Genomic DNA, 114,913 nt, shown 5'->3' on the forward strand with positions numbered 1-114,913 from the left:
CCACATCCCTAGTAGGCAATTCGATCCACTCATCAACAGCATCCATCAAAGCCATAACGGTATCAACCCATTTTTGCTCACCGTTCAAAGCACCTAGGGCAGAACCAGAAATTACAGGTCCATTATCACCATCGTACTCGTAGAAAGAAAGCAATTCCCTAACTTCCATTTCAACCAACTCCAATAATTCCTCATCGTCAACCATGTCAACCTTGTTCAAGAAAACAACGATTCTAGGAATACCTACCTGACGACCTAATAGGATGTGCTCACGAGTTTGTGGCATAGGACCATCCGTAGCGGCAACCACCAAAATAGCACCATCCATCTGGGCGGCACCAGTAACCATGTTCTTCACGTAATCCGCGTGACCAGGACAGTCAACGTGCGCATAGTGACGGTTAGCTGTTTGATACTCTACGTGCGATGTATTGATTGTGATACCTCTTTCTTTTTCCTCTGGAGCGTTGTCGATAGAATCGAAACTTCTCTTTTCAGAAAGACCTGCGTTAGACAGAACTTCTGTGATAGCAGCAGTCAATGTAGTTTTACCGTGATCCACGTGTCCAATAGTACCAATATTTAAGTGCGGTTTGGAACGATCGAAAGTTTCCTTTGCCATGTTTATTGAATTTTAATCTTAGTTTATATTAGTGTACAAATTTATACCTTAATTGAGCCAATGACGAGATTTGAACTCGTGACCTCTTCCTTACCAAGGAAACGCTCTACCCCTGAGCTACACCGGCGTAAAGTGTCGAATCTACCTAAATGGTAAATTCCTGCCTTCGCAGGAATGACTATAAAGTCAAGAAAACAGGGCCAGGACAAAATTCCGTCCCAACATAACCCTGTATAAACTTAAGACCTATTAAAAAGGGCTTCCAGTTTATTTTGAGCGGGAGACCGGGTTCGAACCGGCGACATTCAGCTTGGAAGGCTGACGCTCTACCAACTGAGCTACTCCCGCTTGTTTAATTTCAAAATTTCAATTTAATACCGATGCTAAAGCTATGTGGGGAGAGCAGGATTCGAACCTGCGAAGACATAGTCAGCAGATTTACAGTCTGCCCTCGTTGGCCGCTTGAGTATCTCCCCGCCTTATCAGTATTTTAAGAACTTTGGAGCCGATGGAGGGACTTCCTTCGACTTCGCCCAGGATAAACTTCTCGCCCCAACAAACAAAAGCATTTTTTAATCGCTTTTTGGTTGCATCCTGATGCTTTTTCACTATTTCAAGAGCCGATGGAGGGACTCGAACCCACGACCTGCTGATTACAAATCAGCTGCTCTAGCCAGCTGAGCTACATCGGCACTTTTAATGCTTTTTTCGGCACAAAAAAGTCCGCTATTTCTAACGGACTGCAAATGTATAGATTTATTTGTTTTTTCAAAATAAATTTCGAAAAATTTTAATCAAGCATGTGCCCTTAATTTTTGCTTGTTCTTGATCAATTTACGCTCCAAGGAATTACATGCAGTATCTACCGCTTCCTCAAAGGATTTGCACTGCTTTTTTACTACGAAATGGTTCTTTGGAACATTTAACTTAATTTCCACAATCTTGTTCTCTTTGGAACTGGTATTCTCCACCTTTAAATAAACATCGGAACTTATGACCTTATCATAAAACGTCTCCAACTTATCCAAACGGGTTTGCAGAAAATTTATCAGTTTAATATCTGCATTAAAATTCACGGATTGTGCGTTTACTTTCATAAGCTAAAAAATTTGAACGCCCCTTTATCTAGACCAGGGACCGGATTTAACAATCATTTGTTTTTCCCTCTAGGGTGGGAAGAAGCATGTATTCTTTTGAGTTCCGCTATGCTGTTATGCGTGTAAACCTGAGTTGAGGCCAAACTTGCATGCCCCAGTAATTCCTTCACCGAATTTAAATCGGCTCCCTTATTCAATAGATGGGTTGCAAAGGTATGCCTAAGAACATGAGGGCTTTTTTTAACCTTAGCGGAAACCTTTCTAAAATACTTATTTATAATTCTATAAACAAGGGTTTCATATATTTTATTGCCCTTATTGGTCAAGAATAGATAGTCGGTATTTTTAGCTTCGGCGATTGTGTTTCGTTCAGCTAGATAATCGTCAATAAAACGTATCGTCTCCGGTAATAGGGGAATGATCCGTTCCTTGTTTCTTTTTCCCAAAACCTTTACTGTTTTCTCCCCAAGATCTATATCCTTTACTTTAATATTTACCAATTCTGCCCTTCGGATACCCGTAGTATAAAGAATATGGATAATGAGCTGATCCCGCAAACCGTCAAAATCCTTGGAATACGGAATTTCGTTCAAAACTTGTTGCATCTCATTTTCAGAAAAAGGCGTCTCCAATTTTTTAGGGGTTTTCAAGGCCTTGTGCTTCAAAAGAGGACTCACCTGTAGTATGTCAATCTTTTGAAGGAATTTATAATAAGCTTTTAAAGAAGCAACTTTTCGATTGATCGTACGGTTTGAAATGCCGATATCGGACATGGACACGATCCAACTCCTTATTATGGTATAGGCGACATCATCGATATCCCCAATGGAATATTCCGATTCACAAAAATCCCGAAATTCAATAAGATCGGTTCCGTAGGCCTGTACCGTATGAACGGAATACTTTTTTTCCAGGGCGAGATAGTCCGTGAATTGATTTAAGTGCATATACCAAAGTTAGGAATTACCGAGAAGAAAACGTCAAAAACAAAAAATCCCGCAAAGTGCGGGATTTAATGCTGTATGTATAAAAGTCTAAATTTCCTCTTGGTCCCTTAGACTTTGAATATACTGTGCTTTCTGTATTTGGGCTCTGCGCTCTACGGAAGGCTTGGTAAACTGCTGACGTTTTCTCAACTGCCTCATTGTACCTGTCTTGTCAAACTTTCTTTTGAAACGTTTTAAAGCTCTATCTATGTTTTCTCCTTCTTTAACTGGTATTATTAACATGGGCTACAACCTCCTTTCTTTTGTGATTAAGGCCGCAAAGATAATAACTAATTTCACATGGACAACATTAATGCCTAATTTGAACAGGAAATTGTCATTAATTCGTTGTAGGCCGATATTCTTTTTTATCTATGATGATCTTTGCAATAATTTCCCGCAATATCTCAGAGGTTCCACCACCAATAGGGCCCAATCTACTATCCCGTAACAAACGGGCCATGGGGTAATCCTCAATGTATCCGTAACCACCCAGAAATTGCAGGCATTCATAAGCGACCTCATCGGCCATTTTTGTGGATTTAAGCTTGGAAATGGTCGCCTCCTTTACAACGTATTCCCCTTTGTCCAATCGGCCTGCCACAAAATAATTATAATGTTTACAAATTTCCATATCGGCATGAAGGTCCACGATCCTATGACGCAAAGCCTGAAATTGATCGATGGTCTTGCCAAACGCCTCCCGTTCGGACATATATTGCAAGGCATATTCCAAGGCATATTCCGCCCTTGCATGTGCGTTGATTCCCATAACAAGACGTTCGAGTGCGAAGGCTTCCATAATATATGAGAATCCCATACCTTCCTCGCCCAATAAATTTTCTTCAGGGATTTCAACATTGTCGAATGCTAGCTCGGCGGTATCCGAAGCCCTCCATCCTAGTTTGTTAAGCTTATTTGCAGTTACGCCCTCCGCTTTTCTATCGACGACAAAAATACTAATCCCTTTATTCCCTGCCGAAGCGTCCGTTTTGGCTGCCAGGATAATATAGTCTCCATAAACACCATTTGTAATGAATGTTTTTGACCCGTTTATTACATAGGTATTGCCCTTTTTTATCGCCGTGGTTCTCATACCCGCGACATCACTTCCGCCATAGGGTTCAGTTACACCAAGACAACCGATCAATTTACCAACCGCGCTGGGCTCAAGATATTTTTTCCTGATATCCCCTTTTGCCCTCTTGTTCAAATACGTCATGGCCAGATAAGCGTGTGCCCACATTGCGGCCGCGAAACCACCGGAATTTATCTTTTGCAGTTCCTCTAAAAATATAACCGTATAAAAAAGATCCAGGCCTAAACCGCCATCTTCTTCCGGTGTAGCGAGGCCAAAATATCCCATTTCGCCAAACTTCTCCCAAATAAATCTTTCGATGGTACCGGTCTGCTCCCATTTTTCAATATGCGGTACTACTTCTTTCTGCAAAAAATCCTTTAGGCTTTGCCTAAATAAAAGATGTTCTTCAGTGAAGTACATATTCTCCATAGCTTTATTTTTTGAGCGACAAATATAAAGGAAATCTATTTATCCGATTGGTTGGAAAATTCTCGATTTGTCGCAATTCATCGAAGGAAGTTATTTCGCCGTTCTCTTCCCGAAACCTGACAATTCCCTCAGCGAGGCTTCTAGAAATATAGCCTATTTTAGATAATTCCCGTGCGCTGGCGGTATTGATGTTGACCTTTTCAATTTCTGGTGCTTTCAATACCTTATATCTTTCAATGACACGTGCGGCAACCTCGTGTTCCAGTCCAAAAACATCGTACAATTGATCATCCAACAAAAACCCGCCCAATCTGTCCCTGAACTTTATGATTCTTTCAGAAAGTAAATTTCCTACACCGCGTATCTCCATTAATTCTTGAACGGTAACTTGGTTTAAATCCTTCAGCGCAATATCAAGGGGGATCTTACTTTTTTCGATAACCTTGGGATTCCTATCAGTGATGCCACTATTTTTGACCCACTCCGGAAACTTGAAATATGGTGACAGCCTATTCAAAAGAGAATCCGAAACCCCCGTTACCTCTTGAAATTCTTCCGTGTTGTTTATAAACCGATTTTGCTCCCTGAACTCGTGAAGACGATCTATCTCCTCTACAGACATCCCCAAGGTGTAGCCTTTATAGTCCGAAATAAAATTTGGATTGAAGGGGAATATCACCAAATTATCCCGCTTTTTGGTTTCCTCTTTAAGCGCATCTATCTTACCTTGGATTTCCTTATCCAGATGTAAAGAATGGGTAGCCACACTGGAAGACCGCTTGTAAAACCAAAAGGCACCTTGAACAATGATGATGATCAACAACAAAAAGAAAATCCCACTTCGCTCTTGTTTTGTAAACTTTATGTGGGATTTTCTCAATGTTATTCAATTAATCACTATTCCGTAACTGCTTTTACTTTGAGCCTTATTGCGTCCATGTATCTTTTTAACTCTCCTTTTACTTTTGGCGCCAAGATTACTATCCCTATCATATTAGGCACCATCATACCAAAAATCATGGCATCTGAAAACCCAATTACGGAACTCATACTCGCGGATGCTCCCACGATAACGAATAAACAAAAAATGATTTTATAAGTGTACTCCGTTTTCTTAGTTCTCCCAAAAAGATATGCCCACGCCTGATAACCATAATAAGACCAAGAAATTTGCGTACTAAAGGCAAAAAGGACCACGGCCACCGTTAATACATAGGGGAACCAACTAATAACGGAACCAAAAGCACCGGAAGTCAATAAGATAGCATCTGCATCGTTCAACCCAGCATTACCTGGATCTACATTTCCAGTAATGATAAGTACCAAAGCGGTCATTGTACATACTACCACAGTATCTATGAAAGGCTCCAAAAGAGCAACAAGGCCTTCGGAGGCAGGGTATTTTGTCCTAACTGCAGAGTGGGCAATTGAAGCTGACCCAACACCTGCCTCATTGGAAAAGGCGGCCCGTCTAAATCCTTGGATCATAACACCCACTGCCCCACCAACAATTCCTACAGGTGCAAAGGCCCCTTGGATAATTTCATTAAAGGCCCAACCGATCATATCAAATTTGGCCACAAGGACGAAAATAGATGCACCCACATAAATAATGACCATAAACGGAACGATTTTATCCGTAACCTTGGCAATGGATTTGATACCTCCTATTATTACAATACCGACCAAGATGGCCATAACAACACCGAAGGCCCATCTGTAGCCATATAAGAAAGATTCCGTACCTCCGGTCATATTTTCAAAGAGCTGTACCGCTTGATTCACTTGAAACATATTTCCCCCACCAAATGAACCACCAATGCACATTATAGCGAAAGCACCAGCCAATATTTTTGCTAAAGTTTTGTTTTTTAAACCTTTATTTAAATAATACATAGGACCACCAAATATGGTTCCATCCTTACCTACGTCCCTGTACTTAACTCCCAAGGTACATTCCACAAATTTGGAGGCCATTCCCAAAAGTCCGGCTATAATCATCCAAAAAGTCGCACCTGCACCGCCTATTGAAACTGCCACGGCAACACCAGCTATATTTCCCAAACCTACTGTTGCAGATAGCGCCGCAGTAAGTGCTTGAAAATGGGAAACTTCCCCACTCGAACTCTCATCCCTTATGGTATCCAGAATATCTCCGTCAACCACAATTTCATCCTTGTTGTCTGCCAAGTGCTTGTCCAAACTTTCCACTTTGTTCATATCTACACCTGCGGCAATACCCTCTTCCCCATATAATTCCTTGGCACCGTATTTTTCAATATCCTCATACTTACCCATTACCACCTTTATGGCAGTCCACACACCAGTGAAATTGATAAATTTGAAGTAAAATGTAAAAAAACCTGCACCAAGAATAAGTGGAAACAATACCCAATAAATTTTTATGTTCTCAGAAAAAGGTATTTGATAAAAAATAAAGTTTACGAACCAACCAGTAAGATCTCCGAAAACTTGATCAATTTTTTCATCTATTCCAATTTCTTGGGCCTCTTGGGCCATGGATATAAGTGGTAATAGGAACGTACAAAAACTCAGAAGTCTATACTTCATATTCTTTTTTGGATTTTTTAGTTAGTTAGTTTGGCAATATCACAAAAAAAATGAACCCAATCAAATTATAACGTTGAATTAACTCAACTCAATATGGAACATTTCGTTCAACTTTCGAATTTGCTCTGGCCGGCCCAAAACAATCACCTTACTTTTTGGCTGTAACGGAAGGTCTGCTTCCGGATTTATTATATATTCGCCATCAGGTGCGATGTATCCAATGATGGTACACCCGGTTTTTCTGCGCAAATCCAAATCTCTTAAGGAGCTACAATCCATCTGATCGGAAAAATCCTCGATGGCAACTTCCTCCAGATTCGTTGTATGCTCCCCTTCCACGGAGAGTTTATCCATAAACGTTATAAGATCGGGCATAACGACCAATGAGGCCATATGGTCCCCCCCTATTTTATCCGGCATTATCACTTTATTGGCTCCTGCCAACTGTAGTTTCCGTTGAGAGGTTACCTGGGAAGCCCTGCTAATTATAAAAAGGGTGGTATTTAATTGCCGTGCCGAAAGCACCACGAACAGATTGGCCGCATCGTCCGGCAAGGTGACAATCAAGTATTTTGCCCTATCAATTCCTGCCGCTAGCAAAACCTCATCTTCGTTGGCATCTCCCTCCATAAAAAGAATATCGTCATCGTATTTTTCCAAAAGCTCCTTGTCCCGTTCGATTACTACGAACGGCTTTTTGTAGGCTTTTAGCCTTTCTGCAGCCTGCATTCCGTTTCGACCAAAACCACAGACTACTACATGGTTTGATAATTTATCGATCGTATTTTTCACTTTTTTCAATTTTAATTTTTGCGGACTGTTTCTACTCAAAAGATATTCCGTTATAACGGAAATGGCAAAACCAAAGATAAAAACACTGGTGACTATTAGGACGACGGTGAAAATCTTTCCTTCGATATCCATGGGGCGTACTTCGGAAAAGCCAACTGTCGTCACCGTAATTATGGTCATGTAGAGAGCATCTATCCATGAATAATCGGCTATATACCGGTATCCCAAAACCCCAAAAAATAGGACCACTACCATTAATAATAGGGCTACATATAGTTTGGAACGAAAGAGCTTTATCATGATTATAAATCAAATACGGAAGTTCTTTTGGTATAGATCAAATCCTTAATCTTTAACCAAAATGCCAAAAACAAGTACAGGGCAAATCCAAATCCAAGGGTTACGAAGGTCAGGTAAATGAAGGAAGTTCGTACCACCCTTGCCCTAATTCCGAGTCGGTCCGCAATCCTTCTACATACCTCAAAACCCCTTTTCTGAAGATAATGCAACAAATTATATAAAATGTCCATAAAAGTAAAATTAGGATTTTAAATTCAATAATCTGTTCCCAACGGCACAGTCAAGACATTTATTCTTGGTACAATAATTAGTGTACAGTTGTAGGATTGCCTGACTTTCAAAAGCCGTACCCACATGAACGCCCAAAAGTTTGAAATTCCCAATGACACCATTTTTTTCTTCGCCTAAATCTTTCATTATGGAAAGTAAGGAATCTGAATTGTAGTTGCCCTTATGTCTGAAATAACAGAACCGTAAGGGAATAATCGTATTTATAATCAAAAGGTCCACAAAACTTTTCGATATAATTTTGGGCGACTTTTGGGATTCCTTGCCAAAATTGTAATGGGTATCCCAATAGGAACTGGCCTTTACCTTGAAGAGGCCATAAAGTTCGATTTCAGGAATATGTATTAGGTCTTGGAACAAATTATGGGAAGAGGCATACAACATCGCAAATTGGGACAAGCGTATGGTTGGAAAATTTGGCGGTCTTAATTTAAAGAAGGAAACGTTTGAAATTGGAATATTCCCCAATTCATATTTGGCATTTAAAAACCTGTATGTAGTCTGCAGTTCCTTATAATAAAAGTCTAGCCCTTCTTCAGATTCCAATAGCCCTGCCATCCCAAATAACAAGCTTTCCAATTCCAAGGGTTTACCCAGTAAGTGCCTTACCTTGGCAAAATCCAAATTCTGGCCTAACTGGAAAAAGGCGTCTCCATTTATTTTTGAGCCGAAGTTTTTCAACAACAAGGTAAACAATACTTTTTCCCAGTCATTTTTAAAGGTTTGAAGAAGATTCTCGATTACCTTGGATTTTTCCTCCAAGCGTTCCAGAAACATACGCTCCAGCCAATTATTGAATTCGAATTCCGGGATTTCTGCAATGTTCTTTTCGCAATTGATAAATTTCCCTGAATTGGCCTTCATCAGTTCCCGATATGTTGCCATCAAATGGGTATCTATTCGATTTTTTAGTTCTAAGGTAGGTATTTCCGTACCATCTTTACGGTATACCGATATATCATCGTTCCAAACAACATGTAGTATAACATTATCATAATTCGAATCCTTCTCATGATGGTGCGCGTACCAGTCCGATGCATTTATATGGATTTCAACGTTCCCCGCCCAAAGCTGATCTCCAATCCGTACCTGGGCATTAAAAAAATCGGGGCCACGCAAATGATTGTGGGAACCTGTATTGATTATGGAGAGATTATCCCCATTCGTGGTCCTTAATCCCTGTTGGGGATACTTTTTAAAATTCCAGATGTAGTGCAACAGGTCTTCGCGCATGATAGAATAAAAAAGACCCGCTAGATACGGGTCTCCAAGTTAAGAATTTAAATCCATTTTACTCGGCCACTTCGCCTTCCCAATTCATAAATCCTCCCTCCAGATTAAAGGCGTTTTCAAAACCGAGACTGTTCATTATGGCACATGCCTGACCAGATCTGTTGCCGGACCTGCAATAAACGTAGTAGTTCTTTGATTTGTCCATCTTTTCAAGTTCATCTATAAATCCTTGACCTTTGTAAATATCGATATTGACCGAATTGGGTATAAACCCTTCCTCAACTTCGGTATCGGTACGTACATCCAAAATGATTGCATTGTCGTCCTGCTCTAGCCTAGAGGCCCATTCCTCTTGCGATAAGTCTGCCATAATAGTTTTTTTCAAAAATAACGGATCTATTTGAAATCGGTCAAAAATAATTTTAACAAAAAATTAAATCGGTTGGATTAGGATAATTCCTTTGAATCAACATACATTTGTATATACAAATATTGTTTGTACATGAACGTTGAGAAAATCATAAAAACAAAAAAAGAAATTCCCTTGGAAGCGAGGACCATCATCCATCTGACATTGGTTACCAACAAGATCAATGAAATGATGTCGGCCTCGTTAAAACCCTTTGGAATTTCCATTCAACAGTTCAATGTGTTGCGCATTTTAAGGGGCCAGGAAAATAAGCCTGCCAACCTATCCACCATAAATGAAAGGATGGTCACGAAAATGAGCAATACTACAAGGTTGGTTGACAAATTGTTGGCCAAAGATTATGTCATCAGAAAAATATGTCCGCAGAACAGAAGGAAAGTAGAAATCAAAATCACTACAAAGGGTTTGGATGTTTTAAATGAAATCGATGGCATAAAATTTGAAATGGAAAAGGACATTCTTAAGAACTTTTCTACGACCGAGTTAAAAGAGTTAAATAGTCTATTGGATAAATTTTAAGGAAATGAAGGACATTATACATGATTTGAATTGGCGCTATGCTACCAAAAAATTCGATACAACCAAGAAGGTTAATTCGGAGGATTTGGAAACACTTTTGGAAGCAACTAGACTGAGCGCCTCATCCTATGGCCTCCAACCTTACCATATTTTCGTAATCGAAAATAAAGAACTCAGGGAAAAATTAAAACCTGTCACATGGAACCAATCACAAATAACGGATGCCTCCCATGTCATCGTGTTTGCCAACAAAAATTCTTTTGGTGAGGATTTGGTAGACGACTATTTGGACAATGTGGTTCTGACCCGGGGCATTACCCACGAAGCCGTTAAAGGGTATTCGGATTTTATGAAGTCAAAACTAATGGGACTCCCCAATGAACACAAAAATAGCTGGACGGCCAGGCAGGTATATTTGGCCCTTGGTAATTTAATGACCGTGGCCGCCTCCATGAAAATTGATACTTGCCCCATTGAAGGTTTTGAGAATGAAAAGTACAATGAAATATTGGGGCTGAAGGAAGCCAACCTAAATGCTTCGGTCGTATTGGCCATTGGCTACAGGGCGTCATCCGATGAAACCCAGCACCTACCAAAAGTTCGTTACCCAAAAGAAAGATTATTCACCCATTTATAAACAAAAATTAGTATTCAAACATTTAAATTAGAAACATGAAAAAATCAGTTTTAAGCATTGGATTGGCTCTAGTATTCGGATTTTCCGCAACGGCCAACTCCCCAATCGACGGAGAGAAGAAAGAAGTGAACGTTAGCGAAAGTAAAATTACTTGGAAAGGGTATAAAGTGACCGGTTCCCACGAAGGAACGATCAACCTTAAATCCGGCCATTTGGAAATGGACGGCAACAAACTAACGGGCGGTGAGTTTGTGGTGGATATGACTTCCATTACCAACTTGGACATGGCCGCAGGTGAAGGAAAGGAAAAATTGGAAGGACACTTAAAATCTGACGATTTCTTTGGTGTTGAAAACCACCCCACCGCAAATTTGGTAATCACTTCCGCAGAATCCATGAACAAGAACTCCTATTCCGTGAAGGGAGACTTGACCATCAAAGGAAAGACAAATCCTGTAACCTTTGTGGTTTCTATTTACGAAAATAAGGCCACCGCTACCCTAAAGGTAGACAGGGCAAAGTATGACGTTCGTTATGGTTCCGGAAGCTTTTTTGACAATCTGGGAGACAAGGCAATTTACGATGAGTTTGATTTGGTTGTTGACTTGGCCTTATAAAATGTAAGACACCTATTTTATATTAAAATCTCTTGGGAAGTTTTTCTTGAGGGATTTTTTTTAAAGAAAATTTGAGACTTTCATTTTCCTTTCTATATTTACACCCATGTTAGTAACAAAAAATATCTGGTGGTGGAACAACTTACGACGGTATTCGTGAGCTGGTTCTCCATGTAAAAAATATAGAGGCTTGTCATCACGACAGGCCTTTTTTAATTTTCAATCGTATCATGTCATTTAAAATTCAGACATTCTCAAAAAAAATTCTTGCGGATACCATAACCCCCGTAAGCGTCTACTTAAAAATAAGGGATAAGTTTCCCAACAGCATCTTGCTGGAAAGTAGCGACTATCATGCCAACGATAACAGTTTTTCCTATATCTGCTGTAATCCCATTGCTTCCATCAAGGTTCAAAATGAATGTATTTCAAAAGAGTTTCCAGATGGTTCCAAGGAAAAGGTTGAAATCGATGCCCATGTGGATGTCATCCATGAAATGGACACATTCGCAAAAAGTTTCAACACCACAAAACAGGATTTTAAGTTCATTACAAACGGTCTTTTTGGTTTTATGGCCTACGACGCCGTTCGCTATTTTGAGGATGTTGAAATTTCCAAAAAACCAGATTCCGTTGAAATTCCGGATATTTTTTATGCCGTTTACAAGAATGTAATCGCCATCAACCATTTTAAGAACGAGGCCTACATCTTTGCCCACTGTTTTGAATCCGAAAACAACATTGCCGAGATTGAGAGACTATTGAACGTTCGCACATTTGCATCCTATAATTTTTCCAAGGAAGGCGATGCCAAAACCAACCTGAAGGATGAAGAGTACAAGGAACATGTGGAACTGGCCAAAAAGCATTGTAAACGGGGCGATGTTTTTCAGTTGGTACTTTCCAGAAGGTTCTCCCAAAAATTCAAAGGGGACGAGTTTAACGTTTACAGGGCTTTACGCTCTATAAACCCTTCACCCTATCTGTTCTTTTTTGATTATGGCGATTTCAAGATTTTTGGAAGCTCCCCTGAAGCCCAACTTATTGTTAAGGAGGGAAAGGCCGAGATACATCCCATTGCCGGTACCTACAAACGTACCGGAAACGACGAAAAGGATGCGGAACTCGCCAAAAAATTAGCCCAGGATGATAAGGAGAACAGTGAACATGTCATGTTAGTGGATTTGGCCAGAAATGACTTGAGCAGAAATGGAAACTTGGTCCAAGTAGACACCTACCGGGAAGTACAATATTTTTCACATGTAATCCATTTGGTTTCAAAGGTAACTGGGATGAAAAAACCGGATATTTCAACGTTGAAAATAGTTGCCGATACCTTTCCGGCCGGCACTTTGAGCGGTGCGCCAAAACATATGGCCATGCAACTGATAGAAAAGTATGAAAAAACCAGTCGGTGTTATTACGGCGGAGCCATTGGTTTTATGGATTTTAACGGAAACTTTAACCACGCCATTATGATCAGAACCTTCCTCAGTAAAAACCATGAACTTCATTTCCAAGCCGGTGCAGGGCTCGTAGCCGCATCCGATGCAAATGATGAACTTCAAGAAACCTATAACAAATTGGGCGCATTAAACAAGGCCCTAGAAATTGCTGAAACTATCTAAATGGCACGGAAGATTTTAATGATAGACAATTACGATAGTTTTACCTTCAACCTTGTACACTATCTTGAGGATTTGGGCCGCGAAGTAATCGTAAAAAGAAATGACCAACTTAGCTTGGAGGAAGTGGATAACTATCAGGAAATAGTACTTTCACCCGGTCCGGGTATCCCGGATGAAGCAGGGCTATTAAAACCCATTATTGAAAAATATGGCCCCTCCAAACGGATTTTTGGGGTATGCCTAGGTCAACAGGCTATAGGGGAGGTTTATGGGGGATCCCTTATAAATTTGGACCAGGTTTACCATGGAGTGGCTACTAAAATAAATATTATTGTTGATGACTATATTTTCGATGGACTTGAAACGGAAATAGAAATAGGAAGGTATCATTCTTGGGTGGTGAACCCTAAATTACCCGAATGTTTGGAAGCAACCTCCCTTGATGAAACTGGACAAATTATGTCCCTAAGACATAAGGTTTACGATATCAGGGCGGTACAGTTCCACCCAGAGTCGGTTTTAACTCCAAACGGAAAGAAGATATTAGAAAACTGGTTAAACGGCCAGAAAAAGAAATAAGATTTTTAGACCTGTCAGGTTTTAAAAACCTGACAGGTCTAACCAACATAAAACAATAAAAAAAGCCCTCCCCCTTGGGGAGGGTTGGGAGGGGCTTATGAAAGAAACACTAAATAGACTCATCAATCACGAAATCCTTGAAAAAGAGGATGCCAAGCAAATATTGGTCAACATCGCCAAGGGCGATTACAACACCAGTCAGATCGCGGCCTTTCTGACAGTGTACATGATGCGAAGCGTCACTATTGAAGAGTTGGAGGGATTCCGTGATGCGCTGCTGGACCTTTGTTTGGCCGTCGATTTATCAGAATACAACCCGATCGATCTTTGTGGAACCGGAGGAGATGGCAAGGACACGTTCAATATTTCCACTTTGGCCTCCTTCGTTACCGCTGGAGCCGGTGTAAAAGTGACCAAACATGGAAATTATGGGGTTTCTTCTAAATGCGGTAGCAGCAATGTCATGGAATTCTTGGGCATCAAATTCAGTAACGAGCCCGACTTCCTTCGAAGATCCATCGATGAGGCCGGAATCTGTGTGCTTCATGCACCACTCTTTCATCCGGCCATGAAAAATGTTGCGCCAATTCGAAGGGAATTGGCGGTAAAGACCTTTTTCAACATGTTGGGGCCCATGGTAAATCCGGCCTTTCCAAAGAACCAAATGGTGGGGGTATTCAATTTGGAATTGGCTAGAATGTACGGCTATCTATATCAAAATACTGACAAGAACTTTACGGTTTTACATGCCTTGGATGGGTATGATGAAATAAGCCTGACCGGCGAAACAAAGACCATATCAAATGGTTCCGAGAATATTCTAAAGCCTTCGGACTTTGGTGTATCTGAAGTGAAAGCCACGGAAATTGAAGGAGGCGAGGACATACCGGAATCGGCACAAATATTTTTGAACGTTCTAAACGGCAAGGGAACGGAAGCACAAAACAATGTGGTATGTGCCAATGCGGGAATCGCTATAAGTACGGTCAATGGGGTATCCCCAAAACAGGGATTTGAATTGGCCATGGAATCCCTAAAAAGTGGCAAAGGACTATCGGCATTAAAGAAATTACAGGAAATAAGCCGATGCTAGATGTTAGATGTTAGATGTTAGATGTTAGATGTTAGATGTTAGATGTTAAAATATATACTTTTCTAATCGATTTTTAAACCATGTATCAAAAATGTATTAATGAATATTCTGGATAAAATAGTGGCGGATAAACGCAAGGAAGTCGCTTTGAAAAAATCGGTACTACCTAAAGCACAGTTTGAAAAATCGGTTCTTTTTGATAGAAACTGCAATTCTTTGGCTGAAGCTTTACGTAACAGTGAAACCGGTATTATAGCGGAACACAAAAGACGTTCTCCTTCAAAATCCACCATCAACCAGAATACCAATGTGGGACAAGTAGCACAAGGTTATCAAAGGGCTGGTGTGTGCGGAATGAGCGTACTAACGGATATAAAATATTTTGGAGGTTCTATTGAGGATCTTTTGTTGGCCAGGGCCTCGGTGGATATCCCGCTCTTGCGGAAGGAATTTATTATCGATGAATATCAGCTCATGGAGGCCAAGGCCTATGGTGCCGATGTTATTTTATTGATTGCCGCCGTTCTCTCAAGAGAAGAAATCAAGAACCTATCCGAATTTGCCAAGTCCCTAGGGCTCGAGGTCCTTTTGGAAGTGCATGACCAGGAGGAATTGGAGAAATCGGTCATGCCCAGTTTGGACATGTTGGGGGTCAACAACAGAAATCTAAAAACATTTGAAGTTAGTTTGGAAACAAGCAAGGCACTATCGGTATTGATACCTGATGACTTTGTAAAGGTTTCGGAAAGTGGCATTAGCTCCATCGAAGCAATAAAAACGTTAAAGGAGTTTGGATACCAAGGTTTTTTAATCGGTGAAAATTTTATGAAGACCGATAATCCAGGAAAGAGTGCCGAAATGTTTATAAAAAGCCTCCTCTAAATCCTTCAATGAAAGAGAATCACAAAAATATGGATACCAGCAAATACAACACAAGCAAAACTTCCTCCCCTTTGGGGAGGGCCGGGGTGGGGCTTAAAATTTGCGGTATGAAATACAATCCTATGGAGGTTGCCACCTTACGACCCGATTATCTGGGATTCATATTCTGGGAACCATCGGCGAGATATTTTGATGGGGAAATCAAAGCTATACCACCGGACATAGAAAAAATTGGGGTGTTTGTAGATGCGGATATATCCTATGTTTTGGACCAAATTGAAAAGTATGACCTTCAAGGGGTGCAATTGCATGGAAATGAGACCCCGGAATATTGTAAGGAGCTTGTAGAATACACCGGAAGACCTGACAGGTTTTTAAAACCTGTCAGGTGTATCAAGGTTTTTTCGGTAAAAGAGAAGTTTGACTTTTCAGTTCTAAAAGAATATGAAGAGGTTTGCGATTATTTTTTATTTGACACCAAAGGAAAACTTCCGGGCGGAAACGGGTATACTTTTGACTGGTCTTTATTGAAAAACTATCCATCCCAAAAACCCTATTTTTTAAGTGGAGGGATTGGGCCGGAAAATGTGGAAGAAATTAAAAAGTTTTTGCAAACACCCGAGTCAAAATATTGTCATGTCCTTGACGTAAACAGCAAATTCGAGGACAGGCCAGGGTTGAAAAATATTGAGAAATTAGAGGAATTTATAAAGGCGTTAGGCATTAGGCAAAAAAGAAATAAAAATTAGCTCATGAAAAAATCTGGATATGATTCCCTATTTGGGAGCGGAGGGAAGTTTCACGTAAATGAAAAAGGCTATTACGGAGAATTTGGAGGCGCGTTCATCCCCGAAATGTTATACCCCAACGTAGAAGAACTACGCCAAAAATATTTGGAAATCATGAACGAGGAATCCTTTCAAAAAGAATTCCATCAGCTCTTAAAGGATTATGTGGGGCGGCCCTCACCATTATATCTTGCCAAAAGACTTTCGGAGAAGCATGGTGCAAAAATCTACCTAAAACGAGAGGACCTCAACCATACCGGGGCCCATAAAGTGAACAATACCGTTGGCCAGATATTGATGGCCAAAAGACTGGGAAAGACCCGTATTATTGCGGAAACGGGAGCGGGGCAACACGGTGTGGCCACGGCAACCGTTTGTGCCCTAATGGGTATACACTGTGTGGTATATATGGGCGAAATCGACATTGCCAGGCAAGCTCCCAACGTGGCCCGTATGAAAATGCTCGGCGCCGAAGTTAGACCGGCTACTTCCGGGAGCAAGACCTTGAAGGATGCCACGAACGAGGCCATTCGCGACTGGATCAACAACCCCGTGGATACCCATTACATTATTGGATCGGCCATTGGGCCACACCCCTACCCAGACATGGTAACCCGTTTCCAATCGGTTATTTCCGAAGAAATAAAATGGCAGTTAAAGGAAAAGGAAGGCCGGGAAAACCCGGATTATGTGGTAGCTTGTATAGGTGGTGGCAGTAATGCCGCCGGGACCTATTACCACTTTTTGGATGAACCTGAAGTAGGCATTATTGCCGTAGAGGCGGCCGGAAAGGGTATCGATTCCGGGGAAAGTGCCGCTACATCGGCCTTGGGGAAAATCGGGATTATACATGGTTGTAAGACCATGCTCATGCAGACCGCGGATGGTCAGATTACGGAGCCCTATTCCATATCAGCAGGTCTGGACTATCCCGGGGTTGGCCCCATGCATTCGCATTTGTATGTATCGGGGAGGGCGGAATTTTATTCCGCCACCGATGACGAGGCTATGACGGCAGGTCTGGAACTCTCGCAATTGGAAGGAATCATTCCTGCCATCGAATCCGGGCATGCATTTGCCATTTTTCAGCACAAAAAATTCAAGCCGGACGATGTGGTAGTCATGAGTTTATCCGGAAGGGGCGATAAGGATTTACAGACGTATATAGATTATTTTAAAATATAGATGTTAGACATAAGATATTAGAAGTAAGACCCATAATGCCGGTCAAACAATATCCACAAAGCTAACATATCATTTCTAGCATCTCATATCTCTTATTCATGAACAGAATACAACAAAAATTAAGGGAAGACAAGAAACTATTGTCCATCTATTTTACCGCTGGATATCCAGCGCTAGACGATACAGTAGAAATCATCGAGGATTTGGAAAAGAACGGCGTGGACATGATAGAAATTGGTCTACCGTTCAGCGATCCGTTGGCGGACGGACCCACTATCCAGGAGAGCTCCACCGCAGCTTTAAACAACGGAATGACAACGGATGTTCTGTTCGATCAATTAAAGGATATAAGAAAAACTGTGTCCATACCCCTTATCATCATGGGCTATTTTAACCCGGTACTTCAATATGGCGTTGAGAAATTTTGCAAGAAATGCCAGGAAATTGGTATCGACGGACTCATTTTGCCCGATTTACCTTTGGATGTCTATGATTCCGATTACAAAGCGATTTTTGAAAAATATGGATTGTTGAATACGTTTCTCATTACCCCGCAAACGAGCGACGATAGAATCCGCCAAATTGACAAAGCCTCCAAAGGGTTTATCTATATGGTAAGTTCCGCAAGTGTTACGGGTTCAAAATCCGGATTTGGTAAAGAACAAGAAGCTTATTTTGAGCGGATAGCTGCGCTTAAGCTCGCTAATCCACAAATTGTAGGCTTTGGCATCAAGGATGCCGAAACATTTGAAAAGGCCACTCGCAAGGCCAAGGGAGCGATTATTGGGTCGGCCTTTATTAAATTCCTAACGGAAAATGGCACAGGAAATATCCATAGTTTTATACATAAAATACGATGAGCTTCATAAACGATTGGCGGGTCATTATACTCTTATGTTTGACCCTTGGCCTGGCCCCCTTTTTTCCTGAACCACATCTTTGGGGCAAAATACGGTGGATACTGGGAGGGGCCAAAGGAATGGCAATTATGGATTGGTTCGATGTACTTTTACATGGTTTTCCTTATGTATTGTTGCTTCGGAAAATTGTACTTTCTCTACTAAAAAAGTAGTTTCATTTCAATTGGTAGCCCTATCTTTAGGCTTCACTTTTTCAATTAGTCAGCTACTACTATATGATAAGAAGCGTTATAACCTTCGTATTTTTCATTGCCACCATAACCAATATTCTGGGGCAGGATTCCATCAAATTAAAATCCCAGGTGCGTAAAACCATCGATGAACTAAAGGATTTTGTGGCCCTACCCAATGATGCCCTAAATCCGGAAGATATAGATAATAACATTATTTGGCTTCGGAATAAATTCAATGCCCGTGGTTTTAATACGAGTATTCTAGAAACGGAAGGACTGCCCCTATTCTTCGCAGCGCTCCCCATGGACGATGCCAAACCCACCATACTTTTTTACATGCATTTTGACGGCCAATCCGTTGATGCGTCCAAATGGAATCAGAAAAACCCCTACGTTCTGGAATTAATGTCCAATAAGGAAGGGCAATGGCAGAAAGAATCCTTTGATGCCTTGGATACCGATATCAATTACGACTGGCGCCTTTTTGGCCGTTCCACTTCAGATGACAAAGGGCCAATTGTAATGTTTTTGAATACGATAGACCTGTTAAAGGAAAATGGTGTTACCCTTCCTTTTAACGTAAAGGTGATATTGGATAGTGAGGAGGAAAAAAGTAGTGCCCCTTTACCAAAAGCGGTGAAAACCTATCGCGAACTTTTGGAGGCCGATTTTCTGGTAATAAATGATGGGCCGGTACACGCATCGGGCAGACCTACGGTGGTTTATGGATGCCGAGGTATCACCACCTTGTCACTTACAGCATTTGGCCCAATTCATCCGCAGCATAGCGGGCATTATGGGAATTATGCCCCAAACCCGGGTTTTATACTCTCCAAATTATTGGCTTCCTTTAAGGACGACGCAGGTAGGGTCATCATCCCGGGATATTACGATGGGATAGTTTTGGACGAAGACACCCAGACTATTTTAAAAAGTGTTCCGGATAATGATACCGAAATTAGAGAAAGACTTCAATTTAATTCTGCCGATAAAGTGGGGGCATTCTACCAAGAATCCTTACAATATCCTAGTTTGAACATCCGAGGACTGGGCTCCGGTTGGGTAGGTGCCGAAGCGCGGACCATAGTACCAGCATTGGCCACGGTGGAATTGGATTTGAGATTGGTACCGGAATCGGATGGAAACCGACTCAAAAAATTGGTGAAGGATTTTATCAGGGATCAAGGTTTTTACGTAACGGACACGGTACCAACGAAGGAAGAACGTTTAAAGCATGAAAAAGTAATCATGGTAACCGAAGGTTCCGTTACCGATGCCTTTCGCACAGATTTGAGCGATCCTTATGGAAACCACATTGTAAACACCTTAAAGGACACTTTTGAACAGGATGTAGTGCAGATCAGAATCATGGGGGGAACGGTACCCATTGCCCCTTTTGTGAACGAACTTCAGATTCCCGCATTCCTAGTGCCCTTGGTGAATCCTGATAACAACCAACACAGTCCCAACGAAAATCTAAAAATCGGTCAGATTGCCTACGGAATTCAAGCCTTTTATGCGCTGTTGAGCACACCCATGAATTAACGGCTATTTTTTTAAATATATTAGAAATACACCATTGGCTCCCCTTGAGCCATATAACGTCGCATCTTCACCTTTCAATAATTTTATGGATTTGACTTCCGCTGGATTTATAAAGGATATGCTTTGCACAAAACTATCATCTACCAAAAACAACGGTGTAGTATCCCCAAAAGAACCTTTACCCCTAACGACAATATCCGATCCATTGACCACTATACCCGTGAACATTTCCCTTATCAATTGGTAGATGTCTGCATAATCCTCAAATCTTGAAGGGTCAATGGTTCCCTTTCTATAAGCGGTAGTATTGAATCCTAAATCCTCCAATTGACGCTCCGTTAAGACAATATGCTCCTTGGGAAAAACAAATTCTACACGCTCTTCCCCATCATAAAACAGGGTAGCCATTCCATGCTCAGTTGAATATATAGAAAGCGTTTTGGTTTGATTTGAAATCTTTGTTTTGAAAACACCCTTTTTATTGGTTTGGACAAAAGTCTTAACCGAATCCTTATAAAGAATGGCCCTTTTTATAGGAGAGCCAAATCCGTCCAGTATAATACCCTCTATATGTATTTTATCGGATGAGCGCCGTTGTGATTGTAAGAAACCTGAAATCAATAGGAAAAAGATAAATAGATATTTCATATAAAAGTTATAAGATACTGGTTCAAAGACTAGTAAACAATTCAAGTAATTCCAAAACAACTAGATTCAAAAAAAATGGAAAGCAATGATGACTATTTGGTCGTTCTAAAGAATAAGATACAAATTTGTACCATATTAGGAGAAATAATAATTATTATCCAATTGAATTAGAACCTATTTCTCAAGACTTTAACATCCAATAACAAAGGTTTAATGGGGCATTAACGGAGTTCTCGACCCATATTTATTATCTTTTAGTTGAATCAAGAAAACAAAAAATATGGGAATAATTAAGGATAAAAGAAAATTTAAACGAACAAAGGAACAGGAAAATCCTACAAATCCGACTGGCAATACAAGAATCGATACCAATAAATTCGATATCGAAGAAAAGACAATAAAAGACCAGCAGAACAAAAAATAATTGTCTGAATAATCATAATACAAAATCCCGGCTGCTATGCCGGGATTTTGTATTATGAATTTAAACCTAGTTTTATGCAGAATTCCTACTCGCGTTGATATTCCCGTAAAGTGACCGGGTTACAATCTTTTCATAGAGTTCCTTTTGCTCCGCCCCTTGGCTTATTTTCTGAAGCGCATATTGCTGGATGACCAATAATGGCAATACGATATCTTCCCTGATTTTTATGGATTCCCTGGATATGGCCTCCTTCTCCATGAGGACTTCCATACCGGAAAGTTGCAATAGCATCTTTTTGGAAAGCTCGTACTCCTGCAATAAAATCTCCCAAAAAGCCCCATATTCCTTATCCTCCTTCATGTAGCTTGTCAGTTCAAAATAACACTTGGAAAGGCTCATCATACTGTTCATCATCAACGCCTGAAAAAATGGGACCTCGTCATATAGTTTTTTGGCCTCATCGAATCGGCCTTCATCTTCCAATTTTTTAAGGGCCGTACCTATTCCAAAATATCCGGGAACATTCTGTTTCAATTGGCTCCAAGAACCCACAAAGGAAATCGCCCTTAAATCTGACAGTTCCAATTTTGCCTTGTTCCCACGTTTGCCCGGCCTACTCCCAATATTGGCCTTTGTATAGTATTTCAAGGTACTCATGTTTTCCAGATAAGGCATGAATTTATCATGGTGCTTTAAGGCGTCGTACTTCTCAAAGCTCAAATCGGAAAGTTCCTCGATCAAGGCCCTGGATGCATCGGAAATCGTAATCTCCTTACCTAGAATGGAATTGGAAAGTCCGGCCGTCAACAATTGTTCGCTGTTATAAATAAACTGCTCCTTGGTGCCATAGGTACTGGTGATCGTCTGCCCTTGGATCGTCAATTGAATTTCATTATTGGCCACTTTGCTGGTCTGTGCCGCATAAAAACGATGCGTCTTACCACCACCCCTAGCCGGTGGACCTCCCCTACCATCAAAGAAAATGGCATCCACACCATTTTCTTCACAGACCCCTGACAAAGACTCTTTGGTTTTTAAGATGGACCAGTTTGCCTTGAGGTAACCACCGTCCTTGGTTCCATCTGAAAATCCAAGCATAATGGTCTGCTTGTCTCCCCTGTTGGCAACATGTTCCCGGTATTTCTTCAAACCGAACAACTTCTGCATGGTGGTTTCGGAATTGTCCATACCTGACATGGTCTCAAATAAGGGTACGATATCAAAGGTTATTTTTCTATCGGCCCAACCGCACCATCTGAATAATCCATAAACAAACAGCACACTGAAAATATCCTCGGAGTTGCTTATGATATATCTATTGCATCCTTCCTCCCCATTTTTTTCCTGAATCGTCTTCAATTGGGAAATATTGACTATGGTATCCTTTACGATATCCTCGGAGAAATCCTTTGCCGAAAGTTCAAAATTCTCATAAAGCAAAATCCTGACCAGTTCATCTTCGGACAATTCGTTCAAGTCCTCTTTAATAAATTCTTTTTGTTTCAGCACTTCTGTCATTACCTTGGTGTGCATGCTGTGATCTTGACGGATATCAATGGTCGCAAAATGGGTCTTAAAGATTTTTACCTTATCGATGAACTTATCCAAGTCCTTTAAATACAAACTGTTGTACTTGTCGATCAAGGCTTCGCGTATTTGGATCAATGGATTTATAATTTCATCATAACCAACATCCTTGGTACTATCGAACATGGCCGTATAGAGATTGGAACGTAGTTGGTTCAAGGGATCTTGGACGGCTTTAAACGTCAATTTATGCTGCAATCGCTTTAGGTCATTATAGTAGCACTTCATTAAGTTTAAACGAAGTTCGTTCATGACATCCTTGGTAATTTCCGCGGTTACAAAGGGATTACCGTCCCTGTCGCCCCCAGGCCAAAACCCGAGTTTTACTATATTGTGGTTCTCGAACTTCTTTGAACCTGTACTTCCCTTTATATAGGAATAAAGGTCACCTATGGCATCATAATACACATGTCTCAAGGTGTAAATAATGTTCTTGGCCTCATCCAACGGGGTAGGTTTTTTTGCATTTATCAAAGAGGTAAGGCCCAATTGTTGTAAGGCCACATCGATTTCATCGATACGATCCTCGAGAATCAGCGTCCGTAAATTTGTAATGATATCAAGAACCGCCGGTGTGTAAAATTGGGTAGGGTGCGCCGTCAATACAATGCGCGCACTAAAATTATCCAGTTTTTCACCAATTTGGTCCCAGGCCCCATTGCGTTCCACCAATTGAAAATAATCCTTCAAGGACAATGAACTGGAATGTTTGTGCAATTTTGGAAAAGCGGCATCCTCCACACTGTCGTACAGTACTACTTGGCGTTCCACATACTGGATTACACGGAACATAAAATCGATTTTTTCCTTTTCCGTTTCCAAACTACCGAACTTTTCGAAGAACATATCCAATATTTCCCTTGGGTTAAGGCCCTGTTTTAGACCTTTTTCAGATTGGTCCATCAGTAAAGGAATCAACATGCCCACATTATCGATATTACTGTATGGCAAATTTAGAAATAGACTATTGTAAACATTGAACTTATTTTCAACGGATTTTTTAAATTCTTCCAATCTTTCCGACTGCTGCATATTTCAAATAATTTTTTCAATTAATAAGATTGCCTTCCCTCCTTCCTACATCCATAAAGATCGATATTCTATGGAAATTGAAAGCACGAAAATGCTTAAATAACAAAATAGATTTCCTTCACCACAAAAACAACAGTTTTGACAACAATAATTAATCCAAGCCAAAAAACCGACTTAATTTTACATCGTAATCAAGTAAATAATTTTTTCATTTTCATATAGTGTTCTCGTAAAAGAGTCTTGCCGCAAAAGCAAGGCTCTTTTTAGTTTTAAGGGTTTAGAAATGTTTGGCGTACTGGAGCACCCTAAAATCTACTGTATTAAAATTGGGGTTGGCCGCTTTCATTTCTTTGTATTCTGGAATACTGCCCACTGCGCGATTTGCAGCGCCGGATGGTGCGATCAAGGATACCGTTTTAATTGCATTGTTGGTTTTAGGATGCACAAATTCATGTATCCTTGGAACTTCATTCGATTTCAACTTCAATTGCAATCCATGGTCCTTCAAGTGTTTTCTAAAAAAGTACTCCGGGCCGTTCTTACTGTTGCCCCCCGTGAATAGCAATGTTTCCACGGTAGGATATTTTTCCAAATAAAAGAGAAGGTTTCTAAGTTTGATATTTTGCATTCCCAAATCAGAGGCATCTACTTTTTCTCGTTCCGCCGATGCAACAATATCACAAATCCCTATTCTGTTCCTGATCAAAAATTCCTTTCGTTGCACAATAGCCCTTTCAGAGGTTTCAAAAAGTAGGTCCAGTTTAAAGATTTCGTTCAAAATAGGCCATAACTGTCCATCTCTGCTTCCATAACAGAAATTCACATCGCCCTCCCTTAGGGCTCCTGTAGTGAATCTTGGTGGCGGTAGGGTACCAACGATCAATTTTTTTACGCCTTCAAAAAGAAAAGGTTCATAGGGATGTGTATGTAGAAACAAACTATTGGATATTGAGATTAGGAAGCCAAATCTATTGAAATAGGCGTTTAACTCCAATTTTGTAACTTTAGGAAGTAATACCATTTCTGGCCTAAGCGACCAAAAACATTTGGAGCTAGGCATCCATGTGCGTGGAAGCACAACAGGAGTTTTAAATTTTATAAATAAGTAAAGTTCCTTGGAGCACGTCCGCAAGGCGTTCGATGGAAACGAACTTTTAATCTTGAGTTAAACATCTGGGTACAATAACCGTTGGCTTTGCCAATAAAAACGAAAATGATATGGGAAAAGGGGACAAAAAAACAAAGCGCGGAAAAATTGCCAATAATTCATACGGGGCAAGAAGACCTAGAAAAATAAAGAGAAAACCCTCCGTTGAGGAGAAAATTAAAGTCGGGAAGAAGAAATAGGTTTAATAGTCTATCCTAAAGTTAAAATCAATTTGGTTTTCATCATCAAGACCCAATTCGTAGGTATAAAAGCCTACTGGCAATGAATCTATAATGAGAACCCTAGGGGTATATTCGAAAGTTGCTGAATCTGACACAATGGTCAAGCCCATTTCTTCCGGAGCCGAATCAAAAGCATAATATTCTGAGAATTCACCTGCCAGTACATTTTCGTAAATCGTATCCTTTTCGGTCACCCTGACTTCGCTGAAATTGAAATCCGTATCGTTCTTTATACGGATGTTTACCTTGTTCACATCATCGTCGCGATCGGTACATGATAAAAGGACTGCGGAAAATATAGCGAAAACCAGTAGGAGCCTTTTCATTTTTTTTAGAGTAAGAATAAACTATACTAGCAGAACGAAAAGAAGGAAAATATATTATTACCGGATAAAGACAGGTTCGTTTTCCTTAACTGTATGTTCCTGACTGAATTGATAATCATCCAAATCGAATCCTTTGATATCTTCTAGAGTCGATGCCTTGGAGTCCAGAATATAACGAACCATGGAACCACGGGCTTTTTTGGCAAAAAAGCTTATGACCTTTAATTTATCGTTTTTCCAATCCTTAAAAACGGGACTGATGACAGGAACTTTTAACTTCTTGGTGTCCAGTACGCTAAAATATTCGTTGCTGGCCAGATTCACGAACAGCTCCCCATCTTCCAATTCATTGTTCAAGTGTTCCGTAACCTCCTTTTTCCAAAAATCATAGAGGTTCTTTTTCCTACCTACTTTTAAGGAGGTACCCATTTCCAATCGGTACGGCTGAATTAAATCGAGGGGTTTGAGAATACCATAGAGTCCGGATAATATGCGTAGGGTATTCTGTAGGTCATCAAGCTTTTCATCCCGGATGGTATACGCATCCAGCCCTTGATACACATCACCATTGAAGGCAAATACTGCTGGTCTAGCATTTTCTTTGGTGAAGGGAACGGAAAAATTTTGATTGCGCTCCCAGTTCAATTGGGCCAGATTATCGGAAATTGACATCAATTCTGACAGGACCTTAGGTTTTTTCTTGGCCAGCACTTTATTCAGCTGCTGGGCTTGCTTTAAAAAATAGGGTTGGGAAAATCTATCGGTAGGCAAGGTACTTTCAAAATCCAGTGATTTTGCAGGAGATATTACTATCTTCATAAGTTTAAAATTAGGTAAATAAATTGATTTTCAAACACTTAATTACGTATAGATATTTTACTTTCCACAACAAATCCCTCGATGAGGGTTTCATTTGTTTCTGTTGTTTCCGATGGCAAACATCAATTTCTCAGCTTCAAAAATATGTGATTTTTGTCCGTTCAAAAACCGATATCAAAAAAGAGTTTTGATAGTCCTATCGACTTACTCTATAAACCGGATTTAGCGTAGCTGCGCCACTTTTCTATGCACGTCTGCATATCCTCAGGGATAACGGAATCAAAGCGCATTTGCTGGCCCGTCACCGGATGGACAAATCCCAATGTTTTGGCATGTAGTGCCTGTCTGGGTAAAACCTTAAAGGCATTTTCTACAAACTGTTTATACTTGGTAAAGGTGGTCCCTTTCATGATTTTGTCGCCCCCGTAGCGCTCGTCGTTAAAGAGGGTATGGCCTATGTACTTCATATGGACCCTTATTTGATGGGTCCTACCGGTCTCCAATTTGCAGGATACCAAGGTTACATAGCCAAGACGTTCCAACACCTTATAGTGGGTGATTGCCTCCTTGCCATCGGAACCATCAGGAAAAACGTGCATCTGGAGTCGGTTTTTGGGATTCCTGCCAATATTTCCACGAATCGTTCCTTCATCATCCTCCACATTTCCCCATACCAATGCGATGTATTCCCGCTCAGAGGTCTTGTCAAAAAACTGTTTTGCCAAATGGGTCATGGCCGTTTCGGTCTTGGCGATTACCAATAGCCCTGAAGTGTCCTTGTCGATCCTATGGACCAACCCCGGTCTCTCGCTGCTATTTGTGGGTAAGTTTTCAAAATGATAGATCAGGGCATTTATAAGTGTACCGGAATAATTCCCGTGCCCAGGATGTACCACCATGCCCGCGGGCTTGTTCACCACCAAAAGGATATCGTCCTCATAGACAATATCCAAGGGAATATTTTCCGGCACCAATAAAAATTCATGGGGCGGATGTTCAAAAAGTACCTTTACCTCATCCCCTGCTTTTACCTTATAGTTACTTTTTACAATCGCATCGTTTACCCAAACATGGCCGTCCTTGGCGGCTTGCTGTATCTTGTTTCGGGTGGCGTTTTCAACAAAGTTCATCAAGAATTTATCCACCCTCAATGGATCTTGTCCCTTGGAGGCTACAAACTTGTAATGCTCAAAAAGATCGTCGTTATCCTCTTGCTCCGAATTTACTATTGAAGTCATAATTATTCCGGATCATCCTCAATGACAACACTTCCCGGCACGTTGCCGTTACCGCAAATCAACTCAATTTTAGAGGTTTTGGGCAGCTTATCCCCTGGCTTGATATCCTTTCCCTTATATTTTATGTAGTAGACCATATCCTTTCCCAATTGGTCTATATAGGTTACACGTTGGACATCCAGACCAACGGCTTTTAACATGGACGATGCGTTTCGCTTGGTTACTTGGATAATTTTGGGCACGGTCACCTTTTTATATCCGGACGGATTTACCGTAAAGTATATCTTTCTATTGCTTTTGACCTTGGTACCGGCGGATGGATTTTGCTCAATAATCGAAAATCTTGGATAATCTGGATTATAATTGGCCGAGTCCACAACTTCATAGCGCAAACCGGCACTTTCCACTTTTTGGCGCATTTCCATTACCGATAGTTTTGAAAAATCCGGTACTTCTACAAATTCCCCATGGTTGGTGGTACTGTTAAGCCATCTTAAAACCAAAAAGATCAGTATCAACAAGATACCTAAGGCGAGGCCTATTTGTATCAGGAAAGTTTTGCTCTTTAAAAACCTTAAAAAATTTCTCATGTATTTTTAAATTGGTACAAATATAGTAAATGCCGTTTTACAAATAGGGTACATCATTTTTGATAAATAATTGGCACTCGCCGGCATACTGGTCTTTTTTCTTTTATGGGAATAATCCATCTTTGTAGCCTAAACTTCTATTTCATCCATGAAGAAAAATATAGCGATTATTATGGGCGGGTATTCAAGTGAATACAAGATTTCCTTGAAGAGCGGCAACGTGGTCTACGGTTATTTGGACAAGGAAAAATTCAACTGTTTTCCCATTCATATATTCAAGGATAAATGGGTGTATGTGGATGAAAAAAATGAAGAAACCCCGGTAAACAGACACGATTTTTCCATCGAAATAAACGGTAATAAAGTGAATTTTGATTGTGTTTTCAATGCCATCCATGGTTCACCAGGAGAAAACGGACTCTTGCAAGCCTATTTTGAACTGTTGGATATACCACAGACCTCCTGCGATTTTTACCAATCGGCACTTACCTTTAACAAGAGGGATTTATTGAGTGTTTTAAAGCCGTATGGCATTAAATGCGCCCCATCCTTTTATTTGAACAAAGGCGACGCCGTGAATGAGTATGAGATCATTGAAAAAGTAAAGCTTCCCTGTTTTGTAAAGGCAAATAAATCCGGTAGTAGCTATGGAATCTCAAAGGTTTACAAAAAGGAAGAATTGAAAAAAGCGATTGAAGTGGCCTATGAGGAGGACGATGAAATAATCATTGAAGGCTTTTTGAGCGGCACTGAGGTATCCGTAGGGGTTATCAAATATCAGGGAAAGACTAAGGTACTTCCGGTTACCGAGATTATCTCAGAAAATGATTTTTTTGACTATGAGGCAAAATATGAAGGTAAATCGCAGGAAATAACACCCGCAAGAATTTCAGAAACACAGGAGGCGAATGTATCAAAATTGGCAAAAAAAATCTATGAGGTTTTGAAAATGAAAGGATTTTCAAGAAGCGAATTTATTTTTATCGGAGATGAACCGTATCTCTTGGAAGTAAATACCACACCCGGTCTTACCACGGAGAGTATTCTGCCACAACAGGCCGCCAAGGCGGGAATATCCCTTTCAGCTCTTTTTGAAAATGCCATCAATGAGGTTTTAGGATAAGCTGTTTCAGGGCAAGTCCGTTGGCTTAGGCTGAAAACTATTTTAGTTTTAGGATAAACTCCTGGGTCTTGAAACCTTTGGCGGAGGCAATAAAATGAGTATTTTTAAAATGAATCTTAGTTCCATTTTATGAGGCGCGCAATTTTTCCAGGATCTTTTGACCCACTTACACTAGGCCATCATGACATCATCATGCGTGGCATCACGTTGTTTGATGAACTTATTATAGCCATTGGTAAGAATGCCGAAAAAAAGTACATGTTCACCCTCGAAGAGCGGGTTACCTTCATTGAAAAGGCCTTCGTGAACGAACCTAAAATAAAGGTTTTGACCTATGAAGGCCTAACCGTGGATTTTTGTAAAAAAGTAAATGCAGGTTTTATTTTAAGAGGTCTAAGAAATCCGGCGGATTTTGAGTTCGAAAAAGCCATTGCGCACACCAATCGGAAACTTTCCGAAATTGAGACCGTATTCCTGCTAACCTCTTCCGGAAAATCCTATATCAGCTCGTCCATCGTGCGGGATGTAATCAGGAACGGGGGAGATTATACCGGCCTAGTCCCTGATTCTGTCAAGGTTTCAAAATAAAGTTTGCCACTTAGTCCAATGCTTACTCTTTTAAAAAAATTTTGGAATCAAGCCACAAATCCCTTTAATTTTTTCCAATTGTAAGAAAATACCACAAAAATTCATATGTTCACAACATTTATAAAATAAATTTAACATCAACCGATATTTTTGTAAGAAATTACATATATGTTGAAGGGCCTAAAGATTCAATCTACTTCGTACTTAATAAAGCAACTACCTACACTAACAGTATTTGTTGATACGGATTTTAATATCATCCATGCTTCGGACAAATGGCTTTTTACTTTTGGAGAGAAAAGCACCAGTACCATAGGTGATAGTCTTTTTAGCGTTTTTTCTGAACTAAATTCTAAATGGAAGAAGGTATTGATGGGGTGCTTTGAAGGAAAATGTAGTCCCATTGGAATTCAAAAATATACAGATATATCCAATCAAGTTAAGTGGTACAAGTGGTCCAACACTTGCTGGTATGATGAGAATGAGAATATTATTGGCGCTATCATTCAGATGAACGATGTAACTGATGCCGTAGAAAATGAACGAGAATTAAGAAAAACAAAAGTACAGTTAAAGCAACATTCCGAAATTTCTAAAACCGGTAGATGGGAGTACGATATTCAAAAGGACGAAATAACTTGGTGCGATACTACAAAGGCAATCCATGAAGTACCCTCAAGTTTTGTCCCCAGATTGGATACCAGTATTCAATTCTACAAAGAGGGTTATAGTAGAAATGCTATTTCCATGGCCGTTTTTGAAGGTCAGGAAAAAGGAAGGGCATGGAGCCTAAAATTACAGATCATTACAGCAACAGGAAAAGAAAAATGGGTGTTGGCTACCGGAAAACCATACTATGAAAAAGGAAAACTTATAGGTTTCACCGGAACCTTCCAAGATATAGACGAACAGGTATTAGCCAACAATGAGATCAAGAAAAGTGAAAAACTATTAAGAACATTAATAGATAACCTTCCATTGAATGTCTATGTAAAGGATATTAACTCCAAAAAGATATTGGTCAATAAAGCGGAGTGCATCTATTTAGGGGCCAAAAATGAATCAGAACTTATTGGGAAAGATAATTTCGACATTTATGATATTGAGACGGCAAAGAAATTTACGGAGCAGGATATGAAAGTAATGTCTGATTTAGTGCCTATCCTAGGAGAAGAAGTGGTAAGTATTGACAAGAATGGGGTCGAAACGACCTTTTTGACATCCAAAATTCCCTTGCTAGATGAAAGGGGACGGGCAAATGGACTTATAGGTATCAGTGTTGATATAACATCCATAAAACAAAAGGAAAAAGAATTAAGAAATCTCATAGACGTAACTTCCTTGCAAAATAAAAAAATTATAAATTTTGCCCATATTGTCTCTCATAACCTTAGGTCCCATAGTGCTAATTTTTCGATGCTCCTTGACTTTTTACGACATGAAAACGATGAAGATGAAAAACAAAAAATTCTGGGAATGCTCAACAATGCATCAGGTAATCTCTTAGAAACTATTGAAAATCTTAATGAGGTATTGGCGATAAACACCAACATTAATGTTGAAAAAAAGGTAATCAACCTTTTTGATAAATTAAAATCAGTTGAGAAAAATTTGGCCAATGTTATTTTCGAAAACCAAGCGCAAATTGAATCGGATTTTCATTTAGATCAAACCATAAAGACAGTACCTGCATATTTGGAAAGTATTTTAATGAACTTTATTACCAATGGGATAAAATATAAACACCCAGAAAGAAAACCCGTTATTTCACTGAGTTTGGAAAAAGGCAAACTGGTTTCCATATTAACAATCAAAGATAATGGACTGGGAATAGATCTAATGAAATATGGAAATAAGCTTTTTGGAATGTACAAAACCTTCCATGCTCATGAAAACGCTAGGGGTATGGGACTTTATATTACAAAAAATCAAGTTGAGGCTATGGGTGGTAAAATAGAAGTTGAAAGTAACGTCGGAGTTGGAACCACATTTAAGATTTTTTTTAATGAGGAAATTTAAATTTATAAGCATAATAGATGACGATCCAATAACTATATTCGGTATTAAAAAATTGCTAAGCTGTGTTGTGGATTGTGATAGTATTGAAGCGTATAAGGATGGTAAAATAGCCTTTGATACAATTAGAAAAAAGTTCGAGCATGATGAGGATATTCCAGAGGTAATTTTTTTGGATATTAACATGCCCATTATGGATGGATGGCAATTCTTAGAAGAATTTATTAAGTTACCGATTAAAAAAAGGATAAGGATTAATATCGTAACATCTTCAATTGATCCATTTGACAAAGAAAAATGGAGTTACTTCAAGGATAGCACACACCACGTTATAACTTATAATAACAAACCGATAAACCGGGAGGAAATAGCAGAAATGACCAAAGAAGCTTAATTCTGAAGTTGGATGTTTTTGGCTATTTTTGCAAGAAATCCATTGAATTATAGTAATTAGTGATGTAGTTTTTTGCTATGAAGAAGCGTTTTATACTACCTATCTTATCCCTTATATTTCTTGCCTGTGAAACCAAGACAACAAATGTTGCCCTAGACCTCCCTACTACATTTGAAACATCCAATGGCACAGAAACGCCTACTTATGAAGAAGTAATTGATTTTTACTTGAAGTTGGCGAAGGAATTTCCTGAAATAAATATCCAGACTATTGGTAAAACGGATAGTGATCGGCCGCTGCACTTGGTTACCTACAATAACGATAGAGATTTCAATTTCAGTAAAATAAACAAGGAAAAAACAGTTTTATTCATCAATAACGGAATCCATCCAGGAGAAAGTGATGGCATTGATGCCACGATGCTGTTGTATCGGGATTTGGCGAGCGGGAAACTATCGCCACCCAAAAATACCGTTTTGGTAACAATACCCATATACAATGTTGGCGGCGCGTTAAACAGAAATTCCACCTCCAGGGCTAATCAGAACGGACCTAAATCCTATGGTTTTAGGGGAAATGCTCTCAATTATGACCTAAATAGGGATTTTATTAAGTCCGATACAAAAAATGCAAGAACTTTTGCCCATATTTTCCATTTGGTAAAGCCCGATGTTTTTATTGACAACCATGTTAGCAATGGGGCAGATTACCAATACACCCTGACCCATCTGTTTACACAACATAACAAACTTGGGGGCGAATTGGGTCCCTATCTCCATGAGCGGTTCATGCCGGCCCTAGTGGACTCTTTGGCCAGCGATAATTGGGATATTACACCTTACGTGAACGTTTTCAACAAGCCACCAGAGGTTGGTTTTACCCAATTTATGGACCATCCCAGATACTCCACAGGCTATACGACCCTATGGAACACTTTGGGCATGATGGTAGAAACGCACATGTTAAAACCGTACAAAACAAGGGTAGAAGGTACTTATGAGCTAATGACAAAAATGCTTGCCCTAAGCGAAATTGAAGGCGCCAAGATCAAGGAATTAAAGAGCAAATCCAACGCGGCTTTTTTAGAGAAAGACCATTATCCAATTCAATGGGTTATTGATAGTACAAAAATCTCTAAAATTGATTTTAAGGGCTTTCAAGCCGATACGGTCATTAGTGGGGTCACCGGATTTAAGCGATTGAAGTTCGATAGGGAAAAACCCATAACAAAGGAGGTTACCTATTACGATTATTACAAAGCAGAGGACTCCATACAAATCCCCGAAGCATATATAATTAAAAAACAATGGAAAGAAGTTATTGACCTATTGAGCACAAACGCAATTAAGTTTAGTGTTGTCGAAAAGGATACGGTCAAAAATGTGGAATCCTATACCATTGATAGCTTTGAGACTCGGAACCGACCTTATGAAGGGCACTATCTACACTACAACACTAAAGTATTGGCCACAGTTGAAAATATTTCATTTGAAGCCGGGGATGTATTGGTACCTACACAGCAGGAGGGCATCAGATATCTATTGGAAACCCTGGAACCAGAAGCAGTGGATTCCTTTTTCAACTGGAACTTCTTTGACACCATATTACAGCAAAAAGAAGGGTTTTCACCGTATGTTTTTGAAGATACCGCCCTCTTAATGCTACAAAACGATTCGGTATTAAGACAAGAATTTGAGTTTAAAAAACAGAATGATACGACATTTTCAGAAAATTGGTACACCCAACTTGACTGGTTGTTCAAGAAATCCGAGCTCTATGAAAAAGCCCATAATCGATATCCAGTATACAGGGTCTTGAAAAAGTGATGTAGTTTACCATTAGTTCGAACAGCATTGGCCTAATCCCCTTCGAACAAAATTTTAATGTTCACATAGGAGTTCTGTAAGGCCTTTTGAATCTTTTTGGGTCCTTTCCATTTCACCTTAACGATTCCCTCCTTTTTTTCGGGTTTCAGTTTTCCTGAATAATCGGTCTTCATAGCATACCAATGCACCTGCTTAAGTGTTATGGCGCCATTATTTTTGAAAATGTGGTAAGTCGTCCTAAGAAAATTCTCTACTCGTAAACCCTTTACACCGGTTTCTTCCATAACTTCCCTTACTGCACAGTCCTCAATGGATTCTCCCTTGTCCAGCTTACCTTTGGGCAAATCCCATTTATCGTTCCTATAAATAAACAAGACCTTTCCCAATGGATTCGTGACCACACCCCCGGCAGCAACGACCAATGGGATTTCCTGTGTAAATTTTTTTAGGATTTCTTCCGAATTGGGATGATAGATGTAGGCCTCAGTAAGCTTTTTCTTTTTTAATGCCTTAATGGCACTGTTGATAGATTCTTGATTCAGAAGAAAATACTCGCCACCAGCTGTTTCGGAGAGTTTATTTGTTAAAATCAGAGGCAGTTCATTAACAAAAACTTTATACATTTGCGACATGGTTTTAAACAAAAACACGGCTAAAAAAACAGCTGAGCTTCTGCTGCAAATTAATGCAATTAAATTGAAACCCGAAAATCCTTTTACATGGGCTTCAGGCTGGAAATCCCCTATTTATTGCGACAACAGAATCTTACTTTCGTATCCTAGCATTCGCAACTTCATAAAGGACGAAATGGCAAAACAGGTAGAGTCCCATTATGGGAAACCCGATGTAATCGCGGGCGTAGCTACAGGGGCCATTGGAATGGGAGCATTGGTAGCGGATGCCTTGGGACTCCCCTTCATTTATGTGCGACCGGAACCTAAATCCCACGGTAGGCAAAACCAAATTGAAGGCTACCTGGAACCACACCAAACGGTCGTGGTAATCGAGGATTTGATTAGTACCGGAAAAAGTAGCTTAAATGCCGTGGATGCCTTGGAGGCCTATGGTGCTAATGTAAAAGGAATGTTGGCCATATTTACCTATGGTTTTGAAACTGCCACCTTAAATTTTGCGGAACGAAAAGTGGAACTCTACACTTTGAGCAATTATGAGTATTTGATCGAGCAGGCATCTGAAACCAACTACATCAAGGACGAACAACTAAACACACTAATGCAATGGAGGAAGAATCCTTCAAAATGGTTACAATCTTAATATGTTTATAGAATCGCCCAAATCAAGAGTATCCAAGAGTAAGGAAGAAACTTTCAAATTTTTGAACGACCTGGCCAATTTTGAAAAATTGATGCCCGAGAATATCGACAAGTTCGAAGTACTGAACGAAAACAGATTTCTATTCTCCCTAAAGGGAATGCCGGAAATCGTTCTTGAAAAAAAGAATCAGCAACCCTATTCCAAACTTGTTTTGGGCGCGGCCAGCGATAAACTGCCATTCACCTTGACTGCAGATATCCATGAGCTGGAAGCGTCCAAAAGTGAAGTAACGCTGAGCTTCTCCGGAGAATTTAATGCCATGATGGCCATGATGATAAAATCGCCCATTACCAACTTCATGAACACCTTGGCAACCAATTTGGAAAAAATTTAGTAAAGCAGGGTAATTTCCTTTATATCATATTCCGCAAGGCTATCGTTCTCCAACCGTATCCTTAACTTTCCCTCATTCCCAACTCCTTGTATAATGCCGTTGAAAGTTGGTCCATCTCCAGATTTAAAGGTGCTCGCAACGCCTTTTCTGAACAGATTTGAATGATATTCGTGAAGAATAGCTTCCCCTTCACCCATTTGGAGCATTGACAAGGCTAGCTTTAAATTTTTAATCAAACTTTGCAATAACTCCTCCAAATCATAGACGGTACCCGTTTTGTTGTATAAGGAGGATGCTTTGGGGTTCCCAGGAAAATGGGACTGGTTTACGTTCAACCCAATTCCGATAATTACCGATTTTAAGGAAGTACCCACAATACTGTTCTCAATTAAAATCCCGCAAATTTTTTGGGAACCTGACATAATGTCGTTCGGCCATTTTACGGCAATCCTAGGGATTTTCAACACATCCAAAGTCCTAAAGACGGCCAAGGAAACGGCCATATTGAGCGCAAAATGTTTAGAAAGCTGGAATCCCTCCATTTTCTTCAAGACGCTGAATGTTAGGTTTTTACCAGGTTCGGTACACCAATTTCCATCCATTTGTCCCCTACCCCTTGTCTGGTTTTTGGCCCAAACGACCGTAAAATCATCTAGGTCGCCGCTTTTGGCCAATTCCTTTAAAAAGGTATTGGTAGATGCCGTGGCATCAAGTTTGATTAATCGCATATATATTTGCTAAGGGCCTATCTTTAATCTATTGTTAAAAACTAAGCCTAAAAGAGCAAAAAAACAATAACTTTGTAAAAACTAAAACTTTTGAATGCAGAAAAGGAAAACTAGTGCAGATGAGCTAATTGCATTGATTTTACAGGGAATAGAAGAAGTAAAAGGACAAAATATAAATTTACTCGACCTAAGGGAAATCGAAAATACCGTTTGTGACTACTTTATTATTTGTAATGGTACCTCCAACACGCATGTAAACGCAATCGTAGGTTCTATCCAAAAAACGGTCAGTAAGGCAAGTAAGGACAAACCTTGGCACGTAGAAGGTACGGAAAATGCGGAATGGGTTTTAATGGACTATGTAAATATTGTGGTCCATGTTTTCCAAAAGCACATCAGGGAATTTTACGATATAGAAGGGCTATGGGGTGATGCAAAATTCACTACCATAGAAAGTAGCGTTAATAATTAATAAAATAGAATGGCAAAAGAGAATAATACGAGTCCCAAAAAACCAAAATTCAGTTCTTGGTGGATTTATGGATTGGTAGCGGTATTGCTTATAGGGTTTCAATTGTTCAGTAGTGACGATTTGGCAAGTACCAAAAAAACGACTACTTCAGAATTACAGGAATATTTAAGAAATGGGGATGTTCAGAAAATATTGATCATTACCAATACCAATCAGGCAAAAGTATTCTTGACGGACGAAGCGATGACAAAGGAAGTCCATAAGGACGTTTCCGAAAAATCCTTTTTGCCAACATCGGGAAGTGTACCGCAATACACGCTGGATTATGGGGATTTACAGATTTTCCAGAACGAGATTACCGAAATAAAGAAGGACAACAACCTGGATACTATCATTGAATTTGGAAAGGAATCCACGGCCATTTTGGACTTTTTGCTATCCCTGTTACCATTTGTACTGATTATTGGTATATGGATATACCTAATGAGAAGAATGTCCGGTGGTGGAGGCGGTGGTGCCGGAGGACAAATCTTCAACATTGGAAAATCCAAGGCCAAATTGTTCGATGAGAAAACCGATACACGAACTTCGTTTAAGGATGTAGCCGGATTGGAAGGGGCCAAGGAGGAAGTTGAGGAAATTGTAGAATTCCTGAGAAATCCGGACAAGTATACATCACTTGGTGGTAAAATCCCAAAGGGAGCCTTGTTGGTTGGACCTCCAGGTACCGGTAAGACGCTATTGGCAAAGGCCGTAGCCGGGGAAGCCAAAGTACCTTTCTTTTCCCTATCCGGTTCGGATTTTGTGGAAATGTTCGTAGGTGTTGGTGCATCTAGGGTTAGAGATCTATTCAAACAGGCAAAGGACAAATCCCCCGCAATTATATTCATCGATGAAATCGATGCCATTGGTAGGGCACGTGGTAAGAACAACTTTACAGGTTCCAACGATGAACGGGAAAATACACTGAACCAGTTGTTAACGGAGATGGACGGTTTTGGTACCAACACCAACGTCATCGTCTTGGCAGCTACCAACCGAGCCGATGTGCTGGACAAGGCCCTGATGCGTGCCGGTAGGTTCGACAGGCAGATTTATGTGGACCTCCCGGATATTAGGGAACGAAAGGAAATTTTTGAAGTACACTTAAGACCGATTAAAACGGCCGAAACTTTGGATTTGGATTTCCTTGCAAGACAAACTCCGGGATTTTCTGGTGCGGATATTGCCAATGTTTGTAACGAAGCAGCATTAATAGCTGCCAGAAAGGAACAAAAGGCCGTTAGCAGACAAGATTTCTTGGATGCCGTGGATAGAATCGTTGGAGGTCTTGAAAAGAAAAATAAAATCATAACTCCGGGAGAGAAGGAGACGATTGCCTATCATGAGGCCGGTCATGCTACGGTAAGTTGGATGTTGGAACATGCCGCTCCCTTGGTAAAGGTGACCATAGTTCCTAGGGGACAATCCCTAGGTGCCGCATGGTACCTGCCGGAAGAAAGATTGATTGTTAGGCCAGACCAGATGTTGGACGAGATGTGCGCCACCATGGGCGGTAGAGCGGCAGAGAAAGTAATTTTCGACAAAATTTCGACCGGTGCGTTGAGCGACTTGGAAAAGGTCACAAAACAAGCCAAGGCCATGGTTACCATTTATGGTTTGAACGATACGATCGGTAATCTTACCTATTACGATTCCTCAGGTCAGGATTCCTACGGATTCTCCAAACCCTATAGCGAGGAAACCGCACGGAAAATAGACGAGGAGATTTCAAAGATTATTGAGGAACAATATCAAAGAGCCATTAAAGTCCTTACCGATAATAAGGACAAACTTACAACCTTGGCCCAAAGGCTTTTGGAAAAAGAGGTTATCTTTAAGGAGGATTTGGAAAAAATATTTGGAAAACGAACATTTGACAAAGACCTAAAGGAAGAGGAACGTCAAAAGTTGGAGACCTCCGAGTCCAAAAAAGATGCGGAAGAAGACGAGAAAGTAGCAGAAAATAGTTAATTATGTAATTCGATTTTGTATCGCAAATGAACGTTTGGACTATTTGGTAGATTAAAAATTACATGGGGCTTTTAGATATTTTATTTGGTGGGGGGAAAAAGAAAATTTCCAAGGAAACTGCGGAAACGCGAGGTGAGCATATGCCAGATTTAGCCCTCCCAGTAGATGAAAAATTTACCATCCACTTCAAAAAGAACGGCGGCAAGTTTATTTATTGCATATCTGATCAAGAAGTACTAAAGGCCATTCAAAACATTATCGAAGAAAATGGCTGGGAAGACCATCCGTTTTTTGCAATGAATCCCCAGTTGGTCAAAAAGTTCTCCAAGGAGCAAATCTCCTTTACCGAAAAAATATCGGAAAGCGAGGTATTCCTGACAACCTGCGAACACTTGATCGCCCAAAACGGAAGTATTTTGGTATGTTCCAATCAGCTGATGGAGAAAAAAATAAATGAACTTCCAAGCAACGTAATCGTTTATGCCACCACAAGTCAATTGGTGGAATCCATTGGGGAAGGACTTAAGGCCATAAAAAAGAAGTATGGTCCTGCCATTCCGGCAAATATCACCACGTTAAAACACTTTAAGGCCACAGAAGAAAATTCGGATGATTTTCTAACATATGGCAGTAGTACTAAAAATCTTTATCTTTTATTGCTGGAAGATTTATAGTATGGAATTCCCATTAGTAGAATATATAAATCACACTGACCATTTTTATTGGCGCATTACATCTGACTTATTAAATACATTAAATAATTTCAGATGAAAGAGGTTCTAAGAAGATCACTTACGGGCGCCGTGTATATTATACTATTATTATCGGCTGTATTTCTAAGCTCGGATGCCTTCGATTTTCTCTTTATGATATTCGGCCTTGCATGTCTCTATGAATATAAAAGACTCGTAAAACTTAAGGGGTATTATATTTTTTTGGCCTACCTCTCCCTTTGGTGGGCCTATATTTATCTTATACACGACCAAATTTTGATTAACATTTTAATGTTTATCACGATTTTTATCGATATGTATTTATTATTCTATCTTTTTTCAAAAAAACAATCAAGTTTTACACCATTGTTTAAATTTTTGGTGGGTTTGTTCTACATAGGTGGTGGATGTATCTTTCTAACGATGATTCCCTATAAGAACGATGCGTTTGCCAAGCTATTGATAATGGGCATATTTATATTGATTTGGGTAAACGACTCTTTCGCATATATCGTTGGCAAGACCATGGGTAGGACCAAGTTATTCCCTGAAGTTTCCCCCAAAAAAACTGTGGAGGGAACGGTTGGAGGTTATATCTTTGCCCTTGGTGCGGCTTATATAATGGGTACCCAAGAACAAATTATAGGCCCCATACAATGGATGCTGCTAGCCAGTGTCATCGTTGTAACGGGTAGTTTGGGTGACTTGATCGAATCAAAACTAAAAAGGTCCGCAGGTGTAAAAGACAGTGGGGCCATATTGCCGGGTCACGGTGGTATGCTGGACAGATTGGACAGTTTGGTTTTTGCCGCCCCATTTGCTTATTTAACGTTAAATATTTTTACCTATGTTTCATAGAGAAGGTCAAAAAATAATCTTAATTACCTTTTTTATTACGGCACTGGCAGTTTTGCTGGCCCACTTCTTTGTGAATATACCTTGGATAAAACTAGCGATCCAAATTACCGCTTTGGTCATTCTTATCCTCATACTCCAATTTTTTAGGAACCCTAAAAGAAGATCCAACAAATCTTTCAATGAAATTTTGGCCCCTGTTGATGGTAAGGTTGTAGTTATAGAAGAAGTTGAGGAAACCGAATATTTTAAGGAGAAGCGCAAACAGGTCTCTATTTTTATGTCTCCGATCAATGTTCATGTAACACGGTATCCCGCGAGCGGAAAGGTAAAATACTCCAAATACCATCCTGGCAAATATCTAGTGGCCTGGCATCCCAAATCCAGTGAGGAGAACGAAAGAACGACCGTTGTAATTGGAACTCCAAAATTTGGGGATATCCTTTTTAGACAGATAGCTGGGGCAATGGCAAGACGTATCGTAAATTACGCCGAAGTGGGTGAAAGCGTGCAGCAAGGGGAAGATTCCGGTTTTATCAAGTTTGGCTCTAGGGTTGACGTATTTCTTCCACTCAGTTGCCAAATAAACGTTTCCTTAGGACAAAAGGTAAAAGGAGCCATTACCTGTATAGCAACGTATGTTGACCCAAATGAGCAAGAAGAATCTACATACTGATTTTCAAGAAGCGGTGGCGTTCGTAAGCAATTATGAATTTCCCATTCCTGCGGATATTTTATTGAAACTTTATGCCTACTATAAAGTGGCCAATAAAAATTTCAGTAATCCCGGAAGTAAGACTCCATTAATCAATGCCTTTAAGGCGAACGCATTGATTCAGGCACAAAATATCAGCATTGAAGATGCCATGAAAGAATACATAAACTTGGTAGAAAAAGAGTTGAAACCAGACGGTAAATAAACTCATCCAACAAGTTAGGCTACTCGTAAAGATCCTCCAAATCGGCATCGCACAAGTCCACAAATAGGTTACTAACTTTCGCGCAAACATCCCTAAAAAACCGTGCGCCCTTTTCTTTGGTGGCCAATTCCGGATTTCCAGTTCCAGTATCTTCCGTTATTTTTGACCATTCACGTTCTGCCCATACACCCCCTTGGGAAAAGGCCTTTATCTTGAACTTTTTGTGGTCGCCCCTACCCCATTTTTCCTTTGGAAGTACTAAATCCTCCCGTAAATAGAGCATGAGACTCGTTTCCATTTCATCGGCATGGTCGCCTTGCTTTTCAAAATATTGGTACTTCTCCAGCATCTGTGGAAAGAAGCAAAAACTGATGAACATTTTAGGGAAGAGTAGTCCCAACTCGCGTATCATCGGTTTAAAGTCGTTACCTCCATGTCCGTTAAAAAGAAGCAACTTATAAAGCCCTTGATTATTTAGCACGGTGATGATATCCTTTAAAATGGCAAATTGCGTGCTTGGATTTAGGTTAATGTCCAAGTAGATATCCTTCTGGCCGGTATTCACACCAAAGGGAATGGTGGGCAGCACAACCACTTTTTTTCCTTGCTCCCATGCGATTCTTGCCGACTCAGCGACCATAGCTTCCGCTTGAAAGTTGTCCGTCGCATAGGGAAGATGGTAATTATGGGCCTCCGTTGCGCCCCAAGGTAACACGGCCAATTGAAATTGTTCGTCCTTTAGATGTTTCCAATTAGTTTCGGCCAAAATGTAAGGTCGTATCATACCAATATTCTTTTCTTTTTAAACAGATTCGTAAAGTAAACTATCTTTGGGCAAGCATACGAGTCATACTTCGAAAACGAATTATTATTTTCGAGGTAAGCCTTGGAGTTTAAACCCTTTGGCGGTGCCAATAAATACTTCCTATTATGGTCGACAAAAAGTAAAGAAGTATGAGCGTTTTACCTGCCGAAAAATAGGAATTCAATCCGAACCAATCCCCAGTAGATAAAATAATCGTACAACCCAGCACCCCCCGGAAAACTTCAATCCATACGGCATAGGTATCACCATCCATTAAGGAAGTGTATCCATAAATTCCCAGAAAAACCAAACCTCCGTACCACAACAACTGATTGACCTCCAAGTTTCCAAAATTTGCGAACATGAACAGCAATAATAGTAGTGAAATGACCAATTGAAAAATCAAGTATGCATTGAATGCCTTGCTCGTTGGTGTGACATAACGTTCAAAATTGTACACATCGGTTATAACGTCCGTGGGATATTTGTCCTTGACATCACTGGGCCGCCAACCTGTTGGCATAAACCAAATCCTAATTTTATCCCAAAGATTTTTGGTCCTCCACGCATCTAACGACAACATCCACAGATGTTGAAAGTTGATTCTTATAGGATTCCAGGTTCTTGCAGGTTTCAAAATTCCATATTGTGGAGGAACATCTGGTAATTCTTCCTGAAACGTTCCGAACATTCGATCCCAAATACAGAAAACCTGACCCAAGTTCTTATCAATGTACTCGGGATTAATGGCATGGTGTACCCTATGCTGGGATGGCGTTACGATAATGTATTCCAACCATCCCATTTTTCCAATATGTTGTGTGTGATACCAAAATTGGGCAAATAGTTGTATGGGAGCCAAAATAGCGATGACCTCGTTGGGAACGCCCAAAAAGGCAGCAGGTAGCAACAAAAACGGGAAATAACCCAATACGTTGGAAACCGATTGTCGTAAGGCACAGGCCAAATTGAATTTCTCACTACTATGGTGGATCACATGTTGGTTCCAGAAAAAATTGACCTTATGGCTTAACCTGTGGTTCCAATACCCCGCAAAATCTATGGCAATAAAACCAATGACCCACGTAAGCCAGGTAGGTTCAATACTGGTAATGGCCAAATGTTCGAGCAAAAATGGGTAGGATATCAGTACCAAGACGATTCCTAGCGAGTCTTTAATAATGTTGGTAAGTCCGGAACTTATGCTGGAAACTGTATCCAACACCGTGTATTTTTGGTCCTTTAGAAAATGACCATAGGCCATCTCCATGATTAATAAGAGAATAAAAAAAGGTATGGCGTATAACAGTGCGGTTGCGTAGGTTTCCAAAACTCTCTATTTAACACTTAAAAGATACAAACTCCTTAAGAATGCCCAAAAGGCATATTGATTCTTATGGTTCAAATCGAAAGATATAGCCTTTGCCATGAACATTTTCGATTTTAATAGAGGCATCCTTTTCCAAAAATTTTCGCAATCGGGTAATGAATACGTTCAAACTTTTCTTGTTGAAATAATCATTTTTGCCCCAAATTTTGATGAGAATATCCTTGTGGGGACACAATTGGTTCTTTTTTTCGACCAAATATTTTAAAAGCTCACTCTCCTTCGTCGTTAGATTTATCTTTTGTCCGCCAACTAACAATTCTTGGTTAAGGGAGTTAAAATGATAGAGACCGATTATGTATGACTCGACTTCCTCTTTTTTAGGGATGGGTTTTTCCAGTCTTGAAAGAAGGTTCTCAATTCTAATGACCAACTCTTCCTCATCGATGGGTTTTTTCAGGTAATCCACTGCACCCAAATAAAACCCTTTAAGTACGTCTACTTTCAAGGACTTTGCGGTTAGGAAAATAAAGGGGAGTTCAGAAAAATTTTCATTTATTTTTTCTGCCAATGTAAACCCATCCATTTCCGGCATCATGACGTCCAATACGGCCAAATCGAATTTAGTTTGGTCCAATTTCACCAAAGCTTCCTTGCCGTTTTTTGCCCAAATGACCTCGAAGCTTTTCATTTTCAAGTATTCTGATAATAAATACCCAACCGCCTCGTCATCCTCTACCAAAAGGATCTTTTTCTTTTCTTCCATCATGATACTATAGGAATTGTTAATCTAACCTTTGTGCCTTTTTTCTCCTCACTGCTCATTTGAACCTTACCCCCGTGTTTATTGATCACTTTTCTAACATAACTCAGTCCCAAACCATATCCTTTTACACTATGAAGGTCTCCATTTGTAACTCTGTAAAATTTCCGAAACACCCTTTGTGATTCCTCCTTTGAAATCCCAATGCCATTATCGGTCACTTCCACTACGAGCCTATGGCTATCCTTATAAGCTTTCAAATGGATTTCGGGCTCAGGGGAATATTTTTTTGCATTGTCCAGAATATTATTGATGGCGTTTTCCAAATGAAAGACTTCCGCGTTAAGTATATAGTTTTCCCCGGCCAAATCATAGTTAAAAATACCATTTTCAATGGCGACCAGTGTCTTGAATTCGGCACAAAGGTTTTCCAAATATGGTTTAAAATCCACTTTGGTCAAGGTAATCACACTTTTACCGGATTCTAGACTGGCCAACTCCAAGACTTTTTCTATGTGACCGGACAAACGTCCTACCTGTTGCCTGATTATTCCCAAAACAGGTTTTTGTTTTTCGTTCGCTGATTCATCCAAGATCTTGGTTGCCAACCCAATAGAAAATACCGGGGTCTTTAGCTCATGCGTAAGATTGTTGATAAATTCATTGGTAGTCGTAATGACATTACTTTGCCAATAGTAGGTACGCAATACCCAAAAAATAGTCGCACAAATCCCTATCAAAAACAATATGCTGGGAAATGTAAGGCCGTTTAGCTTCGCTAAAAAATAATTGTGAAGATTTTCAAATTTAAGATCTAACACAACCGGTTTGCCCAATAATTGGGGGAAATAACCCTCCAAATCAATGGGATAAGAATCAACATCGTCCATCCCTTCAAAGGAATTGGTGGAATGCAGTACATAGCTACTATCCTTGGTAAAAAGGGTATATGTAAAATCAGATTCAATACCTTGGTTTAAAAGTTGGTCCCTAATAAAATCGTCCAAAAACATGTTTCCCACATTTTGCAGGCTATCCACACTGACCTTAAAAAATGAGGTGTCCCTTCGAATGCCTTCTCCTATTAAATACGTGAGTTTGTTTTCTTCATTTAGACTGTTCGCCACCAAAGCACCCACTCTATCTATTTTAGAATCGAACTGAACTTTTGCCAAACTTAGGCCTATACGTAAATACTGGTATTGTACAATTGCCAACCCCACAATTGAAACCAAAAACACCCCTATGTAGATATATCTCTTTTTCAAAATCCCTACGAAATAACTTAAATAAATGCGTTTATTAATGAAAATTAATATTCCGTTAATTGCATTAAACTTTCCTTAAACCTCTTTACCCTACCCTTAATGCTTCTGGATACCTTATTCCAGTAAGTTTGTCAATGTTAATAAATTAATCTTGAGATAAGTTCATGTTTCATAACAGAATGTTTTAAAAGCCAACTCTTTGTAGCGTGGAGTTGGCTTTTTTTTACCGCTACTATTCCCAACGACCAACTAAATACAAACCCAATCATGCAGAGAAATCCATACTTCATCATTCTTCTATTTTTATTTTATCCATTAATCTCACTTTATTCACAAGGTTGTGTAGCAATACGGCATTTTTCCTCTTGTGTAGGCAGCAATTTAGAGAACAATTTATTAAGCACCGGAGATATTCAAATTGGGGTCAATTATCGGTATTTTAAATCCTTTCGACATTTTAGGGGTACGGAGGAAGAACCGGATAGACTCGCCAATAATACGGAGGTAATCAATCATTCCCATGCATGGGATTTTTTTGCCACTTACGGAATTAACGATAGACTGTATACCAGCATCACCATACCTACGGTAATAAATACAAGATCCTCACTCTATGAACATGGTCGCAATGAAAGAAATGTAACTTTTTCAAGAGGGCTTGCCGATATACGGTTCGGGTTTGGCTATTGGGTGTTCGATATGGAAAAATCCCCCAATGGAAACCTTGCCTTGGGGCTAGGTGTAAAGCTGCCAACAGGTAACTACAATGCATCGGATATCTTTTATAACGTGGGACCTAACGGGGAGCCTCAGACGAGACCGGTAGACCAGTCCATTCAACCAGGTGACGGGGGATTTGGGGTTACGGTCGACTTTCAATTCTATAAAAAAATAACCACGGATGTTTTTAGCTATGCCAGCGGGTTTTATTTAATTAACCCCAGGGAAACGAATGGCGTGAGGACCTTTAGGGAGACCTTGAGCCCAATTTTGCAAAATGAATCCATCATGGCGGTGCCGGACCAATATTCGCTCAGGGGAGGGCTTAGTTATAATATCTCGCCCACCATATCATCCTCGCTTGGCGCCCGGTTCGATTGCGTGCCCGTCAAGGATTTGATCGGTGGAAATGAAGGGTTCAGGCGACCTGGAAACGTACTATCCGTAGACCCAGGGGTAAGTTTTATGAAAAGCAATTTTGTAATAAACCTGAACGTACCTTTCGCGGTTCGTAGGGAGCGGCCTCAAAGCATAACCGACTTGCAGACCGAACAGCTTACAGGTACCCCAAGGAATGGGGATGCCGCCTTTTCCGACTATGTTATAAACTTGGGTGTTACCTATCGCTTTGCCAATAACAAGGTAAGACTTGCCCCTGAACTTGAGAATAATTTCAAATAATCAATTCAAATACATACCAAGTGAATATTCAAAACATTAAGAGACGCTATTTACAAATATCCATTGGACTGGTCTATCTATGGTTTGGGACCCTTAAGTTCTTTCCCAATTTGAGTTCGGCAGAGGAACTTGCGAAAAACACCATTGGAGAGCTTACCTTTTCATTGATACCATCAAATATTTCAATATTGCTCTTGGCCCTTTGGGAAGTTCTCGTGGGACTGTTTTTCCTTTTCAACCTTCAAAAAAAGACAACCATAAAAGTGGCCGTTATACATATGGTTCTAACCTTTACGCCGCTGGTTTTTTTCCCGGAACTGATATTCAACAAGAACTTGTTAACGCTCACCTTGTTAGGTCAGTATATCATTAAAAACCTTATTATCCTAGGAGCCTTGGGTGTCCTTTGGATAGAAGTGAGTCAGGAAGCTTCCGCTTTCAAAGAGATCAAGGAAGAACTTACAGGGTCTGAAGAAGTAAGCCTGAAACGTATTTTTAGATTCAGATAATTAATTGGGACCTACCATGATGTGGGCCCTGTGGGTACCGGGGTCCATCAACCAGGGCATTCCTTTGGCATGGGGTTTATCGGGTAGACCCGTGGATTCCGTTGTGGCATAGGGAATGTAAATCACATATCTAAATTGACCGTTCGCCAATTCCCCTGTAGAGGCATTATAATCGGCATCCGTGCCATAATATACATACATCATACTGGGTTCCCTTGGCATATCCAATGTACCGTTGGCAATCTCCTTGCCCCTAATTTCACGGATTTCCATAATTTCCTTTCCTTCGGCCCTGAGTTCTCGTCCACGTTTCATAAAAGGTTCGAGTTTTTTGGAATAACAGGAAACACTGATACCTTCCTTATGGGGGTCATCGGCCAAACAAACCAAATTACTCGTTCCCTCCCGTAGTACTACAAAATCCCCATTCGCATCGTATCCATAGACCATAGTATCCGTACTGTTACCTTCCGGTACAGGTAAAATGGCAGTCTTAATTTGGATTTCCTTAGACAAAATAGTTCTTTTTCCGCTCTGAGAGTGTAGACAGGTAAATGATAAAAGCACAAGAAAAAATAAAGAGTACTTCATAATTAATGGATTTATTTCTAGTAAGATACGAAATAATATATTTTAAGTTTATACCTAGAACCAGTGTGTAAAACAAAAAACCAATCCTAGAACTAGGATTGGTTTTTATTTAATTCTAAGTGAAATCTTATAAGGGTTTTCGACCTGAAATAATATTGTACAGTACTACAATCACGGCAATAACCAACAATATATGAAGTAAACTACCAGTTGCCAAGCCTGGTACCACGCCCAACATACCCAGCAACCAAATGATAATACAAATAACTGCAACTAACCATAATAGACTTTTCATAATTTTAGTGTTTTTGATTTGAATGGAAATTAGCTGATAATGAATCAACTATCGTCCTTTAACACTATGATTATTAACCCATTTGGTTGGCAAACGAGGTACTTTTAGCCCAAACTGGCGAGGCTTTTTTCCAAGGTTTCTATCTTGGCCTCGGCATCGGATTGTTTTTTACGTTCCATTTCGATCACCTGCTCAGGTGCGTTGTTTACAAATCGCTCATTGGAAAGTTTTTTCTGTACCGATGTCAGAAATCCTTTTATATACTTTAATTCGTCCTCAATTTTGGCCTTTTCGGCCTCCACATCAATGGCTCCGCTCATCGGAATAAAATATTCATTGGATTTCACCCTGAAGGACAAAGCTCCGTCCACCGTTTTATCCACATAGGAAATGGAAGAAAGATTTGTCAACTTCTCGATAACGGAATCCCAATCCCGAACCAAATTTTCCTCATTCAAAACCGATAGTTCCAAGCTTTCCTTCATGGGAATGTTCTTTTCCTTTCGTATGGTTCGGATACCGGCGACTACCTCCGTAACAAAATCAAATTGACCAATAAGGTCTTCATCAGCGGTATAGGGTTCCGGCCATTTTGAGATGATCAAAGCTTGGGAAGGGTCCCGCTCCGAAATATGCTGCCAGACTTCCTCCGTTAAAAACGGCATGAAAGGGTGCAATAATTTGAGGTTTTGCTCAAAAATTTGGATGACGGCCTCGAAGGTTTTTTTATCGATCGGTTGTTGGTAGGCCGGCTTTATAATTTCGAGCAACCACGAACTATAATCGTCCCAAACCAGTTTGTAAATGGCCATGAGAGCATCGGAGATTCTGTATTTACCAAAGTGGTCCTCAATTTCCCGCAAGGTCTGGTTGAACTTCGCCCTGTACCAGTCTAAGCCAATTTTGGAGGCTTCGGGCTGGGGAATATCGGCCACTTCCCAACCCTTTAGGAGTCGGAATCCGTTCCAGATTTTATTTGCAAAATTCTTTCCTTGTTGGCATAGGTCCTCATCGAACATTAAATCGTTGCCCGCGGCGGAGCTTAATAGAAGTCCGACCCTCACCCCATCTGCACCATATTCCTCGATAAGTTTTAGAGCATCGGGAGAGTTGCCCAAGGATTTGGACATCTTTCTACGTTGCTTATCACGGACCAGGCCTGTAAAATATACGTTTTCAAAAGGCCTAATATCCCTGTATTCATATCCTGCAATGATCATTCGGGCTACCCAGAAGAAAAGAATGTCCGGCCCCGTAACCAAATCATTGGTGGGGTAATAGTATTTGACCTCTTCATTCTCTGGGTCAAGAATGCCATTAAACACGCTTATGGGCCATAACCAGGAAGAAAACCAAGTATCCAGCACGTCTTCATCCTGTTTTAAATCGGCCATGGTCAAATTGGGATTCCCTGATTTTTCCCGGGCCCTATCCAATGCAACTTCGGCATCAAAGGCCACTACAAAATCATCTTGTCCATCCCCAAAATAGTAGGCGGGAATGCGTTGCCCCCACCAAAGCTGTCTGGAAATGTTCCAATCACGGATATTCTCCATCCAATGCCTATAGGTATTGTCAAACCTTTTAGGGAAAAACTTGATATCGTCCGACTCCAAAACTGCCCTTATGGCAGGTTTTACCAATTCCTCCATTTTTAAGAACCACTGATCGGACAGCCTGGGCTCTATGACCGCCTTTGTACGCTCCGAAGTTCCCACTTTATTCAAATGCTGTTCGGTCTTGACCAAAAAGCCCTTTTCTTCCAATTCCTTGGCGATTTCCTTCCGTACTACAAATCTGTCCTTGCCTTCATAATGCAGACCATAGGAATTCAGCGTTGCGTCGTCATTAAAAATATCAACGGTTTCCAAATGATGCCTTTCTCCCAGCGCTTTGTCATTTATATCGTGGGCCGGGGTCACTTTTAGGCATCCGGTTCCAAACTCTATGTCAACATACTCATCCTCAATGATTGGAATTACCCTATTGCAAAGCGGTACAATGGCCTTTTTGCCCCTTAAATGCGCATAACGCTCATCATTGGGATTGATACAAACGGCGGTATCGCCCAGTATGGTCTCAGGTCTTGTAGTTGCAATGGTCACCTTTTCATCGGAGTCTTCTATTGAGTACTCCAAATAGTACAAAAGCCCCTGTTTTTCTTCATAGATTACCTCCTCGTCAGAGAGGGTGGTTTTGGCCTCCGGGTCCCAATTGACCATTCGGTAACCTCTATAGATGAGTCCCTTTTCAAAAAGGTCAATAAATACCTTGATTACACTGTCATGGCGTTCCTTGTCCATGGTAAAGGCAGTTCTGTCCCAGTCACAGGAGCATCCCAGTTTTTTTAACTGTTCCAGGATGACCCCGCCGTATTCATGGGTCCAGTCCCAGGCATGTTCCAAGAATTCCTCCCTGGATATCTCGTTCTTATGGATTCCCTGTTCCTTAAGTTTTGCCACTACCTTGGCTTCCGTTGCTATGGATGCATGGTCCGTACCCGGTACCCAACAGGCATTGCGCCCTTTGAGACGCGCACGTCGTATCAAAACGTCTTGTATGGTATTATTGAGCATATGCCCCATATGCAGCACCCCGGTTACGTTTGGAGGCGGAATAACGATGGTATAGGGTTCCCTGTCATCTGGCGTGGAATGAAAGTAATTGTGTTTCATCCAATAGTCATACCAGCGCTTTTCAACCTGATGCGGCTCATACTTAGAGGCTATTTCCATTTTGGAACAGTTTTTGAAATACATTGGGTGGAAAAAATAAAACGGAATGGATTTTCAAAAATCCGTACCGTTTTTCCACTATTAAAATACGAAACAAAAATAAGTAACGTTAGAGTATAACAAAAGGATTTTGGAGTTGTTCTGAAAAGAATTAATTTTGAGATTCATCCTAAATTAAGAATGATGAAAAAAATTGTACTTGTATTATTTGTCGGATTGCTTGGAATGAGCCTAAAAGCCCAGAATAGCGCGGCAAAAATTGAGTTTAAGGAGGAAACCGTGGATTACGGTGAAATCGAAAAGGGTTCGGACGGTGTCCGGGTGTTCGAATTCACGAATACAGGAAATTCGCCTTTGATAATTAGCGATGTACGTTCAAGCTGTGGATGTACCATCCCTAAAAAACCGGAAGATCCAATTATGCCTGGAAAAACGGGGGAAATCCAGGTAAAATATGACACCAATCGTGTTGGCCCCATTAGAAAGGCGATAACCGTTACGTCAAATGCGGAGACTCCAACAAAGATTTTGAAAATTAAGGGAGAAGTAAAAGCTCCTAGCGGAACTAAGTAATACGTTTCCCAAAAATTTGATTGCCCTCCACAAAAGAGGGCTTTTTTATTGGAATGGCCTAAGGATTTATTTACCAAAGTTTTAAAAGCAATCAAACATTCGTAAACTGCAAGAGCCTAAAAGACTTTCCTCAAAGTAGTTTACTTGAAAAGGTCCTTGAGCACAAAACTGAACAACAAATTGTTATTGGCCCTTTCCACGAGCACCTTCACCCGCTTGCCTTCCTTTTCATTGAGCATCTCCATTATTTCTTGGATTTTATATCGATGGATTCGCTTGCCGTTCACGGCCAAAATAATATCACCTTCCTGTAAACCAGCAGAATGTGCCGGACTACCGGACCTGATACCGGAAACCACAATTTCTGGGACAAGGCTCAATCGGGTGGCGCCTTCCAACAAAATCTGAACGTTTCCGTACGTCCTTTCGCTACTTTCAACGATACCGTTAACATCGGCGATCCTTTCTGAAACATAACGAACTCCGGCATGTTGCAGATCTATACCGCTTACGTTATAATGAAAAGGTTTTTTGAAATTCGAATTTTTCCTGAGACTGATTTTTCCGTTGGGATAATCGAATACGATGTTAAATCGCTTTAATATTTCCCCTCCCAAACTACCATTTCTATTGCCCAAGTCCTTGATGGTGCTAAAAGACAGCATATCCGGGAATGCGGCCTTTGCATCGTATAGTTCGAAACCCCCAATCTGGATTCCTTCCACCTTGGTTCTTTTTCCATAGATGTCCCCGGCGAGACCTTTTCCCAAATAATCCTCGTAATATTCCTTGGGCAATTGGATACGTTCGTCCTCAAAGAGCCAAATAGCGTCACTACTACCGGTATCCAATAACATTTTTACAGGAATAGCTTTCACACCCTTCAGCGAAACGGTGGCATCCATATAGGCCTTTCTGTTAACAACCTCAACTTGTAAGGTCTCATACCTATTTCCCAATTTTGGCGCATCAATTTCGGGGTTATAAAATTTAATGGTATTGGCAGAATAGTTGATGTCCACAATAAAATCCCTGAACAGATCGTAACCGATGATGCCATGAATGGGAACGCCCAAGCTTGGGGAGAAATTGATACCTGCGTCCATCACAACATATAGTTTTTGGGAAAAATTTCGGACGTTGCCCAACTTAAAATAATTTCCTTGGGAACTCAAGGCATTTATCGGTTCCCCTTCGCCAAGCCCATTGATGGTGATTTCGGAAACATTCTTTAGCTCTAGGGAATCCTGATTGGAAAGATTGAACAAAATAGGTGTACTGACCCCAGAATCTAGTACAAACGATAATTCCGTACCATTGACATCGATAGGGACAACGATCAAATTATTGATCAATTGGAACCGAATTTTTTCGAACTTTTGATCTTCGGGCAACGAATACCCTTGTGCACTACCAATTATGGGCAGTGCCATCAATAGCAACAAAAATTTCAAGCGCCTTATTAACATGTTCGTTTCCAATAGTTTGACCAACATTAAGATACGGAATTTTTCACCACATCGGTATATTTTAACATTTCACAAAAACTTACTAGCTTCGGAAAGGAAAGATTTAATGGGTTATCTACCCAGGGGCAAATCCACGAAGAATCCATCGGCAATAATGAATGGATAGTGAGTGAAGCCTAGTATTTGTTTACCGATTATGATTACCAATAAATAAACAGCCCATATATTGTAGATTCCCCAATCATTTGCCACTTTTGTCAAAAAGTATTTGACATGCCTAAAATTTCCCAAAAAGGGCTTGCGATGCCGCAATCCCCCATTAGAAAATTGGTCCCCTTTGCGGAAAATGCCAAGAAAAAAGGTGCCAACGTAATCCACCTAAACATAGGGCAACCGGATATCAAAACGCCACAAATAGCCTTGGATGCCGTAAAAAATAACCAACTGAATGTTTTGGAATATAGCCGAACCGAAGGCTCAGAAGCTTACAGGGAAAAAATGGCGGCCTATTACCAAAAAAATAAAATATCGGTCACTGCCGATGATATCATCGTTACCACAGGGGGCTCCGAAGCGCTCGCCTTTGCCATGGGCAGCATTGCCGATGCCGATGACGAAATCATAATCCCCGAACCATTTTACGCCAATTATAACGGTTTTGCCACGGCAAGTGGCGTGAAGGTCGTTCCCGTAGTATCCAAATTGGAAAACAATTTCGCGCTACCTCCCATTGAGGATTTTGAGAAATTGATTACCCCAAGAACAAAGGCCATCCTCATCTGTAATCCGGGGAATCCTACGGGATATCTTTACAGCGAGGAGGAAATTAGGAAACTGGCCAAAATCGTTCTCAAACATGATTTATTCCTTATTGCCGACGAGGTGTACAGGGAATTTGTATATGATGACAAGGACCATTATTCAATTTTGCAGGAACCTTCTTTGGAGCAGCACGGAATTATCGTGGATTCCGTTTCCAAGAGATACAGTATGTGCGGGGCCAGAATAGGTTTTTTGGTTTCCAAGAACAAGGAAGTGATTTCAACGGCCATAAAATTCGCGCAGGCGCGACTTTCCCCGCCGACCTATGCGCAAATAGCTAGTGAGGCAGCCCTGGAAACCCCTCAAAATTATTTTGACGAAGTTAAGACCGAGTATGTTGCCCGTAGAAATCTTTTGATTTCCGAACTTGAAAAATTGGACGGAGTAAAAGTGGCCAAACCACAGGGCGCTTTCTATTGCATTGCGGAATTGCCCATTGAGGACGCGGATGATTTCGCACAATGGTTATTGGAGGACTTTAGGGTAAACAACGAAACCGTCATGGTTGCCCCGGCAGCAGGCTTTTATGCCACGGAAGGACTGGGCAGAAACCAAATTAGGATAGCCTATGTACTGGACCAGGCCTCCCTAAAAAGGGCGGTTCATATCTTGGGCGAGGCCCTTAAAACCTATATCGGTTAGGGAAACCTTCTTTGAAGAATCATTATTGCCATCCGCACATTGGTAATAAGGATGTGTTCAATAAGCCAATTGCTGACCTAAATTACAAAGCATGCAAATACACGAAAATTATTCCCTAAAGGACTACAATACCTTTGGCCTCGATGCCAAGGCGAGGTTCTTTGTAGCAATAAATTCGGTAGCGGAACTTCAGCGGATTTTGGCCGACAATTCCTATCCAAACAAGTTTATTTTGGGCGGAGGCAGCAATATGTTGATAACCCAGGATATCAATGCCTTGGTCATCCATATCAACATAAAGGGCATTTTTATCGAAAATGAAGATGATTCCCGTGTTGAACTTAAAGTGATGGCCGGTGAAAACTGGCATGAAATGGTTTTATGGACCTTGGAACGGGATTTTGGTGGGCTGGAAAATATGTCGTTGATCCCCGGAAATACGGGAACCGCGCCCGTACAGAACATAGGTGCCTACGGGGTTGAATTAAAGGATGTTTTTGTGGGGTGCGAAGCCGTACGAAGGGCCGATCAAGAATTGGTATATTTTTCAAAAGAAGACTGTCGGTTTGGGTATAGGGATTCATTTTTCAAAAATGAGGGCAAGGATAAATATGTAATTACTTCGGTAATACTAAGGCTTACCAAAAAGAACCATGCTATAAATACCAGTTACGGTGCCATAAACGAAGAATTGGAAAGAAACCATTGTAAATCACCTACCATAAAGGACGTCTCCAACGCGGTTATAACTATTAGAAACAGTAAATTACCAAATCCCAAGGAACTGGGTAATAGCGGAAGTTTTTTTAAGAACCCCGTAATATCCAAAGAAGTGTTTGAGGAGTTCATCGCTAAATACCCGGAGGCTCCCTTTTATAAAGTTTCGGAAGAAGCCTATAAGATTCCGGCTGGATGGCTGATTGAGCAAAGTGGTTTCAAGGGGAAACGTTTTGGGGATGCGGGAGTGCACGTGAAACAGGCCTTGGTTTTGGTAAATTATGGAAGCGCGACCGGAAACGATATATTAAACTTGGCCCATATGATTATTGAGGAAGTACGAATTAAATTCGGTATTACCATTGAGCCCGAAGTCAATCTCATAAAATAACCCCTGAAATAAAATCCCAGGGGCTATACCAAACCAAACTAACCAAAAACTAAGTGGCAGTTACCAGCTGCTCACTTATAAGATAATATTTTAGATAACGCCGCTTTAGCAATCAATTTTATAAATTAGCGTTTATGGATATACGGACGAACAACCTACCTTGGATCTTGCACCCCAAAAAAAATTAAGCATCCCCGCTAGGCTATGAGCATACTACTTGAAAAACATATTGTTGAGCTATTGCAGGAGCGGAATGACAAGGCCATTTCCCTATTGTACGACAATTACGGGGACACACTTTTGGGGGTTGCCAATAAGGTACTTAGAAACGAGGAATTGGCCCAGGACGTCTTGCAGGAAAGTTTCGTTAAAATTTGGAAAAAAGCCGATTCCTATGACCCCACCAAAGCAAAACTTTTTACTTGGCTGTTCAGGATAACCAGAAATACAGCCATTGATAAATTAAGAAGTTTAAATACAAAAACCGATAAGGAAATCCAAATAGACGTTTCAGACGTATATAATTTAGGAATTGAAAGTACAAGACCTGAATTCATGGATGTTCAAGAACATCTGGACAAGATCGAGGAAAAGTATCAAATCGTCCTGGACGCTTTGTTTTTTCAGGGAATGACCCAACAAGAGGCCAGTGAAGAATTGGGGATTCCCCTTGGAACGATTAAATCCAGATTAAAAATTGGATTACGCGAATTGAGGAAAGTTTACGGACCGGCAGTGCTTTTGCTTCTCTTAAATATGATATAATTATGAAGGATAAAATTAAAAAGTTCTTGGAAACGGATTTACTGGAGAACTATCTTCTTGGGACTACCACAGATTTGGAGGCTTCAAAGGTAGAGCAGTACATTGCCATGTATCCTGAGGTACGGGAAGCTTACAATGAACTACAGGAAAGTTTGGAGATTTTTGCAAAGCTCCATGCCATCAAATCCCCGGAAGGGTTGAAGGAAAAAATCACCGCCCGCATAAAATCGGAACGGGTGGGAAGGAAAAAATTCTTCAGGTTTGCGATCGCGGCCAGTATCGTGGCAATGATCTTCGCGGGTTCTTCCTTTTTCTTCTGGGACCAAAACCAGAATTTACAGGAAGAAAATTCCATGGTAAGCAACAAGATAAAATTGTTGGAAGCGGATATGAAACAACAATTGGAAGATGTTCGAAACCAATTCATTGTACTAAACAATCCAAGTACAAGAAAATTCAATGTTAACGGAAATAAAAAAGCGAAGGAACTGAAGGCGGTCGCATATATAAATCCTGTTAAAAAATTGTCCTATATCAATGTAAGTAACCTCCCTAATTTACCGGAAAACCAGTGTTTCCAAATGTGGGCCGAGGTGAATGGCGAAATGTTGAACTTGGGTATTATTGAAGAGGCAGGAGATAGTCAGAAATTATTGGCACTTCCATATGCTGAAAATGCGATGGGCTACATCACCATTGAGCCCCAGGGTGGCAATGAAATCCCTACGGTGGACAATATTGTGGCGAACATCGCATACTGATGTACCCATATTATAAAGAAGTCTTAAAGCCCCAATTTGGGGCTTTATTTTTTTACCTTTGTAACGGATTAAAAAATCAGGATTCTGAACTATGGAATCTTGGGGTTGTTCAATTAGAAATCAGGATCTATAATAAAATCACATACATGAAACTAATTCTTCTTACCGTTGGGCTTTTAGCTTTGGCTATCGCTGGCATAGCCATAAAACTATGGGCCAAGAAGGACGGAAAGTTCGCTGGAACATGCGCTAGCCAAAGTCCCTATTTAAACAAGGATGGCCAAGCATGTGGCATGTGCGGTAAACTTCCAGAGGAACAGGATTGCAAAAAGGAGGCCGTTACCTCCTAGGTACCTAATAAATTTTCACCATCGTATTGACAGAGGACGTTCATGACATTATCATTAAAGCCAAAGAAGGTAATCAGATAGCATTCAGTAGATTACTGGATAGGTTTTGGAATGAGGTCTATGGTTTTCAGCTAAAACGCACCGAAAACGAAAATGACGCCGAGGATATCACCATACAGACATTTTCCAAGGCCTTTGACAAAATTAATACGTACGACCCTCGATTCTCATTTAAAACTTGGCTGATAACTATATCAAAGAACATTCATATTGATTTGGTCAGGAAGCGGAAGAAAAGTCTTCTGGATTCGCAACGAAACGATGATGCCATAAAAGGAGTACATGACGATGCGCTTTCCATGGAGGACCAACTCATCCAAGAACAGAATTTGGCCGATTTGCTTCGGGATATCAAAAGCTTGAAACCCCATTATCAGGAGGTTATCAACCTTCGCTATTTCAATGAACTTAGTTATGCCGATATCGCAGAGAAGCTGAACGAACCCATCAACAATATCAAGGTGAAAATTCTTCGGGCCAAAAAGCTACTGGCCGAAATCATACGCAACAGAAGATAGTTCCGTTTATCCCTAAATATACATATTAGGAGCGCGTCGTGAAGATAAAAAGCATAAATAATGTGGTTTGGAAATTTTGGCATAGCACCGCTATGGTAATATTGAAAATACAGCTTAACGTTTTATTTTGAGGCGATTTTTAACGGTAACAGCTTTTCCAGTGCATAATCCGGGATTATTGGCATATGGGCCATTCAGTAAGAATATGGCACACCCCTTTCAAGATTGAACTTTAGACTATTTACTTCGTATATTTGTAAAAAAAATTTGCATGTCCGAAGCAGTTAAAGAAAATGTAGCTCCTCCCAAAGGAAAACCAAAGTGGTTAAGGGTTAAACTACCTACCGGAAAGAAATATACCCAGCTTAGAGGTTTGGTGGACAAATATGATTTGCACACCATTTGCACATCCGGTAGTTGTCCAAATATGGGCGAATGCTGGGGCGAGGGTACAGCGACCTTTATGATCCTTGGTAATATTTGTACACGGTCCTGCGGCTTTTGCGGTGTTAAAACAGGACGTCCGGAAAATGTAGATTGGGCAGAGCCGGAAAAAGTAGCGCGTTCCATTAAGATCATGGGTATAAAACATGCCGTTATCACATCCGTGGACAGGGACGACCTCAAAGATATGGGTTCGATTATTTGGGCGGAAACCGTTAAAGCCATTCGAAGAATGAATCCCCAAACAACCTTAGAAACATTGATCCCCGATTTTCAGGGAATTGAAAAACATTTGGACCGAATTATATCAGTTTCCCCCGAGGTTGTTTCGCATAATATGGAAACGGTAAAGCGGTTGACACGCGAGGTTAGGATACAGGCAAAATATGAGCGTAGTTTGGAAGTCTTACGATATTTGCGTGCAAATGGTGTGAACAGGACAAAGTCTGGCATCATGTTAGGGCTTGGAGAATTGGAAGAAGAGGTCATCCAAACGATGCGCGATCTAAGGGATGCCAATGTAGATGTGGTGACTATTGGACAGTATTTACAGCCTTCCAAAAAACACCTTCCGGTAAAGGAATTCATTACCCCGGACCAATTCAAAAAATACGAGGAAATTGGACTGAAAATGGGTTTTAGACATGTAGAGAGCGGGGCTTTGGTTCGATCTTCCTACAAGGCGCATAAACATATTCATTAAAACGTATATTCTTGGAGACGTTGAGACCTAGAAAGATTTCGGTTAAATTGGGGTAACAATGAGAAAAATCAGAATAGGAATCAATGGTTTCGGGAGAATTGGCAGAACATTTTTCAGACTCGTTCAAAACTATCCAGACCTACAGACCGTTGCCATAAACGACCTCGCAAACTCAGAAACGCTTGCCCATTTACTCAAATACGACAGTATTCACGGTGTATTTAAAGGCACGGTAGCTTTTGAAGAAAACACGTTGATCGTAAACGGAACTAAAATAGCCTTAACGAACAATTTTCATCCAAAAGATATTGACTGGGGTCAGGACCAAGTAGATTTGGTCCTAGAAAGTACGGGGAAATTCAAAACCAAGGAGACTTTATCCCATCACATTAAAAACGGTGCAAAAAAGGTTATTCTTTCTGTACCACCCGCAGATCAGGATATAAAGATGGTGGTCTATGGTATAAATGAATCGGTCTTGACCAAGGAAGACCAAATTATATCCAACGCATCCTGTACAACCAACAACGCGGCCCCAATGATCAAGGTCATCAATGATCTTTGCGGCATAGAGCAGGCATATATTACCACCATCCATTCCTACACATCGGACCAAAGTCTTCACGACCAGCCCCACAAGGATTTAAGGAGGGCACGGGCGGCGGGTCAATCCATCGTTCCTACGACCACAGGAGCGGCTAAAGCCTTGACCAGCATTTTTCCAGATTTGGAGGATGTAATTGGCGGTTGTGGTATACGCGTACCGGTCCCAAACGGCTCATTGACAGATATTACCTTCAATGTTAAAAGAAATACCACAATAAAGGAAATTAATGATACTTTTGAAAAAGCGTCCAAAAATGAACTAAGAAACATACTTTTTTATACGGAAGATCCCATAGTCTCCATTGATATAAACAATAGTTCTTATTCTTGTACGTTTGATTCACTAATGACCTCCGTTATTGGAAAAATGGTCAAAATTATTGGTTGGTATGATAATGAAACAGGGTACAGTAGTAGAATTATCGACCTCATACACTTAATGGTAACTAAAAAGTACATTTGAGAAAGACATACTTTCATAAAAAACTTTTAAATCTACTACCACTTTTTGCTTTCTTAATAGTGGGATTATCCCTCCATTCCCAAGATTCAGTTCCCGTAAGGGATATGGATCCATATTTTGATGAGGCGCGAAGACTGAGGAATCAGAACAAGATTGATCAGGCCCTTGAAACATTGGACAGAGCAGCGGAAGAAGCCGAAAAGGACGAGGATATAAAAGGGCTGATAGATTGTTACCATGAGCTTGCAATTCTCTACCTAAAGCTGGATAGGGAAAAAGATACTCAATTTTATTGGGACCGAACCAGTGTACTACTTGCCGATATTGCTTACCCTTATGGTGATGCCATTCACAAATATATTGAAGCGATCTTACTTTTTAGGGCGGATCAAAGCTATCAGGCATTGTTTATGTTGAACGAGGCAAAACAACTCAATAACGACAGAAATTTCTTCAACAACATTTTACTGACCGAAGCATTGATCTACCTTAGGTTGGAAAAATATGAGAGTGCCGCAAAAAACCTGAATTCTTTGGTAGTAAACTCCGATATTTACGAAAAGGACTACCTGTCCACACGTGGTTATTTAGGACTGGCAGAGTTACATTATAAAACCGAAAATTTTGAGGAGAGTGCCAAAAATGGTGAAGAGGCCCTGGCCCTTGCCAATACCAATGGTTTCTTTTCCGAAATTAGACAGTCTAATGCCCTGCTGGCAAAAGTCTATGGAAAGTTGGGCGCTTATGAAAAGGCGTTAGCGAATAGCACAAACTTACTGGACATTCAAGATTCGTTGTTCACAATAGAAAAAGTTCGTGTCGAGGCAAAAACAGCGGATAAAATTAGGGACGATTACAAAACCGAAGAAATAGCGCGACAACAAAATACCATACAGGAATTGAAGGAATCCCAAAACCGTTCTGAGCTAACGGCTATTTTAACCTCTGCATTTCTTATTATAATCTCTTTATTGGCGGTTTCCCTCTATAGAAACAATCAGATCAAATTAAAGACGAACGACCTCTTGCAGACAAAAAATAGGGAACTACAAGTAGCCAGGGATGGGGCCGTACAGGCCATGGAGGCCAAAACCAACTTTCTATCAACGGTTAGCCATGAATTGCGCACACCGTTGTACGCTGTAACTGGGCTTACCCATCTATTATTGGAAGAGAACCCCGCCGAACATCAAAAAGAGCACTTAAAGGCCTTGAAGTTTTCCGGGGATTATCTCTTGAACTTTATTAATGACATTCTTCACATCAATAAAATCGATGCCAATAAACTGGAGCCCTTACACATGGAGTTCAATCTGAAAAAGGTCATCAATGAAGTGATGGATTCCCTGCAACAGAGTGCCAAGGAAAACAAGACAAAATTGATTTTGGATTATGATAGTGATATTCCAAATCATTTGATGAGCGACCCGCTGAAGCTTTCCCAGGTGTTTATGAACCTTATTGGCAATGCCATAAAATTTACCCGTGGGGGTATTGTGGAGGTCATCTGTAAACTCAAGGAGAAAAATGGGGAGGATGTCACCCTTTATTTTGAAGTAAAGGACAACGGAATTGGTATTTCCAAAGAAAAACAGCAAAGTATTTTTGATGGCTTTGAGCAAGGCTCCATTCAGATAAATAGGGAATACGGTGGTACCGGATTGGGACTTACCATTGTAAAAAGTCTTTTGGGTCTTTTTGAGAGTAAGATTGAGCTGCGGAGCAATTTGGGCGAAGGAAGTTCCTTCAGTTTTGAAATCGATATGAAAAGTAAGGAAGAGCTGGAGGATGAGATCGCTTTTGAAATTACCAAAGGCGAATATGATTTCAAGGGACTACACATCTTGGTGGTGGAGGATAACAAGATCAATCAGGTGATTACCAAGAAAATGCTCAATAAAAAGGAGATCAGCTGCGATATTGCAGGTAGCGGGGAAGAGGCCGTTGCACTCGCCAAGGATAATGAGTATGATGCCATATTAATGGATATTCACATGCCGGGCATTAGTGGGGAAGAGGCGACCATTCAAATTCGAAAATTCAACCAAACCACCCCCATCATTGCACTTACGGCCATCTCTCTGGACGATAGCGTGGAGAGCTTTTACGCCGCTGGGTGTAACGATGTGGTAACAAAGCCCTTTAAGCCAGAAATATTCTATCAGAAAATAGGGGAAAACATCTTTGATAAAAAGGTTAGGACCTCTCTTTCATAAGTTTGGTAAGGGCATCATAGATAATATGCTGACCGTCGCCCATAAACCGATGCATTACAGGCAGATAATACAGGTTCGATACGTGATTTCGCAACCGAACAAAATCCTTTTCCGTAGTAATGATCAACCGTTTCCGGTTCAGCAAATCGATTTCCTTTTGGGTGAAAAAATGATGGTCCTTGAACGCCAAATGCTCAAAGGTGAGACCCTTGGATTTTAAATAACCTACCAAGGGCGCAGGATTGGCAATCCCTGTCACCAAGGTAATTTCCTTTCCGTGCAGGGCCTCAACTTTCATCTTTTCCGATAGTCCGTGAAAGGCATCGTCATAATCCAAAAAACTAAAAAGAACGACCTGATGTTTGTGTGGTTTTAGCTTCTCCAAAATTGTACCTTGCTCGGTCTTTGTTATTTTCGAAGGACACTTAGTAACAACAATAATATCCGCACGTTGGGCCGCTTTTTTGCTGTCCCTCAAATTACCCGTTGGCAGATACCAATCATCCGTATACAAATCTCCATACGGCGTCAGTAAAAAGGAAAAATGGGGCTTGACCTTCCTATGTTGAAACGCGTCATCAAGGATAATCATTTGAGGTTTTACAGCATCGGACAATAACCGGATTCCCTCCCTCCTATTGGCATCAACGGCAAGGGCTACCTCGGGGAATTTTTGATGTATCTGAAAAGGTTCATCGCCCAGTGCCTCCACGGTGGTTTGTTCATCGGCCAATAAAAATCCATCCGATTTGCGCTTGTAACCCCTACTCAGCACGGCCAATTTATAATGAGGCTTCAATAGTTCTATAAGGAATTCCGTCATTGGGGTCTTCCCTGTTCCGCCAACGCTTAAATTCCCTATGCAAACAATGGGGACATCAAATTTTTGGGATGAGAAAACACCTTTATCGAACAGGAAGTTCCGCAAATGGACCACGAGGGCATAGATCAACGAAAATGGGAACAGAAGTTTTCTCAAGAGTTGCATTAGAACGAAATTATAATATTTTATCTTTGAAAACCTTATAATTCATTGAAAATGACGGTTAGATCGGTTGCCCAAATTCTGGAAGAACTTGCTCCTTTGGATCACGCGGAGGATTTTGATAATGTCGGACTTTTGGTAGGCGACAGTTCCATGGAGGTAAGCGGAATTTTGGTGACCTTGGATACCTTGGAAATTGTAGTGGACGAGGCAATTGCCAAGGATTGTAACCTCATTGTTAGTTTTCACCCCATTATTTTTGGGGGATTAAAAAAGATAACCGGTAAAAACTATGTGGAGCGCACCGTATTAAAGGCGATTCGGAACAACATCGCCATTTATGCCATCCACACGGCCCTAGATAATTCCTTTAACGGGGTCAATGCCAAAATATGTGAGGTCTTGGGCCTTATCAATAATGAGATACTGATACCCAAAAAGGATACAATCCGTAAACTCACGACCTATGTTCCATCGGCGGAAGCGGAGAACCTCAAGAAAAAACTTTTTGAAGCGGGCGCCGGAAATATAGGGAATTACAGCCATTGTAGTTTTACGCTTGAAGGAACCGGGAGTTATAAAGCGGGCGAAAATAGTAATCCCACGAAAGGGGAAATTGGAAAGACGCATTTTGAAAGGGAAACAATGGTCCATGTGACCTACCTAAAGTCCTCTGAACGAAATGTTTTGGATGCTTTGATGACAAACCACCCGTACGAGGAAGTGGCCTATGAAGTATATTCCTTGGAGAACAGAAATCAACAGATAGGCATGGGAATGATTGGTGAACTTGAGGAAAGCATGTCGGAAACATCCTTTTTGGAACACCTTAAGAAGACGATGAAGGCCCAAGTGGTAAGACATTCCAATTTGAGGGATTCACCGGTAAAAAAAGTGGCGGTTTTAGGGGGAAGCGGGGCGTTTGCCATAGGAGCCGCAAAAGCCGCGGGAGCCGACGTTTTCGTTACGGCCGACGTTAAATACCATCAGTTTTACGAAGCAGAAAATAAAATGGTCATTGCGGACATTGGACACTTTGAAACTGAGCAGTTTACAAAAAACCTTTTAGTTGATTATCTTACGAAAAAAATTCCTAATTTTGCAATCCGTTTATCGGAAAGTATAACAAATCCTATCAAGTATTTTTAAATATGGCAAAAAAAGAAGAATCGTCTGTAGAAGCAAAGTTAAGGGCGTTGTATGACCTTCAATTGATTGATTCCAGAGTAGATGAAATAAGGAATGTACGTGGAGAACTACCCTTGGAAGTGGAAGATTTGGAGGATGATGTGCTTGGCCTAAAAACAAGATTGGATAAGCTTAAGACCGATTTGGAAACCATCAATTATGAAATTGGCGCCAAGAAAAACATTATTGAGGAGGCAAAAGCCTTGATAAAAAAATACAATGAGCAGCAAAAGAATGTAAGGAACAGCCGCGAATTCAACTCCATAAGCAAGGAATTGGAATTTCAGGAGTTGGAAATCCAGCTTGCTGAGAAAAACATCAAGGAATTCAAGGCACAGATTGAGCAGAAGAAAGAAGTGATCGCCGATACCAAAGAGAAGTTGGCAGAGCGTGAAGCGCACTTAAAGCATAAAAAAGGCGAATTGGACGCTATTTTGGCAGAGACCGAAAAAGAGGAGAAAGCGCTTTTGGAAGAATCCTTGAAATATCAGGATTTGATTGAGGAACGTTTGGTAAAAGCCTACGCCCGTATAAGGGGCAATGTTAAGAACGGATTGGCCGTGGTACCTATTGAAAGGGGCGCTTCCGGTGGTTCTTTCTTCACCATTCCTCCACAGGTTCAAGTGGAAATCGCTTCCAGAAAAAAGATTATAACAGATGAGCACAGTGGTCGGATTTTGGTAGACCCTGCCTTGGCAGACGAGGAACAGGAAAAGATGCAAAAACTCTTCGCTAAATTATAAGAGCGATATTGCAACTTAAGTTTTGAAAGCCGTCCCAAAAAGGACGGTTTTTTTGTATCTTCCTTTAGATGAAAATTTTAGCAGCCATAATTACACTACTTATGTCCACAAACACGGGATACACCCAAAACCTTTCCGATTATCAATGGAAAAATAGGGTGTTAATCCTTTCCGGAGCCACTGAGGAGGAAAGCCTGTCAAACTCCGCATTTAAAAAAGTGACTAACCAAATGGAAGCTTGCGATGAAAGGGATGTGATCGTCCTCTTTCTTAGAAACAACGAATTGACAACTCCAGATGGCCAAAAAATGAGCTACAAAATCAGCCTTCCTACTGAATTCAATGGCTACCTGCTGATCGGCAAGGATGGAGGCATCAAAATGAAAGGAGACTATCCCCTTGATTTGGAAAAGGTCTTTGACCGTATCGATGGTATGCCAATGAGAAGGGCAGAAATGCGAAATAACGATTAATGCGAGGAATCCTTGAGGGCTTCCAATATTTTGTCCTCGACTTCTTGGCTATCCCAGATCGTCTCAATATTGGGCATTGCGATGATATCTTTCATAATTTTTTCCTGAAAATCACCTTCGGCCAAGGCCTCGGCGTAAGGTCGGTCTGAAAAAGTAACCCTGCTGTATGCCGGTATCCATTTCTCTGGATGCTTTTCAGCGAAACGCTTTTCGATTTTCTTTTGCAGTAAAAATAGAGGATCAGCCGTCCTACTGCTCATTTCCATAAAATTTCGGTAACTCAATTCTGCAATAGCATCGGCGTTGGGCTTTCGCATTTCCTGATAGTTCCTGAAAATGGTCTCCCAATCGTCCCCGTTTGTACGTATGAGTTCGTTTAACACGTAAATATCCTCAAACCCGGCGTTCATGCCCTGTCCATAAAAAGGCACAATGGCATGGGCAGAATCGCCTACGAGCGCCACCTTGTCCCAATAGGTCCATGGAAAGCACTTCATGGTTACCATGGCACTGGTAGGGTTCTTGAAAAAATCATGGGTCAAATTTTCAATATCCTTACGTACATTGGGAAAATAGGTGCTGAAAAATTGAATGGCATCTTCCTTCGTTTTTATGCTTTCAAAGGAAACTTCCCCCTCAAATGGCATGAACAAGGTACAGGTAAAACTACCGTCCAAATTGGGCATGGCAATGAACATAAACTGACCCCTGGGCCAAATATGGAAGGAGTTCTTGTCCAGTTTGTGCGAACCATCCTCATTGGGCGGTATCGTTAACTCCTTATAGCCAACATCGATAAAATCCTGGGAATAATCAAACCGACTCCGTCTCTGCATTTTGTGACGTACCCGGGAAAAAGCCCCATCACAGCCAAATACCAAATCAAAATCATAGGCCTTCCATGCGCCTTTTTCCGTTTCTCCGGTAAACACTTGGGCATTGGGCAAATCCACGTCCCAGACCTTTTCCTCAAACCTGAACTCCACGCCGGCCTGCTCTGCCAAGTCGATCATTTTTTTGTTGAGCACGCCTCTGGAAATGGACCAAATCGCCTCCCCTTCCTTCCCATACTTTTGGAAGTATTCAGGTTTACCTATAACATGCATGGCCCTTTTATCCAAGGGTATCCCTATTTTACGTATTTCATCTTCTATCCCCACTTCCCTTAGGGCCTTCCAACCCCTATTGCTCATGGCAAGATTAATGGACCTACCGGAGAATTCCACCTCACGAATATCGGGCCTTCTGTCAAAAACGGTAATCGTATGCCCATACTTTTTAAGATAAATAGCTAATAAAGAGCCTACTAGCCCTGATCCTATGATGGCAATATTCTTTTTAGTCTGGGTCATAAATGGTATGCTTGGTCTATTTTAACGGTATTCGGGAAGGTAAAATAGAAATTAATTTAGGTTTTAGTTTAATATTAACTGTTTTTGTTTAGCCAATATTTAATTTTATTAAACATAAATAAAGAAGGAATGCATTTTAATCTTTCGGATTTAAAAAACCTCCCCAATAGATTTAGGGCAAATTTAATCAATAGTTCCACAGGGTACAGACCTGGCAACCTTTTAGGTACAAAATCGCCAGAGGGCGTTACAAATCTGGCGGTATTTAATTCCATATCGCACATTGGGAGCGACCCTGCCCTGCTTGGTTTTATCCTAAGACCGCTTACGGTACGCAGGGATACCTATAGCAACATGAAGGCGACGGGCATTTTTACCGTCAACCATGTAAACGCATCCATTTTGGAGCAAAGCCATCAAACCTCGGCGAAATATGGGGATAACGAGTCGGAATTCGAAAAAACTGGCTTGACTGAGGAATATCTCGACGGATTTCAGGCACCGTATGTAAAGGAAAGCCATATTAAACTGGGCTGTTCCTACGTAAATGAATACACAATCGCTGAAAACGGCTGCGTCCTGATTATTGGGGCCATAGAACATATATACCTTCCGGATGAAGCCCTGTTCGAGGATGGCAGCATCAACCTAGAATTTGCGGAAAGTATCGCCAATATTGGTCTGGATGGCTATGCCCTTCCAAAACTCCTGAAAAGATTCGCTTATGCGCGGCCAAATGAGGCAATAGAAGAAAAATAGATGGCCCATAAAAAACAACATTTACCTTCAAAAACCTGTCCGGTTTGCGGACTTCCATTTAGTTGGCGAAAAAAATGGGAAAGGCATTGGGACGAGGTACGATATTGCAGTGAAAAATGTAGAAAAAACAAAAACAATTTGCATGACTAATTTAGTCTGGTTCAAGAACGATTTACGGGTACAGGACAACACCTCACTTCTAAAAGCAAGTCAGGGCGAAAAGGTAATGGGCGTTTATTGTTTCGATCCCCTTTATTTTGAAAAGGGGGATTTCGGTTTTAAAAAAACGGAACGGTTTCGCGCCAAATTTCTGATAGAATCCGTGCGGGAATTACGGGAAAATCTCAAAAAATTCAATATCCCGTTGTTCGTCTATGTGGGGAAATCAGCGGAACACATCCCAAAACTGGCAAAAGAACATCAGGTCCATAAAATATATCTCCAGAAAGAGTGGACGCGCGACGAGGTTTTTATATCGGATTCGGTAAAAAGGGAGGTGGGCGAAGCCGTACAGTTTGAGGAAACCTACGACCAGTTTCTTTTTCATCCAGAGGATATTCCATACAGGGAGTTTGAGAACATTCCTAAGGTTTTTACCGAATTCAGGAAAAAATGCGAAAAGTTTAGCATGGTTCGTCCTGAAGTTTCCTTTGAAAAGATATTCCCCATTACAAACTATGTGGAAAACCATACGAAGTTACCTTCATTGACAGATCTGGGTCTATCGGAACCGACACCGGACAGTAGGTCCGCCTTTCCTTTCCAAGGAGGGGAAACGCAGGCCTTACGGCGCATTGCCCATTATTTCTGGGAAACCAAAAAATTGGCCTATTACAAAAAAACCAGGAACGGCTTGGTGGGTACGGACTATAGCTCCAAACTTTCTGCATGGTTGGCAAACGGCAGTATTTCTGCCCGTTCGATTTACTGGCAAGTAAAGAAGTTTGAGAAAGAGGTCAAAAAAAACGAGGATACCTATTGGTTGGTTTTTGAGCTGATATGGCGAGATTTTTTCAAATATGTATCCCTAAAACATGGCCCCAAAATCTTTCGGCTTAAAGGAATTTTGGACAAGCAGTACGACTGGCAACTGGACCAGTCAAAACTGGACCAATGGATAGAGGGAAATACCCCCGATGCTTTTGTCAATGCCAATATGAAGGAGCTGGAAAAAACCGGATGGATGAGCAATAGGGGCCGACAGAATGTGGCGAGCTATTGGGCCAAGGAACTGGAACAGGATTGGCGCTTTGGAGCTGCTTATTTTGAGAGTATGCTCATCGATTATGACGTGCACAGCAATTGGGGCAACTGGATGTATAACAGTGGTGTTGGCAACGACCCAAGGGACCGAAAATTCAACACCAAATTACAGGCAGAGCGCTATGACCCCAATGGAAAATTTCAAAAACATTGGTTACAAGGAAGTTTGTTTGACCAATAACCTATAAGACATTGTTTTCGCTCTTTGAGAATCCGTAACTACGGATTGTACAATTAGCCAAAGAAAAGGAAAAAAAGCATAATAAAATATTGACATTCAGTAAATTAATAATAAAAGATGACTAAGGACAACTCTTCTCCTTCGGGGAGGTCGGGAGGGGCTACTTTGCGATTGATATTGGGCGATCAGCTCAACCAAAAACACCGTTGGTTTGATTCGGTAAATGATAATGTTACTTATCTCATGGCCGAAATGCGGCAGGAGACGGACTATGTGAAGCATCACATCCAAAAGGTAACGGCCTTCTTCTTGGCCATGCGAACCTTTAAGGAAGAACTGAGCGAAAAGGGACACCAATTCATCTACCTAAAAATTGGAGACACGGAAAATCCACAAGACCTGGCCAAGATTGTAGAAAAGTATTGCGATGCGACAAATGCGGAACGATTTGAATACCAATTGCCGGACGAATACCGCTTGGACGTACAGTTAAAACAAATTGCGAAATCCCTGAAAATCGACACCCATGCCGTGGATACGGAGCATTTCTACACGAGTCGGTACGAACTGAAAGATTTCTTTTCGGGGAAAAAGCAATTGTTGATGGAATCCTTTTACCGGATGATGCGCAAAAAGCATGGCATCATGGTGGAAAATGGCCAACCCGATGGCGGAAAATGGAACTACGACCAGAGCAACAGAAAAAAGTGGAAGGGAACACCGGAAATTCCCCACGAACGCGGATTTAGAAAGGACGTTACCGATTTACTGAAGGAAATAGAGCAAGCCGGTGTAAAAACCTTTGGGGAAATTGATCCGGAAAAGTTCAATTGGCCCGTAAGTAGGGCGGATTGCCTTTCGGTCCTGAACTATTTTTGCAAGGAACTGTTGGTTCACTTTGGCGATTATCAAGACGCCATGCATACAGAAGAGAAATACCTTTTCCATTCCCGACTGTCCTTCGCCATGAACGCCAAAATTATAAGTCCGAAGGAAGTCATTGACAAAGTATTGGAACAGTATCATGAAAACAAAGAAAATATCGATATTTCACAGGTTGAAGGCTTTGTACGGCAAATAGTGGGATGGCGTGAATATATGCGAGGCATTTATTGGAAGGAAATGCCGGACTATGCCAAACTGAACAAACTCGATAACCATAACCCCCTTCCCGATTTTTTCTGGACGGGCAACACCAAAATGAACTGCTTGAAACATGCCATTGGTCAAAGCCTTTCTGATGCCTACGCACATCATATTCAAAGACTTATGGTCATTGGAAATTTTGCCCTTTTGGCCCAACTGCATCCGGATGAAGTGGACCAATGGTACCTTGGGGTTTACATTGACGCCATTGAATGGGTAGAAATCACCAATACCAGGGGCATGAGCCAATTTGCCGATGGGGGAATCGTGGCCACCAAACCCTACGTGAGCAGTGCCAATTATATCAACAAAATGAGCGATTATTGCGGTTCCTGCCACTACAAACATACCCAAAAACAAGGGGACAATGCCTGTCCCTTCAATTTCCTCTACTGGAATTTTTTGGATGCAAAAAAGGAACATTTCAAGGACAATCAACGCATGACCATGATGCTCAGTCTGCTTGAAAAGAAAAGTGCCTCGGAAATGGAATACATCAGAGAAAAATCAGCCGAAATTATTAAAAATCCAGATACGTTTTAACAAATAATTAAAGGTGGAAAAACATCCAATGAAGTATCTTTAAGCGTCTATTAAGGGACTATTCCGCGAGAGCGTCTATATATATCCAAGAAGCTCCTTCACAAGAAAATTGTGAAGGAGCTTTTTTATGAAATAGGATATTTTAAAACATTTGACGCTTCCCTAGATTTATTCCTTTGAGATGTGCATTAAAATCCAATAAATAGAGCTTTTTATCGATACATGAACTTTTTCAGTTAAGGCCATTCATCCTTGATAAGTATTCTTTAATCGACATTCTATCCTTCCATCGAATAATTTATCTCTTAAACAATATTCTTAAAAACTCAATGAATATGTAAATATTTTTGAAATAGAAATTGACCCAATTCTTACATATTAAAACCAATTAAAAAACTTGGAAACCTTTAACCAAAAAATTCAAAGCGGTTTCCATTACCTACTAGCTATTCATGAATGTAAACTACCCCCAAACAAACTATTTTTTACCCAAACTACCATCTTTAAATTTAATAGGCCTTTTTGTTACTATTCTTTTTACAATCGGAGTTGCAAAAATCTATGGGCAAGGTATTTCATCTGGTGTAAATTTTAATTGGCAAGACACCCAAACAAACATTTGGGACCAGGCGACTCTGGAGTCGATTGATATTAATGGTGAAAACTATAACACTTTTGTGGTTCCTTCCAGTTACGAAATGACCCGGGTGGGTCCAGGTGGACATTCAGAAAATCATATTTGGTCAAACGGTGCCATGCTTATGGGCAGTAGTAATGATTATAATTGGGATTTAGAAGCCATAAATGCCTACCAATCCCTAAACCTTAATCATTATTTTGAATCGAATAGCAATGGAGTCAATTTTTGTGAAAATTATGGTGCCGCAGCATCCGTGGATACCCAAATACAGACTATATCCTACAACCCTGGTATTCCATCCAATCCAGATGGTGTCTTGGCAGTAACAGAACGTGGTGGCAACAATTGTCAATATCTCGAAATATATGGTATACCTGCCAATAGTTCTACTGAAGTTTTACTAGGTGCAACCTTTGTAAGAAGTCAAGGTAATTTAACAGGTATAAAACCCCAATCACCTCCGTTACCCAATTCCGATTATTGGTCCAGTGGAAGAAATAACGATAATGGTCAAATTATAGGTATTGCCCTTTTTAAGTTATCTGACTTAGCTCCAGTTGGTTCCATTATAACTTCAATAAAATATTTGGCAGCTACTACAGATAATGGAGATGGCAAGTTCTTTTTGATGCAAACCTATGCGGTTGATGATTATTTTGAAACAAACTTCAAGGAAAGTTTAAATGCCAATGTCGCCACCAATGACAACCTTCCGGATTTCTCTACATATTCTTTGCTTAACGACATGCAACCTTTATATGGTAGCGTTACTGTTGAAACCGACGGCACATTTATGTACACTCCAAATAATGACTTCAAAGGAATGGATCAATTTGAGGTTCAAGTTTGTCTTCCATACCCCAACGAGCACGTTTGTGAAACGTCGACAGTAATTATTAAGGTTAGGGAAGATAACAAACCCAATGCCCAAGATGACCATTTTTTAATAGTTCAGAACACGGCTGATATAGCATTAACCATTTTGGACAATGATACTTTTGGAGTGGACGGACCTAATGCAAACCTTGCTTTAGAGATTACCAGTTCCCCAAGTAACGGAATTTTGGCAATAGGCAATAATGGCACCCCTTTGGATAAAGCGGACGACTATTTCGTGTATACTCCTAATGCCGATTTTATAGGTTCAGACGATTTTACATATACGATTATTGATGGCAACGGAACCAGAGATACTGCCACTGTAACACTGACGGTTATAGAACTCCCTTCAAATGTTACCGTTGAAGTCTGTAACCCTACTCCCGCTGCTGATTATAATCCATCCTCAGGCACTTGTCCCATAGACACTGTTCTTACCGAGAGTATAAATGGCAACAATGACAATTGTCCTACGGAATATGTAATTACAAGAAATTGGACCTTTACAGATTGTGTTGGTAATATCATAAACCATGAACAGGTGATTACGATAGTAGATACAACCGCTCCTACTTTTGTTGAACCATTACCTCAAAATGAAACGGTAACCTGTGATAAGATTCCATATGCAGAGACCCTAACCGCGATAGATTCCTGTGAAAGTGACATCATGGTAAACTATACCGAAACCATATCAATTGATGGCAATTGCGCTACAGGATATGAAATTACAAGAATGTGGATAGCCAGTGATTGTGCAGGGAACACGGAAACCCATACCCAAACGATAACAGTAATACCTAACGGACCAATTATGGCAAGTCCCTATGAGGAACAAGTCACCATACTTTGTGGAGATGAAATACCTGAAGTACCTAATCTAACTTTTACTGGAGGTTGCGGTAATTATTCCGTTGATTTTAATGAGCAGCGAGAAAATGCTGACGATTCGGAAGATTATATGATTGTACGCTCTTGGAATGTAATAGATTTATGTGGAAACACCGCACTTTTTGAGCAGTTTATATTCGTAATGCAACCTCAACTTCAAGAAGTGACAATCGAGCTATGTATTGAAGATGAAGCAATAGACCTTATAAATTATTTGCCTTTTGGTTTTAAAACTGATGGAACGTTCAATGCGATTACTCAAGGTACGCAGATAACCGGAAGTATTTTTGACCCTATGCAGCATCAAACACAAACATATGTCGTAGAGTATAGCTCTACATCTGGGGAGTGCAACTACTTTGTGGATTTCACTATTGCTGTGAACAATAAATGTGTGCCTTGCTCCGTAGATAATTTTACGGTCTCAAAGGCAGTAACGGCCAACGCCGATGGTTTCAATGATTTCTTCGAAATTAAAGGAACCGAATTTTGTGATAATACTTTCGACGTGATGATTTTTAATAGATGGGGAAATAAAGTATTTGAAGCGAAAAACTATCAGAACAATTGGGGAGGAAGCTCTCCAAATAATTCCCTGGGCAACTCTGGATACTTACCTACCGGGACCTATTATTATATTATTAATTTAAATGGAGAACAGAGTCAACAAATCAATGGTTACATCTATTTAGGCTCGGAATAAACATTTCGTGATACACTAATTGCTTGCACCTATATTTTCATCAAACCCATTGCCAACAAACGAATAATCAAAGTAGTTAAACGGCTTTATACAAATATCAGCAAGCTACTGATTTAAATTTGCCAAACGTAAATGACCTACTTATTAGATAATGTTTTAACTCCCCGATTTATGAACGTTTACAAGAGAATTCTTGTATTGGCTATAACAATGTGTGCCACTTCCGTTAGTGCTCAACAGCTACCACAATTTACACAATATATGTACAACACCATTTCCGTAAATCCAGCGTATGCCGGAAGCAGGGAAACTTTGAACATAACGTTGCTACATAGAAACCAATGGGCAGGCCTAGAAGGAAACCCGAGAACAAACACTTTTTCCATCCATAGCCCGTTAAGAAACGAACGTATTGGCCTAGGTCTGTCCTACATAAATGATAGATTGGGTTTTGAAAGTACCAATTACGTATATGGAGATTTTTCATATACGGTGCCCTTAACCCAAGAAGTTAAAATGTCCTTTGGACTTAAAGCGGGGTTTACAAATTACAACTTGGAGAATCCTGACAGTAATGATCCTTTTTTCAATGCCAATTTTAATAGTTGGAAACCCAATTTTGGCGCAGGTATATTCATGGGTTCAAATTTATGGTATATAGGTGTCTCCTCACCTAGAATTGCAAATACGGATTTAAATCAGGGAGAGTTTAAAGCTTTGGAAAGAAATAGTTATTATGCAATTGGAGGGGTAGTGATGGATTTGTCCTATAACTTGAAGTTTAAACCGACGGTTATAGCTAAAATTACAAATGGAGCCCCGGTGACCTATGATCTAACGGCTAACTTTTTGTTCAATGAAAAACTCTGGTTAGGAGCATCCTATCGCTTCAACGATGCCTCAAATTTTGGCGGGATGGTCGATTATCAGGTAACGCGAGATTTTAGATTGGGATATGCCTACGATTTACCTACTTCAAGGGTTAAACCTTATACTGGAGGAACCCATGAGATTATTTTAATCTATGAAATGTTTAAAAGAAAAGTGGGGGGTATTAAATCACCCAGATACTTTTAAACCCACTTAAATTTCAACCTTGACAATATGTGATAACTAAAAAGTCCCGATAGGAATCTATAAGGACTTTTTGCAAAGATAACCAAATGTTATTCCAGAATCCCGTCGACAATACCATATTCAATGGACTCTTCGGCGTTCATCCAGTAATCCCTATCAAAGTCCCTCAATACCCTTTCATAAGACTGGCCACAGTTATCGGCCAAAATTTTTGCGCTCAATTCCTTGGTCTTGATAATTTCCCGGGCTTGGATTTCTATATTGGAAGCCTGTCCCCTAGCACCACCACTGGGCTGATGGATCATAACCTGTGCATGGGGCTGTATGAATCGTCTTCCCTTTTTTCCAACGGATAACAAAATAGAGCCCATGGAGGCCGCCAGACCGGTACATATGGTGGAAACCGGACTTTTTAAAGATTTTATGGTATCGTACATGGCAAAACCAGAAGTTACATAACCGCCAGGGCTATTGATGTACAATTGTATTTCCTTATGGTTTTGCATATCCAAATACAGTAACCTATCGATAACATGTTTGGCGGAATCGTCATCTACCTGTCCCCAAAGAAAGACCTTTCTTTCGGCCAACATTTTTTCGTCGATAGCTTCCTGTATTTTTCCCTTTTTAGAACTCATATGTATGTTTTTTAATCAAACCCAAAATTAAGGAATAAATTATGATTCCTTCTTATTTTGATTCCTGCAAAAATTCAGTCGCTCACCTCAACGGTACTGTCCACAATTTTCTTGATGGGCACTACCAATTTACCGGATTTGGTCTTTACGATCATGGAGATATTATCGATAGCCTCCACCTTGCCCTCAATCTTCCCAATTTTCACTTGATCACCCACCTCATAGATTTTTCTTGAGTAAAAGGTCCGTAAAAGATCGCCCACTACTTCCCTGGCGCCAAGACCCAAAGCCAAGGCGAAGGCCAACAAAAAGGCACCGAGTACCAAAGTGAAATTACTCGTAATGATTTGGGTTTCAACGCCCGCTTGATTCAAAGCCGTAATAGAAACGAAAAATACGATCAAATAAAAAAGGGTGCCACTCACCATTTTAGATCCGCCCACGCCCATAGAATCGAATAGCTTTAGCGTGGCTTGTTTAACGACCGTGGCCAAATAAAGCCCTCCTATAAGAATCAACAGGGCACTGATAAATGTTGGCAAATAGCCTAATAACGAATAAATAGCATCGGAAATGGCATTCAATTTCAACATTTGGGCAAGTACCACCGTAAACATTAAAATAAGAAGGATCTTGGTGGCGGACAGGGTTACCTTGAGCAAATCTATTTTAAGTTGTCTGTCCCCAAATAATTTGGCATCGGCGACGCGCTGGGATAGCACATCTATCTTGGCCGCTTTAAGAACCCGTTTCAGGATGAAAAGAATGATTCTTATAATCAACCAAGCGACGATCAAGCCTATAATTCCCACTACGATTTGCGGTATCATTTCAGCGGCGGACTCCAGTAAACTACCAAAACTGTCCGACAAAGTATCTTTGAGTTCAGTAAGTGTTTTCATAGTTCAGTTATTTAGATTTCTTGGTTTTTAATAAGCTTTCTATAAGACTGCCATAGTTGGACGTGAACAGGGTGGCCATTTCCATGATAAGTTTGGCCATGGCCACATCGTTCATCACTTTTTGACGTAGCTCTGGTGGGACATCCTTAAGGTCTCCCTGCATTCTCTTAAACGGATTTTGATCCTGTTCAAACATTAGGGCAATGCATTATATGCTTCTATTACTTTGGCCTTGGCTCTCTTTAATCTCATTTTTACGGCACTCGTACCCAATTCCAGGGTGGACTCCAATTCTTTAATGGAAACACCGTCCTGATATTTAAGCATCAGGATGGTCTTGTCCTCACCGGGTATCATTTCCAATGCTTTTTTCAATTTCTCCACCTGCAACTCCAATAAATGCTCGTCCGTTACTTCTTGGGACAATCTATATTCCTCATCACCAATATCATTGGAGCGATCGCTTATTTTCCTTCCCTTATCCCTGTTCACATAATTAACGCAAAAATTGTACGTGAAAGAATACAGCCAGGTTGAAAATTTTGAGTTCCCCTTGAAGGAGGCCAACTTCACGAATACCATCAAAAAAACGTCCTGTGTTAGGTCTTCCGCCTCCTTTTGTGATTTTGCAAATCCATAACACTTATTGAACACCATTTTGGCATAACGATCATAAAGGACCCCAAAAATCATGGAATCCTTCTTCGCCACTATTTCCTTCACCAGATCTTCATCGGTGATGTCCTTGTATGGATCATTGGCACCCAATACCTTATTGAATTGATTGCCCACAATGATTAGACACAGTTTGCGTAAGAAGGTCACCTTCAGAAAATTATTATGCAAAACAAAAATAGGTTAAAGTTTCTGTTATTAGTACCTTGTTACCTAAATGATACCCACCATGAAAAAATGCTTATTTGTGCCGATGCTCTTTTTGGTTTTATTTGGAAGTTGCAAAAACGAAGAGAAAAAGCAGGAAGAAACCATTGAAAAAGAAAGAACCGTATTGGAGAAAATAGCCGATGCCAATGGCTACGAAAATTGGAAAAATATAGAGCGCATCAAATTCACGTTCAATGTGGATAGGGATTCGTCCCATTTTGAACGCACGTGGCAATGGCATCCAAAAACCAACGATGTCGTTTTTATGACCCATGAGGATACGCTCCGTTACAACCGTATGAAAATGGACAGTGTGATAGCAAAAACGGATGCCGGTTTCATCAACGACAAATATTGGATGCTGGCCCCCTACCAATTGGTCTGGGACCGGAATAGCTTTCAATACACGCATACCGACTCTGTACAGGCGCCCATGAGCAAGGATACCATGCAACAACTGACCATTGTGTACGGAAACGAAGGTGGCTACACCCCCGGGGATGCCTATGACTTTTATTTTGGGGACGATTATATCATCAAGGAATGGGTCTTTAGAAGAGGCAACCAAGAGGAACCCAATATGATAACCAGTTGGGAGGACTACAAAAAAATGGATGGCCTCAACATCGCCACCATGCACAAAATGGGGGAAGGCAATTTCCAATTGTACTTCACGGGGATTGAAGTGGAGTAAACAAAATTTCCATTGAATTATGGGGGCCATGGGAAAGTACCTACTACTAACTTTTTGTTTATGTGGGGTGGTTGTGCACGGCCAATCGGAAGTTGGTGGTATCATAATGGATGCCGATGAAAAAGTTCCCTTGGAATTCGTGCATGTATTTAACAGGAAGCATAGCACCATTAGCAATACGGATGGCAGGTTCCTATTGAAAACTTCACTGGATACGTTCCTATTCTTTAGAAACGGATACGAAAAAAAAGCGCTTTCATTAAAGGCCCTTAAGGATACTATTTACCTAGAAAAGAAGGTAGTGGCCTTGGACGAAGTGGTGGTGACCAATGCCAAGACTATTCTTCAGAAGATCAAGGATTCCATCAATTCCAATTATTTATTGACACCACATACGGAAACGTTTTTCATCCGGGCCTTGCTCCGTAAAAACGACACTTTGGTTCGGCTACAGGATATGACAGGTACGCTACTGCGTAAAACTTCCATTTACGGCAATGGTCTGGAAATGGAAAAAAAGGATTACCAAGTAGAACTGGCGGAAATGCGGCAATTGGGAATCATTAGGGACGTGTACGGCGTTAACGTTAAGCTTCCCTCGCTGTACAACATTTTCGGAGAATTCATGCGGTTGAACGCCATGGGTCCGGAATTCGACGTAATTGAAAAGCCCTATGAGAATAGTGAGGAGATACGGGTAGAATTCAATTCGTTACAAACAGAGGATGGCAGTAGTGCAAAAGGTCACTACATTATTAACGAAGAGGATAATGCCATCTTATCTTTTGAATTATTTCTCAAAGGGGCTCAAAAGACTTCTAAAACAGATTTGGATATATATACCCATCTATTAAAAGCTAGTTCCTCCATGTACTTTAAAGAAGATATGGAACGAGGACTGTATTTTATGCACAGGGCAAAACGATCCTTCTCCTTGGAAGTGAAAACGGAAAAACATCCCGCACCGGATGTTTACGAAATAGAAATTACCTTATACACCCCGGATAGTTTTGGCAATGAAAAGGTGAAAAGCAATGTCAACGAGCATAAGGACATTTTTATGTTAAAACATCCGTATAATGAAGCCTATTGGCAAGAACAGTCCTGGCTTCCGGTAACGGAGGAAATCAAGGAGTTTATACAAACTATTGGAAAGGGAACTTCGGGGCTAAAGACGAAAGGCAACATGAACTAAGGTTATCGGACCAACCAAATTTTCCCCTACCCCCGCCTCTTTTTAAGGATTGCCGTCGCACCCAATATAAACATAGCCACGCCCAACAACACGATAAAACTTGTTTTGAGGGAATAATTGTCCGCAAGAAAACCCAAAATAGGGGGCGCACATAGAAACCCGGAATAGCCGGCTCCGGCTATAAACGAAACCCCCTTGGAGGAATCCACACCTTTGACGTTTCCACCGATTCGAAAGAGCTCCGGAACCATTGCGGAAAAGCCCAGCCCACAAATAGCAAATCCTACGATGGCCAAATAGGTGGATGTTGTCAGTACCAGTACATAACCGATAATACTTAACAACGTACCCAAGGCCACCATTTTTACGGAACCGATACTCGCGCTGATCCCGTCACCCAAAAACCGACCTAAGGTCATCGTCACCTGAAAACCTAAAAATCCGGCACCCCATAAGGCTTCAGGGGCCAAACTGACTTCCTTTAGGTAGAGTCCGCTCCAATCCACAATGGCGCCCTCGCTTCCCATGGCGATAAAGGAAATAAGCCCTAACAAAAGTAGCGGTTTAAAAAGTTTTAGGCTAAAGGTTTCCTTCTCGATGGTCGCCGCAATCTCGTTGACGAAGTTTTTGTAGAATATGAAATTAACGATGAAAACTAACGCAATGGCTATTCCCATATGCAATACAGGATTGTCCAAGGGACCAATCAAAAAGCTGCCCAATCCTGCCAAGACACCGCCCAGACTAAAAAAACCGTGGGAGGCCGACATGAATTTGGTGTTATCTTTTTTCTCCAGTTCGGTCACTAAGGTATTCATGGAAATATCCGTAAACCCGTTGGAAGCCCCAAACAAGAATAGACTGCCCATCAACGCGTAATAACTTGGGCTCAGAATCGGAAGGATGGCGGTACAACAACTGATCAGCACCCCATACCAAGTGGCTGTTCCTACCCCAATCCGATTGATAATGGAGGAAGCAAAAGGAAATACGATAAATACGCCTAAGGACAGGCAAAAAATGGCGATTCCCAACTGGGACTTGTCAATCCCAAGATTTTCCTTTACGGTTGGAATATAAATGGCCCATGTCCCAAAAAGGATGTTGATACTTGCAAAAACCCATGAGGGTCCAAAATATCGGGCATTGGAAAAAATCAATCCGAGCGATTTCATCTAACTTATCGAGTGTTTTTTAGTATACCCTCCTTAAGTATCTGTCCAAATCGGTACATATCCTCATACGAACAATAAAATGGGGCCGGTGCCAAACGGATTACATTCGGCTCGCGCCAATCCACGATCACCCCGTTTTGCATCAGATAATCGAACAAGGCCCTTCCCTGGCCATGCAAGAAAACGGAAAGTTGACAGCCCCTATCCTTTGGGGTGATGATTTCAAAACTACTGTCCACTTCGGCATCGATTTGCTTCAACACGAATTCCAAGTACCCCGTAAGCGTTTTCTGTTTTTCGATGAGGGCGGGCATTCCTACCTCCTCAAAAAGTTCCAATGAGGCCAAATAGGGTGCCATGGACAATACGGGAGGATTGCTCACTTGCCATGCATCCGCATTGGGCATGGGTTCAAAGTGGGGCTTCATTAAGAAGCGTTCTTCTTTTTTAGTTCCCCACCAGCCCTCGAACCTGGGAATTCCCTTTTGATTCAAGTGACGTTCATGTACAAATACGCCCGATGCATTTCCCGGACCGCTGTTCATATACTTATAACTGCACCACGAGGCAAAATCGGCATTCCAATCATGTAATTTAAGCGCCACATTTCCAACGGCATGCGCCAAATCCCAGCCAACATTGGCACCTACTCTTTTTCCGGACTTGGTAATAGATTCCATATCCATCACCTGACCGTTGTAATAATTCACCCCGCCAATGAGCACCAAGGCCAGCTCGTCCCCTACTTCTTCGATTTTGGCCAGAATATCCTTGGTCCGCCAAAAATGCTCGCCTTCGCGCTTTTTTACCTCCACAATGGCATCCTCTGCATCAAAACCGTGAAAACGCACCTGACTTTGAAGCATGTATTGGTCGCTGGGGAAAGCCTTTTCCTCACAGAGTATTTTAAATCGGTTTTTTGTTGGGGTGTAGAACGATACCATGAGAAAGTGTAGGTTTACGCTCAAGGTGTTCATAACCGTGACCTCTTCGGGTTTTGCGCCTACAACTTTTGCCAACGGCGGAATCAAACGTTCGTGATAGTCCCACCAAGGTTTATCGGCATAAAAATGGCCCTCCACGCCCAACTCGGCCCAATCCTTCATAATTTCGTCCACAAAAGCTTTTGCCCGTTTAGGCTGAAGCCCAAGTGAATTGCCGGTAAAATAAATGACCTCTTCCCCATTTACTTTTGGGTAAACGAACTCCTTACGGTACTTCGCCAACACATCCTTTTTGTCCAATTCCTGGGCAAACCCCAAGGTATTTTGAAATTCCATACTTCAATTTTATCCGATGAACTACCTCGGGGCAAGCCCACAAGGCATTAAACCACTTCATTAAGAGAAACAACATTTTTAGGTTTCAACGCAAGCACCTTAGTAATTAATCTCGATTATCGAGTAAAAATAGGGATATACGAACAAAGAAAAACTATGGTTTAGGTCCGATTTCAGGTTTTGGCCTCAGTAACCAATCGCATTTCTATGATGTGTCTTTTGAAACCCACTTTTTCATAGGCCGATAAGGCCGGTTCGTTATCGTCGTAGACGGTTAACCTAATTTCGGTAAGGCCCTTGGACAATACCCAGCTTTTAAGTCCCTCGATGATTTTTCCGTTGATACCTTTGCCCCTAAATTCGGGAAGCGTGTACATAAAACCCAAATAACCATAATGCGTATGGTCCAAGTAATGTCGGGCCTCTTTGATAAGGGCATATCCACTGGCAACTACTTGTGATCCGGAACAGGCGACAAGCACTTGGGCATTATCGGAAGTTATCAGTTCTGCAAGATCGTAATAATTGACCTTGCCCTTTCGTATGGTTGGATCCATGGGACGCTCCGCCAAAATGATTTCCTGTTCGAATTTCAAAAGTATGGGCAGGTCCTCAATTACCGCTTCGCGAATGACAATTCCGTTATCCATGTTACCGATTTACATTCTTTATCCCAAATTATGCATTAGGACTTCGTGATAAGGGTTTAAATATACTGCCTAAAAAGTTATTTTTGTAAAAAGAAAACCATGCATTTTTTATCGCAGGTCCTGGAAGATTACTTGACCGAACACTCCCAGGAAGAACCCGAAATCCTACAAGAATTGACCCGTGAGACCCACCTCAAGGTCATACAACCCAGAATGTTGACGGGCCGCTTTCAGGGAAGGGTGTTAAGCGTGCTTTCCAAAATTATCAATCCCAAATATATCTTGGAAATAGGCACCTACACAGGATATTCCGCCCTATGTCTGGCCGAAGGTCTGCGGGAGAACGGTGAGTTACATACCATTGACATCAATCCGGAACTAGGGGAAATGCAGCGCACTTATTTCAATAAAAGCGGTTTTGGAGAACGTATTCACCAACATGTGGGCGATGCCTTGGAAATCATTCCTAAGTTGGACCATACCTTCGATTTGGTATTCATCGATGCCGAGAAAAAACAATACGACAACTATTTGGAAGCGGTATTGCCCAAAACAAGATCCGGCAGTGTCATTTTATCCGATAATGTACTTTGGTCCGGCAAAGTTGTGGAACCCCTTAAAAAATGGGACAAGGCCACCAAGGTTCTATTGGACTACAACGCAAAACTGAGCAATCACCCAAAATTGGATACGGTGTTATTGCCCATTAGGGACGGCCTAACGCTAAGTAGGGTGAAATAAGCAGCAAGTACAATTTGTGAAAAAGTAACGCCGATAGTATTCCGAAGAAAGCCCCTGCAAGAACATCCGATGGATAATGCACGCCCAGGTAGATACGGCTGGAAAGGAATAAAATAGGCCAAAGATAAAAAAGGTAACTCCACCTAAAACGTACTCTAAGGATAGCATATACAAAGGTGGTTACGGAAAAGGATATGGCGGCATGGGCCGAAAAAAAGCTATAGCTCGAGGGATTTGCCAATACCCGGATCCATGGTTTTATGTATGCATCATTATTGGGGCGTAGCCGTTCCACAACTACTTTGGTAAGGTTGGTACAGGTCTCCACAAAAAAGACCAAAATTCCCAGCATCAATAAGAGCACCAAGGCTTCCTTCCAAGGTCTTGACTTGAAAATCAGGAAAAGAAAAAGGATAAAAAGAGGTATCCAGGTTGGATATTTTGTGATGATCCGCCAAAAACCATCAAAGGAGGTTGACCCTAAATTATTGAGGAATATCAGTATTTCTTGGTCCCATTGCAGCAATTGGTCCCACATAGACGCGGCTACTTTCTTTTAACGGTTCCGGATACGTCGCCAATTTTCTTACCGACCTCACCAAACTCCTTTTTAATGTCCTTGGTAATGCCAGTGTCAATACTCTTTTTGACATCGTTAATATCCTTTTGGATATCCGTAATGACGCTGGTATCTATTCCTTGTTTATCCGCACTGCGTTGGATCTCCCTTTTGATATCATCCGTGGCGTCCCTAAGCTGTCGCATACCCTTGCCCAATCCCTTGGCAATGCCCGGAATCTTATCGGCTCCAAAAACCATCACCACAATAAATAGGATGAAGAATATTTCGGCACCACTAATGAATAAAAAATACGTTGAAATCATAGTACAAATATAATCAAGTTTGGATGCGCAATAAAAAAGCCCTGTTAAAGAACAGGGCTTTTTTTCAAAATTATAGTGGATTATTTTCCCTTGATATTTTCCTTGAACTGATCAAAGTCGTTTTGTTCTTCTTTTTTCGGCCAGGAATTGTTAGTGGTATCGATATCCGCCGTTTCCATTTTTGGGTCTACCACGATACCTGTCAGTTCGGTGGAAGAAGAGACAACTATGCTCACCTCGTCATCGTTCTTTCTCCAGATTTCCGCTGGGTAGGTAATATTTTTCGTAGTCCCGTCTGCATAAGTATACTCTACGATCAGCGGCATGGGGATTCCTCCCGGCTTATCATACGTGATCTCATAGAAATATTTTGGCTCCTTTACGGCAGCCCTTTCTTCGGCGGTCATATTGTCCATCATAAACTCCTTTAGGGTCTGGGAACTTTCTGAAGGTGATTTTCCTTTCAGATTGGGGTCAAAATCCTCGCTATCCTCTTCGGCCAGATATACCAAGGGTGGGAGATCGGCTTCGGTCATGTTACGGGCCGCCATATATTCCTGCATTTTCTTGGTGGGCTTGTCCGTCACATAGTACTTCTTGATACCTTTTACTCCAATATCCACATAATCCGTGGTATAGAACCAACCTCTCCAAAAGTAATCCAAGTCCACGGCGGAGGCATCTTCCATGGTCCTAAAGAAATCCTCTGGGGTTGGGTGCTTGAACATCCATCTTTGGGCGTAGGTCTTGAAAGCGTGGTCGAACAATTCCCTTCCCATCACGGTTTCCCTTAGAATATTCAAAGCCGTTGCCGGTTTGGCATAGGCATTTGGACCCAACTGGTACACGTTCTCCGGATTGGACATGATAGGCGAAATGGTACTTTGGTCCCCGCTCATATAGGGAACTATCTTGGCAGGGTCGCCCCTTCTGGATGGATATTTATCGTTGGGGGCAATGGCTTCGGGGTAGGCTTCCCCAAATTCCTGCTCCGCCATGTACTGCATAAAGGTATCCAGACCTTCGTCCATCCAGCCCCACTGGCGTTCATCGGAATTAACGATCATGGGGAAGAAATTATGACCTACCTCATGGATAATCACGCTCATCATTCCGTATTTTACCCTATCCGAGTACGTTCCGTCCTCATTGGGCCTACCATAGTTCCAACAAATCATGGGGTATTCCATTCCCTGATTCTTTGCGTGAACGGAGATGGCCTTGGGATACGGATAATCAAAGGTATGTGCGGAATAGGACCTTAAGGTATGGGCAACTACCTTGGTGGAGTATTCCTCCCACAATGGGTTCCCTTCCTTGGGGTACATGGATACCGCCATGACGTCCCTATTTCCAATCTTTACCGCCTGCATGTCCAAAATGAACTTTCGGGAGGTGGCAAATGCAAAGTCACGAACGTTTTCGGCCTTTAATTTCCAAGTCTTTGTTTTATTTGAAAATCCCTTTTCAGCGGCCTCTATCTCTTCTTGGGTTACGATGATTACGGGCTTATCATAGGATTTGGTAGCCTTCTCGTATCGCTGCATCATTTCCTTGGTATAGACCTCCTTGCGATTTTGGAGCACTCCCGTACCGTCCAGAATATGGTCCGCGGGCACGGTAATATCCACCTCGTAATTTCCGAAAGTTAGGGCGAACTCACCACTACCCCAGAACTGATGGTTCTGCCATCCCTCTACATCACTGTATACGGCCATTCTAGGGAAGAACTGGGCTATGACATAGGCGCGGTTACCATCCTTAGGAAAATATTCATAGCCGGAACGCGCACGGTTTACGGTATGATCGGGAATGTTGTAGTTCCATTTTACGGAAAAGGTATATTGCTCACCACTTTTTAAAGGTGTTGGAATATCCACGCGCATCATGGTAAAATTGATGGTGTAGGGCAAGGCCTTTCCCGACGCGTCCTTCACATAGTCAATATTGAAGCCACCGTCAAAGGGTTCACCCATATATTGGGAAGCGAAAGAGCCAGGCTGTTCGGCCAGGGGAACTCCCCCACCGTTTCGCAAAGGTGCCTTGGAATCCTTGGCACGCACGTTCTGATCCAATTGCAACCAAAGGTACTCAAGGTCATCTGGGGAGTTGTTGGTATAGGTGATGGTCTCTTCACCATAGATTTTGGCATTCTTATCGTCCAAGGTAATGTCCATTACATAATCCGCCTGTTGCTGATAGTAATCCGGACCCGGAGCACCCGAAGCCGAACGATAGTTATTTGGGGTTGCAAATTCCTCATACAGTTGCTTGAACTTGCTCTGGTTGTAATGGCCTGGCTCCCTTTTCTGTTGCTCGGTTTCCTGTGCGAAGGAAACGGCGCCTACCAAAAACAAGAGCGAGGCAAAAGTGTACTTGAATAGTCTCATTTTAGTGTTCATTTTAATGCGCGGGAAATTAAAGTTTTTAAAAGAATTTCTTAACATACGTTACAAATTTAACATTCCTTTAGTATCGGATTTTATGAGGACGAAACTCTTCTTTTGACCGTTGATCTTGAAATGGACCACGTTCTGTTGATCGTCGAACAAATCCGTAAGGACTTCATTGGTTATGGCAATGGTAGAAACTTCAGGGAGGTTTATCTTGGGAACTTCTATATAACAGATGACCATATCCGTATCGTATTTCTTGCCCAAAAAGGTATACTCCACCTTTTTGCCGTCAATTTCAACAATGAATTTGGAGCGAAGGTACTTCTCCAAATACTCCCGGTCCATCTCGGATTCAGCTGCCGTGCCCAACTGTGTATCGATACCATAACGCTCCTTTAGAACAGCGTTCATATCGTCCAAAAAAACACGGGTAATGACCTGAAGGGCATCGTCCTTTTCGGAATACCCCACATTGGTTACGCTAATGTAAAATTTATGGGCAGCCGTAAAGGCCAGTAAGGGTAGGATAAAAAGAAACAGTCCTTCTTTAAGGTTCTTCACTTTTCTTGCTTTTTTATTAGGTCAATAGCTTTATTCTTAAACATTTCCTTCTGTAGTGGTATTGGACTTGCCATAACAAATCCCTCGATGAGGGTTTCACATTTTTATTGCATTTGAGCAAAGGACATGCCAAAAAGGCGCTAATCCAGATCATTGTTCTTTCGGTAGACCAAACTTCTTCGCTCAAGATATTCCCAAATCCGAATCAGGTCATGGCTATCCACTATGGTTTGAAAAGCGGAATCCACTTCACAAAAATAAAAAAAGTCATCCGTTCGATCCTTGGGAATCTTCAGTTCCGTTTGGTAGAGGGAATCCGCATAAAATTCCCGAACCCGACCGGTACGGCTGTACAGATTATCACGCGCTACACGTTTTTTAAGCAATTTGGTCCTTCCGGAAATTCCATTCAAAATAGGGTTCAAAGGTATACCTATGCTTCCCGAGGTGGCCTCGTACAATTCCCGCTCCGCCTTGGTAGGAACTTTTACAAAAGCATTTGGCAGGCCCAAGGTGGAAGCAGTTACTACGGGCTGCGTATTCAAAATTTTCAGGTCCTTGGAAATATCCCCGGATAGGTTGTACGGGGTAACGACCACCTCGTCCAATTCTTCCAAGGCCTCGTCCAAGGGCACTTCTATATTGGAACTGCCAAAAATAGCGGGTGTGATTACAATTTGTTTTTTCTTGAACTGGACGGCCGAAAAAACCAAGGTATCGTTCACACGCACCGGGATGCTAAAAAACCCATTGACATCCGTGATACTGGCCTTTTGCGTGCTGATGTTCAACACGTGCGTGGCGGCGACATCACCATCCCTACTGGTAACCCTACCTTCCAAATTTTTGGTTTCCCCGGTTTGTGAAAAAACGAGAGCGGGAAAAATGAACACTAAAAGGAACTCACTCCTCATTCGAGGTCTCTCGGAAAGATTTACTGAGATTCACAAGGGAATCGATCAATTGAAATTCGTTCTCCTTGCGCAAGAGGGACCGTGCGGGTAATTTTTGGTCACAATAGGTCAAAAAGGGTTCGATCTGACTCTGTTGCAATTGCAGGTCCTCCATAAAAAAGCGATTGTCATAGATCCTGCGTAGCACATCGCTCACCGCTACCTGCGGGCCTTCATCGGGCGCATCTGCCTTGGCCTTGAATATGGCCTTAAAGATGTTCACAAAGTTAAGTCCGTCTTGCATGCCACGGTCCGTTTGGGAAAGGGCGATATTTTCAACTTCCGTACCCCTATCAATTTCATATTCCACCTCTTTGAACTCCTCGTTCCGCAATTGCAAAAAGCGCTCCTCGTCTTCGGGGGTGACAACCACCTCGTCCAGTTCCGTAATCTTTTCGTTTACGGTCACGATGATTCTATTTTTTTCCAGAATCTCCGGCGTAATCTTTACAATCTGGTACTGGTAGTTTACTGCCGTAAATACCAACTCGTCACCTTCCTTCACCCGAATGGCGAACTCGCCGTCCTCGTCCGTTTCCGTGGCCTCCTCACTGGTAGAATTGATTACGTATTCATTGGGCACGTCCACATTTTTATACAAAACGTGTCCGTAAATAATTCTTCTACCATCGTCTTGGGCATACGAATAAAAGGTGGAAAAGAACAAAAGCGCTGCAAGTAAACTCTTGGCCATAATATATAAGTATGAACTTGTCAAAGATACACAAGTCCTGTTTAGTGCTCATAAATTACGTACATGTGCACATTTTAAAAAAAATCCAGCAAATAAACTTTTGTTAATTTATTGGGTCGTAGGAGGGATTCCATGTGCCGAAGCTCGCCATGATATGACAAATATCTTTCGTTCACATATTTTATGGGCTTTTTCCAAGATAGTTTACGTGGGTTTCCTTGGGAAGCATCCAAACCGCTCGGCCTATACATACTATTATTAAGTTCCCTTAAACCGAATTAATGTACCTTTTAACCGTACGGGCTATCTTTTTAACTATAAAAAAAGGTTTGGCCTAGAGATAATCCTATTTTTGTTTTTCCACTATTTTCAAGTCAAATAGCGCTATATGAAACGTCTCAGTATCCTATCCCTTGTTTTGTCAATGATTAATTCCGTAGCCATGGCACAGATAAAAATTGGCGACAATCCACAGACCCTAGACCCGAGCTCCTTATTGGAATTGGAAAGCAATTCCAGGGTGTTGGTCATTTCCAAGGTAAGCACGGCCCAGATGGAGGCCATTGCCCCACAGCGCGGGGGTATGGTCTATAACACGGATACGGAATGCATCCATTATTTCAATGGCGCCCAATGGGTAAACCTATGCGATGCCGTAAGCTTTACCATTACGAACGATCCCATTGAAAACCTTAGAAGTACCATTGCCATTACCCAGACCCAGGGCAACTACAACCTGGAAGTGGCAACCAACAGTATACGTACGGAACAAATTGCCGATGGTGGTATTAATGGCGTGGATATACAGGATAACTCCATTGGAAGGAACAAACTGGGGGATGCGGCCGTAGGCCCGGATGAACTGGCAACGGAATCCGTGGATTCTGATGCGATCATAGACGGAACCATTCTGCCCCGTGATATTGGGTCCAGCGTACCCAACCACGTGCTCGCCACCGATATCAACGGGACTGTATTTTGGCAAGACCAGAACGACGTTTATGAGCTGAGTTTTGACAAGGATACCAATACCTTGGCCATTGTGCCGGCGACGGGCTTAGGGAGCAATAGTATCAATTTGGAGGCTTTGGTAGGGTCAGATGATCAAACCTTAACACTAACGCCGGATAACCGTTTGCAGATTGAAAATGGTAATGAAATCGATTTGAGTTTTTTTAACAATGCCGGTACGGACAACCAAACAATTTCAACGGACGATACCCCTGGAAATATTGCAATTCTGAATGGCAATGAAATTACCTTAAACGTTAACGATGCGGATGCCGAACCCGATAACGAACTTCAAAATATCAATGAAGTTTTAGCGGACGGGAACGATGCGGGTGGCTTATTAATCAAAAACATAGGTACACCAGTGGATGACCAAGATGCTGTAACCAAAGCTTATGTGGATGGTGCAATAACGGGAGTTGGAGGAAATATTGTAAGTACGCAGCCAGGTAACCTAATCGTAAATAATGCCGGTGCATTTTATGCTGACCCAGATAATGATGCGACCAACGAGATTCAGGACCTGGAACTTACCACCGACATACTTACGATTACAAACAACGCGGCGGCGACTCCGATTGACCTCAGCCCGTACCTTGACAATACTGACGATCAGAATGCAAGTGAGGTGGAGGTAACAGCAACGCCAACTAACTACTCAGCAGGAACTCCAGACGTTGAGGCGCACTTGGCCGGTATCGACGCAGCCCTTGGAGGTGGTGGGGGTTCTACTGAATTAGCCGATCAAATTACAATTACGGGAGATGGAACTTTAGGAAATGAATTTACAGTAGGTACTATTGGTTCAGCTCAAATTACCAATGGCACTATTTTATTGGAAGATATCAATCAAAATGGGGCAGCAGACGGTCAAATAATTAAATGGGATGCTACGGCCAATGCAGGTATAGGAGGTTGGATTACAGCCGATGATAGAACGGATGGTACCGGTATTCCGGCATTAACAAATGGCACCATATTGATAGGTGATGTCACGGACTTACCACAAGAAAGAGTATTAAACGGTGATATTTCCATGGATAATACCGGTTTGGCAACCATTGCAGTAGACGCCGTTACTTCAGCAGAAATCGCTGATTTGTCCATTGCTACGGAAGACTTGGCAGATAATAGCGTAACCATAGAAAAAATAGCTGAAGGATTGGATGGACAAATCCTTACAACCGATGGCACTGATGTTATCTGGGCTGACAATACCTTAACAATTTCTAATTTGGCAACTGACGATCTTACCCAAGACAATGAAGATCGCATTTACAATTTTGGTGCCAATGCCCTAACTTTTATTGGAACAGGAACCATTGGGATTTCACAGAACCCTGCTTTTAATGCCTCCGCAGCATTACATGTAGATGGAACTACTTTGAGTAATGGTTTCGCAACAGCTAGTCCCCTAGGTTTTTATCTTAATGGCGATTTGGATACGGGACTACATTTTGATGAATTTACCCCGGATTTGGTAAGTCTTACGGCTGGAAATATAAGGGCTTTGACTGTTACAAATACAGCCGGAACCACGAATGTTTTGGTTCCCGAACGTCTACAACTGGGTGGATTGGTAGCCGATAATACAAATGCCATTGGAACAAATGGGCAAGTTTTGACCTCTACCGGAACCGGGGTGGCATGGCAGGATGTACCCGGAAGTTTAACAGGTATTACCGGATCAATATTTTTTGCCGATGCAACTGGTGCGCCTACTGAGAATAATGTACAATTGTTTTGGGACACTGCGAACAATTATCTTGGAGTTGGGACAAATACCCCCGACAGAAAACTTGATGTAGAAGGTGAAATTAGAGGTAATCAATTTTCTTCAACAGGAGGAACAGAAGCAGAACCAGCATATAGTTTTAGTACAGGGGATGATGCCAATACGGGTATGTTTAGACCAGCCGCAGATGAAATTGGCTTTTCAGTTGGTGGAGAGGAAGCCCTAAGAATAGAGGAAGACGGAGGCAATACGAACGTTACTATATTTCAAAGTCTAACCTTGGACAACCTACTTTTGGATAAAGATGGTGATGCCGGAACTCCGGGCCAAATATTATCTTCAACAGGTACTGAAACGGACTGGATTGATGCTCCCACGGGAGGAACCGTAAATACTGATGCCACGCTTACAGGCGATGGGCAAACTGGAACACCTCTTAGTATCGCGGACAATTCAATAAATTCTGCAAGGATAGCGGATGGCACAATCGCCAACGAAGATATCGCTGCAAACGCCATTGAAACAGCCAACATTCTGGACGCCAATGTCACAGAGGCCAAAATCGCTCCCGGTGCAGACGGGGAGGTATTGACCACGGCAGGTGGAGTCGCCACATGGGCGGCACCGACCGCAGGTGCGGTGATCTCAGATGCCACACTCGATGGAGATGGACAGACTGGCACACCATTGAGCATAGCAAACAATTCAATAACCTCGACAAGAATAGTCGACGGGACAATCATAAACGCAGACATCGCAGCGAACGCCATTGAAACGGCCAATATCCTTGACGCAAACGTGACTGAGGGCAAGATTGCGCCAGGGGCAGACGGGGAGGTATTGACCACGGTAGCTGGTGCCACCGCATGGGCGGCACCGACTGCAGGTGTAGTAATCTCAGATGCCACACTCGATGGAAATGGACAGACCGGCACACCCTTGAGCATTGCCGATAACTCCATAACCTCGGCAAGAATAGTGGATGGGACAATCGCCAACGCCGATATCGCAGCGAACGCCATTGAAACAGCGAACATTCTGGACGCCAATGTCACAGAGGCCAAAATCGCTCCCGGGGCAGACGGCGAGGTATTGACCACGGCAGGTGGAATCGCCACATGGGCGGCTCCGACCGCAGGTGCGGTGATCTCAGATGCCACACTCGATGGAGATGGACAGACAGGCACACCATTGAGCATCGCAAACAATTCAATAACCTCGGCAAGAATAGTCGACGGGACAATCATAAACGCAGACATCGCAGCGAATGCCATTGAAACGGCCAATATCCTTGACGCAAACGTGACCGAGGGCAAGATTGCGCCAGGGGCCGACGGGGAGGTATTGACAACAGCAGGTGGAGTCGCTACATGGGCGGCACCGACCGCAGGTGCGGTAATCTCCGATGCCACACTCGATGGAGATGGACAGACGGGCACACCATTGAGCATCGCAAACAATTCTATAAATTCCGCAAGAATAATTGATGCTAGTATTAACGCGGATGATTTAGCTGATGACTCCGTCGAAACTGCTAAGATTTTAAATGGAACCATAATAAATGAAGATATAGCTCCTGGTGCAGCCATAGATGGTTCGAAAATCAATCCTGATTTTGGAGGAAATATAATAACTACAACTAGTAACATTCAAACAACCGGAACTGGTAATTTTGTGGCCGCAGGGGCTGGTTCTTTTTTCAAGGGAGCAATTGATCAGCATCCAGATTATGTATTTGAAAAATATTTTAAAGGTTTTTCAATAATTGATCCATCTTATAATTTCATTACCTTAAATGAAATTGAAGAATTTTTAAGGAAGAATCATCACTTGCCAGGTATTAAATCGGCAGAAGAAGTTAGAAAGGATGGTATTTGGGATTTGGGAACTTCCAACCTTCAAAACCTCGAAAAAATCGAAGAGCTCTTCCTTCATACCATAGAACAGGAGAAAAAGATAGAAGGGCTACGGGAAGAAAATTTGGAACTTTCCAAAGAGCTGGAAGCATTAAAAACCCAAGTGGAGGCCATCAAAAAAATGCTCTCCAAAAAAGAATAACCCATGAGAATTCTTGTTTTCATATCGGTACTTTTTGGATTGGGAGGTCTAACTGCCCAAACGGCCCTGTACAATAACGGGAACCTTCGTATCCATGACGGGGGTACACTAGGTTTTCACACCGACCTCATCAACGATGCCCCATTTGATGAAAACCGCGGGCTTGTTGGGTTTTACGGGGACAATATCTCGGTCTTTGGCACAGTGGTGCCGCTGTTCTATGATGTGGAGGTAGCGGTAGAAAACGACCTTATTCTCACTTTGGGTCTGGATACTGGCAACAACACCAATTTCATTTTCGGGGATGTTTTTACCCCAAAAGCGAACCCGGCCGTGTACTATAATTTCTTGTCCGATGCCTTTTACAATGGGGAGGACAACCTGCGGAAAATAAACGGCTACGCCGCCATTACGAACAAACAGGATTTAATGTTTCCGGTGGGGAGCAATGAGGCTTTACGGCCCCTTACCCTAAATTCCGAGAGCGTCAACCTCTTTGCCAAATGTGCCTATTTTTTCCAGAACCCGGGTTCACAGTCGGTCATACCGGGCGACTTCAACATTGAGGTATTGGACGTGGACATTGCCGCCGTTTCCAATATGGAATTTTGGCGTTTGGAAGGCAGCGTTCCTTCCACCATTTCCATCTCTTGGAACCGGGAAAGCAACATGGCCAACCTAACCGATGATGCCACGACCATCATTCCCGTGGGGTGGAGCAAAGTGTCCCAACGGTGGATCAACTTGGAGGCCACTTTTGTTACGGGCGATTTGGAGCAGGGGTTTACAACCTCGGCGACCTTTGTTCCCAACGATTATGAAATCATAACCCTTGGCGTGTCGCAAATACCTTTTGAACCTTTGGAAAAAGAGGTGCTCACCTTGGACAACTTTTTTGTTTCGCCCAACGGGGACGGTATCAACGACCGCTTTTTTGTGGAGGAATTGGCGGAATCGCCCAACAATATGGTGCGCATCTACGATCGTTTTGGGCTAAAAGTGTTTGAACAGGCGAACTACGTGGATGAATTCGAAGGGTTTTCCAATGTTGGCAACATTGTATTCGGTCGGGAAGATGGCCTACCCATTGGGGTTTATTTTTACACGATAGACATGTTGGACCTTGATTTGAAGTACCAAGGCTTTTTATACCTCGCTAGATAGTTTCGTAATCTTTCCCAATTGCTATTTCAGAAATAAAAAAGGTAATATTTCGAAGGCTTTGTACGTTATGTATTCATTGTGTTGTTCGATGAAAATCGGTCCGCACACTATTTTTAAGTAATTTTAGTGGGTATCGTTAACCCATCGGAAAAAAACAAAAAATGAAGAGAAGATCCTTTATCCAAAAAAGTAGCGGAGCTGCCTTGGGGCTTTCCTTGCTTCCAAACCTTATCATGCAGGACATGGGCTATTCCACGGCAGAATTGATGGGAAAGGCGAACATTGAACTATTTGGAAAGGATATCAACCTTCGAAAAGAAGCGCACGACGCTTTTTTGGAAATGAAAAAGGCGGCCTATTCAGATGGCATCGACCTGAAAATAGTTTCCAGTTTCCGGGATTTCAGCAGACAGGAAGGTATTTTTGAACGCAAGTACATTACCTATACCGATGAAGGTATGGAACCCATGGCGGCCATTGAAAAAATAATCGAATATTCGACCATTCCCGGGACCAGCAGGCACCATTGGGGCACCGATGCCGATATTATCGACGGCTATAGAAAGGTGGACGGCGATGTGCTCGACCCTGAAAAATTTGGCAACGGCGGGCCTTATGAGGACTTTAAGTTATGGATGGACGAGAATTCAGAAACCTATGGTTATTACTTGGTCTATACGGACGACCCAAAAAGAAGGGGATTCAAGTATGAGCCCTGGCATTATAGCTACGCTCCTTTGTCCATACCCATGTTGGAAGCCTACCGGGGCATCAATGTGGTAGCCCTACTTGAAAAAGAGGAGTTTTATGGCGCGGAACACTTTACACGGGCCTTTTTGCGCAGTTATATCCAAAACAATATTTTGGACATCAATAGAGCACTTCTGTAACTCTTTTGTATATTAGGTTCTACTATAGAACACTAACATTATGAGAAGAGGAAGTTGGAAAATCCGAATTTTTATCGGTTTGGCCATAGTGGCTTTCGCCTTTATCCAAAAATGCAACAACAAGGAGGAAAACCCTTATACTGGCCGTACCCAAACCATTAACATGTCCCCGGAGCAGGAAATCGCCATTGGATTGCAAAGCGCTCCGGAAATGGCCCAACAGCACGGCGGACTCTACCCCGATGAAAAATTACAATCCTTTGTGGATGCCGTTGGAAACCGTTTGGTGAATAACAGCATCGCCCAAGAAACACCCTATAAATACGATTTTCACTTGTTGGCCGATGACCGCACGATCAATGCATTTGCCTTGCCCGGCGGACAGTGTTTTATTACCTATGCCCTATTCAGCCAATTGAACGAGGCCCAACTTGCGGGGGTTTTGGGCCATGAAATTGGGCATGTGATTGGTAGGCATTCCGCCGAACGGATCGCGGAAAGTACCTTCTGGCAAACAGTGACGATGGGAGCCTCCGTAGGTGCGGATATGGGCGATATTGTAGGCAGCATTGGACAGAATACCCTTTTGACCAATGGTAGGGACGACGAATTGGAAAGTGACGAACTGGGCGTTTTGTTCATGATACAATCCGGCTATGACCCCAATGAAATGATCAAGGTCATGGAAATATTAAAGGCGGCCGCCGGGCCAAACCGGGTCCCTGAATTTCAGAGTACACATCCCGACCCGGAAAACAGGATCGAAAAAATAAGGGAAGCCATAGAAAAATATAGGAACGAAGGTTAAACGTTAAATTTTGCGTATAATCGGATTTATATACTAATTGCCCTATCCTTTTTACTATATTTATTCTTCCCGAATCGCTTTAACTACTAAAATTTGACCCTTATAGCTTTGATTTAGTAATACATGCCGATGTTTATTGGTATCTAAACAAGACACTATAATGGGAACACTTACACACTTCAAGAATCTTTATGTTGGCGCATTTGAAAACTGCAAACCGGAAATATTGGTGGTGATCTTAAAGGTCTATTCAGTATTCTGCGCCCTGATGTTATTTATGGCCATTTATGCCTTCACGCATAGGGCTTTAAACGGTTTTGATTTTTAATTGGTACTCTTTTACTTGAACACTATTTAGAGTATATTATGAATAAAAAGGCCCATCGGTTTCGATGGGCCTTTTTCTAATTCAAATAATACCAATAAATTAAGAATTGGAATTTAGTACTTCCAATACATCCGTAGCCTTGGACATTTCCGCATACTCCTTTACCGTATAGCCCTGGTCGCTTTTTATGTTCAAATTGGCCTGGTTCAACAATAATACCTTCATCACTTCCGCTTTGTTGTACCTTGCCGCGTACATGGCAGGTGTCATACCCAAGGACTTTTCGTTTACGCTTTCACCGGTGGCGATCAAGCTTCTTACTTTGTCCACATCCCCTTGCATGGCCGCTTTACATAATGAACTGATATTATCGTTTACGGGCGTCACGATTGTATGGTTTCTAGGGGCGTCTGCATGGACTTTTGCATAGGAGCTGGAAAAACCCAAAACTCCCAATGACATGGTTAATACAATTATTTTTTTCATAATAAGGTTATTAAATTGTTATGCATTTTTATAATATCCGTAAAATTAAACATCTTATTTTACGGATATTTCATTTTAAGAAAACAATAATAAAAAATTAACAATGGGAAACTTTTTCTTAACACCGCGCTTATAATCGCAATTCCCTTTTTAAAAAAATTGGATATGACCGTTCGTTTTTGGCCGACCATTAAACAAAACATCATTTTTAGGAAAGAAAAAAGGCCTGTTCCATCCAATAAAGGAACAGGCCTTTCGTCTTTTGATTGATGGTTTGTTGCACCTTAGCTACCGCTAGCGCCCTCCAAAACAGCAAGTGCATCGGTGGCATTTGAAAGTTCCGCATACTTGGCCACGGAGTATCCTTGGTCACTCTTTGCGGATAAATCGGCCCCGTGATCAATAAGCAATTGAAGTACTTCCGCTTTGTTGTAACGTGCAGCGAACATTGCGGGAGTCATGCCCAAGGATTTTTTGTTAACGTCCTCTCCCAATTCTATCATTCGCTCCACGGTTTCAATGTCTCCCTGCATGACCGCTTTACAAAAAGAACTAAGGTCATAGTTCGCTTTGCTTTTTTCCAATTTGATTTGATTTTTGATTGGCGTAGCGTTGGCCAAAAGACCAGTGCCCACGAACATAACCGCCATGGACAACGTTAGGATTGTTTTTTTCATGATGAATGAATTTTTAATTGATGAATAGATTGTTTTTATATATTTATAGACGTGCCTTATAAGCTTATGTTACAGGATTAACAGTTATATAACTAAATTTTAACAAAAGCCGCAAATTAAGGTAAGACTCTCTAACAATTCCGCATTCTCTTGCAAAAAGAGTATTCAAGTTCTAGTTATACTTAGGGAATCCTAGTATTTTTGACACACACTATTTAACGACCTACAGATGAACAAGAAAGTTATCTTAATGATATTGGATGGATGGGGCAAATCTCCAGACCCTAAAGTTTCGGCAGTTGACAAGGCCAACACCCCTTTTATCGACAGTTTATATAAAGATTATCCCAATGCGAATTTACTCACGGACGGGATGAACGTTGGGCTTCCGGAGGGGCAAATGGGCAATAGCGAAGTAGGGCACATGAACTTAGGAGCGGGTAGAATCGTCTATCAGGACTTGGCAAAAATTAATTTGGCCGTGAAGGAGAATTCCTTAAAGGACGAACCGGCACTGAAGGATGCCTTTCAATATGCGAATACGAACGATAAACCAATTCATTTTTTGGGTCTTTTGAGTGATGGTGGGGTGCATAGCCATATTGACCATTTGAAGGGGCTTATATCCGCAGGTTCGGAATCCGGAGTAAAAAATATGTTTATCCATGCCTTTACGGATGGTAGGGATGTAGATCCCAAAAGTGGTAAAGGATTTTTGCAGGATTTGGTTTCGTTCTGTTCAGGAACAAATGCGCAATTGGCATCCGTTGTTGGTAGGTATTATGCCATGGACCGTGACAAACGCTGGGAACGGGTAAAAAAAGCCTATGATGTAATGGTCAATGCCGAAGGGGAAAAATCCATGGATATTGTTCAAAGCATTCAAAAATGCTATGACAACAATGTTACGGACGAATTTGTGGAACCCATCGTTATGGTCAATGATTCAGGCCATCCTGTTGGGCAAATCAAAGAGGGCGACGTTGTCATATTCTTCAATTTTAGAACGGACCGAGGTAGGGAACTTACCCAAGTGCTCAGTCAGGAGGATATGCATGAGCAAAACATGCACAAACTCGATCTTTACTACGTGACCATGACCAACTACGATGATTCCTTCAAAGGCGTCCATGTAGTATACGACAAGGAAAATATAAAAGAAACGTTGGGAGAAGTACTTGCTAATGCCGGCAAGACCCAGATACGGATTGCGGAAACAGAGAAATACCCCCATGTGACATTTTTCTTTAGCGGTGGTAGGGAAGTACCCTTTGAAGGAGAAAAGCGGCTGTTATGTCCTTCTCCAAAGGTAGCCACCTACGACCTACAACCGGAAATGAGTGCTTACGATATTCGGGACGCCATTGTACCAGAACTTAAAAAAGGGGAAGTTGACTTTGTATGCCTCAATTTTGCCAATCCGGATATGGTTGGCCATACCGGGGTTATGGAGGCAGCGATAAAAGCTTGTGAAACGGTGGATGCATGTGCCAAGGATGTTATTACCGCAGCCATCGAAAACGACTATTCCGTGTTGGTCATTGCCGATCATGGAAATTGTGAGACGATGATAAATCCGGATGGAACACCCAATACCGCCCATACCACCAATCCTGTACCATTAATTCTGGTAGACAAGGATGTTAAGCATATCAAGGACGGTGTTCTTGGGGATATCGCCCCCACCATTTTAAAATTGATGGGTGTAGCACAATCCCCCTTTATGACCCAAAAATCCTTGGTGGACTAGCTTAATCCAAAATAAGCGTACTTTTGCACTTATGGTAAAAATAAAATCGGCAGAGGAAATAGAACTCATGCGCGAGAGCGCCCTAATCGTATCCAAAACATTGGGCATGTTGGCATCGGAAATAAAACCAGGAGTCAATGCCCTTTATTTGGATAAATTGGCAGAAACCTTTATTAGGGACCACGGCGCTTCCCCAGGCTTTTTGGGAATGTACGATTTCCCAAATACCTTGAACATGAGCCCAAACGCACAAGTAGTCCACGGAATCCCAAATGGTGAACCGCTTAAAGATGGGGATATTATTTCGGTGGACTGTGGTGCCCTAAAAAATGGATTTTATGGGGATCATGCGTATACCTTTGAAGTTGGCGAAGTGGCCCCAGAGGTTAAGCAATTATTGAAAGTGACCAAGGAATCGCTTTACATTGGTATTCGCGAATTCAAAGTAGGCAACAGGGTGGGCGATGTAGGTTTTGCCATTCAAAATTATTGTGAAAGCCATGGGTATGGTGTGGTACGTGAACTTGTTGGCCATGGACTGGGCAAGAAACTGCATGAAAGTCCGGAAATGCCCAATTATGGAAAAAGAGGGCGCGGGAAAAAGTTTGTAGAAGGTATGACGGTGGCCATTGAACCTATGATCAATATGGGGACAAAAAACATTAGACAGCTTAAGGATGGATGGACCATTCTCACTGCAGATGGAAAACCCAGTGCGCATTTTGAGCATAATGTGGCCATTGTAAACGGAAAACCAGAGCTGCTATCCACATTCCAATACATTTATGATGCTCTGGGTATTGTATCAGATGAGGAGCTTGAGTTTAGGCAGGCTAAGCTACAATCTTAAATATTATTAAAGAGCAATTTAGAGACAATCCGATTTCTATTGGAAAATACCAACGCTCGCTTTTCGGGTAGATGAAGAAAATTTTCAAATTTTTTCTGAACCTTATACCAAGACCAGTGCTTATCAAGCTCAGCTATTGGGTACGGCCTATATTGTCCTTTTACTATTCCGGGAATACGTACCAAGATCCCATAGATGGGAAAACATTCCGTAGTTTCCTTCCCTATGGTTATGAAAATCCTAGGGAAAATGTGCTTTCTCCCTCTACCCTTTCATTGGAAAGACACAGACTTTTATGGCTTTTTTTGAAAAACGACACCAATTTTTTTCAGGATACCCTAAAGGTATTACACTTTGCCCCGGAACAGGCCTTTTATAAAAGATTTAAAAAGCTGAAAAATCTTGCGTATACCACAACCGACCTAAACTCCCCTTTGGCCGATGTTAAAGCCGACATCTGCAACCTACCTTTTGAAAGTAACAGTTTTGATGTTATTCTTTGCAATCACGTGCTGGAGCATATTCCAGATGACACCAAGGCCATAAATGAACTTTTTAGGGTTTTGAAACCGGGCGGTTGGGGTGTTTTCCAAATACCCCAAGATTTAAGTAGGGAAATAACTTTTGAAGACCATTCCATCACGGACAAAAAAGAAAGGGCTAGAATATTCGGTCAATACGACCATGTACGCATCTATGGTAGGGACTTTTTTGAAAAGTTAAAGTCTGTAGGTTTTAGGGTTTACGAAATAGACATGACCTCTAAAATGCCCCCAGAGGACGTCGATAAATACAGATTGGCCCAGGGAGAAATTATCCCTTTGGTCAAAAAATAACTATTCCACCAAAAGTTCCTTAAATCCTTTGGTGAGAAATTCTTGGGTAACTCCCTTTTCATCCAAATAAATAATATACGCTTCAAGGTCTTTGTTATAATTAATGACTTTAAAGGCCTCGTGCAGGTCCATCGCCATAAATGCCGTGGCGTAGGCATCTGCCGTTGCACAGTCATTCGCGAGAATGGTCACCCCCAGTGTATTTGAATTTTTAGTGTAACCTGTGATAGGGTCAATAGTATGGACATATTTTTTTCCAGAAATACTATCCACCCTGTATTTCCGATAATTTCCGGAGGAAGCCAAAGCCCTATCGGACATATTTATCAACAATTTCATTCGTCTGCCCATTTCCGCTTGGGGATCATCGATACCCACCACCCAGGGTTTTTCCTTTTCAAGGTTAATCCCTTTTGCCACTACTTCCCCACCAACTTCCACCAAGTAATTCTCAATACCTTTCTTGTCCAACATAACGGCCAACCTATCAATTGCATATCCTTTGGCGATGGCATTAAAATCGAAATAAATATTCGGGTTTTGCTTAATGACCCTATTCTGAGGTGAAATGGATACTTTATTGAAGCCTACATATTGCAATAAACTATCCACGGTAAGGCTATCCATGGAAATCTGTTGCCCAGGCCCAAAGCCCCATGCGTTTACCAAAGTACCTACCGTTGGGTCAAAATATCCTTTGGTCTGTTTGTGTACCTTTCTGGAAAGCTCAAAAACCTCTTGGAACATTTGATCTACTACAACCAGGCTATCACCCCGGTTTATTCTCGAAATATCCGAATCAGGAATATACGTCGATAAGGATTTATTGACCGCTGTGAAGACGGAATCGATTTCAGCTTGGAAGTCAAGCTTTTCATTCCCCAAATAAATAATATTGTACGTAGTTCCAAGGGCCTCTCCCCTAGTCTGATTCCTAACAATCCCTCCCCTGCAGGAGAATAGTAGGAGCACTCCTGCCAAACACATCCATTTACCCATTATTCAATTTCAATTAAACCGTCATAATCCACGATATATTCCTCGTTCAGGTACACCGGTAGATTGTAATCCTTTGCATTTACCAAGCCCACCGGCGCATAAAAGGTTTTCGCTTCAAATTTTAAGGCATGGTCCCTCATTTTGTTTAAATCGGCCCTAAAAAAATCCAAATCTTGCGGATCTCCTGGGTACTCAATGGCCTTCACCACCACAAAACTCATTTTTGTTTCCTTTATACAAACGAATTGAGGGTTCTTTCGAAGTTCACTGTTGACCGCTAGAAATTCGTATCCATCTTCCACAAGCTGCTTCCCCACCAAATTCATGGCTAAATTATGAAGTTCCTGTTCCGATAATGGTTGCATGTATTCAAAGTTTTATTTCTCCTATTTGAAAGTTATTTTCAATGGCATTTCTAAAGGTAATGAACTATGTGTTTTTCCGATTACGAAGAACCGATAAATCCCACCCCAAAAAAAACCGACATGCATGCATATCGGTTTTTACATATTCTTGTTTTCCTTTTTTACTAGCCTCCGAAATCGTCGAATCGAATGTTTTCATCAGGAATACCAAAATCCTCGCCCATTTTCTGAACCGCTTTGTTCATTAGCGGGGGACCACAGAAGTAAAGTTCAATATCCTCGGGTGCCTCATGCTTACTCAAATAATTGTCGATCACACAATTGTGAATAAATCCAACGAAGCCGTCCCCTGGTGCATCGATATCTTCCTTGACCTTCCAATTATCCTCTTCCAAAGGCTCGGAAAGGGCTAAATAAAATTTGAAATTTGGGAACTCCTTTTCCAACTGGTAGAAATGGTCTAAGTAAAACAACTCTCGCTTAGACCTACCTCCATACCAATACGATACCTTTCTTTTTGTCTTCAATGTTTTGAAAAGGTGATATAAGTGGGAACGCATCGGGGCCATTCCTGCACCTCCACCAACATACAACATCTCGGCATCTGATTCATTTATGAAGAATTCTCCGTAAGGACCTGATATAATACAGTCGTCACCTGGCTTCAGGTTAAATATGTAAGATGAAGCAATCCCGGGATTTACATCCATCCAACCATTTTTATTGCGATCCCATGGCGGTGTGGCAATACGGACGTTCAGCATAATTTCGCGTCCTTCAGCCGGGTAGGAAGCCATTGAATAGGCCCTTTCTACCGTTTCCGGATTTTTCATCACCAAAGGCCATAGATTGAACTTATCCCATTCTGCCTTGAACTTATCAGGAGTTTCATGTTCCTCTGGGTGGGCCGTGATATCGATATCCGCATATTTGACTTCACACTCCGGAATCTCTATCTGAATATAACCACCAGCCTTATAATTCATATCTTCGGGAATCTCAACCACGAATTCCTTGATGAAAGAGGCAACATTGTAGTTTCTGACCACCTTGGCATTCCATTTCTTAATACCGAATACCTCCTCAGGTATGGTAATTTCCATATCCTGTTTTACCTTCACCTGACAGGCCAAACGGGCTCCATGATTCAGTTCCTTCTTTGAAAAATGAGGTGTCTCGGTCGGTAGTGCTTCACCTCCGCCGGATAGCACATGGCATTCACATTGAATACAAGTTCCACCACCACCACAAGCGGATGGTAAAAATATTTTCTGATTTCCCAATGTAGAAAGTAAAGAACTACCCGATCCCACTTCTATCTTTTTTTCACCATTGATTGTAATGGTTACGGGACCTGAAGGGGATAATTTTTCCTTGGTGAACAATAATAAAGCCACTAATATCATCAGTAGAATTAAAAAAGCGACTACTGTAATCAATATTGTTCCGCCTGTGCTTGCAGCTAAAATCATGCTAATTATTTTACGTCGTTATAGGAGATTTCCTTTTTGTCGATCTCAGAATTATTTTCAGTTACCTCTTGGTTGGTCACTTCATTTTCTTCGCTCTTTGGAGTTTCGATATTTACGGTTTCCTGAGCATCTTCGGCTGCGTCATCCCCACCGGTCAACATACCACCGAAACTTTGAAAACCAATTCCCATTAATCCGGTTATGATAAAGGTTATCCCCAATCCCCTCAATGGTGCTGGAACATTGGAATAACGGATTTTTTCACGGATGGCCGCGATGGCTAAAATGGCCAAAAACCAACCGATACCGGAGCTTAATCCGTAGTTAAACGCCAACCCAAAAGTTTCTATTTGCCTGGACTGCATAAAAAGTGATCCACCAAGTATGGCACAGTTTACAGCAATCAACGGCAAGAAAATTCCCAAGGAATTGTAAAGTGACGGTGAGAATTTTTCCACTACGATCTCCACAAGTTGTACCATGGTTGCAATGGTAGCAATGAACAAGATAAAGGAAAGAAAGCTTAGGTTATAATCAGCATACTCAGGTCCCAACCAGGCCAATGCTCCATCTTGTAATAAATATTTATCCAAGAGCCAGTTCATGGGAACCGTTACCGCAAGTACGAAAATGACCGCTGCCCCAAGACCTACGGCCGTGGCCACTTTTTTGGAAACCGCCAAATAGGAACACATCCCCAAGAATACGGCGAATACCATATTATCGATAAAAATGGACCTAAAAAATAATTCTATATGCTCTAACATAATATTGGGTGTAAGTGTATTCTTAATTCTCTTCTACCAATGCAGGATTTCTAGATCGCTGCACCCAGATAATAATTCCAACAACAATGAGGGCCGCAGGAGGGATAATCATGAATCCATTGTTTTCATAGCCAATGGAATAAAGACCGGTCTTTTCAATTGGATCTCCCAAAACTGGAAATCCAAATAAGGTTCCTGAGCCCAAAAGTTCCCTAAAGAAACCTACGATTACCAAAATAATTCCATAACCCAAGGAGTTCCCTATTCCATCCAAGAATGATCTCCATAGACCATTTCCCAAGGCAAAGGCTTCAAAACGTCCCATGATGATACAGTTGGTAATAATCAATCCTACAAAAACGGATAGTGTTTTACTTAGTGGATAAGCAAATGCCTTTAACACCTGATCCACTACGATTACCAAGGTGGCTACCACTATCAACTGTACGATAATTCTAATCTTGGAAGGGATTATATTTCTCATAGCCGAGATAACTACGTTCCCCACACCCAAAACGAACATAACCGCAATAGCCATAACCACGGAAGCCTTTAGTTCTGCGGTAATTGCCAAAGCCGAACAGATACCCAATACCTGAATAGTAATCGGGTTGTTATCCGCTAGGGGATCTTTTATAAGATTCGCATCCTTTTTTGATAAAAGTGCCATATTAATTGGTTCTAATAGTTTGTAAATAATCTTTGTATAGATTTACGGTCTCCTTAATCATAGCCGCAACTCCGTTGCCGGTAATGGTTGCACCTGCCAAAGCGTCTACTTCATTATCGTCCTTGTCATTGTTCAGGGGATCATTGTTTCCTTTGGCAACATTTATACCCGCATACCTAGTACCATCCATAATACTTTCACCTGAAAAGTCATCCATGAAATAGCGTTGGTTAATATTGGCTCCTAATCCGGGAGTCTCCCCTTTATGATCAAAGAATACCCCTTGAACTACCATTTCACTATCCAAGGCGATGTAACCCCAGATATCATCCCAAAGACCTTTTCCGTACATGGGAATCACATAAAATTTCCTTCCTTCCTTTTCACCGATAAACAATGGCAACTCCGGAGTTTGACCCTTTTTAGCCATGGCTAGTTGCTTTTTCATATCAATCAAATAAGCCTCCTTGTTTTCAACGACCTCATCCCCTTTGATAACAATTTGCTCGGTTATGTATTGGGAGAACTCACTCTCAACTTCATCTGTTGGGACAAAATTAACGCTTCCTTCGTCAGCATTTTCATTGACACCCATGGCATAGAGTATATTTTGCTGTTTCTCAAAACGCATATTTTCGTTGATCCTACCGCTTAATCCTGTAGCTAGAAAAGCAAGTATTGAACCTACAATGACCACCATGACCGAGGCAAAAACCACGGTGTACACATTTTTATCTGTATTTATTGCCATAATTAAACCGTTTCTACTTTTAATTCTTCAGCCTTACCGTCCGTATCTTTTGGTAGTACAACGGCATTCTTAAATCGCTTCATTCTTCTTTTTACGTTTGCCTGTACCACGTAGTGATCGATGGTCGGCGCGAACACGTTCATCAACAATATCGCCAAGAAGACACCTTCTGGATAGGCGGGATTGAAAACGCGAATCATTACAGATATAAAACCAATGAAGAAGCCATATATCCATTTACCGCGATTGGTTTGGGAACCTGTAACAGGGTCAGTGGCCATATAAACAATACCAAAAGCCAGACCGCCCACGATCAGATGCTTCCAAAATTCAAAGCTCATTAAACCATAAAACTTACTGGTTTCGGTAATCCAACCCATTTCGACCACTTGGTTGAAAATTAGACCCATAACCAAAGATCCAATTACGGCACTAAGCATTATCCTCCAGCTGGCAATCTTACTGAAAATCAAAAAGAGGCCTCCAATCAATATCAAAAGTGTGGAAGTTTCGCCAACAGAACCCGGAATAAAACCGAAAAACATATCGGACACTGAATAACTCACCTCGGCATTTTGGGCCAAGGAACCTAAGATTGTTTCACCTGAAATGGCATCCGGACCACCTGCTCGTTCCACGGCACCATGCACCCAAACCTTATCACCACTCATCCATGTAGGATACGCGAAAAACAGGAATGCGCGTATTGTTAGGGCAGGGTTCAAAATATTCATTCCGGTACCCCCAAATACTTCCTTGCCAATTACAACTCCAAAAACGACGGCAACGGCCAACATCCACAGCGGGGTATCAACGGGAACAATCAGGGGAACCAACATTCCGGTTACCAAATAACCCTCTTCGACCTCATGCCCTTTAATTACGGCAAAAATGAATTCCACAATAAGTCCTACCCCATAGGAAACAACGACCAAAGGCAAAACTTTGATTATGCCAATCCAGAAATTGTCCCATGTCAAAAAGTTTTCGAAAAAAGACAATGACCTTTGAGTTCCATTGGCCGCATCAATGGCTGCATAATGCTGATAGCCCGCGTTGAACATGGAAAACAGCAACACAGGAATAAGCGCCATTATCACAGTGTTCATGGTCCTCTTTAAGTCGTCAGCAGCCTTTACATGCGTACCGCCATGGGTAGTTTCATTGGGAGTGAACAAAAAAGTATGAAAGGCATTGAAAGCAGGCGCCATCTTTTTGCCTTGATACTTCATTTTCAACTCATGCATTTTACTTTTTAAACTCATATCTTATCCTATTTCTTTTTGCAATAAATCCAATCCTTCACGAATAATTTTTTGATGGGGTTGTTTGGAAATACAAATGAATTCAGTTAGAGAAAAATCCTCAGGTGCAACTTCATAAAGCCCCAATTGTTCCATTTCATCCAAATCCTTCACCATACATGCTTTTAGCAATTGTAGGGGAAAAATATCCATTGGAAAAACTTCCTCATATTGCCCTGTTACCACAAATGCCCTATGTTCACCATTAGTGTTTGTGGTCAAATCATATTTCTTTTTAGGCTGTAACCAAGAAAAAGTCAAGGCCCTGGTAGTTGAAACTTTATTAAACACAGGCTTGTTCCATCCGAACAACTCATAATCATTACCTTCCGGAATCACAGTAACCGTATTATTATAAAAACCTAAATGACCATCTGGGGCACTTTTGGATCCGGTTAGCACATCACCGTTAATGACTCTAAAGTTTTCATCGTTTACACCACTAGCATAGAGGAACGTAGAGATTTCAGCACCGATTTTAGTACTATAATATTTAGGAGATTTAACGGACGATCCAGCCAATGCCACGATTCTTTCCGCATTGAATTTACCCGTATTGAGATACTCCCCGATGATGACCAAATCTTGGGGAGAAACGGTCCAAACCAACTCGCCTTTGTTAATAGGGTCAATTTTGTTTATCTGTGTCCCGACCAATCCAGCAGGATGTGGGCCGGATACTGTATGTAATTCGATTCCTTTTAAACCCGACAATGGCGAATTTCCGGAAGCACCCACGGAAACATGTATTTTTCCGGGAGTAAGTTTACCTAAAGCAGTTATCGCTGTCTGCAACTCCTCCTCCTTGCCTTTCAAAACATAATCCAAATCAGCGGCCAATGGAGCCGTGGCATAGCCAGAAATAAAGATAGCTTTTGGAGTAGTGTTAGGGTCGGCTATAACATCATAGGGACGTTGTTTTACGAAAGGCCAACAGCCGGATTTCAATAAGGCAGCCTTAATATCTTGACCAGAGGCCTTTACCAGATCCAGTTTTTTGTGCTCAACAACTTCTTGGGTCTTATCGGCCAAAATCTTCAACCTGAGTATCCTTCTACGCGCGCCCCTCTCAATTTCCACCAATTCACCACTTACCGGAGAAACGAACAACATTTTCTCATTGGCTTTACTGTAGAACAATGGCTCTCCAGCTTTTACCTCGGCCCCTTCCTTCAACAACATTTTAGGAGTTATTCCGTGAAAATCATCAAGCTTTATTGCGTAAACATTGCTTAGGACGGCTTTTGAAGTAGACAACTCGGAAGCTCCTACCAAATTGATGTCCAGTCCTTTTTTAATTCGAATGTCTTTTGACATATTATTGTAGACCTTAGGTTAACAAAATTTGCTGCGAATTTACTACTAAATGAAAAGTTTTCATAATAATTAACCATAAATTAGGCATTCTATCGAGGTAAATTTTTTAGGCATCCTTTTTGTTTACCTTTAACCCAAATATTAATTGTTAAATGCGATTTTTCCTTAAACAAATAATTGTTGGCCTTCTCTGTATTCAAGGCGCGTTGGCCCAGATACAAGAGGAAATCAATCCCCCGGACCATATTAAGTCGGTCATATTTAGAGGACCTACGGACGATCAATTTCCTGTAGTTCAGATTGGGGAAACCCTTCGATTGGAATTCGATGACCTATTGGCAAACGAACAGGATTATTATTATAAAATAGTCCATTGTGATTATGACTGGACCCCATCGGACCTTCTTAAATCCCAATATCTGGACGGTATCGATAATCAACGAATCATAAATTACGAAAATAGCTACACAACGTTGGAGACCTATTCCAACTATCAGCTTACCATACCAAATGAAAATGTACGTTTAAGGGTTACCGGTAACTACCTAATCGAAATCTACAACAGTAGTTACGAGCTCCAATTCTCAAGAAGGTTCATGGTTTATAAGGATGTCGTAAAAGTTGGTGCCGAGGTAAAGCGTTCGCGGGATTTCAACTTTTTAAATGAAAAGCAGGTGGTTCATTTTAGGATCAATCCAGGTAATTTTCAATTGGTAAATCCAAAACAGGAAGTCAAAGTTGCCATTATCCAAAACAATTATTGGGAAAATGCCATCTACAATATAAAGCCACAGTTCACCTTGGGGGCTGAACTGGTGTACCGGTATGATCAGGAAACCGCATTTTTTGGGGGCAATGAATATTTGTTGTTCGACACCAGTGACCTAAGGGCCCCGAGTTCCCAAATCGCAAGAATAGAAATAGGGGATCGCCTTTACAATCATTATCTATTCAGTGACAATTTTAGGGCGAATGAACCCTACACCTACTTTCCGGATATCAACGGGGACTTTGTGGTTAGGACCTTGCAAGGGGACGATGCCTCTAGGGAAGCGGAATACACCAAGGTCCATTTCAGCCTACCATATACAGAAGCATTAGGACTTGACGATGTATACATTTTTGGGAAATTCAATAACTATGCCCTATCCGAGGAAAATAAAATGACCTACAACGAGAATAACGGAATGATGGAAGCCACCTTGATTTTGAAGCAAGGTTTTTACAATTATAAATACGTTACAAAAAACGAAGCTGGCAAAATAAATTTGAATACCGTTGGCGGAAATTTTCATTTTACGGAAAACAACTACATGATCTTGGTATATTACAGAAATTTTGGAGACCTTTACGATAGTATTATAGGAGTGGGCTCCGCAAATTCCAGAAACATCAGTAACTGATTTTATCGGGTCCCTGTAATCTAACATATTCCATGGAGACCAAACCAAGCGTTAATACAAAAGGGCGTTACCAGCTTCGGTACAGGGGAGTGGAATGCCTTAATTGTGGTCACCCTTTGGACATAAGCGATAAATACTGCCCACATTGCTCGCAGGCAAACAGCACTAAAAAACTAACCTTAAAGGATTTTTTCGAGGAGTTTTTTTCCAACATTATTTCCTACGACTCAAGACTACTTAGAACCCTAGCGGCTTTGCTTTTACGGCCCGGTAGGATTACCGCAGACTATATCATGGGCAAAAGGATGTCCTATACCAATCCATTTAGGTTTCTGTTAAGTTTGGCCATCATTTATTTTTTGCTCATTGGACTTTCGGGTAATTTTGATCAGTTGAACCGTTACGGTTCCAACTCCAAGGACTTGCCTATAAATTTTGGTAGTTCCATGGTAGAAGATTATGATTTTGGGGATAATGAGGCCGATAAAAAAGAAGTCATGGCCCAGCTGGATTCCCTGAACATAAATGGACTTATTTCGGAAAGGATTAGGATACGGGATTCCATCATTATGAAAGATCCAAAAAAGCAAGTGGAAGCGGCCAACCAGAAACCATTTTTTGAATCACTTTTTCGGAAACAGGAAATTTTCACAACGTTGATCGAGAAGGATACTTTTTACATATTTGAAGAAGCAAAGACAAAATATGGGTTAGAGGACACCTGGCACAATAATTTTTCCTTCAATACAGCGCAAAGTTTGATACGGGTAAAAAGACAGCCGGGGGCCTATATAAGTTCCGTTTTTTCCAAATTGCCTTTTACCACATTTTTCTTTTTACCGGTCTTCTCGCTCTTCATTTGGTTGGTATATATCAGAAAAAGATATACTTATACCGATCATTTAATCTTTAGTTTTCACAATCAATCATTGTTCTTTATCTTGCTCATTATTAGCTATATGATCGATGCCGTTTTTGGAATTGACACTAGTGCTATATTTATCCTGATTTTCGCCGTTTACCTCTATAAGGCAATGCGGAACTTTTACCAACAGGGCAGATTTAAAACTATTGTTAAATATATTTTCCTAAATACAATTTTCGTTATTTTAGCTGGTATAGGAGCTGCACTATTGTTTGCAGGTAGTATGTTTACCTATTAGATATTATGACAACACAAGTTACCAAAGGCATTAAGATTTCCGTTAAAACGAATTTTGAAGGTACTTTCTTCAAAAATTACAAGATGCATTATGCTTTTGGATATACCATTACCATCGAAAACCAGAGCAAGGATTCCGTTCAACTTACGTCACGCCATTGGAGAATCTATGACTCTTTGAACGATGTGGAAACCTTGGATGGTGAAGGGGTAATAGGGAAAAAACCTGTTATTAAACCCGGTGAGTCGCACACCTATAATTCGGGATGTCTTCTAACCTCCCCAATTGGAGCTATGAAGGGACATTACAACATGATAAACTTTACCACCACGGAAAATTTTAGGGTGTATATCCCAACATTCAAGTTTAGTGCCCCATTTGCCCTGAACTAAATAGGTTTTAACCTCAATTTAGTTTTTATAACAAACCCCTTTTAGTACTTTTGGTCAACTACTAATTTTAAAAATAAAAATTGACCATGGGCAAAGGATTTTTCCAAGTACCGGCCGCCATAAATGAGCCAATAAAAAGTTATGCTCCAGGAACTCCTGAGCGCGAACAGGTATTAAAGCAATACAAAACCTATTACACTAGCACGGTAGATATACCAATGTATATTGGCCCCAAGGAGGTGCGTACCGGAAACACCAAACCGATGTCGCCCCCACATGATCACCAACATATTTTGGGCAACTACCATCTTGCTGAAAAAAAACACGTTCAGGAAGCAATTTCCAACTGCCTAGAATCCAGGGAGGCTTGGGCAAACTTGACATGGGAGCAGCGTGCTGCGGTTTTCCTAAAAGCGGCCGAACTTATTGCAGGTCCTTATCGTGCAAAAATAAATGCCGCGACCATGTTGGCGCAATCAAAAACTATACATCAGGCCGAAATTGATTCGGCTTGCGAACTCATAGACTTTTTGAGATTCAATGTGGAATATATGTCACAGATCTACGAAGAGCAACCCTATTCGTCCGAAGGCATTTGGAACCGCGTGGAATATAGACCTCTCGAAGGATTCGTATATGCCATTACACCCTTCAACTTTACGGCAATTGCAGGAAATCTGCCCGCAAGTGCGGCCATGATGGGCAACGTGGTGGTATGGAAACCAAGTGACAGCCAAATATTTTCCGCAAAGGTCATCGTAGATGTATTCAAGGAAGCAGGACTACCGGATGGGGTAATCAACGTTGTCTACGGAGACCCGGTAATGATAACGGAAACGGTTTTGGCGAGTCCAGATTTTTCCGGCATTCATTTTACGGGATCAACTCATGTATTTAAGGAACTTTGGAAACAGATAGGAAACAATATTCATACCTACAAAACATACCCTAGAATTGTTGGCGAGACCGGCGGAAAGGACTTTATCATTGCGCATCCCACAGCAAAACCTCAACAAGTTGCCACGGCGATTACGCGGGGCGCTTTTGAATTTCAGGGGCAAAAATGTAGTGCGGCATCCAGGGTATACCTACCTAAATCCACGTCTAAAGAAATATTGGATTTGGTTAAAAAGGATGTGGCCTCTTTTAACAAACCAGGATCGCCCGAAGACATGGGGAACTTCATCACCGCTGTCATTCATGAAGCCTCATTTGATAAACTTGCCAAATACATTGACCAAGCAAAAAATGATAAAGAAGCGGAAATTATCGTTGGAGGTGGTTACGACAAATCTAAAGGCTACTTTATAGAACCGTCGGTTATTGTAACGACCGACCCACATTATACCACCATGGAGACCGAGCTTTTCGGGCCTGTGGTAACCGTTTATGTTTATGAGGATGCGGACTGGTCCAAAACGCTAAAGTTGGTAGATAGCACTTCTGAATATGCCCTAACGGGAGCCGTACTTTCACAAGACCGTTATGCGATTGACGAGGCTACCAAAGCCTTACAAAATTGTGCAGGGAATTTTTATATAAACGATAAACCTACGGGAGCGGTCGTGGGCCAACAACCTTTTGGTGGAGCAAGGGCATCCGGGACCAATGACAAGGCGGGCTCTGCTCAAAACCTATTGAGATGGGTATCCCCACGCCTGATAAAGGAGACTTTTGTGACCCCGGAAGATTATCGATATCCTTTTTTAGGTTAAGTGTCTGAATTTTAACAAGCTAAAGTTACAGTCACAAAGATTTTGATTACTTTTAAGGGTGTTCCCGGAAAATCCGGGAACACCCTTCACTTTTAAACAGCACTAAAATGAAAAAATTAATTTCAATACTCTGTCTGACAGGTTGCGTATTGGGTATCCAAGCACAGGAAAACCTAACACAAAATACCATTCAGGGATTGTTACAGGGAAATCAAGATCAAGTAATCCAGTTGGCGGAGGCCTTTTCTGAGGAACAATATGATTGGAGACCTATGGAGGGCGTTAATTCGGTAGCGGAAGCATTGCTCCATGTAGCTGGAGCCAACTATTTCATTGGGTCCAAGATGGGCTTTGCACCTCCAGAAGATGTCGATATTATGGGGCTGACCAAAATAACGGGTAAAGACAATATTATTACGGCCCTAAAAAAATCCAATGCATGGGTGTTGGACAAAGTAGGTGAAGTGGAAAGCGGTGAATTGGGAAATGAAGTTGATTTTGGGTTTATGAAAATGAACAAGTTAGGAGGTCTATTGATCATCATGGAACATAATGGAGAGCATAAGGGCCA

Annotated in this window: 118 protein-coding genes and 4 tRNA genes (2 of these 122 running past the window's edge); 64 read left to right on the top strand and 58 right to left on the bottom strand. The window is 41.3% G+C overall.

Translation table 11 applies throughout. The annotated features are described in order from the left end of the window. The 16 genes from tuf to ACZ41C_RS02575 all read right to left on the bottom strand — a co-directional run. On the bottom strand, positions 1-622 hold the 5' portion of the coding sequence (tuf, locus tag ACZ41C_RS02500; RefSeq protein WP_138259558.1) for an elongation factor Tu. The gene continues 566 nt to the left of window position 1, outside the view; only the first 622 of its 1,188 coding nucleotides appear in the window; its start codon is at positions 620-622; its stop codon lies beyond the left edge, outside the window. Positions 623-677: 55 nt separating this feature from the next. Further along, positions 678-749 (bottom strand) — tRNA-Thr (locus ACZ41C_RS02505). Positions 750-897: 148 nt separating this feature from the next. Next, positions 898-970 (bottom strand) — tRNA-Gly (locus ACZ41C_RS02510). Between the two features lie 46 nt (positions 971-1,016). Next, positions 1,017-1,098 (bottom strand) — tRNA-Tyr (locus tag ACZ41C_RS02515). Then, entirely contained in the window at positions 1,061-1,231 is a 171-nt protein-coding gene (locus ACZ41C_RS02520; RefSeq protein WP_464564093.1) for a hypothetical protein, read from the bottom strand. The genes ACZ41C_RS02515 and ACZ41C_RS02520 overlap by 38 nt, the downstream gene beginning before the upstream one ends. 9 nt (positions 1,232-1,240) lie before the next feature. Next, a tRNA-Thr gene (locus tag ACZ41C_RS02525) sits at positions 1,241-1,314 on the bottom strand. Between the two features lie 102 nt (positions 1,315-1,416). Further along, the gene (hpf, locus tag ACZ41C_RS02530; RefSeq protein WP_138259557.1) at positions 1,417-1,719 is read right to left on the bottom strand and encodes a ribosome hibernation-promoting factor, HPF/YfiA family; all 303 of its coding nucleotides are present in this window, start codon (positions 1,717-1,719) and stop codon (positions 1,417-1,419) included. 53 nt (positions 1,720-1,772) lie between these two features. Further along, complete coding sequence (locus ACZ41C_RS02535) at positions 1,773-2,666, bottom strand: tyrosine-type recombinase/integrase (RefSeq protein ID WP_464564095.1); 894 nt, start codon at positions 2,664-2,666, stop codon at positions 1,773-1,775. A gap of 87 nt (positions 2,667-2,753) precedes the next feature. After that, positions 2,754-2,948 carry a 30S ribosomal protein S21 gene (gene rpsU, locus ACZ41C_RS02540; RefSeq protein ID WP_138259555.1) on the bottom strand — a complete coding sequence of 65 codons (195 nt, stop codon included), beginning with the start codon at positions 2,946-2,948 and terminating at the stop codon, positions 2,754-2,756. Positions 2,949-3,045: 97 nt separating this feature from the next. Next, positions 3,046-4,215: an acyl-CoA dehydrogenase family protein gene (locus tag ACZ41C_RS02545; protein ID WP_464564098.1), complete on the bottom strand. Its 1,170-nt coding sequence runs from the start codon at positions 4,213-4,215 to the stop codon at positions 3,046-3,048. Positions 4,216-4,219: 4 nt separating this feature from the next. After that, complete coding sequence (locus tag ACZ41C_RS02550; protein WP_464564100.1) at positions 4,220-5,095, bottom strand: ComEA family DNA-binding protein; 876 nt, start codon at positions 5,093-5,095, stop codon at positions 4,220-4,222. Between the two features lie 17 nt (positions 5,096-5,112). After that, positions 5,113-6,786, bottom strand: a complete 1,674-nt coding sequence (locus ACZ41C_RS02555) for an alanine/glycine:cation symporter family protein (protein ID WP_464564102.1) — start codon at positions 6,784-6,786, stop codon at positions 5,113-5,115. A gap of 78 nt (positions 6,787-6,864) precedes the next feature. Beyond that, entirely contained in the window at positions 6,865-7,878 is a 1,014-nt protein-coding gene (locus tag ACZ41C_RS02560; RefSeq protein ID WP_138259551.1) for a potassium channel family protein, read from the bottom strand. 2 nt (positions 7,879-7,880) lie between these two features. Next, positions 7,881-8,108 carry a PspC domain-containing protein gene (locus tag ACZ41C_RS02565; RefSeq protein ID WP_138259550.1) on the bottom strand — a complete coding sequence of 76 codons (228 nt, stop codon included), beginning with the start codon at positions 8,106-8,108 and terminating at the stop codon, positions 7,881-7,883. A gap of 10 nt (positions 8,109-8,118) precedes the next feature. After that, the gene (locus ACZ41C_RS02570) at positions 8,119-9,399 is read right to left on the bottom strand and encodes a DUF2851 family protein (RefSeq protein ID WP_464564104.1); all 1,281 of its coding nucleotides are present in this window, start codon (positions 9,397-9,399) and stop codon (positions 8,119-8,121) included. 58 nt (positions 9,400-9,457) lie between these two features. Next, positions 9,458-9,769, bottom strand: a complete 312-nt coding sequence (locus ACZ41C_RS02575; RefSeq protein WP_464564106.1) for a rhodanese-like domain-containing protein — start codon at positions 9,767-9,769, stop codon at positions 9,458-9,460. Positions 9,770-9,901: 132 nt separating this feature from the next. Here ACZ41C_RS02575 and ACZ41C_RS02580 point away from each other — a divergent pair, with 132 nt between their 5' ends. The 12 genes from ACZ41C_RS02580 to ACZ41C_RS02635 all read left to right on the top strand — a co-directional run bounded on the left by ACZ41C_RS02580 (position 9,902) and on the right by ACZ41C_RS02635 (position 20,395). Further along, positions 9,902-10,348, top strand: a complete 447-nt coding sequence (locus tag ACZ41C_RS02580) for a MarR family winged helix-turn-helix transcriptional regulator (RefSeq protein WP_138259547.1) — start codon at positions 9,902-9,904, stop codon at positions 10,346-10,348. Between the two features lie 4 nt (positions 10,349-10,352). Then, positions 10,353-10,985 carry an NAD(P)H-dependent oxidoreductase gene (locus tag ACZ41C_RS02585; RefSeq protein ID WP_464564108.1) on the top strand — a complete coding sequence of 211 codons (633 nt, stop codon included), beginning with the start codon at positions 10,353-10,355 and terminating at the stop codon, positions 10,983-10,985. Between the two features lie 35 nt (positions 10,986-11,020). After that, positions 11,021-11,602, top strand: a complete 582-nt coding sequence (locus ACZ41C_RS02590; RefSeq protein ID WP_464564110.1) for a YceI family protein — start codon at positions 11,021-11,023, stop codon at positions 11,600-11,602. 230 nt (positions 11,603-11,832) lie between these two features. Beyond that, positions 11,833-13,230 carry an anthranilate synthase component I family protein gene (locus ACZ41C_RS02595; RefSeq protein WP_138259544.1) on the top strand — a complete coding sequence of 466 codons (1,398 nt, stop codon included), beginning with the start codon at positions 11,833-11,835 and terminating at the stop codon, positions 13,228-13,230. Continuing rightward, a complete protein-coding gene (locus tag ACZ41C_RS02600) occupies positions 13,231-13,809 on the top strand; it encodes an anthranilate synthase component II (protein WP_154920742.1) in 579 nt (192 codons plus the stop codon). Positions 13,810-13,906: 97 nt separating this feature from the next. Then, positions 13,907-14,902: an anthranilate phosphoribosyltransferase gene (gene trpD / locus ACZ41C_RS02605; RefSeq protein ID WP_464564112.1), complete on the top strand. Its 996-nt coding sequence runs from the start codon at positions 13,907-13,909 to the stop codon at positions 14,900-14,902. A 99-nt stretch (positions 14,903-15,001) separates the two neighbouring features. Then, entirely contained in the window at positions 15,002-15,784 is a 783-nt protein-coding gene (trpC, locus tag ACZ41C_RS02610) for an indole-3-glycerol phosphate synthase TrpC (protein ID WP_464564114.1), read from the top strand. An 8-nt stretch (positions 15,785-15,792) separates the two neighbouring features. Beyond that, a complete protein-coding gene (locus tag ACZ41C_RS02615; RefSeq protein WP_394347777.1) occupies positions 15,793-16,533 on the top strand; it encodes a phosphoribosylanthranilate isomerase in 741 nt (246 codons plus the stop codon). Between the two features lie 3 nt (positions 16,534-16,536). Next, positions 16,537-17,757, top strand: a complete 1,221-nt coding sequence (gene trpB, locus ACZ41C_RS02620; protein WP_138259540.1) for a tryptophan synthase subunit beta — start codon at positions 16,537-16,539, stop codon at positions 17,755-17,757. A 98-nt stretch (positions 17,758-17,855) separates the two neighbouring features. Further along, positions 17,856-18,617 carry a tryptophan synthase subunit alpha gene (trpA, locus tag ACZ41C_RS02625; protein ID WP_464564116.1) on the top strand — a complete coding sequence of 254 codons (762 nt, stop codon included), beginning with the start codon at positions 17,856-17,858 and terminating at the stop codon, positions 18,615-18,617. Next, positions 18,614-18,829, top strand: coding sequence for a hypothetical protein (locus tag ACZ41C_RS02630; protein WP_138259538.1), 216 nt, complete (start codon positions 18,614-18,616; stop codon positions 18,827-18,829). Before trpA ends, ACZ41C_RS02630 begins: the two co-directional genes overlap by 4 nt. Positions 18,830-18,892: 63 nt before the next feature. Continuing rightward, positions 18,893-20,395, top strand: a complete 1,503-nt coding sequence (locus tag ACZ41C_RS02635; RefSeq protein WP_464564118.1) for a M20/M25/M40 family metallo-hydrolase — start codon at positions 18,893-18,895, stop codon at positions 20,393-20,395. 3 nt (positions 20,396-20,398) lie between these two features. Here the strand turns inward: ACZ41C_RS02635 and ACZ41C_RS02640 are convergent, their stop codons facing one another. Next, positions 20,399-21,043 carry a TonB-dependent receptor plug domain-containing protein gene (locus tag ACZ41C_RS02640; protein WP_464564120.1) on the bottom strand — a complete coding sequence of 215 codons (645 nt, stop codon included), beginning with the start codon at positions 21,041-21,043 and terminating at the stop codon, positions 20,399-20,401. A 280-nt stretch (positions 21,044-21,323) separates the two neighbouring features. On the opposite strand from ACZ41C_RS02640, the gene ACZ41C_RS02645 reads away from it, so the two are divergent. Continuing rightward, positions 21,324-21,467 carry a hypothetical protein gene (locus ACZ41C_RS02645; protein WP_162850221.1) on the top strand — a complete coding sequence of 48 codons (144 nt, stop codon included), beginning with the start codon at positions 21,324-21,326 and terminating at the stop codon, positions 21,465-21,467. Positions 21,468-21,539: 72 nt separating this feature from the next. On the opposite strand, the gene ACZ41C_RS02650 is transcribed toward ACZ41C_RS02645, so the two are convergent. Both ACZ41C_RS02650 and ACZ41C_RS02655 read right to left on the bottom strand, forming a co-directional pair. After that, the gene (locus ACZ41C_RS02650; RefSeq protein ID WP_464564122.1) at positions 21,540-24,086 is read right to left on the bottom strand and encodes a phosphoenolpyruvate carboxylase; all 2,547 of its coding nucleotides are present in this window, start codon (positions 24,084-24,086) and stop codon (positions 21,540-21,542) included. A 277-nt stretch (positions 24,087-24,363) separates the two neighbouring features. Further along, on the bottom strand, positions 24,364-25,023 hold the full coding sequence (locus ACZ41C_RS02655) for a uracil-DNA glycosylase family protein (protein ID WP_464564124.1): 660 nt from the start codon (positions 25,021-25,023) through the stop codon (positions 24,364-24,366). Positions 25,024-25,304: 281 nt separating this feature from the next. Here ACZ41C_RS02655 and ACZ41C_RS02660 point away from each other — a divergent pair, with 281 nt between their 5' ends. Further along, positions 25,305-25,433, top strand: a complete 129-nt coding sequence (locus ACZ41C_RS02660) for a 30S ribosomal protein THX (RefSeq protein WP_138259533.1) — start codon at positions 25,305-25,307, stop codon at positions 25,431-25,433. A 2-nt stretch (positions 25,434-25,435) separates the two neighbouring features. On the opposite strand, the gene ACZ41C_RS02665 is transcribed toward ACZ41C_RS02660, so the two are convergent. The 4 genes from ACZ41C_RS02665 to ACZ41C_RS02680 form a co-directional block, all read right to left on the bottom strand. Next, positions 25,436-25,801, bottom strand: a complete 366-nt coding sequence (locus tag ACZ41C_RS02665; protein ID WP_464564126.1) for a hypothetical protein — start codon at positions 25,799-25,801, stop codon at positions 25,436-25,438. 57 nt (positions 25,802-25,858) lie between these two features. After that, a complete protein-coding gene (gene yaaA / locus ACZ41C_RS02670) occupies positions 25,859-26,620 on the bottom strand; it encodes a peroxide stress protein YaaA (RefSeq protein WP_138259531.1) in 762 nt (253 codons plus the stop codon). Positions 26,621-26,829: 209 nt separating this feature from the next. Then, positions 26,830-27,858, bottom strand: coding sequence for an RluA family pseudouridine synthase (locus ACZ41C_RS02675; protein ID WP_464564128.1), 1,029 nt, complete (start codon positions 27,856-27,858; stop codon positions 26,830-26,832). A gap of 2 nt (positions 27,859-27,860) precedes the next feature. Beyond that, on the bottom strand, positions 27,861-28,448 hold the full coding sequence (locus ACZ41C_RS02680; RefSeq protein ID WP_464564130.1) for a PASTA domain-containing protein: 588 nt from the start codon (positions 28,446-28,448) through the stop codon (positions 27,861-27,863). Between the two features lie 148 nt (positions 28,449-28,596). Between ACZ41C_RS02680 and ACZ41C_RS02685 the strand changes: the two genes are divergently transcribed. The 5 genes from ACZ41C_RS02685 to ACZ41C_RS02705 all read left to right on the top strand — a co-directional run bounded on the left by ACZ41C_RS02685 (position 28,597) and on the right by ACZ41C_RS02705 (position 34,395). Beyond that, positions 28,597-29,571, top strand: a complete 975-nt coding sequence (locus tag ACZ41C_RS02685) for a D-alanine--D-alanine ligase (RefSeq protein ID WP_464564132.1) — start codon at positions 28,597-28,599, stop codon at positions 29,569-29,571. A gap of 129 nt (positions 29,572-29,700) precedes the next feature. Beyond that, positions 29,701-30,159, top strand: coding sequence for a pantetheine-phosphate adenylyltransferase (gene coaD, locus ACZ41C_RS02690; RefSeq protein WP_154920727.1), 459 nt, complete (start codon positions 29,701-29,703; stop codon positions 30,157-30,159). 168 nt (positions 30,160-30,327) lie between these two features. After that, on the top strand, positions 30,328-32,178 hold the full coding sequence (locus ACZ41C_RS02695) for a PAS domain-containing sensor histidine kinase (protein ID WP_464564134.1): 1,851 nt from the start codon (positions 30,328-30,330) through the stop codon (positions 32,176-32,178). Further along, the gene (locus ACZ41C_RS02700; RefSeq protein WP_138259525.1) at positions 32,165-32,569 is read left to right on the top strand and encodes a response regulator; all 405 of its coding nucleotides are present in this window, start codon (positions 32,165-32,167) and stop codon (positions 32,567-32,569) included. The genes ACZ41C_RS02695 and ACZ41C_RS02700 overlap by 14 nt, the downstream gene beginning before the upstream one ends. Before the next feature lie 77 nt (positions 32,570-32,646). After that, entirely contained in the window at positions 32,647-34,395 is a 1,749-nt protein-coding gene (locus ACZ41C_RS02705; RefSeq protein WP_464564136.1) for a M14 family metallopeptidase, read from the top strand. Positions 34,396-34,427: 32 nt separating this feature from the next. On the opposite strand, the gene ACZ41C_RS02710 is transcribed toward ACZ41C_RS02705, so the two are convergent. Continuing rightward, a complete protein-coding gene (locus ACZ41C_RS02710) occupies positions 34,428-35,018 on the bottom strand; it encodes an NUDIX hydrolase (protein WP_464564138.1) in 591 nt (196 codons plus the stop codon). Between the two features lie 7 nt (positions 35,019-35,025). On the opposite strand from ACZ41C_RS02710, the gene pyrE reads away from it, so the two are divergent. Together pyrE and ACZ41C_RS02720 are read left to right on the top strand one after the other, a co-directional pair. Continuing rightward, positions 35,026-35,670 (top strand): orotate phosphoribosyltransferase, encoded by a 645-nt coding sequence (gene pyrE / locus ACZ41C_RS02715; RefSeq protein WP_464564140.1) that lies wholly within the window; start codon positions 35,026-35,028, stop codon positions 35,668-35,670. Position 35,671: 1 nt separating this feature from the next. Then, the gene (locus ACZ41C_RS02720; protein ID WP_464564142.1) at positions 35,672-36,064 is read left to right on the top strand and encodes an SRPBCC family protein; all 393 of its coding nucleotides are present in this window, start codon (positions 35,672-35,674) and stop codon (positions 36,062-36,064) included. Here the strand turns inward: ACZ41C_RS02720 and ACZ41C_RS02725 are convergent. Then, positions 36,061-36,792 (bottom strand): biotin--[acetyl-CoA-carboxylase] ligase, encoded by a 732-nt coding sequence (locus ACZ41C_RS02725; RefSeq protein ID WP_464564144.1) that lies wholly within the window; start codon positions 36,790-36,792, stop codon positions 36,061-36,063. The two genes, ACZ41C_RS02720 and ACZ41C_RS02725, sit on opposite strands and share 4 nt — an antisense overlap. A gap of 94 nt (positions 36,793-36,886) precedes the next feature. Here ACZ41C_RS02725 and rsfS point away from each other — a divergent pair, with 94 nt between their 5' ends. The 6 genes from rsfS (at position 36,887) to ACZ41C_RS02755 (ending at position 41,765) form a co-directional block, all read left to right on the top strand. Then, a complete protein-coding gene (gene rsfS, locus ACZ41C_RS02730) occupies positions 36,887-37,264 on the top strand; it encodes a ribosome silencing factor (protein WP_138259519.1) in 378 nt (125 codons plus the stop codon). 9 nt (positions 37,265-37,273) lie between these two features. After that, positions 37,274-39,277 carry an ATP-dependent zinc metalloprotease FtsH gene (gene ftsH / locus ACZ41C_RS02735; protein WP_138259518.1) on the top strand — a complete coding sequence of 668 codons (2,004 nt, stop codon included), beginning with the start codon at positions 37,274-37,276 and terminating at the stop codon, positions 39,275-39,277. 62 nt (positions 39,278-39,339) lie between these two features. After that, complete coding sequence (locus ACZ41C_RS02740) at positions 39,340-39,951, top strand: LUD domain-containing protein (protein WP_138259517.1); 612 nt, start codon at positions 39,340-39,342, stop codon at positions 39,949-39,951. A 93-nt stretch (positions 39,952-40,044) separates the two neighbouring features. Beyond that, on the top strand, positions 40,045-40,848 hold the full coding sequence (locus tag ACZ41C_RS02745; RefSeq protein ID WP_464564146.1) for a phosphatidate cytidylyltransferase: 804 nt from the start codon (positions 40,045-40,047) through the stop codon (positions 40,846-40,848). After that, positions 40,838-41,521, top strand: a complete 684-nt coding sequence (locus ACZ41C_RS02750) for a phosphatidylserine decarboxylase family protein (RefSeq protein WP_464564148.1) — start codon at positions 40,838-40,840, stop codon at positions 41,519-41,521. The genes ACZ41C_RS02745 and ACZ41C_RS02750 overlap by 11 nt, the downstream gene beginning before the upstream one ends. Continuing rightward, entirely contained in the window at positions 41,496-41,765 is a 270-nt protein-coding gene (locus tag ACZ41C_RS02755) for an acyl-CoA-binding protein (RefSeq protein WP_464564150.1), read from the top strand. The genes ACZ41C_RS02750 and ACZ41C_RS02755 overlap by 26 nt, the downstream gene beginning before the upstream one ends. A gap of 19 nt (positions 41,766-41,784) precedes the next feature. Here ACZ41C_RS02755 and ACZ41C_RS02760 read toward each other — a convergent pair whose 3' ends face one another. From ACZ41C_RS02760 to ACZ41C_RS02775, 4 genes are all read right to left on the bottom strand, one after another. Then, positions 41,785-42,549, bottom strand: coding sequence for a creatininase family protein (locus tag ACZ41C_RS02760; protein WP_464564152.1), 765 nt, complete (start codon positions 42,547-42,549; stop codon positions 41,785-41,787). Positions 42,550-42,658: 109 nt separating this feature from the next. After that, positions 42,659-43,900: a sterol desaturase family protein gene (locus ACZ41C_RS02765; RefSeq protein WP_138259513.1), complete on the bottom strand. Its 1,242-nt coding sequence runs from the start codon at positions 43,898-43,900 to the stop codon at positions 42,659-42,661. 64 nt (positions 43,901-43,964) lie between these two features. Next, positions 43,965-44,666: a response regulator transcription factor gene (locus tag ACZ41C_RS02770; protein WP_464564154.1), complete on the bottom strand. Its 702-nt coding sequence runs from the start codon at positions 44,664-44,666 to the stop codon at positions 43,965-43,967. Then, positions 44,663-45,928, bottom strand: a complete 1,266-nt coding sequence (locus tag ACZ41C_RS02775; protein ID WP_464564156.1) for a sensor histidine kinase — start codon at positions 45,926-45,928, stop codon at positions 44,663-44,665. Before ACZ41C_RS02775 ends, ACZ41C_RS02770 begins: the two co-directional genes overlap by 4 nt. A 267-nt stretch (positions 45,929-46,195) precedes the next feature. Between ACZ41C_RS02775 and ACZ41C_RS02780 the strand changes: the two genes are divergently transcribed. Together ACZ41C_RS02780 and ACZ41C_RS02785 are read left to right on the top strand one after the other, a co-directional pair. Further along, positions 46,196-47,329, top strand: coding sequence for a hypothetical protein (locus ACZ41C_RS02780; RefSeq protein WP_464564158.1), 1,134 nt, complete (start codon positions 46,196-46,198; stop codon positions 47,327-47,329). Between the two features lie 20 nt (positions 47,330-47,349). Beyond that, on the top strand, positions 47,350-47,838 hold the full coding sequence (locus ACZ41C_RS02785; RefSeq protein ID WP_464564160.1) for a hypothetical protein: 489 nt from the start codon (positions 47,350-47,352) through the stop codon (positions 47,836-47,838). Here the strand turns inward: ACZ41C_RS02785 and ACZ41C_RS02790 are convergent, their stop codons facing one another. From ACZ41C_RS02790 to ACZ41C_RS02800, 3 genes are all read right to left on the bottom strand, one after another. Then, on the bottom strand, positions 47,839-48,354 hold the full coding sequence (locus tag ACZ41C_RS02790; protein WP_464564162.1) for a hypothetical protein: 516 nt from the start codon (positions 48,352-48,354) through the stop codon (positions 47,839-47,841). Between the two features lie 202 nt (positions 48,355-48,556). Continuing rightward, positions 48,557-48,724 (bottom strand): lmo0937 family membrane protein, encoded by a 168-nt coding sequence (locus tag ACZ41C_RS02795; RefSeq protein WP_154920713.1) that lies wholly within the window; start codon positions 48,722-48,724, stop codon positions 48,557-48,559. 104 nt (positions 48,725-48,828) lie between these two features. Further along, on the bottom strand, positions 48,829-51,459 hold the full coding sequence (locus ACZ41C_RS02800; RefSeq protein WP_464564164.1) for a valine--tRNA ligase: 2,631 nt from the start codon (positions 51,457-51,459) through the stop codon (positions 48,829-48,831). A 180-nt stretch (positions 51,460-51,639) separates the two neighbouring features. Between ACZ41C_RS02800 and ACZ41C_RS02805 the strand changes: the two genes are divergently transcribed. Beyond that, complete coding sequence (locus ACZ41C_RS02805) at positions 51,640-52,032, top strand: DUF1573 domain-containing protein (protein ID WP_464564166.1); 393 nt, start codon at positions 51,640-51,642, stop codon at positions 52,030-52,032. Positions 52,033-52,172: 140 nt separating this feature from the next. Here the strand turns inward: ACZ41C_RS02805 and ACZ41C_RS02810 are convergent, their stop codons facing one another. Further along, positions 52,173-53,528, bottom strand: coding sequence for an aspartyl protease family protein (locus tag ACZ41C_RS02810; RefSeq protein ID WP_464564168.1), 1,356 nt, complete (start codon positions 53,526-53,528; stop codon positions 52,173-52,175). A 246-nt stretch (positions 53,529-53,774) separates the two neighbouring features. On the opposite strand from ACZ41C_RS02810, the gene ACZ41C_RS02815 reads away from it, so the two are divergent. The 9 genes from ACZ41C_RS02815 to ACZ41C_RS02855 all read left to right on the top strand — a co-directional run bounded on the left by ACZ41C_RS02815 (position 53,775) and on the right by ACZ41C_RS02855 (position 62,959). Further along, positions 53,775-54,965 carry a pyridoxal phosphate-dependent aminotransferase gene (locus tag ACZ41C_RS02815; protein WP_464564170.1) on the top strand — a complete coding sequence of 397 codons (1,191 nt, stop codon included), beginning with the start codon at positions 53,775-53,777 and terminating at the stop codon, positions 54,963-54,965. A 91-nt stretch (positions 54,966-55,056) separates the two neighbouring features. After that, positions 55,057-56,073, top strand: coding sequence for a UDP-N-acetylmuramate dehydrogenase (murB, locus tag ACZ41C_RS02820; RefSeq protein ID WP_464564172.1), 1,017 nt, complete (start codon positions 55,057-55,059; stop codon positions 56,071-56,073). Positions 56,074-56,277: 204 nt separating this feature from the next. Further along, positions 56,278-56,838 (top strand): RNA polymerase sigma factor, encoded by a 561-nt coding sequence (locus tag ACZ41C_RS02825; RefSeq protein WP_464564174.1) that lies wholly within the window; start codon positions 56,278-56,280, stop codon positions 56,836-56,838. Between the two features lie 2 nt (positions 56,839-56,840). Then, positions 56,841-57,599: an anti-sigma factor gene (locus tag ACZ41C_RS02830; protein WP_138259504.1), complete on the top strand. Its 759-nt coding sequence runs from the start codon at positions 56,841-56,843 to the stop codon at positions 57,597-57,599. 146 nt (positions 57,600-57,745) lie between these two features. Further along, positions 57,746-57,949 carry a membrane or secreted protein gene (locus ACZ41C_RS02835; protein WP_464564176.1) on the top strand — a complete coding sequence of 68 codons (204 nt, stop codon included), beginning with the start codon at positions 57,746-57,748 and terminating at the stop codon, positions 57,947-57,949. Between the two features lie 20 nt (positions 57,950-57,969). Next, complete coding sequence (locus ACZ41C_RS02840) at positions 57,970-58,527, top strand: RNA polymerase sigma factor (RefSeq protein ID WP_464565693.1); 558 nt, start codon at positions 57,970-57,972, stop codon at positions 58,525-58,527. Positions 58,528-58,798: 271 nt separating this feature from the next. Then, entirely contained in the window at positions 58,799-59,674 is an 876-nt protein-coding gene (gene lipA, locus ACZ41C_RS02845) for a lipoyl synthase (protein ID WP_138259501.1), read from the top strand. 58 nt (positions 59,675-59,732) lie between these two features. Then, positions 59,733-60,743 (top strand): type I glyceraldehyde-3-phosphate dehydrogenase, encoded by a 1,011-nt coding sequence (gene gap / locus ACZ41C_RS02850; protein WP_464564178.1) that lies wholly within the window; start codon positions 59,733-59,735, stop codon positions 60,741-60,743. A 59-nt stretch (positions 60,744-60,802) separates the two neighbouring features. Then, entirely contained in the window at positions 60,803-62,959 is a 2,157-nt protein-coding gene (locus tag ACZ41C_RS02855; protein ID WP_464564180.1) for a hybrid sensor histidine kinase/response regulator, read from the top strand. Here the strand turns inward: ACZ41C_RS02855 and lpxK are convergent. Further along, positions 62,940-63,947, bottom strand: coding sequence for a tetraacyldisaccharide 4'-kinase (lpxK, locus tag ACZ41C_RS02860; protein WP_464564182.1), 1,008 nt, complete (start codon positions 63,945-63,947; stop codon positions 62,940-62,942). The two genes, ACZ41C_RS02855 and lpxK, sit on opposite strands and share 20 nt — an antisense overlap. Positions 63,948-63,998: 51 nt before the next feature. Between lpxK and ACZ41C_RS02865 the strand changes: the two genes are divergently transcribed. The 3 genes from ACZ41C_RS02865 (at position 63,999) to ACZ41C_RS02875 (ending at position 66,348) form a co-directional block, all read left to right on the top strand. Beyond that, a complete protein-coding gene (locus ACZ41C_RS02865; protein ID WP_464564184.1) occupies positions 63,999-65,093 on the top strand; it encodes a Nif3-like dinuclear metal center hexameric protein in 1,095 nt (364 codons plus the stop codon). Between the two features lie 2 nt (positions 65,094-65,095). Then, entirely contained in the window at positions 65,096-65,875 is a 780-nt protein-coding gene (locus ACZ41C_RS02870; RefSeq protein ID WP_138259497.1) for a zinc ribbon domain-containing protein, read from the top strand. A 68-nt stretch (positions 65,876-65,943) separates the two neighbouring features. Continuing rightward, on the top strand, positions 65,944-66,348 hold the full coding sequence (locus ACZ41C_RS02875; protein ID WP_464564186.1) for a DUF4174 domain-containing protein: 405 nt from the start codon (positions 65,944-65,946) through the stop codon (positions 66,346-66,348). Here ACZ41C_RS02875 and ACZ41C_RS02880 read toward each other — a convergent pair. Next, positions 66,345-67,700 (bottom strand): FAD-dependent oxidoreductase, encoded by a 1,356-nt coding sequence (locus tag ACZ41C_RS02880; RefSeq protein WP_464564188.1) that lies wholly within the window; start codon positions 67,698-67,700, stop codon positions 66,345-66,347. The two genes, ACZ41C_RS02875 and ACZ41C_RS02880, sit on opposite strands and share 4 nt — an antisense overlap. Before the next feature lie 129 nt (positions 67,701-67,829). Here ACZ41C_RS02880 and ACZ41C_RS02885 point away from each other — a divergent pair, with 129 nt between their 5' ends. The 6 genes from ACZ41C_RS02885 (at position 67,830) to ACZ41C_RS02910 (ending at position 75,782) form a co-directional block, all read left to right on the top strand. Then, the gene (locus ACZ41C_RS02885; protein ID WP_464564190.1) at positions 67,830-68,459 is read left to right on the top strand and encodes a flavin reductase family protein; all 630 of its coding nucleotides are present in this window, start codon (positions 67,830-67,832) and stop codon (positions 68,457-68,459) included. Beyond that, entirely contained in the window at positions 68,460-68,609 is a 150-nt protein-coding gene (locus ACZ41C_RS02890; protein ID WP_138259493.1) for a DUF2256 domain-containing protein, read from the top strand. Continuing rightward, positions 68,602-69,903 carry a DASH family cryptochrome gene (locus ACZ41C_RS02895; RefSeq protein ID WP_464564192.1) on the top strand — a complete coding sequence of 434 codons (1,302 nt, stop codon included), beginning with the start codon at positions 68,602-68,604 and terminating at the stop codon, positions 69,901-69,903. Before ACZ41C_RS02890 ends, ACZ41C_RS02895 begins: the two co-directional genes overlap by 8 nt. A gap of 117 nt (positions 69,904-70,020) precedes the next feature. Next, positions 70,021-71,592 carry a cryptochrome/photolyase family protein gene (locus ACZ41C_RS02900; RefSeq protein WP_464564194.1) on the top strand — a complete coding sequence of 524 codons (1,572 nt, stop codon included), beginning with the start codon at positions 70,021-70,023 and terminating at the stop codon, positions 71,590-71,592. 452 nt (positions 71,593-72,044) lie between these two features. Continuing rightward, a complete protein-coding gene (locus tag ACZ41C_RS02905) occupies positions 72,045-74,705 on the top strand; it encodes a T9SS type B sorting domain-containing protein (RefSeq protein ID WP_464564196.1) in 2,661 nt (886 codons plus the stop codon). Between the two features lie 132 nt (positions 74,706-74,837). Then, positions 74,838-75,782 carry a PorP/SprF family type IX secretion system membrane protein gene (locus ACZ41C_RS02910; protein WP_464564198.1) on the top strand — a complete coding sequence of 315 codons (945 nt, stop codon included), beginning with the start codon at positions 74,838-74,840 and terminating at the stop codon, positions 75,780-75,782. An 89-nt stretch (positions 75,783-75,871) separates the two neighbouring features. On the opposite strand, the gene ACZ41C_RS02915 is transcribed toward ACZ41C_RS02910, so the two are convergent. From ACZ41C_RS02915 to ACZ41C_RS02930, 4 genes are all read right to left on the bottom strand, one after another. Continuing rightward, a complete protein-coding gene (locus tag ACZ41C_RS02915; RefSeq protein ID WP_154920696.1) occupies positions 75,872-76,420 on the bottom strand; it encodes a ClpP family protease in 549 nt (182 codons plus the stop codon). Positions 76,421-76,494: 74 nt separating this feature from the next. Further along, the gene (locus ACZ41C_RS02920; RefSeq protein WP_464564200.1) at positions 76,495-77,322 is read right to left on the bottom strand and encodes a mechanosensitive ion channel family protein; all 828 of its coding nucleotides are present in this window, start codon (positions 77,320-77,322) and stop codon (positions 76,495-76,497) included. A 7-nt stretch (positions 77,323-77,329) separates the two neighbouring features. Next, positions 77,330-77,518: a hypothetical protein gene (locus tag ACZ41C_RS02925; protein WP_464564202.1), complete on the bottom strand. Its 189-nt coding sequence runs from the start codon at positions 77,516-77,518 to the stop codon at positions 77,330-77,332. Next, positions 77,518-78,168 carry an RNA polymerase sigma factor gene (locus ACZ41C_RS02930; protein WP_464564204.1) on the bottom strand — a complete coding sequence of 217 codons (651 nt, stop codon included), beginning with the start codon at positions 78,166-78,168 and terminating at the stop codon, positions 77,518-77,520. The genes ACZ41C_RS02925 and ACZ41C_RS02930 overlap by 1 nt, the downstream gene beginning before the upstream one ends. 58 nt (positions 78,169-78,226) lie before the next feature. Here ACZ41C_RS02930 and ACZ41C_RS02935 point away from each other — a divergent pair, with 58 nt between their 5' ends. After that, complete coding sequence (locus ACZ41C_RS02935; protein ID WP_464564206.1) at positions 78,227-78,901, top strand: hypothetical protein; 675 nt, start codon at positions 78,227-78,229, stop codon at positions 78,899-78,901. Between the two features lie 28 nt (positions 78,902-78,929). Further along, positions 78,930-80,096 (top strand): peptidase associated/transthyretin-like domain-containing protein, encoded by a 1,167-nt coding sequence (locus ACZ41C_RS02940; RefSeq protein WP_464564208.1) that lies wholly within the window; start codon positions 78,930-78,932, stop codon positions 80,094-80,096. Between the two features lie 26 nt (positions 80,097-80,122). On the opposite strand, the gene ACZ41C_RS02945 is transcribed toward ACZ41C_RS02940, so the two are convergent. The 3 genes from ACZ41C_RS02945 to ACZ41C_RS02955 form a co-directional block, all read right to left on the bottom strand. Then, the gene (locus ACZ41C_RS02945; RefSeq protein ID WP_464564210.1) at positions 80,123-81,271 is read right to left on the bottom strand and encodes an MFS transporter; all 1,149 of its coding nucleotides are present in this window, start codon (positions 81,269-81,271) and stop codon (positions 80,123-80,125) included. A gap of 5 nt (positions 81,272-81,276) precedes the next feature. After that, a complete protein-coding gene (kynU, locus tag ACZ41C_RS02950) occupies positions 81,277-82,551 on the bottom strand; it encodes a kynureninase (protein WP_464564212.1) in 1,275 nt (424 codons plus the stop codon). 173 nt (positions 82,552-82,724) lie between these two features. Beyond that, on the bottom strand, positions 82,725-83,201 hold the full coding sequence (locus ACZ41C_RS02955; RefSeq protein WP_464564214.1) for a GNAT family N-acetyltransferase: 477 nt from the start codon (positions 83,199-83,201) through the stop codon (positions 82,725-82,727). 99 nt (positions 83,202-83,300) lie between these two features. On the opposite strand from ACZ41C_RS02955, the gene ACZ41C_RS02960 reads away from it, so the two are divergent. Continuing rightward, the gene (locus tag ACZ41C_RS02960) at positions 83,301-83,942 is read left to right on the top strand and encodes an O-methyltransferase (RefSeq protein WP_464564216.1); all 642 of its coding nucleotides are present in this window, start codon (positions 83,301-83,303) and stop codon (positions 83,940-83,942) included. Here the strand turns inward: ACZ41C_RS02960 and ACZ41C_RS02965 are convergent. The 6 genes from ACZ41C_RS02965 to ACZ41C_RS02990 form a co-directional block, all read right to left on the bottom strand. Continuing rightward, the gene (locus tag ACZ41C_RS02965) at positions 83,908-84,480 is read right to left on the bottom strand and encodes a phosphatase PAP2 family protein (RefSeq protein ID WP_464564218.1); all 573 of its coding nucleotides are present in this window, start codon (positions 84,478-84,480) and stop codon (positions 83,908-83,910) included. The genes ACZ41C_RS02960 and ACZ41C_RS02965 overlap by 35 nt on opposite strands. A gap of 8 nt (positions 84,481-84,488) precedes the next feature. After that, positions 84,489-84,827, bottom strand: coding sequence for a Sec-independent protein translocase subunit TatA/TatB (locus tag ACZ41C_RS02970; protein ID WP_138259478.1), 339 nt, complete (start codon positions 84,825-84,827; stop codon positions 84,489-84,491). Positions 84,828-84,907: 80 nt separating this feature from the next. Then, on the bottom strand, positions 84,908-87,217 hold the full coding sequence (locus tag ACZ41C_RS02975; RefSeq protein WP_464564220.1) for a M1 family metallopeptidase: 2,310 nt from the start codon (positions 87,215-87,217) through the stop codon (positions 84,908-84,910). Positions 87,218-87,277: 60 nt separating this feature from the next. Further along, positions 87,278-87,784 carry a DUF6702 family protein gene (locus ACZ41C_RS02980; protein WP_464564222.1) on the bottom strand — a complete coding sequence of 169 codons (507 nt, stop codon included), beginning with the start codon at positions 87,782-87,784 and terminating at the stop codon, positions 87,278-87,280. Between the two features lie 140 nt (positions 87,785-87,924). After that, positions 87,925-88,698, bottom strand: a complete 774-nt coding sequence (locus ACZ41C_RS02985) for a hypothetical protein (RefSeq protein ID WP_464564224.1) — start codon at positions 88,696-88,698, stop codon at positions 87,925-87,927. Continuing rightward, complete coding sequence (locus tag ACZ41C_RS02990; RefSeq protein ID WP_464564226.1) at positions 88,688-89,431, bottom strand: hypothetical protein; 744 nt, start codon at positions 89,429-89,431, stop codon at positions 88,688-88,690. The genes ACZ41C_RS02985 and ACZ41C_RS02990 overlap by 11 nt, the downstream gene beginning before the upstream one ends. A 388-nt stretch (positions 89,432-89,819) precedes the next feature. Here ACZ41C_RS02990 and ACZ41C_RS02995 point away from each other — a divergent pair, with 388 nt between their 5' ends. The 5 genes from ACZ41C_RS02995 to ACZ41C_RS03015 all read left to right on the top strand — a co-directional run bounded on the left by ACZ41C_RS02995 (position 89,820) and on the right by ACZ41C_RS03015 (position 97,425). Next, a complete protein-coding gene (locus ACZ41C_RS02995) occupies positions 89,820-94,235 on the top strand; it encodes a beta strand repeat-containing protein (protein WP_464564228.1) in 4,416 nt (1,471 codons plus the stop codon). Positions 94,236-94,238: 3 nt separating this feature from the next. After that, positions 94,239-95,399, top strand: a complete 1,161-nt coding sequence (locus ACZ41C_RS03000) for a gliding motility-associated C-terminal domain-containing protein (RefSeq protein ID WP_464564230.1) — start codon at positions 94,239-94,241, stop codon at positions 95,397-95,399. 161 nt (positions 95,400-95,560) lie between these two features. Beyond that, positions 95,561-96,289: a M15 family metallopeptidase gene (locus ACZ41C_RS03005; RefSeq protein ID WP_464564232.1), complete on the top strand. Its 729-nt coding sequence runs from the start codon at positions 95,561-95,563 to the stop codon at positions 96,287-96,289. 40 nt (positions 96,290-96,329) lie between these two features. Further along, complete coding sequence (locus tag ACZ41C_RS03010; protein WP_464564234.1) at positions 96,330-97,097, top strand: M48 family metalloprotease; 768 nt, start codon at positions 96,330-96,332, stop codon at positions 97,095-97,097. Positions 97,098-97,257: 160 nt separating this feature from the next. Then, on the top strand, positions 97,258-97,425 hold the full coding sequence (locus ACZ41C_RS03015) for a DUF6747 family protein (RefSeq protein ID WP_464564236.1): 168 nt from the start codon (positions 97,258-97,260) through the stop codon (positions 97,423-97,425). 99 nt (positions 97,426-97,524) lie between these two features. On the opposite strand, the gene ACZ41C_RS03020 is transcribed toward ACZ41C_RS03015, so the two are convergent. Both ACZ41C_RS03020 and ACZ41C_RS03025 read right to left on the bottom strand, forming a co-directional pair. Further along, positions 97,525-97,911 (bottom strand): ankyrin repeat domain-containing protein, encoded by a 387-nt coding sequence (locus tag ACZ41C_RS03020; protein WP_154920678.1) that lies wholly within the window; start codon positions 97,909-97,911, stop codon positions 97,525-97,527. A 284-nt stretch (positions 97,912-98,195) separates the two neighbouring features. Further along, on the bottom strand, positions 98,196-98,588 hold the full coding sequence (locus ACZ41C_RS03025) for an ankyrin repeat domain-containing protein (RefSeq protein WP_138259386.1): 393 nt from the start codon (positions 98,586-98,588) through the stop codon (positions 98,196-98,198). 229 nt (positions 98,589-98,817) lie between these two features. On the opposite strand from ACZ41C_RS03025, the gene gpmI reads away from it, so the two are divergent. The 3 genes from gpmI to ACZ41C_RS03040 all read left to right on the top strand — a co-directional run bounded on the left by gpmI (position 98,818) and on the right by ACZ41C_RS03040 (position 102,024). Then, the gene (gene gpmI, locus ACZ41C_RS03030) at positions 98,818-100,338 is read left to right on the top strand and encodes a 2,3-bisphosphoglycerate-independent phosphoglycerate mutase (protein WP_464564239.1); all 1,521 of its coding nucleotides are present in this window, start codon (positions 98,818-98,820) and stop codon (positions 100,336-100,338) included. Positions 100,339-100,369: 31 nt separating this feature from the next. Then, positions 100,370-101,188, top strand: coding sequence for a type I methionyl aminopeptidase (gene map / locus ACZ41C_RS03035; RefSeq protein WP_138259384.1), 819 nt, complete (start codon positions 100,370-100,372; stop codon positions 101,186-101,188). Positions 101,189-101,259: 71 nt separating this feature from the next. Further along, a complete protein-coding gene (locus ACZ41C_RS03040; RefSeq protein ID WP_138259383.1) occupies positions 101,260-102,024 on the top strand; it encodes a class I SAM-dependent methyltransferase in 765 nt (254 codons plus the stop codon). Here ACZ41C_RS03040 and ACZ41C_RS03045 read toward each other — a convergent pair whose 3' ends face one another. From ACZ41C_RS03045 to ACZ41C_RS03080, 8 genes are all read right to left on the bottom strand, one after another. Beyond that, on the bottom strand, positions 102,025-103,023 hold the full coding sequence (locus ACZ41C_RS03045; protein ID WP_138259382.1) for an FAD:protein FMN transferase: 999 nt from the start codon (positions 103,021-103,023) through the stop codon (positions 102,025-102,027). Continuing rightward, complete coding sequence (locus ACZ41C_RS03050; protein WP_138259381.1) at positions 103,023-103,388, bottom strand: Na(+)-translocating NADH-quinone reductase subunit F; 366 nt, start codon at positions 103,386-103,388, stop codon at positions 103,023-103,025. Before ACZ41C_RS03050 ends, ACZ41C_RS03045 begins: the two co-directional genes overlap by 1 nt. A 164-nt stretch (positions 103,389-103,552) precedes the next feature. Further along, positions 103,553-104,860, bottom strand: coding sequence for an NADH:ubiquinone reductase (Na(+)-transporting) subunit F (nqrF, locus tag ACZ41C_RS03055; RefSeq protein ID WP_138259380.1), 1,308 nt, complete (start codon positions 104,858-104,860; stop codon positions 103,553-103,555). Positions 104,861-104,865: 5 nt separating this feature from the next. Continuing rightward, positions 104,866-105,627 carry an NADH:ubiquinone reductase (Na(+)-transporting) subunit E gene (nqrE, locus tag ACZ41C_RS03060; protein ID WP_464564243.1) on the bottom strand — a complete coding sequence of 254 codons (762 nt, stop codon included), beginning with the start codon at positions 105,625-105,627 and terminating at the stop codon, positions 104,866-104,868. A 22-nt stretch (positions 105,628-105,649) separates the two neighbouring features. Next, positions 105,650-106,297 (bottom strand): NADH:ubiquinone reductase (Na(+)-transporting) subunit D, encoded by a 648-nt coding sequence (locus ACZ41C_RS03065; RefSeq protein WP_138259378.1) that lies wholly within the window; start codon positions 106,295-106,297, stop codon positions 105,650-105,652. A gap of 1 nt (position 106,298) precedes the next feature. Continuing rightward, on the bottom strand, positions 106,299-107,048 hold the full coding sequence (locus ACZ41C_RS03070) for a Na(+)-translocating NADH-quinone reductase subunit C (RefSeq protein WP_464564245.1): 750 nt from the start codon (positions 107,046-107,048) through the stop codon (positions 106,299-106,301). 2 nt (positions 107,049-107,050) lie between these two features. Further along, the gene (locus ACZ41C_RS03075; protein ID WP_464564247.1) at positions 107,051-108,313 is read right to left on the bottom strand and encodes an NADH:ubiquinone reductase (Na(+)-transporting) subunit B; all 1,263 of its coding nucleotides are present in this window, start codon (positions 108,311-108,313) and stop codon (positions 107,051-107,053) included. Between the two features lie 3 nt (positions 108,314-108,316). After that, positions 108,317-109,669, bottom strand: a complete 1,353-nt coding sequence (locus tag ACZ41C_RS03080) for a Na(+)-translocating NADH-quinone reductase subunit A (protein ID WP_464564249.1) — start codon at positions 109,667-109,669, stop codon at positions 108,317-108,319. A gap of 152 nt (positions 109,670-109,821) precedes the next feature. Between ACZ41C_RS03080 and ACZ41C_RS03085 the strand changes: the two genes are divergently transcribed. The 5 genes from ACZ41C_RS03085 to ACZ41C_RS03105 all read left to right on the top strand — a co-directional run. Continuing rightward, positions 109,822-111,072 carry a type IX secretion system plug protein gene (locus tag ACZ41C_RS03085; RefSeq protein WP_138259374.1) on the top strand — a complete coding sequence of 417 codons (1,251 nt, stop codon included), beginning with the start codon at positions 109,822-109,824 and terminating at the stop codon, positions 111,070-111,072. 32 nt (positions 111,073-111,104) lie between these two features. Then, positions 111,105-112,235, top strand: a complete 1,131-nt coding sequence (locus tag ACZ41C_RS03090) for a DUF3667 domain-containing protein (protein ID WP_154920669.1) — start codon at positions 111,105-111,107, stop codon at positions 112,233-112,235. 5 nt (positions 112,236-112,240) lie between these two features. Continuing rightward, positions 112,241-112,627: a Co2+/Mg2+ efflux protein ApaG gene (apaG, locus tag ACZ41C_RS03095; protein ID WP_138259372.1), complete on the top strand. Its 387-nt coding sequence runs from the start codon at positions 112,241-112,243 to the stop codon at positions 112,625-112,627. An 86-nt stretch (positions 112,628-112,713) separates the two neighbouring features. Continuing rightward, complete coding sequence (pruA, locus tag ACZ41C_RS03100; protein ID WP_138259371.1) at positions 112,714-114,342, top strand: L-glutamate gamma-semialdehyde dehydrogenase; 1,629 nt, start codon at positions 112,714-112,716, stop codon at positions 114,340-114,342. Positions 114,343-114,449: 107 nt separating this feature from the next. Continuing rightward, on the top strand, positions 114,450-114,913 hold the 5' portion of the coding sequence (locus ACZ41C_RS03105; protein WP_464564252.1) for a DinB family protein. 52 nt of this gene lie beyond the right edge of the window; the window shows 464 of its 516 coding nt (coding positions 1-464); the start codon lies at positions 114,450-114,452; its stop codon lies beyond the right edge, outside the window.

Source organism: Maribacter sp. C-4077, assembly GCF_055378385.1.

What these genes read in the sequence shown, in the direction of transcription:
- ACZ41C_RS02630 (WP_138259538.1), top strand. Translation starts at nt 18,614, where the DNA reads ATGAGCTTCATAAACGATTGGCGGGTCATTATACTCTTATGTTTGACC.
- ACZ41C_RS02660 (WP_138259533.1), top strand. Translation starts at nt 25,305, where the DNA reads ATGGGAAAAGGGGACAAAAAAACAAAGCGCGGAAAAATTGCCAATAAT.
- ACZ41C_RS02825 (WP_464564174.1), top strand. Translation starts at nt 56,278, where the DNA reads ATGAGCATACTACTTGAAAAACATATTGTTGAGCTATTGCAGGAGCGG.
- trpC (WP_464564114.1), top strand. Translation starts at nt 15,002, where the DNA reads ATGAATATTCTGGATAAAATAGTGGCGGATAAACGCAAGGAAGTCGCT.
- ACZ41C_RS02650 (WP_464564122.1), bottom strand. Translation starts at nt 24,086, where the DNA reads ATGCAGCAGTCGGAAAGATTGGAAGAATTTAAAAAATCCGTTGAAAAT.
- ACZ41C_RS02755 (WP_464564150.1), top strand. Translation starts at nt 41,496, where the DNA reads ATGAGCAAGAAGAATCTACATACTGATTTTCAAGAAGCGGTGGCGTTC.
- ACZ41C_RS03080 (WP_464564249.1), bottom strand. Translation starts at nt 109,669, where the DNA reads ATGTCAAAAGACATTCGAATTAAAAAAGGACTGGACATCAATTTGGTA.
- ACZ41C_RS02760 (WP_464564152.1), bottom strand. Translation starts at nt 42,549, where the DNA reads ATGATACGACCTTACATTTTGGCCGAAACTAATTGGAAACATCTAAAG.
- yaaA (WP_138259531.1), bottom strand. Translation starts at nt 26,620, where the DNA reads ATGAAGATAGTAATATCTCCTGCAAAATCACTGGATTTTGAAAGTACC.
- ACZ41C_RS02580 (WP_138259547.1), top strand. Translation starts at nt 9,902, where the DNA reads ATGAACGTTGAGAAAATCATAAAAACAAAAAAAGAAATTCCCTTGGAA.
- ACZ41C_RS02635 (WP_464564118.1), top strand. Translation starts at nt 18,893, where the DNA reads ATGATAAGAAGCGTTATAACCTTCGTATTTTTCATTGCCACCATAACC.
- ACZ41C_RS02575 (WP_464564106.1), bottom strand. Translation starts at nt 9,769, where the DNA reads ATGGCAGACTTATCGCAAGAGGAATGGGCCTCTAGGCTAGAGCAGGAC.
- ACZ41C_RS02925 (WP_464564202.1), bottom strand. Translation starts at nt 77,518, where the DNA reads ATGTTTGAACAGGATCAAAATCCGTTTAAGAGAATGCAGGGAGACCTT.
- ACZ41C_RS02560 (WP_138259551.1), bottom strand. Translation starts at nt 7,878, where the DNA reads ATGATAAAGCTCTTTCGTTCCAAACTATATGTAGCCCTATTATTAATG.
- kynU (WP_464564212.1), bottom strand. Translation starts at nt 82,551, where the DNA reads ATGGAATTTCAAAATACCTTGGGGTTTGCCCAGGAATTGGACAAAAAG.
- murB (WP_464564172.1), top strand. Translation starts at nt 55,057, where the DNA reads ATGCAAATACACGAAAATTATTCCCTAAAGGACTACAATACCTTTGGC.
- ACZ41C_RS03050 (WP_138259381.1), bottom strand. Translation starts at nt 103,388, where the DNA reads ATGCAACCATTATCGGAACAGGAACTTCATAATTTAGCCATGAATTTG.
- ACZ41C_RS03010 (WP_464564234.1), top strand. Translation starts at nt 96,330, where the DNA reads ATGAGAAGAGGAAGTTGGAAAATCCGAATTTTTATCGGTTTGGCCATA.
- ACZ41C_RS02565 (WP_138259550.1), bottom strand. Translation starts at nt 8,108, where the DNA reads ATGGACATTTTATATAATTTGTTGCATTATCTTCAGAAAAGGGGTTTT.
- ACZ41C_RS02810 (WP_464564168.1), bottom strand. Translation starts at nt 53,528, where the DNA reads ATGTTGGTCAAACTATTGGAAACGAACATGTTAATAAGGCGCTTGAAA.
- ACZ41C_RS02960 (WP_464564216.1), top strand. Translation starts at nt 83,301, where the DNA reads ATGCATTTTTTATCGCAGGTCCTGGAAGATTACTTGACCGAACACTCC.
- trpD (WP_464564112.1), top strand. Translation starts at nt 13,907, where the DNA reads ATGAAAGAAACACTAAATAGACTCATCAATCACGAAATCCTTGAAAAA.
- ACZ41C_RS02710 (WP_464564138.1), bottom strand. Translation starts at nt 35,018, where the DNA reads ATGTATAAAGTTTTTGTTAATGAACTGCCTCTGATTTTAACAAATAAA.
- ACZ41C_RS03040 (WP_138259383.1), top strand. Translation starts at nt 101,260, where the DNA reads ATGAAGAAAATTTTCAAATTTTTTCTGAACCTTATACCAAGACCAGTG.
- ACZ41C_RS02675 (WP_464564128.1), bottom strand. Translation starts at nt 27,858, where the DNA reads ATGACTTCAATAGTAAATTCGGAGCAAGAGGATAACGACGATCTTTTT.
- ACZ41C_RS02870 (WP_138259497.1), top strand. Translation starts at nt 65,096, where the DNA reads ATGGCAAAAAAAGAAGAATCGTCTGTAGAAGCAAAGTTAAGGGCGTTG.
- ACZ41C_RS02570 (WP_464564104.1), bottom strand. Translation starts at nt 9,399, where the DNA reads ATGCGCGAAGACCTGTTGCACTACATCTGGAATTTTAAAAAGTATCCC.
- ACZ41C_RS03065 (WP_138259378.1), bottom strand. Translation starts at nt 106,297, where the DNA reads ATGGCACTTTTATCAAAAAAGGATGCGAATCTTATAAAAGATCCCCTA.
- gpmI (WP_464564239.1), top strand. Translation starts at nt 98,818, where the DNA reads ATGAACAAGAAAGTTATCTTAATGATATTGGATGGATGGGGCAAATCT.
- ACZ41C_RS03015 (WP_464564236.1), top strand. Translation starts at nt 97,258, where the DNA reads ATGGGAACACTTACACACTTCAAGAATCTTTATGTTGGCGCATTTGAA.
- ACZ41C_RS03075 (WP_464564247.1), bottom strand. Translation starts at nt 108,313, where the DNA reads ATGAGTTTAAAAAGTAAAATGCATGAGTTGAAAATGAAGTATCAAGGC.
- ACZ41C_RS02800 (WP_464564164.1), bottom strand. Translation starts at nt 51,459, where the DNA reads ATGGAAATAGCCTCTAAGTATGAGCCGCATCAGGTTGAAAAGCGCTGG.
- pruA (WP_138259371.1), top strand. Translation starts at nt 112,714, where the DNA reads ATGGGCAAAGGATTTTTCCAAGTACCGGCCGCCATAAATGAGCCAATA.
- ACZ41C_RS02590 (WP_464564110.1), top strand. Translation starts at nt 11,021, where the DNA reads ATGAAAAAATCAGTTTTAAGCATTGGATTGGCTCTAGTATTCGGATTT.
- rpsU (WP_138259555.1), bottom strand. Translation starts at nt 2,948, where the DNA reads ATGTTAATAATACCAGTTAAAGAAGGAGAAAACATAGATAGAGCTTTA.
- ACZ41C_RS02680 (WP_464564130.1), bottom strand. Translation starts at nt 28,448, where the DNA reads ATGAGAAATTTTTTAAGGTTTTTAAAGAGCAAAACTTTCCTGATACAA.
- ACZ41C_RS02720 (WP_464564142.1), top strand. Translation starts at nt 35,672, where the DNA reads ATGTTTATAGAATCGCCCAAATCAAGAGTATCCAAGAGTAAGGAAGAA.
- ACZ41C_RS02910 (WP_464564198.1), top strand. Translation starts at nt 74,838, where the DNA reads ATGACCTACTTATTAGATAATGTTTTAACTCCCCGATTTATGAACGTT.
- ACZ41C_RS02900 (WP_464564194.1), top strand. Translation starts at nt 70,021, where the DNA reads ATGACTAAGGACAACTCTTCTCCTTCGGGGAGGTCGGGAGGGGCTACT.
- ACZ41C_RS02885 (WP_464564190.1), top strand. Translation starts at nt 67,830, where the DNA reads ATGCATTTTAATCTTTCGGATTTAAAAAACCTCCCCAATAGATTTAGG.
- gap (WP_464564178.1), top strand. Translation starts at nt 59,733, where the DNA reads ATGAGAAAAATCAGAATAGGAATCAATGGTTTCGGGAGAATTGGCAGA.
- ACZ41C_RS02640 (WP_464564120.1), bottom strand. Translation starts at nt 21,043, where the DNA reads ATGAAATATCTATTTATCTTTTTCCTATTGATTTCAGGTTTCTTACAA.
- ACZ41C_RS02965 (WP_464564218.1), bottom strand. Translation starts at nt 84,480, where the DNA reads ATGTGGGACCAATTGCTGCAATGGGACCAAGAAATACTGATATTCCTC.
- ACZ41C_RS02990 (WP_464564226.1), bottom strand. Translation starts at nt 89,431, where the DNA reads ATGGCCAAGAGTTTACTTGCAGCGCTTTTGTTCTTTTCCACCTTTTAT.
- apaG (WP_138259372.1), top strand. Translation starts at nt 112,241, where the DNA reads ATGACAACACAAGTTACCAAAGGCATTAAGATTTCCGTTAAAACGAAT.
- ACZ41C_RS02595 (WP_138259544.1), top strand. Translation starts at nt 11,833, where the DNA reads ATGTCATTTAAAATTCAGACATTCTCAAAAAAAATTCTTGCGGATACC.
- rsfS (WP_138259519.1), top strand. Translation starts at nt 36,887, where the DNA reads ATGCAGAAAAGGAAAACTAGTGCAGATGAGCTAATTGCATTGATTTTA.
- ACZ41C_RS02770 (WP_464564154.1), bottom strand. Translation starts at nt 44,666, where the DNA reads ATGATGGAAGAAAAGAAAAAGATCCTTTTGGTAGAGGATGACGAGGCG.
- ACZ41C_RS02975 (WP_464564220.1), bottom strand. Translation starts at nt 87,217, where the DNA reads ATGAGACTATTCAAGTACACTTTTGCCTCGCTCTTGTTTTTGGTAGGC.
- ACZ41C_RS03045 (WP_138259382.1), bottom strand. Translation starts at nt 103,023, where the DNA reads ATGGGTAAATGGATGTGTTTGGCAGGAGTGCTCCTACTATTCTCCTGC.
- ACZ41C_RS02895 (WP_464564192.1), top strand. Translation starts at nt 68,602, where the DNA reads ATGACTAATTTAGTCTGGTTCAAGAACGATTTACGGGTACAGGACAAC.
- lpxK (WP_464564182.1), bottom strand. Translation starts at nt 63,947, where the DNA reads ATGCAACTCTTGAGAAAACTTCTGTTCCCATTTTCGTTGATCTATGCC.
- ACZ41C_RS02970 (WP_138259478.1), bottom strand. Translation starts at nt 84,827, where the DNA reads ATGATTTCAACGTATTTTTTATTCATTAGTGGTGCCGAAATATTCTTC.
- ACZ41C_RS02985 (WP_464564224.1), bottom strand. Translation starts at nt 88,698, where the DNA reads ATGAGGAGTGAGTTCCTTTTAGTGTTCATTTTTCCCGCTCTCGTTTTT.
- ACZ41C_RS02880 (WP_464564188.1), bottom strand. Translation starts at nt 67,700, where the DNA reads ATGACCCAGACTAAAAAGAATATTGCCATCATAGGATCAGGGCTAGTA.
- ACZ41C_RS02695 (WP_464564134.1), top strand. Translation starts at nt 30,328, where the DNA reads ATGTTGAAGGGCCTAAAGATTCAATCTACTTCGTACTTAATAAAGCAA.
- ACZ41C_RS03020 (WP_154920678.1), bottom strand. Translation starts at nt 97,911, where the DNA reads ATGAAAAAAATAATTGTATTAACCATGTCATTGGGAGTTTTGGGTTTT.
- ACZ41C_RS02645 (WP_162850221.1), top strand. Translation starts at nt 21,324, where the DNA reads ATGGGAATAATTAAGGATAAAAGAAAATTTAAACGAACAAAGGAACAG.
- ftsH (WP_138259518.1), top strand. Translation starts at nt 37,274, where the DNA reads ATGGCAAAAGAGAATAATACGAGTCCCAAAAAACCAAAATTCAGTTCT.
- nqrE (WP_464564243.1), bottom strand. Translation starts at nt 105,627, where the DNA reads ATGTTAGAGCATATAGAATTATTTTTTAGGTCCATTTTTATCGATAAT.
- ACZ41C_RS03005 (WP_464564232.1), top strand. Translation starts at nt 95,561, where the DNA reads ATGAAGAGAAGATCCTTTATCCAAAAAAGTAGCGGAGCTGCCTTGGGG.
- ACZ41C_RS02740 (WP_138259517.1), top strand. Translation starts at nt 39,340, where the DNA reads ATGGGGCTTTTAGATATTTTATTTGGTGGGGGGAAAAAGAAAATTTCC.
- ACZ41C_RS02535 (WP_464564095.1), bottom strand. Translation starts at nt 2,666, where the DNA reads ATGCACTTAAATCAATTCACGGACTATCTCGCCCTGGAAAAAAAGTAT.
- trpB (WP_138259540.1), top strand. Translation starts at nt 16,537, where the DNA reads ATGAAAAAATCTGGATATGATTCCCTATTTGGGAGCGGAGGGAAGTTT.
- ACZ41C_RS02555 (WP_464564102.1), bottom strand. Translation starts at nt 6,786, where the DNA reads ATGAAGTATAGACTTCTGAGTTTTTGTACGTTCCTATTACCACTTATA.
- ACZ41C_RS02865 (WP_464564184.1), top strand. Translation starts at nt 63,999, where the DNA reads ATGACGGTTAGATCGGTTGCCCAAATTCTGGAAGAACTTGCTCCTTTG.
- ACZ41C_RS02955 (WP_464564214.1), bottom strand. Translation starts at nt 83,201, where the DNA reads ATGGATAACGGAATTGTCATTCGCGAAGCGGTAATTGAGGACCTGCCC.
- ACZ41C_RS03025 (WP_138259386.1), bottom strand. Translation starts at nt 98,588, where the DNA reads ATGAAAAAAACAATCCTAACGTTGTCCATGGCGGTTATGTTCGTGGGC.
- ACZ41C_RS02750 (WP_464564148.1), top strand. Translation starts at nt 40,838, where the DNA reads ATGTTTCATAGAGAAGGTCAAAAAATAATCTTAATTACCTTTTTTATT.
- ACZ41C_RS02665 (WP_464564126.1), bottom strand. Translation starts at nt 25,801, where the DNA reads ATGAAAAGGCTCCTACTGGTTTTCGCTATATTTTCCGCAGTCCTTTTA.
- hpf (WP_138259557.1), bottom strand. Translation starts at nt 1,719, where the DNA reads ATGAAAGTAAACGCACAATCCGTGAATTTTAATGCAGATATTAAACTG.
- ACZ41C_RS02795 (WP_154920713.1), bottom strand. Translation starts at nt 48,724, where the DNA reads ATGAAAAGTCTATTATGGTTAGTTGCAGTTATTTGTATTATCATTTGG.
- ACZ41C_RS02915 (WP_154920696.1), bottom strand. Translation starts at nt 76,420, where the DNA reads ATGAGTTCTAAAAAGGGAAAAATACAGGAAGCTATCGACGAAAAAATG.
- ACZ41C_RS02920 (WP_464564200.1), bottom strand. Translation starts at nt 77,322, where the DNA reads ATGAAAACACTTACTGAACTCAAAGATACTTTGTCGGACAGTTTTGGT.
- ACZ41C_RS02705 (WP_464564136.1), top strand. Translation starts at nt 32,647, where the DNA reads ATGAAGAAGCGTTTTATACTACCTATCTTATCCCTTATATTTCTTGCC.
- ACZ41C_RS02875 (WP_464564186.1), top strand. Translation starts at nt 65,944, where the DNA reads ATGAAAATTTTAGCAGCCATAATTACACTACTTATGTCCACAAACACG.
- ACZ41C_RS03090 (WP_154920669.1), top strand. Translation starts at nt 111,105, where the DNA reads ATGGAGACCAAACCAAGCGTTAATACAAAAGGGCGTTACCAGCTTCGG.
- ACZ41C_RS02905 (WP_464564196.1), top strand. Translation starts at nt 72,045, where the DNA reads ATGAATGTAAACTACCCCCAAACAAACTATTTTTTACCCAAACTACCA.
- ACZ41C_RS02945 (WP_464564210.1), bottom strand. Translation starts at nt 81,271, where the DNA reads ATGAAATCGCTCGGATTGATTTTTTCCAATGCCCGATATTTTGGACCC.
- map (WP_138259384.1), top strand. Translation starts at nt 100,370, where the DNA reads ATGGTAAAAATAAAATCGGCAGAGGAAATAGAACTCATGCGCGAGAGC.
- ACZ41C_RS02615 (WP_394347777.1), top strand. Translation starts at nt 15,793, where the DNA reads ATGAAAGAGAATCACAAAAATATGGATACCAGCAAATACAACACAAGC.
- ACZ41C_RS02745 (WP_464564146.1), top strand. Translation starts at nt 40,045, where the DNA reads ATGAAAGAGGTTCTAAGAAGATCACTTACGGGCGCCGTGTATATTATA.
- ACZ41C_RS03070 (WP_464564245.1), bottom strand. Translation starts at nt 107,048, where the DNA reads ATGGCAATAAATACAGATAAAAATGTGTACACCGTGGTTTTTGCCTCG.
- ACZ41C_RS02805 (WP_464564166.1), top strand. Translation starts at nt 51,640, where the DNA reads ATGATGAAAAAAATTGTACTTGTATTATTTGTCGGATTGCTTGGAATG.
- ACZ41C_RS02600 (WP_154920742.1), top strand. Translation starts at nt 13,231, where the DNA reads ATGGCACGGAAGATTTTAATGATAGACAATTACGATAGTTTTACCTTC.
- pyrE (WP_464564140.1), top strand. Translation starts at nt 35,026, where the DNA reads ATGGTTTTAAACAAAAACACGGCTAAAAAAACAGCTGAGCTTCTGCTG.
- ACZ41C_RS03000 (WP_464564230.1), top strand. Translation starts at nt 94,239, where the DNA reads ATGAGAATTCTTGTTTTCATATCGGTACTTTTTGGATTGGGAGGTCTA.
- ACZ41C_RS02545 (WP_464564098.1), bottom strand. Translation starts at nt 4,215, where the DNA reads ATGGAGAATATGTACTTCACTGAAGAACATCTTTTATTTAGGCAAAGC.
- ACZ41C_RS02725 (WP_464564144.1), bottom strand. Translation starts at nt 36,792, where the DNA reads ATGCGATTAATCAAACTTGATGCCACGGCATCTACCAATACCTTTTTA.
- ACZ41C_RS02935 (WP_464564206.1), top strand. Translation starts at nt 78,227, where the DNA reads ATGAAAAAATGCTTATTTGTGCCGATGCTCTTTTTGGTTTTATTTGGA.
- lipA (WP_138259501.1), top strand. Translation starts at nt 58,799, where the DNA reads ATGTCCGAAGCAGTTAAAGAAAATGTAGCTCCTCCCAAAGGAAAACCA.
- coaD (WP_154920727.1), top strand. Translation starts at nt 29,701, where the DNA reads ATGAGGCGCGCAATTTTTCCAGGATCTTTTGACCCACTTACACTAGGC.
- trpA (WP_464564116.1), top strand. Translation starts at nt 17,856, where the DNA reads ATGAACAGAATACAACAAAAATTAAGGGAAGACAAGAAACTATTGTCC.
- ACZ41C_RS02700 (WP_138259525.1), top strand. Translation starts at nt 32,165, where the DNA reads ATGAGGAAATTTAAATTTATAAGCATAATAGATGACGATCCAATAACT.
- ACZ41C_RS02780 (WP_464564158.1), top strand. Translation starts at nt 46,196, where the DNA reads ATGCAGAGAAATCCATACTTCATCATTCTTCTATTTTTATTTTATCCA.
- ACZ41C_RS02995 (WP_464564228.1), top strand. Translation starts at nt 89,820, where the DNA reads ATGAAACGTCTCAGTATCCTATCCCTTGTTTTGTCAATGATTAATTCC.
- ACZ41C_RS02585 (WP_464564108.1), top strand. Translation starts at nt 10,353, where the DNA reads ATGAAGGACATTATACATGATTTGAATTGGCGCTATGCTACCAAAAAA.
- ACZ41C_RS03085 (WP_138259374.1), top strand. Translation starts at nt 109,822, where the DNA reads ATGCGATTTTTCCTTAAACAAATAATTGTTGGCCTTCTCTGTATTCAA.
- ACZ41C_RS02685 (WP_464564132.1), top strand. Translation starts at nt 28,597, where the DNA reads ATGAAGAAAAATATAGCGATTATTATGGGCGGGTATTCAAGTGAATAC.
- ACZ41C_RS02835 (WP_464564176.1), top strand. Translation starts at nt 57,746, where the DNA reads ATGAAACTAATTCTTCTTACCGTTGGGCTTTTAGCTTTGGCTATCGCT.
- ACZ41C_RS02815 (WP_464564170.1), top strand. Translation starts at nt 53,775, where the DNA reads ATGCCTAAAATTTCCCAAAAAGGGCTTGCGATGCCGCAATCCCCCATT.
- ACZ41C_RS02890 (WP_138259493.1), top strand. Translation starts at nt 68,460, where the DNA reads ATGGCCCATAAAAAACAACATTTACCTTCAAAAACCTGTCCGGTTTGC.
- ACZ41C_RS02830 (WP_138259504.1), top strand. Translation starts at nt 56,841, where the DNA reads ATGAAGGATAAAATTAAAAAGTTCTTGGAAACGGATTTACTGGAGAAC.
- ACZ41C_RS02940 (WP_464564208.1), top strand. Translation starts at nt 78,930, where the DNA reads ATGGGAAAGTACCTACTACTAACTTTTTGTTTATGTGGGGTGGTTGTG.
- nqrF (WP_138259380.1), bottom strand. Translation starts at nt 104,860, where the DNA reads ATGATTTTAGCTGCAAGCACAGGCGGAACAATATTGATTACAGTAGTC.